Genomic DNA, 111262 nt, shown 5'->3' on the forward strand with positions numbered 1-111262 from the left:
ATGAGCGAAAACGGCAATAAAAACATAGCGATCGTTGAAGCATTCTCAGAAACAGACAAAAAGACCGGTGAAGTTGTTACGTTAGTTCCTAACACCAACAACACAGTTCAGCCTGTTGCTCTGATGCGTCTTGGTCTCTTCGTTCCGACGCTGAAATCGACCGCCAGGGGCAGAAAGGGGCAAATGGTCTCTATGGACGCCTCTGCTGAACTCAAACAGCTGTCTCTGGCCAAAGCCGAAGGGTACGAGGACATAAGGATCTCCGGCGTTCGTCTGGATATGGATAACGACTTCAAAACGTGGGTAGGCATCATCCACGCGTTCGCCAAGCACAAGGTTGTTGGCGACACCGTCACGTTACCGTTCGTCGAGTTCGTCAGGCTCTGTGGCATACCAACGGCCAGATCGTCCGCGAAGTTACGCAAGCGCCTGGACAGTTCTCTAACTCGTATTGCCACAAACACTATCTCATTCCGCAGTAAAGGCTCTGATGAGTATTACGTGACGCACCTTGTGCAGACAGCAAAGTACAGCACAAAGAACGACACGGTCTCGCTGCAGGCTGATCCTAAGATTTTCGAACTCTACCAGTTCGACAAAAAGGTTCTTCTGCAACTCCGGGCAATTAACGAACTCTCCAGAAAAGAATCCGCGCAGGCGCTCTACACCTTCATCGAAAGTTTGCCACCTGACCCGGCACCAATCTCGCTGGCTCGCTTACGCGCCAGACTTAACTTAACCAGCCGCACCATTACCCAGAACGCGACAGTCAGGAAGGCGATGGAGCAGCTGCGTGAGATCGGCTATCTCGATTACACCGAAGTGAAGCGCGGCAGCTCGGTCTACTTCATCATCCACTATAGGCGGCCGAAGTTACGCCCGGCATTGCCACCAGTTAAAGCTGCGCCGGAAGAACCAGAAGAGCAGGAAGATAGCTTGCCTGGTGATGATCAGGAGGACATCATCGATGTTGTTCCTGAAGAAAAAGACGGTGAGATGGTCATGTTAAGCAAGGAAGAACTGGCGATTCTCGAAGAGCTGCGCAAAGCTAAAACTCGTAAATAGCCCAACCACTGTAGAGAGTAGAAAGGCTCACTATCCACTGTAGTGAGCCTTTTGTTTATCTGGAATCCGCTATCCACTGTAGTGAGTAACAGCAACCGAAGAGTAACCACTGTAGGCAGTGGCACGCAAACAACGAAATAAATGTTAGTGGTTACAAACCTAGATGAATCAAGGGCTGCGAGGTTAGTGGTCACTGGGTATCTTGTTAAATCTACTCTCTATAGTGGTTATCGTTGTTCCCTTCGTTATTGGCTATCCACTGTGGAGAGCAGAATCGGTTGGCTGGGTTTACTAACCACTGTAGTGAGTAGATATCCGCTGAAAACAGTGAAGGTTTACTCTCTATAGTGGATATCCGCTGGAGAGCGCATTCCATCACTCGCTATAGTGGTTGTTTGCTGCGAATGAACGCCTGTTTACTCCCTACAGTGGATAGCGACGTCGATAATCGCCACTTTACTCACTACAGTGGATACCGGATGTCACGGCAGGCGTTTTACTCACTACAGTGGTTGGATTGCATACCTGAATGGTGTTCTACTCACCACAGTGGTTATGAGCAGGATACGCACGCGGTGAGCTGGCTACTCACCGCAGTGGTTAGTGTTATCAGTGGATTTTCTTCAGCAGACCCCAGAGTGTCCCGGCCTTCGTCGTGAGCTTACCTGTTTCCGGATCGTACATGCGCCATTCGCGACGCTGGTGGACAATGACACCGTCCTCACGTTCCAGACGTTCCAGCACGCCAGGTTGCTTAAACCCTTTGGCACGCCAGTAGCCGCTTGTTTTTTCGATTTCCAGACCTGCCAGTGTAACCGCCATCAACCAACCTCCTTGCAGTCATCGAAAAGATAGCTGGCGTTCTTCGCGTGAACGCCGTAGACATCACCTGATTTGTTGTAAACGAACTTATCTTCACCCACGCCAGTCAGTTTGCCGTTACGTTCGGTGAGATAGGGGGAAGACAGGACGCGATCATCGCGCACAACATAAAACTGTTCGCCGCTGTCCACAACCATCGCGCCGTAGCTGGCTTTGACGACATTGCGGATCACGTTGTTTTTCACTTCGGCCACTGACATCTCACACTCATAGACGTATGTGTCCGCGTAGACTGGGAGGGAGAGCAGCACCAGAGCCAGGGCTATTTTCTTCATGCCACGACTCCTTTGATAACGCCAAATGCTGAGTCGAATACCAGCACTACGGCCAGCGCATTAATCATCGCGCCATTAACAGGCGCCAGCGCTTTACGGATTGCTCCGGTGAAGATGCAATCGAGCACAAAAGCTATCGAGACAATAAGTAATAAAGTGTCTAATACAGTTTTCATGATAGGTAGATACTAACTTATATATTTTTTGCTGTAAATATCACTCAAAAGTGCTGATACCTAAGATACGCTCAAGATGAGCCGCGTCTTCATCGCTTACCGGCATCGTGTCGTCGACGTACCAGCAACTACCGTTGTGCCAACAAACACCGTCATCGTCGACATACACAGAATCTGCATCCATGCCAGTGTACTCAACGAGATTGCGCTCAATTGCCGCTTGAATTTCTTCATCGTTCAGCCCATCGCACTTGACCATGAATAGCGGGTAAACGTCATAGTCGGTGCTGGCTGAAACTCGAACCAAAATCTTCATGTGTCTTCTCCTTGTTGGTAAGTACTTATTTATATTAATGTGCGCCATGCGGCGCACAATCATTGTGTTCAGGCTGGTGGAAAGAACTTCTCCAGCGTGCGGTCGACAGCTTTATCGATGTGCATCAGATGCCAGACGACCATATCTTTACTTCCCATACCGCGGGTGTAGATCACGTCGAACTTACGCCAGGCGGCGTGAAACCAGTGCGGTGTATCATCAACCGGCAGATTCTCTCCAGCCTCCTTGAAGTACTTGAGCAGCATGGCCTGTTCAGCGGTGGGCGTCGGGCCAATCTCTTCCGCGTACATTCTGATGAAACGCTGCCAGTCGGCTTCATCTTCTGAAGGTTCCGGTGCGTTCATCTCTGCAATCGCCTCACGCAGCTGCGTCGCCCATTCTGGCTCCGGGAAGCCCTGGGCAATTTCGGTATCCACTACATCCAGCGCAGCGTTGGCCGCGTCATACAGTTTCTTCACGCTTTTTCTCCTGCATTAAAAGGAACACGGTCATTGCCGCTCTGAAAGGGTTAGGGTTCTGGATCAGATGTTGTGGCGTTGAGCTATCCACCTTTCTGTGGGCCGCTCTCCACTCGCCAGGCTGTCTGGTGGGGATTACGCCGATTCTGTGTCGATAAATAATGTCCCACGCATCTTCCGGATCGTTACACCAGTCGAAGGTTCCGGCTCCGTTCGGGCCGATGGCGACCACTGCTGTGTAATCGCCTTCCTGTGAGCCTTTCCAGCCATATTGTGAGATAAGCGGTCGATGGCCGGTGGCTTCCGCGACCAGGCAGTTAATCTCAAAGTCCGTCATCTCGCTGTAATTTTTCATTCCCGATCTCCTTCTCATCCGTTGCCGAACAACTATGTGGCGTTGTCACTTTGTACTTCTACGGATGCTAATTCCGTATTAGTAACCAATTTGTTTTCTTGTTGGTGATAATACGGAAATAAAAAAGGCGTCCAAGTGGACGCCTTGTGATTACGCTTCTTCTGTCTCTGCTGGGGACGACTCTTTCGCTCGCCGTTCGTCTATCGCCTGGAGTGCTGCGATGATTTCCGGGAGTGGCTTCTCGCGGTACATCTCGACGATCTGCGATTTGGTGTATTTCTTATCGCCAATTTCCACACGCCCGCTGGCGTTCTTGGGCAGGTATCCTTCCTCCAGCATGTACTCAACCAGCGATTCGATGACGTCCAGCCCGCGAGTCGGGTCGAAGTAGAATTTCCATGAGCATTTGCCAAACGGAGGCGCGACTTTGTTTTTAATGCACTCGGCGCCAACGTCCTGTCCGATCTTCTCTTTGCCATCCTTCATAACGGATGCGCCCAGACGGATGCGCACCGACGCGTAGAACTTCGGAGAGTCGCCACCTGGAGACGTCGTCGGATCGCCAAACATCACGCCAATTTTGGTACGCACCTGGTTCAAGAAGATGATGCACGCGTTGTACTTACGCGCCCAAAGCGCCAGAGTAGGGAAGTTCGCACTCGTCGCGCGCGCCAGCGCCGTGTTGTCGTTCATGTTCAGCTGATCTTTGTCCTTCGCAGTACCTTCTGCCATCTTGTCGAACTTCTCAGCCTTCGAGTTCGGAACCATCGACGCCAGAGAGTCGGCAACGATGCAGATAGGAGCTGTTTCCGGGATAAGCTCTTCGTCGCGCACCAGCTTGAGGATTGTGCCGATCAGCTCTACGGAGTCTTCGAAGGTATCCGGCTGTTTGTAGACCCACTGACCGTCGTCTTCGTCGGCGTTCAGTCCGTTCGCTACCGCCAGACCAACGTCGAAACTGTTTTCGTGGTCAAGGAACACGGCCAGACCATCCTGTTTCTGTGCTGACACCATCGCTGCCGTCGCGAGGAATGTGTTGTGGCTGATAATCCCGTTAGACCAGAAAGAGTGTGTTTCCGGCATCGCTACGTCGAACGTTGGTGCTTCACCTTCCTCAATAGCCACGACTTCGTCGTAGAACAAGTTAGAGTCAATTACCGCTGCCAGTTGTGCAAACAGATGCTCGTTAAAACGATTTTTTCTGCCAATGAAGGAGACATAGATTTCTCGCAGTTTGTCTATTCCGACACGATCGCCGCGGCCAATAACGTGATCTACCAGAACGTAGTCTTTACGAGAGGTCTTGGTGAGTGACTCGTAGAGTGATTTCACTAAGCCGCTGATGTGCGGAACGTAGCCTAAATAAGTGCGGTCAAAACTAATGTCCCGTTTGGTTGCCACTGCTAAACGAGCCGGAGACTCGAACCCAATCGTTGACAGGAAAAGGTCGTAGTTAGAGCCACTGAATGACAGCCGGTAATATATGTTTTTATAACCTGCGACGTGTTTTTCAGAGATAGTTGACGTAATCCCCAGATTCAGGAGCATGAGGCGAATTTGCTGTAGCAGCAGCCCACTCGCGCTCACAACCTCAATGCAGCGACCATCATTGACGTGGCATTCCAGCTCAAAGTAGCCGCGAAGGAATGCAATTTGAGCCTCGCTATTGGCGCGACGCACACTCAACGGAACCTGCTTGCCAGCAGCTTTCTCATACTCCAGACCATATTCTTTAAAAAGCAGCGAACGCACCTCTTTGCTAAACAGCACATGGTCTTCCGAGCCGTTATGTTTTCTCGTAACTGGCATCTTGTTTGATACCAGCGAAATGAGGCGGTAGTACTCATCCTTGATGAATGGATCTGTGTTAGAAAAATGCACAGAATTTTCAGAGGCCACGTATCCGTCAGCAATTAAATAGCCCATCAGTTTTGCGATATTGGCATCCAAGTGCTGATCGCCGAATTGATGTGTGCCAACCATTGAAGGAATCGTGTCGCCTACACTGATTTTTTCAGCATACCGCCAGACGATATTGCCTAAGTCGTCAACCACACGAATTGGGTGACGGAACGTAGCCTCGATGTAACCCCCTGATGCCAGCTTAATGCGCTTGAATTTGCGACGGTTGTTCCATGTCAGGTGTGAGGTCTTCTCTATCACGCCATTTTCATTGATGAGTCCAACGTTATGCTCTACATCGCGAGTAGTGCATGTTGCTTTGTGCCCCTCAATCTCAAACAGTTCTTTCACTGTTACCATTCCACGCTCCGTCAGCAGCATGGTGTCTGCGGTAACACATTTCCCCGCGCTTGGTGGCCCGAAGACTTCAACGATACGTCCACACGGAAAACCACCGTCGTAACGTCCGGAAATGGCTTTGTTTAGTGGAGGGAAACCGGAGTCAATCCAGTGGGAGACCTTCTGGATCTCGTCATTGCTGCCGATTTTCTTTTTCAGCGCCAGTGCCAGTGCGGATTTGCCTTTTGCCATGATTAGGCTCCTTTTGATTCGTTGATTCGCTTCGAAGCAGCGGCTTCGTCAAACTTGATTGCGTCGTGGTTCAGGTGTTTGGCGACGCGAGCGATGATCTTCACGACCTGCTCGCTGACCAGCGCGAACTCGCGCTCAGTTGCAGAAATGCCAGCAGCGCCCAGAATGTTCGGCAGCGCCACCACAGCGTGCTCGCCGTGGCAGAAGACAATCTCTTTAGCCAGCATGGTTGGCGTAGTTGCCCCGCCATTAATGATGGACTTCAGCATCAGCAGTACCTCTCAAATGGCAGAACAAACACTTCCAGATCTTCCAGAAACGACCGGAAATTCAGCTCGTAACACATCTGTTCGAAGGCATTCATGTCGCGTGCGCCTTTAATCGACTCGATTTCGCTGGGTGGGAATTTTGTGTCGATAAGGTTCATCAGCATCATGTTGCGCTTAAAGGCTTCGAGCATCCGGCAGCCCGTCTTCTCGTTGAAGGCGTTCTTTGCCAGCTTGTTGAATGCCGTCTTATAGCGACCCTTATTGATGACAATGGAGCCGTCGTTAATGCCGCGTACCATTGCGGCCACGCTTCCCCACTCATGAAGCAGCTCTTTCGCGCCACCATCACCAATGCCGCCGACGCCTTTGATGTTGTCCGAGTTATCGCCCTGCAACGCTTTCGCTTCCAGAAACGCGCGTGGTGTTGGCAGACCTGTCAGCTCTGCGAACTGTTCGAAGTTCACCTGCTTGTGCTTGGCATCTTCACGCAGGCTTACCCAGCTCACATTCTCGCGAACCAACTGGAGCCAGTCGCCATCGCCCGTCAGCAGGTAGATGTGATCGACGGTCGGCTGCGGAGCCAGGCGAGAGACCAGCATTCCAGCCAGGTCGTCCGCTTCTGCGTCCTTTGCAATGAGTTGGTTAACGCCCAGCGCGGTCATCATTTTCAAGATGTACGGCTTCTGGATGGCAAAGCCTTCTTTCATCTTCTTCATATCCGGGTCGTCATCGCGATTCGCTTTGTACTCCGGGTAGAAGTCGCGACGTTTGTCGCTGAATCCATCCCACAAGATCATTGGGCGGGCATGGAGAATTGAGGCGTAACGACGAACGTTCTTCACGAAGCCAAAAGCCGCCTGAACTTCCATCTCGCCGTTGTGTAATTTGTCGGATTGCTGGTGGTAATAGCCCAGGCTGTTACCGTCCACAAAGAGATAATTCACCGGTACACTCCTTCCAAAAAGTAAGGCGTCCGTAGACGCCTTACTGGTCACGTTATGGGATTACAGAGCGTCCAGTTCAGCCAGCAGGTCGTCGAGACCTTCGTCAGCTGGTGCAGATGCAGCGGCAGCAGATGCTGAAGCACTTGCAGCTGCGGCGGCTTCCGGAGCTTTAACTTCTTCCGGTTTAGTTTCCGGTTTGAACTCAGCTTCAGCGGCACGCAGGATCTCTTCATCAACCAGACTGGTGGACTCTGGAGCCGGAGTGTGTGCTGTAGCGACAGCAGCTGCGCCTTCCGTATGACCAGTGATAGAGCCAAAGCCTGGCAGTTCAGCAGCAGCTGATTTTGCAGCGGAAGAAATGGCCGGAGAGGACATTGTTGCTGCCGGAGCCGCAATACCAATCAGACGACCCATAGTGCGAGCCGTAGACAGCAGACGAGTTTCGTCAGCCTGGTTCGCGTATGCGATCAGATCGTGTTGGGTAGTCCAGAGCTTCTCAGGAATGTCGCCTTTGTAGACTTTACGTTTCGGGGATACGTCGTACTTGGTGTCACGACCGGAACCGGTACGCTTAATCAGGAACGCATAGCCTTCTTCTTTGCTCAGTGGGTTGCCGATATCATCCGCAATATCTTCGGACATCACTTTGCAGATATCGTCGAAGACCGTAGACGGCAGCTCAATCAACTGGCATTTCTCTGCGTCTGCAAAGTCTTCACGCGCAGACAGAACACCGTTGACCAGATAACGCGGTGTAGCACGCATACTGTTAATGCGCTCTTCCATCGCTTTGTTGCCCTTAAAGCGAGCACGACCTTCCATAACCATCTCACACAGCTGGCAAGCGTGGCCGTGGGTGTGCTGTTCGCAGATGTAGGCGGTTGTTACATCTTTGCCTTCCTCATTCTGATGCTTAACGTAGTGCATACCGAAAGTCTGGAAGAACACGCCATTCGGGTCGTCCTTGTTCGGAAAAATGCGCAGATAGTTATTGCCGTCTTTCAGACGGGTCAAATCAACGTTATTGCCACGTTTAGAAGCAATATCGCCACGGGTCTTGTTAAGCAGATCAAGTAATGACTTAGACATATATTTCTCCTTGTTGTGATTGTGGCCATTGGCGCTATGCGCGTTGGGCGTTCGTTTATTCGTGGCTCTTTCGAGCGAGAAGGATGATAGATCAGTACTTACTTACGATCTAGCATAAATTAACGGGAAGAGTGGAAACGTTCGGCGCCCAAACGTTCAATCTCCACGATAGCCATTTTGGACGCCTGGACAATCATGTCGCGGCGGTGAGAGAAGGCGGCCACAGCGTGCTTGTACAGATCTGCAATGTGCCGGGCATCGTCGAGTTTCTGGCGCTTTGCGAGGTATTGCGGGTTGGTTCTCACCTTCGCCTCCAGTACGGATTCATTGAACTTAATGCCGTTCATACTCAGGTTCTTACGCTCATTATCGTAGATTTTCGCCTCAATCGCATCGAGGGAGAGTTTTGCATCCGCGACCTCGCGTTCTGCCCGCGCCAGCTTAGAGCCGTACTCCATCAAAAGACGCGGCTGCTGACGCCAGACTTCCTCCAGATTGTCGCGATCGAACTCAAGATCGGACATGATTTTTTCGTAGATATCGGTGCTCATAGTGTTAATTGCCTGCTTATTTATATGTATCAATTTTATCATAATGGAAACAGGCATTGGAGATTATGACACGATGAAATGGAGGTTATGAGATAGGTAAGCCAGTGAAAAATCAGGCGGTTCTGGTACTCTATGCCCCGTTAAAAGCTGGCCGTAGACAGCGTACGACAATGTGGTGGAGATACGGACGGATTGAGTTTACTCGCCGTTGACAGTTGTCAACATCGAACATATAATATGCCGGAGATAAATTGTATCTGAAGACGCATCCTAATAAGCACATTCAAGCGGCCATTGAATATGCTGTAACTCAAGGCTGGGTTTGGGTTCCACCAGGCGATTCTGCACACTGTTTTTGCAAATTGCGCTGTGGCAATCCAGAAGGTGAACACCGAGATCACCAAATGAGTGTATGGTCAACGCCGAAAAGTGCTGAAAACCATGCCAAGCAAATCATTCGTATGGTTAAACGCTGCGATTGATTTTGCCCGGTAAGGAGTTGCTACAACAACTCCTTACCGAATAAATAAGAGAATACTCTGAATACTAAACGAAGAGGTACTATGGCGCTTTTTAACTTCACTCTGACACTCTCAGGCGTAACGTATGAGACCGAAGGACTGGAAGACGCGCTGTACGAAAGCGGCTGTGACGATGCGCTGATTTGCGCATATGGAAACTCCGTCTATGTTGAGTTCGACCGCGAAGCCGAATCGCTGGATGCTGCTATTGCATCAGCGATTGACAATATCGAATCAGCCGGTATCGGCGCTATTGTTGAATCTGTCGACTCTGCTCTTGTTGGCCTGAGCGACATTGCAGAAATTACAGAAATGTCCCGACAGGCGATTGCAATGTTGAAAGATGGCACTCGCGGTAGCGGCGACTTCCCTTGCCCAGTCCAACGCATTAAAGGCCAATCCCCACTCTGGGATTGGGCTGATGTAGCCGAATGGTTACTAAAGAACGGTCGATTAAAAGAAGACAGCAACTTGGTAAATAACGCTCGTGTGCTGAGTAAATGGAACCTTGCCTTACGTGCAAGCGCTTCAAAAGATTTTCAAGAAGTTGAGTCAATAGCGGCAGCACTAATCGAACGTCGACGTAAAACTATTTCATAGTCCTTACGCGTTTGGTCTTACTGCCCCTCCATTTTATATTAATAACGATGTGCAATTGAGGAATTATGGCCCAAGACTCCAAACGTGGTAGTGAATTGGTTGAGGTTATAAAATCTGATGATGTAACCGATCTGTTCAAGGAATACGGTGAGATAGCTATTGACTCTGCCCTTGAATCGGGAACGCTTGAGTCGATTCCTTTACTCAATACTCTCGTTGGAATTTTCAAGACGGTTAGCTCAGTGCATGATCGTCGGTTTACGGAAAAGTTAATTCGTTTCATCTCTGGCTTCGCCGATCTAGACGATGCTACACGAATAAATATGGCCAATCGGTTGAATGAAAATGACAAATTTGCGGGTAAGGCCGGCGATAGACTGATTGAAATCATTGACCGCATGGAGAGTGAAAATAAGCCAGAAATTGCAGCAGCATTCTTGAAAGCGTTTGCGTTTGAGCACATTGATTTTATTACATTACGTCGCTTAATGGTTGCGCTTGAACGTATCCCTTCCTTTGAGATTGATGAGTTAGATACTTTTTCCAAATACGATGAAAATAACCACCATCAAATATCAGATGAAGCGCTTTTACTCTCATTTGTTAATGCTGGGTTGGGGAAAAACAATGGCGGGTTTGAGGGAGGTATTATTTTGCCGACAGATTTGTGCGCAGTATTCGTTCGGTTCAAAGGCTTCAAACCGGAATAATTTAGATCATATAACCCGCCATTTGGCGGGTTTTTGCTTTATGCGACTTTCTTACCAAAAATGTTGGATAGAGTGACTCTTATCTGGCGCTTCAGCCTGTACTGTCTCACATCGCCAATTTTGTTAACTTCCATAAATTCTTTGGCCACCTTCAGTACCAGCCGATTGCGGAATACTTTGAATGCCTCCAGCTGTTCCTCTGGGTTATCTGATTCGTAGATCTCCAGCAGATACTGGCACGCCTTCGGATCTTGCGTTTTAAGCGCCAGCGCTCTGGCACATTTACGCAGACGACTGACTTTATCGGCGCCATCCAGCCCGGCGAACGCCAGCGCCAGATCTAACGTGACCGGGCAGTCGATGATTTCCCAGAACTGCGACCGCATGGTGGCCGCAACTGCTTTATCCTGAAAATCCGCGGGGATAGCCGCCAGCGCTTGTGCAATCTTCTGTGCCTCGTTCATGGTGTTCTCTTTATTCATTTGCTAATAGTCTCCGCTACCTCTGCCAGAATTGCTTCCAGCTTTTCGCCTTCCTCTGGGCGAAAGTACAAAATGTTCGGGTTAAATCCGTAGAAAACGGTCACATCCAGCTCTGGCAGATACTCTTTGCGTCCAACCAGGTCGGATGGTTTGCTCTTGTTGTTGAAGAGTGACGTCGCCCGGCTGCCACACGTCAGCACATAGGTCGGACGCACCAGATTGATCTCTTCACGCACAAAGTCGATGAACTGGCCGATTTCGTCTTTGGTGTAGTCCTTCTCTTTGTCCTTCACCTTTTTGCACACGCCGGTGACGTAGAGATCGCCCATACGCAGATCGCCTGCAGTAAGCAACTTCGCCTTAAAGTCGTCGTAGCCGTTCTCCATGAAGTAGCCGGTACGCCCATCATTGCCGTTCGCGTTGTCCAGAATGACCATGATTTTCGGCTTAATGCCAATGCTTGGGCGGATCAGGTCGTCTCCCAGACCCATTTCGGCCGCCATGCGAGTCATCAGTACATTCACTTCAGCAGAGCGCTTAGGGTTCATCTCGAACGGTCGAGAGGCTTTTACAGCGTCGATCACCAGATTGCCCATCAACTCTGCCTGGTCGCGCAGCCGTTCCGGATCTGTCGCTGGCAGACTGCCAGGCTCAATCGATGCGAACGCACCTACTTTTTGCAGTGACTCGCGTACCCGGCTGTTACACGCACGCTTCTCGACCGCTTCCTCAAATTGCTCAAGTGACTCGAATTTACCGCCAACTTTCTCACGCGCTCTCATGATGGCCTGGCAACCATTCTCAGAGCAGCCTTTCACAGCAGAGAATGGCGCATACAGAACCTGGCTGCCGTCTTCCAGCGTGCGGATCTCAATTCGGTTAGATGACACGTTAACGTCTGGTGGCAATACGCGAATGCCATAGGTCAGCGCATCCTTAACCAGCCCCTGGTGCTTATCCTCGCCCAGAATGGTGAGAGCAGCAGCGAAGAACTCAGCAGGGTAATGTGTCTTTAACCACATAGACTGATAGCTGATCAGCGAGTAGGCAACGGAGTGTGATTTGTTGAAGGCATATCCACCGAACTTCTCAAAGGCGTCCCATATTTCTTGGGCTTTCTCAGGGCTAAGACCTTCCTGCTCGGAAATAACTTTGGCAATTTTCATGTGTTTTTCCCGTCATTTGCTTCAAACGCTAGCTTTTTTTAAGATATTTGCGATTTGAGTGTTAGAGATGCCGAATTTTTCTCGCAACTTTTCATAGGTTGCGCCAGCCTTGCGCAAGGCGACCACCTCAGCTCTTGCTTCAGCATCCAGTTTTTTGGATGCTCTTGAGACAACGATCGGCCCACCAACTCGTGCCCATTTCTTCCCGGTGACGATATGGTGAATGTAAAGCTCAGTTAAACCATATTCGGCCGCGAGGTCTTTGTTCAGAGCGCCTTCTGACTTTTTAATGCGAATAGCAATGACGACTTCGTTGGTTAGCTTGGCGTTGTAGCGCCTCTCACCAAACTCAACGGTATCGTGTGCAATGGCGTCAGCCATGTTGTCGACTTGAGTGCCATACGCGAGATTGGAGGGCGCATTGTTTGATGGTCTTCCGTCAAGATGACGAATAAGTAAGCCTTCTGGTCGTTCTCCGTGGAATGCAGTTGCTGCCAGATAATGAACTGTGCGGTCGCATTTGACGCCGTTGACGCTTAGTTTCACGCCCAGATGTCCAAAATCATTGATTACGCGAGGTTTGAGGATTTGCCCCTTCTTCACCCATTCGCCCCCATTGGGGGCTGTTCGTATAACATCTAAAGAGCAAATGCGACCTAAACTGGATGCTTCGTAATAACCTTCAAACTCAGGAATGGATTTCCAAATTTCTTCCACCGTCAAACTCCAAAATCAACAATATCAGCGTTATCACCAATCGCTTCGTCATAGGTTCTGCGTTTGCCGTCAGAGCACATCAGCTTGGCCTTTTTGTGGACTTCTACTGTGCTTCCGTTTTCAAGTGACAGTGTCACCCAACCTGCTTGCGCTCGTTCTACAAAATCGCTGCCGATCGCTTTCATCTTATCCATGTTCTTTTTACCGATAGCGGAACGCAGAGCGTCAGCCTCAGCCATAGAGAATCCAGCGAGTACGCGAGAGCTTTTCATGATCTGCTCTTGATAGAGTAAAACGCCGTTGGTTTCTTTAGTTGCTTCCTCAAGACGCGGATGAATTGAATGTGGAGCCATGAAGCCTTTGGCTACGGAGACATAGTCGTCCAACATGCCTGACTGAATCGGGCCAGGTCGAAATAGCGCGGTAGTAGCGACAACGGTTTTAAAGCTCATTGGCTCAATGCCACCGCCCAGATCTTTAAGTAACTTACGCATGGGGCCGGACTCCAGCTGGAATACGCCCTGCGTGTACCCTGCAGCGAACCCATCCAGAACCTTGCGATCGTCCAGTGGGATAGCATCGAGATTGATGTCTTCCCCGGTACTCTCTTTGATGTAGCGTTTCGCGCTATCCAGCAGATCGAGCGTTGCCAGACCGAGAACGTCCAGCTTAATCAGCCCCATCGCCTCGCAGTAACGTTTATCGAACGCAATACAGCGAGCATTGCCACGCAGCTCGACGGGCGTGCGCTCTACCAATGGAACACCAGCGACGATCATCCCCGCAGCGTGACGACCAAAACCACGCATCAGGCTTTGCAGCTTACACGCCGCTTTGAACGCTTCCGGGTTTTTCGTGGCGTATTTGTCCAGGCTGGCCAGTTGCTCGCGCAGCTCTTCCAGCGACAGGCTATCGTCTTCCAGATTCTTGAACTCTTTGGATACCGCCATATCCGCAGCGTCGACACCGTAAATACGCGCAGTGTCACGCAGCGCCGAAGCAGCGCCCAGATAGGTGAAGTTCGGAATACCGGCAACGTAATCTTCGCCATAGCGTTCATTCAGATACTCGATCACCTCATGACGACGTGCCTGGCTGAAGTCCAGATCCGCATCCGGCAAGTCGAGACGTTCAGGGTTAATGAAACGCTCAAACAGAAGACCGTGACGGATAGGATCAACGTTGGTTATGCCTATGCACCACGCCACCAGAGACCCGGCAGAGGAACCACGACCTGGCCCGACAGGAATGCCAGTTTCACGACTGTGATTCATCAGGTCGCGCACCATCAGGAAGTAGCCACAGAAGCCCAGGCGGGTCAGTGTGTCCATTTCGTACTTCAGGCGATCAACATACACACGGTGCTCAGAAGCCGGTGGTGTGTAGCCAAACTCTTTGGTAGTAAGACGCTTGCGCAGCCCCGCGACAGCCAGCTTCATCAGCGTTGCAGGTTCGTCGTCTGCCATCTTGGGCAGTGCTGGTGGCAATTCATGCCAGCGCCATGTGCAGGCTTCAATAATGGTGTCCTGCGTTGTTGAGGCCATTGCAGCTGTTACCGGCACATCCATTCGAATGGAGAAGGCTTTCAGCGCTTCAAGGAGATGGCGGCGACCATTAACGGCATTATCTCGCTGGTGGGGAATACGCAGACGATGCGGCTGGTCGATTTTGATGTTGTTCGTAACCATGTGCGCAATGTCTTTAATGTCAGCGTCGTCGACCGCTTCGTAATAAGCGGGATAGAACGCCACTGGCTCTATTTTCAGTGCGCTCGCTACTTTCATCGCCCGGACGTTAATCTGGTCGTAGAATGGGGTAGGGTGCGGATAAACCACGCTGTAGAAGTTATCGCGTCCTCCAGCTGTCACCAGCGTCCCGATAATCTTTGTGAAGTCCCGGCGCTGGAATACACTGCCAATGTCGGACGTCAGCAGGATGATGTTGCCTTTGGCATATGCGGTCGCCAGCTGGTCAAGTGCCAGACGAGGGACAAAGTAGAATTGCTCGCGCTTGTTGGCTAAGGTCATCAGTTCGCACACGTCGCGATAACCTTGCTCATTCTTTATCAGTGCCGTAAAGCAGTAGCTGCGATCACGTACCAATGATTCCATACATCCCCCTGACTCTTTCGCCAGGCGGGCGCGGTGCTCGTATGTCGGATCGTCGACCACATTCAGCTTAACACCACAAATAACCGCCATGTCGTCGCCAGCGGCACGCTGCAGGGGGATCACACTGGCAATGTTCATGCTGTCAGCGGAAATGACAGCGGTGTAGCCAGCTTCTCTCGCGATTTTCACCGCGTTTTCTGCTTTTAGAGCCGACTCTCCCAGGGAGAAGTCAGTTCTGACCATCAGAGCCTTCATGTGTTTTTACCTTTCTGGTTTTCTTGATTTTGTCATTGGGGAAGCCAACGAACTTCCCATACATCGAAATCGCAACCTCTTTGGCTGACTGGTGGCACTCGGGCCTATCCGGACACGCCAGACAAGCCCGGCCAGTTTCAGACGCTGCGATAAGAGAGCCGAAACATCCTTTACGCACGATTAACCGAAGATCTTCTGAACCACTTCACGCGCTGCCTGTGCAGACGTGGATGGAAGTTTATTGATAAACGACTTTTCGATGCCGGCAGAGAAATCACCGCGCATCATTCCGATTTTTGCGGACAGCAGCAGCTCGCGAGGGCCGATTGGCTGGCTGATCAGATGCTGTTCATAACCTTCACGGACAAGGTTCGCGAATTTCACCATCTTCTCGGCGTATTCGCGGATGACGCCAGCCTCAGCCAGCATGTTGACTTCAGCCTTAGTGCTCATGTACTTCACGTTCGAAACAATGCCGAAGCGCGAGAAGTTCGCCGCGTTCTGGATGTTCGTTCCTTGATAGAGACCCGTTTCGTCGCCAGAGCCGTTAGTGTTGCCAGTGCCAATGAAGGCAAAGCGTTTATGCGGAGTGATACGGCGCCAGTCCGGAGTTGCCTCTTTGATGATCAGCGGTTCTCCTTCAAGAACTGGCTGGTACACACCCAGAATCTGCGGGAACGCGAAGTCATATTCATCAGCGAGGTACACCCAGCCATTTTTCATCGCCAGCGCCAGCAAACCAGGCTCGAAGTAGGTGGAACCATCGCGAGCGAGGATCTGGCCTGTAACGTGTGCCTCTTCCATAGACGCCGTATGCTGGGCGCGGATCAGTGGTCGATTCAGCAGGGCGCATAGCTGCGTAGGAAGAGAAGATTTACCGGTTCCTGCATGACCCCAGAGATAGCCTGGGATTCCGATTTCCAGCATCATGAAGATGTCTTTAATCAGGTCGAAGTCGCCATACACATAGTTCTTCTTCGCTTCCGGTACGAACTCCGGATATGGCGTGTTGACGTTGACTGTCACCTGTAGTGGTTTTCCGCGTGGCGTTCCCAGCTCTTTGATCGTTACGCCAAGCAGCTCGTGCGCGGCCACCAGTTCGGTCTTGTATTCGACCGTTCCTGCGTAGCCCGGATGTGCGCTAATCTCCGCTACTTTTCCTTCGCCTGAATGCTTTTCGGCACGCTTCTCATTGAGTTTGGCCAGTGCCGTGCGAGAGATCGTTGGTTCATCCGGAAACGCAGAGGTGTACATTTTCACCACCTCGTCCACGTCCAGACCTTTCGCGGACTCAGGAATGTTCTCGCAGCGGCCCATAGAGATATGGGATTTCAGGTAATGAAAGGATTTGCCACACCACTTGCAGACGATGGCTTCCGGCAAATGTTCTTCTTGCTGTAGTGCAGTAGCGGTCATGTGTTTTTCCTTACTGTTTGTCGTTCGTGGGGTATATCTTATATAAATATATTAGGCTGTATAGTAAGTGATTACTTATTTTTACGGGTAAAGCAATTACCCAAGAATGATACGAGATAGCTCTGTGACGACTGACGGCCCTAACTCTTCTACGCTGTTTACCAGTGCGTAATTTTTGTAGTAACGCCGTGGTGCGTCGGTCAGAACGCCGATAGCCATCAAATCGATGTCACTCAACGTCTCAATTTCTTTGGTGACGGTTCGTAAATGCTGATGGAACCCATCGCCTGCAGCACATGGCGCCCCGTCGCTCATAACCAGCATGATCTTCTTGTCCTCCATTCGCCCTGCAAACAGAGTCGCCAGCTGCGCGACGCTCTCACCATCGACGTTATTGAGCAGGGGGAACGTCTCACACACGCAGCCCATGCGGGCGCGGATCTCTGGAGAGTTAGCTTTCTCATTCCAGTTTTTGATAATGGGCAGCATTAGCGCCTCGAAGCGAGTAAACCCGCGCTTCGACATGGTTTCATAATCTGGGCTACCAAACGTGGTAAAGCCGGTGATGATGTTAGGCACATTGATACGATCCAGAGCATCCGCAATGGTGTAGGCGCTTGCGAGTGCCAACTGAATCTTCCTGCCGCCCATTGAGCCGGACAAGTCGATCACTTGCTGGACGCACGCGTTCACCGCTCTGTGGTCTTCTTTTTTGCGGAACACGCGGTCGTCGTTCATTGCCAGACGATACAGGTTCGCGCCATGTATCCGCCCACGTCTCTGGCCTGGGATAAACTGAACTCGGTTGCGGCTGGCGATAGCTCGCTCCAGGTCTTTGGCCAGAGTCGAAGAAACGCCTGCTGACAGATGTTTTTCGATTTTCAGTTCAAAGAGCTTTCTGCCTTCCGGAACCATGCGGTAGCGATCGACAGGTGAGTGCATTGGGATTGCGCCGAACGTCTTTCTGGTGCGCTTTACATGCTCTTCAGCCTCATCAATCAACCCGATAAAGTCGTATGAACGATCGTATGGGCGATACTCAGAAAGTGAGGTGCTCATAAGCTCTTTGCTGATGGTGGCCGACAGTGCGTCTTCGGTCATTTCGCCTGTTCCGTCTTCCATCTCGTCGAGCGCCTTGAGTGCGTCCTCCAGAGTCATTTCATCCGGAGCAGGAACAAAGCCTGATTCACTGTCTTCAGGCGCTTCCGCGGCATCCTCATTTTCTTTACCTTCGCCGTCTGTGTGATCGGCGGCGTCATCTTCCTCTTCGCCTTCTCCTTCGGACTCCCCATGACCGGCATCGGAGTCTTCGCCGTCATCACTATCACCATCGCCATCGCCAGCGGCGCCAGAGCCATAACCATCGGAGTCATCGGCGTCATCGCGAATGCCATCACCAGGCGTTGGAGAGCCAGTGTCATCACTACCACCTTCGTCATCAGAATCACCTGATTCCATGCCGGCATCATCGGATTCTGGGGTGTCTCCTGATTCCTCTTCGCCTGCTTCTGTATATTTACTTTCTATATCACTAATTTCTTTATCTTCTGTAGGTAAGTCCTTATCTACTGATTCGGGCAAATCAGAATCCCCAGACTCTTCCTCTTCTGAGGCATCATCTTCTTGCTCTTCCTTGTCGTCGTCTTCGCCTTTGGTACGCTTTGGTGCTGATTCACTATGAGTCGGTTCATCACCGGCTTCTGGGGTTTCCTCTGACTCATCCTCACTCTTCGACGGCTTCCTAGCAGACGATTTAAGCTCTGGTAATTTGCCCTCTGGCTTGTCTTTCATATCCTGCATGATTTGGGCGATAGCAGCTGCGACCTTCACACAGTCTTCTGTGTTCGACATATTGCGAACGGCCACGTCGATACCATGCTCTTTGAGCAAGGCTATAGGCTTCTCGATGAGGTGCCAGTGTTCTTCCATAAAGTCGATGAAAGGGCTTTGGCCATCCCAGGCGCGGACGACAGGGCAAAGGAAGAATTTCAGGAACAATTCACGCTGGTTGCCGTGGCAGATTGAAACCGCCTCTGACACTTTGCCCTTGAAGTATTTGTCGATCACCAGGTTCTGTGTGGCCAGTAAATTGCGACGGGTTCCGTTGAATACCTGTCCCATTCTGCGTTCAATAAAAACGTCTTCCAGCGCGTTCCAAAGCCCGGTAGACGGAGCCTTTCCTCTCTCGCGCATCTTCATTGCGACTTTCGGATCAGTAAAGAGGATATGGGCTACCTCATGGTCGAGAAAACCACGTACTGCGTTCATGAGGGTTGGTGACGCGTCGTCCGGTATAGATGGGATGTTTACCAGCACTGGTTCGCCGCGCCGGTTGTAGCGGACATATGCTTCATTGCCTCGCTCTGCAACAGGTATCTGTTTGCCTGATAGCATCGCTACAACTCGTTTTACGCAGTCGCGGAAGTCCTGTACCTCTTTCAGCACAGCTCTGGTCATGGCTTTGGACATGAGAATTTCCTTGTTATTAAAACAATTTGTTTTCTGATGTGCGTAATTTATCACTGTACGAACAGGCGACTAAGCTGTTCGTACAGGCTTCTATCGGCAGGAATGTGTGTTAAATGGTTCTCACGGCAAGGGAGCCGCAACCAGTATTGATGAGTGTGAAATGTTTATTTTTTAGTTCAAAAGTGAAAACCGTCGTATCAACCATCTCCACGGGAAGCTCTTCAGATTCTAGTTCTGTCAGGATCGTCGCAACGCCATCCAGCCCAATCGCATATGCGTGTCCAACCTCAAGGGCGGTCAATTTAGAAGTTATATTTTTCATTTCATATCATCCAACTGAACACATTTGAAAGTTCGGCAATACTACTACCTATTGTATCAATATGGAATGCACCTATATCAGATACGTCTTACTTTTCTCTGTAAGCGAATAGTGACAAATCGCCTAAAAACCATAGTATAATGGCGGTATGCTGGGGTTTTGTGCCTATCGAAATTAAATAGATAAGTCTTTACAACCCTGGCCTTTGCTGTAATATCAGTAAGCACTTACCAGAGATAAACAAAACACGCAAGGTTCACTACATGGCTACCAACGAAACAGAGATCAAACAAGGTCGCTACGCAGCTTACATTGACTCGTTAATCACAATCTCGCCTAAAAGTCAGGCTACCATTGCCAAAGAGGTTGGGTACAAGAACGCCAACAATCTCTCTCTCATCAAAAGCGGCAAAATCCCACTTCCAGTAGATAAGGTTCGAGCATTAGCCGAAGCGCTGGATGCAGATCCGGTTCGACTGATGCTGATGGTTCTGGAAGAACGTCATCCTGAGCTGCTTGAGTTTTTTCGCGAAGAGGGCACTGCACCGCTCTCCGCTGATGAAAAACTCGTTCTAGAAGCGTTCCGTAACCGTTTTGACGGTCAACAGGGAGCGTCAGAAAAGGTGGTAGAGGCCATCAAGTCACTGTGAGAAATTTACACGAATAAGCTCGGTGGCTAGACGATCTCCCTTGAATTTGTGGTCTATCTCGTCTAAGTCTGTTTGATTCACGATAGATGCGATGTACGTTGAGAAGTTATTCAAGGCGTCTCGCATCTCATCCATATAATCGTGGCGATCATAGACGCGATCTATCCCTTCAAGACTGTGGTTCATAATCTTACGGGCCACCTCCTGATTAATCCCCAGAGCAGGGAAATAACTACGCGCTGTACGTCTCAGATCGCGTGGGGTGAATGACTCAACCTCCATCAACTCAGGTCGTTCCAGTATCCTTCTCAGTGCCTGGGCAATGGCCACCTTAGACATTGGCGTATCCACGCCCTTCTTCTTATTCGAAGGAACGAGCCACTGGCTGCCTTTCCCGTACTCAAACAACCCTTCTACGCATTGGCGCATCAATGGGCTTAACGGCAGCGCGTGCTGTCTGGCCGATTTGTTTCGCGTACCTTGATTCCATACATCACGTTGAAGGTTGAACTCATCCTTTCTGGCCCGGAGCACTTCATCGGGTCGTCTGGCGGCGACAAGACAGAGCCTGGCCGCCCACTTTGTGCCTTCGCACACATTGAAGTAATCCCAGACGTTCCAGAATACCCAGACCTCGGCGTCCGTCAGCTTACGTTCGCGCGGCACTGGCTTTGCGCCACCGGCAACTCTATTGAGCGACATATCATTCAACGGTGATGTATCAATCAGCCCCTGAAAAGCGCACCAGCTCAGGAACTGTTTCATTAGGGAGAATACGCGTCTGCCCTGGACGATCTTGCCTTCCAGTATCAGTGGGTTCACCAGTTGGTTGACCAAGACCCTACTTATATCACTTACCTTTACTTCAGAGATATGCGGCATTATATGTATCAAAACACAATGAACGGCTATTTCAGGTCGACGTCTCGTTATCAGTAAAGATAAGCGAGTGAATAATATGAAGGCGGAAGAAAACGACATGTCTCCGTCGAAATTGGCGGTCGACACTGCCGACAAACCGGAAGCGCGTTCGAGGTACTCGATGGCTTCCCGAGAGGTGTTTTCTGCTGCGCGTGCTTTATCAAAGGTGTTTTTCATCGTCCACTCACTGAGTGAAACCTTTTACTGTATGTATGAACAGTATATTAGGCTTAAGTTTTTGTATGATCAACCATAAAATAGCCTGTTTTGTACAATGATTCCATACTTAATAGGTATGGAATCATTGAGAGTCGATTTTTTTAAATCTGAGAAACAAGCAAGATGATTTTAGCGGTTGTGAAAATCTTCAGCACAGGCTGAAAAGTGGGAGATTAACTGTGTGTTGGCGGCGCTCATGAGATCGTGTGCTGGGGTAACAACTGCAAGAATGGAGTATCTGTCCGGATTCCACAAATGCTGTGCATAAACTAAATAAGTATTACTCTTCTTCTGCCGATCTGGAGTGCGAGGTGGCCAGGGCTGTTCGTCGGGTAGCTTGATGTGGATGCGAGCGAGTTGAGCGTCTACGGCATAAGGTGGAAAAGTGAAGACGGCGTCACTGCCGAAGGTATCCGTTGTGGCGTTGTGCTCCTTGCAGTAAATAAATTCCTCTATGAGCTGCTGTTCCAATCCAGGGAACTTTTTGAAAGTGGGGTCTAAAAATGCGGCGCGTGTATCGGGGTTGATCTCGACAATCAGAGCCATTTGGTCGAAGCCTCTGTGCCACTGGCTGCCAGAACAGCAAGAGCCGCATGGCTAATTTCTGATTCGCGAAGAGGGCTAACTGTCAGGATCTGATTAACCAGATTATCGAGATTTTTGGCCCCGTGACGCATCTCAGCGACAGCCCTGCATAGCTTGTATTCAGTGGAGTTTTTGTCGTAAGACCGGATGATCGACATCTCTGGTAATGCCTGGAATAAGAACTCGGCAATTGCCAGGGAGCCAATTACATCAGCACGTAAGCCTTCTGCGGCAAACTTTGCCTGCTCAAAATCATGTTCTGCCAACGCATCCAGTCTGGCGTAAATTTCACGGCCATCAGCGGTAACTTCCTGGATTTTACCCACACTTTCGCGCAGTTCTGCGAGGGATGGTGCGCTCGCCCCTGAAGTAATAGCGCTGCGTTCATGGGTGTGATCTTTGGCATAAGAACCGTGTGACAGGCTGCTTAGTGCCAGTGCCACAACCATTGCGATTTTGGTGATTGAGTCTTTCATGATTTATCTGCCTGCTTTTTGCTGGCTCGTAACTAAGTGTACGCGTTCCCTGAAACTGCGACAAACAGAAACGGCCCCAAAAGGAGCCGTATTGTATTACAGGGTGCTCGCAAAAGCAGCAAATTCCGTATAACCCCCGATAGGTTCGCCATTTACGAACACCTGCGGTATGGTCTCCACCGGCTTGCCAACCAGGTCGCTCAACTTCTCTTTGTCGATCCCGGCAGACACAATATCGATGTATTCATAATCGCCAAAGCCGTGGCCGTGCAGCTGCTTCGCCAGCTCGACCGCACGTTTGCAGTATGAGCAATTATCCCGTCCGTAGATAACGACCTTCATCACTTCACCTCGTGCAGCTGCTGCTTGAGAAGATAGCCTTCCAGGGGCCAGATTTTGGCAATCGCGTTCTGGCGTGCAATTTTACGTCCGATCTCCGGATCAAAGTTCTCCGGGCTGGCGCACGCAGACTCGCCGGTTACGGTGTAGCCGTTCTCCAGCACAAGAACGCAGAATGTCAGCAGTTCGAGTGATTGCGGGGCCGGTTCAGGCTCTTCCTGCTTCAGCCACAACGGTGAGCTGCGATATCCGTCCGCGCCGGTAAAGTAAAATTCGCCTGAGATAACAGCTTCAATGCGTTCCGGGGTAACACGCGCGGCCGTTTTGCCTTTGGCCACAATCTCTTTTTCGATATCCATATCGGTCATTTTGGTTTCCTTACGTTAAAAACGAGCGATTCGGGCACGAAGAATTAGCTCATAGGCTTTCATCGCGTCCAGCTGCTTAATGAGCATGTTGCGGTCGACTTGAGGGAGACGACTAAAAATCTCGGTGGCTGTGAAGCACTCCAGCTTGAAAATACGGCGCGACAGATCTTCCTGTTCCTCTATCACACGCTGCTGGTGAGGCAGATATTCTTTGGTCACGCTTATCTCCTTATTGGTAGGCTTCAAGCGCAATTTTGCATAACTCAGACCGTACACAGTCCTCGCTCTCGAACTCGATCCGTCCAACATATTCAGACGGCTTAAAGCGCTCCATAGCGTCTTCCAGCCCGGATTTGACGCTGCCAGGAAGATCGCATTGGGTGATGTCCCCGTTAACGATAACCGTGACGTTTTCTCCCATACGAGTCAGGAACATTTTCATTTGTGACGCTGTCACGTTTTGAGCTTCATCCAGAATTACCACAGCGTTTTCGAAAGTGCGCCCACGCATGTAAGCGAAGGGGGCAATCTCCACTTTGGCCACCTCTGGCTTTAAGCAGTATTCGAGAAACGAGCCACCCAGACGCTTCTGTAGCACGTCATAGACGGGCCGGAAGAACGGAGCGAACTTCTCGCTCATGTCGCCCGGAAGGAAGCCCAGATCTTCGTCTGCTTGCAATACCGGACGAGTCACGATGATCTTGTCCACTTCCTTATTAAGTAGACGCTGCGCTGCAACGGCCGCGGCCAGGTACGTTTTACCGCAGCCAGCTTCGCCAGTGGCGAACGTTAGCGTTTTGGTATCGAGGGAGATGAGATAGTGGGCCTGGGCCTCGTTTCGCGCTTCGAGAGGAGAGTTGTCGCGCTTCGGTTTCGGAGGCAGAGCAGGGGCGGCAGCCAGCTCGTCAACGATGATTGTGTCAATTTCGTAGCCGTGGATGCGTGGCTTTGACTTCAGTGCCTGACGAGCTGCGCGACGCGCCTGTTTACGTTTGTTTCCCATATTGGGGTCGTCTCAGAAAACGGAATCTATGGTCACTCCCGTTTTTGCAACACCGATTTTGACGACAAGTTGGCTTGCTTGAATCTATCCGGCGTCTGAATGGGATTTTATTCCCGCGCCTTGATGAGTTCCGCGCCTGATGAACCTCCAGAAAATATACGGCTTCAATGAGCCTTTCCGTTTTACAGGTTCCTCAACAGGCCGGTGGGCCGTTAGTATCATCAATATCAGTATTCGCAAAACCAGATCAGTAATTCTTTAAACCGGTGTATTTCTGCCGTTATGCTACATAAGTTTGCTGTCGTGCCGTTAGGGCCCAGGCTATTCTGGCCAGCTTGTTTGCCAGAGCACAAGTGACGACAAAGTTGCTTTTCCGGCACAGTAAATCCCTGACCCAATCGGCCAATTTGCCAGACTGGTGTTCCAGTTTTTGTATGAATACCCTGGCACATTGAACCAACAAAGTTCGGATCTTTTTATTACCTCGCTTACTAATTCCCAGCAATGTCGTCCTACCTCCCGTGCTGTACTGCCGAGGTACAAGCCCTGTTGCCGCCGCAAAGTCACGGCTGCTGGCGTACTGCTTCCCGTCGCCAATCTCAGTTGAAATAGTACTCGCTGTCAGTGTTCCGACGCAGGGAATGCTCAGCAAGCGCTGTCCAACCTCATCTTCGTCCAACTTTCGTTTCAACTGGGATTCCAAATCTTTAATCTGCTCAACAAGATAGTGATAATGCTGTTGTAATTTCAGCAATAACTGGCTGAGGTAAAGAGGCAAACTATTATCCTCAAGAATGGTACTCAGTCGGCTAATAACGGCAGCTCCTCGGGGAACGCTAATGCCAAATTCCAGCAGAAAAGCATGCATTTGATTGGTTGTTTTTACCTTATCCTGAACCAGGGATTCACGGACACGATGCAGAGCCCGCATTGCCTGCTGAGATTCCGTTCTGGGCTGCACAAAACGCATAGACGGACGCGATGCAGCTTCACAAATAGCTTCGGCGTCGACAAAGTCGTTTTTATTGCTTTTAACGAACGGGCGGACAAATTGTGGTGATATCAGCTTTGGGGAATGCCCCAACTCTTCCAACTTGCGTGCCATAAAGTGAGAACCGCCACAGGCTTCCATTGCGATGGTTGTAGCGGGGCATGTCGCCAAAAATTCGATCAACTTTGGCCGGGTAAATTTTTTACGGTAAACAGCCTTCCCGCGACGATCCTGGCAATGAATATGGAAAGAGTTTTTACCCAGATCGATACCAATGAGCGCAATGTTTTCCATGATAGTTCTCCGAATGAAAGCCTGTCCTCAGCATAGTACCGGGAAGGAGGGAGTGACCATCTCATTAAATAAAGCACGCTAAGCCGGTTGCAGCGGCCGTAGCGGCCTGAACTTGCCCGCGCCGATCTTGGCGCTGCTGCGCCAGAGGTAATCGCCGGTCAGGTTGATGTGCTCCCAGCCGAGCGGCGACAGGTACTGCAACAGGCCGTCATCGACGGCTTGACCGTGGCCACGCAAGGCGTTCGCGGCCCGCTCCAGATAGACCGTGTTCCATAGCACGATGGCCGCCGTCACCAGGTTGAGGCCGCTGGCCCGGTAGCGCTGCTGCTCGAAGCTGCGGTCGCGGATTTCCCCCAGGCGGTTGAAGAACACGGCGCGGGTAATCGCTTCGGCGCTCGCCCGCTCGACGGCGTTGAGGGCGGGCACAATGACCGACTGCCGCCGCAGGTGCTCGATCAAGGCTCTGGCCAGCACGATGCCCTTGTCGGTTTGCATGGCCAGCTCGGTCAGCAACTGGACAGCCTGCCGGTAGTGGCCAATCGTGAACGGCTGGAAGCCGAACACCGTTTGCAGCTCGACCAGGTGCTCGCGTCGGGTCTGCTCACGCTGCCCGTACTCGTCCCAGCTTTCGATGCCGACCTTGAGCTGGTTGGCGACCAGTCTCAGCAATGGCGGGAACGGTGGCTCATCAGCGCCAAGGATGACGCCGGGAAAGCGCAGGTAGCAGAGCTGCACCGCGAAGCCCAGCCGATTGGCCGGGCCGCGCCGCTGCCGGATGATGGAGAGGTCGCTTTCGCTGAACGTGTAGTGACGGATCAACTCATCCTTGGTGTCCGGCAACGCCAGCAGGCTTTCGCGCTCGGCGGCGGAGAGGATCGAACGGCGGGGCATGCGGTTTCCTTCTTCTTGAAAACGTAGGTTTGTGACAAGCCCGCCAAGGCAACCGGCGCGTGTCATTTTCAGAAGACGACTGCACCAGTTGATTGGGCGTAATGGCTGTTGTGCAGCCAGCTCCTGACAGTTCAATATCAGAAGTGATCTGCACCAATCTCGACTATGCTCAATACTCGTGTGCACCAAAGCGAGGTGAGCATGGCGACGGAGGCTCTGTTGCAAAGATTGGCGGCAGTCAGAGGTAGGCTGTCGCTCTGCGCCGATCAGGCGGCTGCTGCGAAATGGTGGTTGAGCATGCCCATGGCCTCCGTCAGCGCCGAGGGCCCAATGCCAAAAGCTCTCTCCACAAGGCGCACCTCGCCCCTGATGCCGGGCTGCAGGCACCAGGGGCGAGCCTGTCCTTTGCGCAGGGCTCGCATGACTTCGAATCCCTTGATCGTGGCATAGGCCGTGGGGATCGATTTGAAACCGCGCACCGGCTTGATCAGTATCTTGAGCTTTCCGTGATCGGCCTCGATCACGTTATTGAGATACTTCACCTGCCGGTGGGCCGTCTCCCGGTCCAGCTTTCCTTCGCGCTTCAATTCGGTGATCGCTGCACCATAGCTCGGCGCTTTGTCGGTATTGAGCGTGGCAGGCTTTTCCCAGTGCTTCAGGCCTCGCAGGGCCTTGCCCAGGAACCGCTTCGCTGCCTTGGCGCTGCGGGTCGGCGACAGGTAGAAATCGATCGTGTCGCCCCGCTTGTCGACTGCCCGGTACAGGTAGGTCCACTTGCCCCGCACCTTGACGTAGGTTTCATCCAGGCGCCAGCTCGGATCAAAGCCACGCCGCCAGAACCAGCGCAGCCGCTTCTCCATCTCCGGGGCGTAGCACTGGACCCAGCGATAGATCGTCGTATGGTCGACCGAAATGCCGCGTTCCGCCAGCATTTCCTCAAGGTCGCGATAGCTGATCGGATAGCGACAATACCAGCGCACCGCCCACAGGATCACATCACCCTGGAAATGGCGCCACTTGAAATCCGTCATCGTTCCGTCCGTCCAATCTCCGCCAAGCATGCTCAAGCTTCACGATTTTTGCAACAGAGCCCACACGAGTATTGAGCATAGTCGAGATTGGTGCAGATCACTTCTGATATTGAACTGTCAGGAGCTGGCTGCACAACAGCCATTACGCCCAATCAACTGGTGCAGTCGTCTTCTGAAAATGACATTTGGTATCTCTCATAAACGGATGTTTTTGAGAGAACTATCTTCGGCCTTCACACGCACGAAAGGCGGCGAAGCTCCGCCGTTAATCCGTCCGCCGGAGATCTCGCCCAGGCAGGCTGAAGGCCGAGCAAGCCTGACAGGCCCGAAAAGCCCGGCACGGGCGTCGGCGGCGATGACGGCGGCGGCATTATCCAGGGTTGATGATGGAAGTGGAGGATATCGACAACCTCTCGCGCAACCAAGACATCGCGGTCGGACTGCAAGTGATCTTGAAGCCACGGGCCCGTCCCACCCCGACATGGACCTCGATGCCCGAACGGACGTTAGATTTCGAGTTCTAGGCGTTCTGCGATGAAGGTTGGATCCCAGCCGGGATTGAAAGTGTCGACGTGGGTGAATCCGAGCCGCTCGTATAGGCCACGCAGGTTCGGGTGGCAGTCGAGCCGCAGCTTGGCGCACCCCTGCGTTCGCGCGGCATGGCGGCAAGCCTCGATCAGCGCGGAGCTGACACCCCGGCCCGCATGTGTCCGTCGCACCGCGAGCTTGTGCAGATATGCGGCCTCCCCCTTGAGGGCGTCGGGCCAGAACTCGGGATCCTCGGCCGACAAGGTGCAACAGCCGACGATGCCGTCGCTGCAACTCGCGACTAGGAGCTCGGATCTCAGGACGAAGGTCTCCGCGAATGTCCGGTCGATCCGCGCGACGTCCCAGGCGGGCGTTCCCTTGGCGGACATCCACGCCGCAGCGTCGTGCATCAGCCGCACAACCTCGTCGATATCACCCGAGCAGGCGACCCGAACGTTCGGAGGCTCCTCGCTGTCCATTCGCTCCCCTGGCGCGGTATGAACCGCCGCCTCATAGTGCAGTTTGATCCTGACGAGCCCAGCATGTCTGCGCCCACCTTCGCGGAACCTGACCAGGGTCCGCTAGCGGGCGGCCGGAAGGTGAATGCTAGGCATGATCTAACCCTCGGTCTCTGGCGTCGCGACTGCGAAATTTCGCGAGGGTTTCCGAGAAGGTGATTGCGCTTCGCAGATCTCCAGGCGCGTGGGTGCGGACGTAGTCAGCGCCATTGCCGATCGCGTGAAGTTCCGCCGCAAGGCTCGCTGGACCCAGATCCTTTACAGGAAGGCCAACGGTGGCGCCCAAGAAGGATTTCCGCGACACCGAGACCAATAGCGGAAGCCCCAACGCCGACTTCAGCTTTTGAAGGTTCGACAGCACGTGCAGCGATGTTTCCGGTGCGGGGCTCAAGAAAAATCCCATCCCCGGATCGAGGATGAGCCGGTCGGCAGCGACCCCGCTCCGTCGCAAGGCGGAAACCCGCGCCTCGAAGAACCGCACAATCTCGTCGAGCGCGTCTTCGGGTCGAAGGTGACCGGTGCGGGTGGCGATGCCATCCCGCTGCGCTGAGTGCATAACCACCAGCCTGCAGTCCGCCTCAGCAATATCGGGATAGAGCGCAGGGTCAGGAAATCCTTGGATATCGTTCAGGTAGCCCACGCCGCGCTTGAGCGCATAGCGCTGGGTTTCCGGTTGGAAGCTGTCGATTGAAACACGGTGCATCTGATCGGACAGGGCGTCTAAGAGCGGCGCAATACGTCTGATCTCATCGGCCGGCGATACAGGCCTCGCGTCCGGATGGCTGGCGGCCGGTCCGACATCCACGACGTCTGATCCGACTCGCAGCATTTCGATCGCCGCGGTGACAGCGCCGGCGGGGTCTAGCCGCCGGCTCTCATCGAAGAAGGAGTCCTCGGTGAGATTCAGAATGCCGAACACCGTCACCATGGCGTCGGCCTCCGCAGCGACTTCCACGATGGGGATCGGGCGAGCAAAAAGGCAGCAATTATGAGCCCCATACCTACAAAGCCCCACGCATCAAGCTTTTGCCCATGAAGCAACCAGGCAATGGCTGTAATTATGACGACGCCGAGTCCCGACCAGACTGCATAAGCAACACCGACAGGGATGGATTTCAGAACCAGAGAAAGAAAATAAAATGCGATGCCATAACCGATTATGACAACGGCGGAAGGGGCAAGCTTAGTAAAGCCCTCGCTAGATTTTAATGCGGATGTTGCGATTACTTCGCCAACTATTGCGATAACAAGAAAAAGCCAGCCTTTCATGATATATCTCCCAATTTGTGTAGGGCTTATTATGCACGCTTAAAAATAATAAAAGCAGACTTGACCTGATAGTTTGGCTGTGAGCAATTATGTGCTTAGTGCATCTAACGCCTGGCACAGCTGCCGACAAAATTGGCGCTTGTTTTGCCGGCTTTTTGGCAAAACAAGTGACACTTTTGGCGGTCAGTTGCTGCCACTTGTTAACCCTTTTGCCAGATTTGGTAACTATAATTTATGTTAGACACGAAGTCTTGGCTAAAAACTGGCCTAAAACTACTGGGGATTTCTGGAAAATAGACATCACCTTCTGGCTCAATGTCGATTGTTGAAATATGTAAAGTATCAACTTTATCGATCAGGCTTTTGTATATTTCACCACCACCAGACACAATCACATGATCCGTTATCGTCTTCAGATGATTTAGCGCTTCATCGATAGATGGAAATACCAATACATTCTCATCACTGGAAGTGAAGCTTGAACGAGTTACAACGGCATATTTTCGGTTGGGTAAAGCCCCCATTGACTCGAAAGTCTTTCGGCCTACCAAAAGCCACTGATTATAGGTAATCGCTTTGAAGAGTAATTGTTCCCCTTTGGCACTCCATGGAATATCTGGGCCATTTCCGATAACTCCATTCTTCGAAATTGCTGCCATTAGTGATAGTTTCACGATACTTCCTTAGGGGTTAACTTTGTTTTAGGGCGACTGCCCTGCTGCGTAACATCGTTGCTGCTCCATAACATCAAACATCGACCCACGGCGTAACGCGCTTGCTGCTTGGATGCCCGAGGCATAGACTGTACAAAAAAACAGTCATAACAAGCCATGAAAACCGCCACTGCGCCGTTACCACCGCTGCGTTCGGTCAAGGTTCTGGACCAGTTGCGTGAGCGCATACGCTACTTGCATTACAGTTTACGAACCGAACAGGCTTATGTCCACTGGGTTCGTGCCTTCATCCGTTTCCACGGTGTGCGTCACCCGGCAACCTTGGGCAGCAGCGAAGTCGAGGCATTTCTGTCCTGGCTGGCGAACGAGCGCAAGGTTTCGGTCTCCACGCATCGTCAGGCATTGGCGGCCTTGCTGTTCTTCTACGGCAAGGTGCTGTGCACGGATCTGCCCTGGCTTCAGGAGATCGGAAGACCTCGGCCGTCGCGGCGCTTGCCGGTGGTGCTGACCCCGGATGAAGTGGTTCGCATCCTCGGTTTTCTGGAAGGCGAGCATCGTTTGTTCGCCCAGCTTCTGTATGGAACGGGCATGCGGATCAGTGAGGGTTTGCAACTGCGGGTCAAGGATCTGGATTTCGATCACGGCACGATCATCGTGCGGGAGGGCAAGGGCTCCAAGGATCGGGCCTTGATGTTACCCGAGAGCTTGGCACCCAGCCTGCGCGAGCAGCTGTCGCGTGCACGGGCATGGTGGCTGAAGGACCAGGCCGAGGGCCGCAGCGGCGTTGCGCTTCCCGACGCCCTTGAGCGGAAGTATCCGCGCGCCGGGCATTCCTGGCCGTGGTTCTGGGTTTTTGCGCAGCACACGCATTCGACCGATCCACGGAGCGGTGTCGTGCGTCGCCATCACATGTATGACCAGACCTTTCAGCGCGCCTTCAAACGTGCCGTAGAACAAGCAGGCATCACGAAGCCCGCCACACCGCACACCCTCCGCCACTCGTTCGCGACGGCCTTGCTCCGCAGCGGTTACGACATTCGAACCGTGCAGGATCTGCTCGGCCATTCCGACGTCTCTACGACGATGATTTACACGCATGTGCTGAAAGTTGGCGGTGCCGGAGTGCGCTCACCGCTTGATGCGCTGCCGCCCCTCACTAGTGAGAGGTAGGGCAGCGCAAGTCAATCCTGGCGGATTCACTACCCCTGCGCGAAGGCCATCGGTGCCGCATCGAACGGCCGGTTGCGGAAAGTCCTCCCTGCGTCCGCTGATGGCCGGCAGCAGCCCGTCGTTGCCTGATGGATCCAACCCCTCCGCTGCTATAGTGCAGTCGGCTTCTGACGTTCAGTGCAGCCGTCTTCTGAAAACGACAGCGCGGCACGGGAATCAAGGCATTGCGATTCTCGAAAATAGTTCTTGAAATTCTATTCTTGATTGCATATCATCTCAACGAGTTTCGATAAGAAAGGATGCGCATGCGACCGTCTGGTTCGCTGGTGGGCAAGGAGGCAGCAGCCGACACGCTCATCGGCAACTGCACGACCGCACGACCAGCCTCCCGTTCAAATTCGAGTTAGAACTCATATCCAGCCTGTCTGGGGGCACTGTGAAAGAGGGATCACCGATGACTGTTGAATCGAGAATATTTTCTGTAGCCGAGTATGTTCAGCCGTCCGAAGGCGAGCCTATTCGTTCCGTTGTGCTTGAAACCCGAGACTCAATTATCGTGGTTTGGCATGTCCATCCCGGGCAGGAAATTGCGGCTCACATTCATCCTCACGGCCAAGACACGTGGACTGTTTTGTCGGGAATGGCTGATTACTTTCAGGGCAATGGGATTGTTCGTGCCCTCAGGGAAGGTGAGATAGCCGTGGCAAGACCGGGCCAAGTGCACGGGGCGCGAAATACAGGTACCGAGCCATTTGTGTTCGTCTCGGTTGTGGCATCAGCCAATGCCGGTTTCGTATTGGCTGAGCGATAGAGCCCAATCTCTGGAGTTGGTCCAATGAGCGGTCGGGGAGATAGGTAACAGACATGCAGCGGACACGGCTGCTAAACCAGGTCGCAAACCTCCTTGCGTCGCAGCGTGCCGCAAGCGACGCGATCAATCGAATGGGGTCGGCATGAGACTGAACACCATCCAGTTCCCGACCGCGTAGCCGCCTGTCCTGCCGATCAGGTCTTGACCATCGACGCCTGGGATCAGTCCTGAATGTTCTTGGAGACCACTACGTTATGAGCCGCAGCCGCCGCAAAACACCCATCGTCGGGCACACGACCTGCGGCAGCGAGCGCGAGGACAAGAAGCTCTGGCATCAGCGCTGGCGCACCCGTGAGCGCACGGCGCTGACCAGCGCGTCGCCCGAAGCCCTGAGCGCCCATCTGCCCCTGCTGGAAAACCAGGCCAGCAGCGTCTGGTCGATGGGCAAGGATGGCCGCTCCTACTGGCCCGTCAAGCGCCAGGCCGCCACGGCGGATCGCATCGCCAATCACAAGGGACGCAACCCGCAAGAACGCGCCTCCCTGAAAAAGCGCCTGCTGCGCAAGTGGATGAGCAAATGAAGCTCTCCTTCCATCAGCACATTGCGCTGTTCTGGATGATCGGTGCTCCGGGCGTCTTCGCGCCCGTGATCGAGAACGCCAAGCGGCCCGATGCCGGCGCCGTCATGGCGTGGGGTGTCGCGATCGTGGCGGTGATGATCCTCTTCACCCCTTTGCTGCTGCGCTGTCCACCATTCCGGCGCTGGTATGGCCGGACGGATGCGCTGTCGGAGCGGCAGCGCCAGGCGCTTGCCGAGCGCGGCCTGCGCCGCTACTACCAGACCGCTTTCGATGACGGCTACGTGCCCCGCGTGATGCCCTACGTGTGGCGCATCATCTGGACGGTCGGCGGGTTGATGGCTGTGACCGCCGTACTGCCTACCAACACCGGACGGCCAGCCTTCGATGCCTTGGTGGTCTTCTCGACCTGGTATCCGATAGGCGTGATGCTGCTGGTTTTCGCGTCGAGGCCCCTTGGCCGGTTGATTCGCCAAAGAGCACAGGAGCGGCGGAAATGAGCACGTCAACCATCGAGGCGCTGGCCAGCGCCTGGGCAAGGATTGCCGAGGAAGCGGAATTCCCCGCTGACTACGAGGGGACTGCCACACCACAAGCGCATCGGGCTAGCGAAGCTATTCAGGAGCAGATTCGGGAGCGCATCGTCGCCACCAACGACATGCGGCTGTTCAGCCTGCTGCACCTGCTGGGTCAGGCGTCGCTGCGCATGGAGCAAGCGCTGTGGCCGGAGGATTACGAGCGGATGACGCGCGAGGTTGAGGAAGCCCTGCGGCAAGCCACCGACGCCAACGCCAGATCGTACACCCACGAAGAAGTGATGCAGGCGATGCAGGAACGCATCGACCGGGCGCGAGACAAGCCATGTTGATTGGCTATGCGCGCGTCTCGACGCAGGATCAGAACCTGGAGCTGCAACGCGAAGCCTTGAGCAAGGCCGGATGTAAAAAGGTCTTCGAGGACAAGGTGAGTGGCACGCGGGCAGACCGGCCTGGCTTGGCCAAGACGCTCGAAATGCTGCGCGAAGGCGATACTTTGGTCGTCTGGAAGCTCGACCGGCTGGGCCGGTCGGTCAAGCAACTGGTCGATCTGGTCGGCGATCTGCACAAGCACGGTGTCCAGTTCAGGAGCCTCACCGACTCCATCGACACCGGCACACCATCCGGGCGGTTCTTCTTCCACGTCATGGCGAGCCTTGCCGAAATGGAGCGCGAGCTGACCGTCGAGCGCACCCGCGCCGGGCTGGAAGTCGCCAAGCAGCTCGGCCGCAAAGGCGGCCGCAAGCCGAAGATGACCGACAGCAAGATCGAGTCGGCCAAGAAGCTGCTGGCCAGCGGGGTGCCGCCCAAGGACGTGGCCAAGAACCTCGGCGTGTCCATTCCGACGCTGTACCGCTGGGTGCCAGCCTCCACGCACGCTTAGCGTGCTTTATTTTCCGTTTTCTGAGACGACCCCCATATTGAGTCCTTTCAAGTGAGTCACCGAAAGAACTATACCGACAAATAATAGGTAAGTCATTACTTATCAATTGCATTTTTATGAGACATTCAAGACTCATTGTTTCAGTCTTTGGAAGACTGTTGCTGCGCGGTTATCGAAACTTGGTTAATGCTAATGTACGCGTACATTAGCATTAACCCTCTCATTCCGGCAACAAATAGCATTAGGGGTCTGACGCTCAGTGGAACGAAAACTCACGTTAAGCAACGTTTTCTGCCTCTGACGCCTCTTTTAATGGTCTCAGATGTCCTTTGGTCACCAGTTCTGCCAGCGTGAAGGAATAATGGCCGAGCATATTGATATGTCCGTGGCAAAGCGGGGAGAGGCGTGCGATATCTTCATCATTCAGTGTTTCACCCTGCGCCCGGAGATGATCCAGGGCTGCCTGCATATAAATAGTGTTCCATAACACGACGGCGTTAGTGACCAGCCCCAGTGTGCCCAGTTGATCTTCCTGACCGTCGGTATATCGTTTTCTTATCTCACCTTTTTGACCGTGACAGATGGCTCTGGCAACGGCATGGCGACTTTCTCCCCGATTAAGCTGGGTCAGAATGCGCCGGCGGTAATCTTCATCATCAATATAATTAAGCAGATACAGCGTTTTGTTGATGCGCCCCACTTCAATGATTGCCTGAGTCAGTCCGGAAGGACGTTCACTTTTCAGCAATGAACGGACCAGCACTGAAACCTGTACTTTGCCCAGCTTCAGGGAGCCAGCGGTCCGGATCATTTCGTCCCACTGAAGGACTATTTTTCGGGGATCTGATTGCCCTCTGGCAATATCATTCAGCACGCCATAGTCGGCATCATGGTCCATTCGCCAGAAAACCGAAGCACCGGCATCAGCCAGGCGTGGAGAAAACTGGTATCCCAGCAGCCAGAAAAGGCCAAAGACAAGTTCGCTGGCACCTGCTGTATCGGTCATAATTTCGGTTGGATTCAGCCCGGTCTCCTGTTCCAGAAGACCTTCCAGCACAAAGATAGAGTCCCTCAGCGTCCCCGGTATAACGATGCCATGAAAGCCGGAATACTGATCGGACACAAAGTTGTACCAGGTGATCCCTCTGTTATTACCAAAGTATTTGCGGTTCGGTCCGGCATTGATTGTTCTGACTGGCGTAACAAAGCGCATTCCATCTGCAGATGCCACTTCTCCTCCACCCCATATCTGTGCCAGTGGCAGCGTTGCCTGAAAATCAACCAGTCTGGCATTAGCGCTGGTGATAGTTTCAGCCCGCAGATAGTTCGCTTTTGTCCAGTTCAGCCGGTGTCGGGTCAGTGCAGGAACATTTGATCTGATCAGTGGTTCCAGACCGATATTGCAGGCTTCAGCCATCAGCACGGCGCTGATGCTGACGGGCAGATCATCAACTCTGGCACTGGCTTCACTAGCATGGAAAAACTCATCAGCAAATCCGGTATGGGCGTTAATTTCGAGCAGCAACTCCGTTAAATCCACCGGAGGGAGTAGATCACTGATCATTTTGCTCAGTCGTTTCAGACTGTCCGGCTCATCAAGACTGGCGAGGGGAGAAATTGTCAACCGGGGCTTCGGGCCAGAAACATCGAGTTCGACAGCCTCATTTTCGCAAAGACGTGCAGCAACCTGTCTGTAACGACTATCAAGCTGATGACCCAGAGATTTTATTGCTTCCTGCGGGTCTGTCGGGTGCCCCAAAGAACGATAAACCTTAATCCGGTTTGCCTGCCAGTCAGCACCCTGTAGTAATCTTGCACGAGGATCTCCCCACCGGTTACTGCCGGTAACGTAGACATCCCTCCGCCTCAGACTATCCTGCAGTTTACTGAGAAAGCAGAGCGTGTATCCCCTGCGGGTGATATGTTTTTCCTTGTTAATCACCAGCCGTTTCCATGACCGACTGATAATTTCCGTTGGTGCGTCGTCAAAAAACTGCCGCCGTGAGCTGAACTCCCGGCTGAGGTAGTCACAGGCATTCAGAGTGGTAACCCCGGCAGGTGCGGATGAAAATTTAACGGTATTCAGCAGATGGGGCAGGAAACGACGAACGCGCCCGTACTGCTCCACCATTTCTTCATGAAAATTATCGTCTGAGGGCCGGGCAATTTCACGGACAAGCGTGATGATTTCAGCCAGCTTTTGCCTTGGGATGTAGCTGAACACCTCAGCACGAATCGATTCGTCCGGTGTTTCTTCTTTCAGCAGGTACGAACATGCGCTGGCGAGCGCCAATGCAGATTTATCCAGATCCTTCAGCGAGCGGAGCCGTTTTTTCTGCCCAATCTTTCTGGCGTCACGGATGATAACGGCCAGCATGGCGTCCAGAACGTCCAATGCATCATCCAGCGCCAGCGTTTCCCATGCAAGGACAAAGGCAACCAGAACCGCCATCCTTTTCTGCGGTGACATCCTGGCAATATTGAACACCGAAGTCATACCAGCATAACGTGCGAGATTTTTCAGGCGCACAGCCGGGAGTGTACTCAGGTTTTCAGCATGCAGGCCAAAATCGTTCAGAGTTTTCCAGCGTTCAATTGCTTCATTAAACGCCGGACCACTGATGGTCACAGGGCCCTTTTTCAGTGATTCCAGTAAAGACAGGCGGCTGCAATCAGTTGGCCCCAGCAGCATCTCCAGCTGTGAACGCTGTTCGGCTGACGGTATCAGTGCCAGTTTGTTCCACAGGCGCAACGTCGCCTTTTCCCTTACCTCTGAAATCAACCGGGTCAGCGTAGTGGCTCCGGGGAGAATAATACGATGTTGCATAAGCCACCCTGTCGCCAGATCGAAAAGCAGGCCAGGACGTTCGTTGCTTATCCAGCTCCGGGTATATAAAAGACGGGTAAGGCGAAATGTCCAGGGCCAGGCAAATTCACGATACTGATAGTGCTGACGTATCAGCGCTGCATGCTCACGGCGGGTATTTTCCCTCTGACCGTATTCTGCAAGAACGGTGATATCACGAATCCCGAGCTGTCTGGCGGTAAAATGCCGGACGCCGGAAGGAATATGATTCATATCGGTGAGGAAGGTGCCCAGAAAACGGACACATCCAATTTGCAGGGCAATGCCCAGACGGTTGTGATCACCTCTGCTTTTTCCGATAAATTCCTTGTCTGCTTCATCAAGGTGAAAATATCGTGCCAGCTGAAGCTCATCCGGTTCACCGGTGAATCTGCCATAGCTTTCAGTCTGCTCAGTGGTCAGAAAGTCAACGGGCATATCGGCCTCCCTGCCTGACGGGCATTTAGTAACATTTTTCCAACCGTACGAAATGTTATAAATTATCGGACATCGTAAAACTGTTACATTAATATGTCTATTAAATCGTAAATTTGTAATAATAGACATGAGTTGTCCGATATTCGATTTAAGGTACATTTTTATGCGACTTTTTGGTTACGCTCGGGTCTCAACCAGTCAGCAGTCTCTTGATCTTCAGGTCAGAGCACTCAAAGACGCAGGTGTGAAAGCAAACCGTATATTTACCGATAAGGCATCCGGCAGTTCAACAGACCGGGAAGGGCTGGATTTGCTGAGGATGAAGGTGGAGGAAGGTGATGTCATTCTGGTTAAGAAGCTCGACCGTCTTGGCCGCGACACTGCCGATATGATCCAACTGATAAAGGAATTTGACGCTCAGGGCGTGGCAGTCCGGTTCATTGATGACGGGATCAGTACCGACGGTGATATGGGGCAAATGGTGGTCACCATCCTGTCGGCTGTGGCACAGGCTGAACGCCGGAGGATCCTAGAACGCACGAATGAGGGCCGACAGGAAGCAAAGCTGAAAGGAATCAAATTTGGCCGCAGGCGTACCGTGGACAGGAACGTCGTGCTGACGCTTCATCAGAAGGGCACTGGTGCAACGGAAATTGCTCATCAGCTCAGTATTGCCCGCTCCACGGTTTATAAAATTCTTGAAGACGAAAGGGCCTCGTGATACGCCTATTTTTATAGGTTAATGTCATGATAATAATGGTTTCTTAGACGTCAGGTGGCACTTTTCGGGGAAATGTGCGCGGAACCCCTATTTGTTTATTTTTCTAAATACATTCAAATATGTATCCGCTCATGAGACAATAACCCTGGTAAATGCTTCAATAATATTGAAAAAGGAAGAGTATGAGTATTCAACATTTTCGTGTCGCCCTTATTCCCTTTTTTGCGGCATTTTGCCTTCCTGTTTTTGCTCACCCAGAAACGCTGGTGAAAGTAAAAGATGCTGAAGATCAGTTGGGTGCACGAGTGGGTTACATCGAACTGGATCTCAACAGCGGTAAGATCCTTGAGAGTTTTCGCCCCGAAGAACGTTTTCCAATGATGAGCACTTTTAAAGTTCTGCTATGTGGTGCGGTATTATCCCGTGTTGACGCCGGGCAAGAGCAACTCGGTCGCCGCATACACTATTCTCAGAATGACTTGGTTGAGTACTCACCAGTCACAGAAAAGCATCTTACGGATGGCATGACAGTAAGAGAATTATGCAGTGCTGCCATAACCATGAGTGATAACACTGCTGCCAACTTACTTCTGACAACGATCGGAGGACCGAAGGAGCTAACCGCTTTTTTGCACAACATGGGGGATCATGTAACTCGCCTTGATCGTTGGGAACCGGAGCTGAATGAAGCCATACCAAACGACGAGCGTGACACCACGATGCCTGCAGCAATGGCAACAACGTTGCGCAAACTATTAACTGGCGAACTACTTACTCTAGCTTCCCGGCAACAATTAATAGACTGGATGGAGGCGGATAAAGTTGCAGGACCACTTCTGCGCTCGGCCCTTCCGGCTGGCTGGTTTATTGCTGATAAATCTGGAGCCGGTGAGCGTGGGTCTCGCGGTATCATTGCAGCACTGGGGCCAGATGGTAAGCCCTCCCGTATCGTAGTTATCTACACGACGGGGAGTCAGGCAACTATGGATGAACGAAATAGACAGATCGCTGAGATAGGTGCCTCACTGATTAAGCATTGGTAACTGTCAGACCAAGTTTACTCATACTGAAATAATTGGGGGGTGATTACCACCGTAAATTTTTCCCAGACGGTAAAAAGAATTACAGACTTTTATCAACTAAAAAAGTGGCCTGAATATCAGCACTACCGTCAATACCATTTCAGTAAATCAGGATAGGGAAAAATTGGCAAACCCAGTTCTTCACTTGCTCTGCGGGTTCTGTCACCCTGACGTCATACGGTAATCCCCCCCAATTCATTAATCGACAAGGTCATCCTGATGAAACAAATTACCATGAGCGATATGCAGCAACAGAGCGCAGCGGCTGTGCAATCGCCTCGGCTCCGCGCGCACCGTAATTTCCATCCAGAATTAAGCGATTCGGTCCAACGTCTGGCTATTGCCATGGAACCTGGGACCTACGTGCGCCCGCACCGACACCCTCACACCTTCGAGCTACTGTTGCCATTAAGGGGTCGTTTCGTGGTGCTGAATTTTGACGATCGGGGTACCGTCACCCATCGGGCGATATTGGGGGAAACCTGTACGGTGCTGGAGATGGCCGCAGGAACCTGGCATGCCGTGCTGTCGCTGGATACCGGTGGCATAATTTTTGAAGTAAAACACGGTGGCTATCAACCCGTGGCTGCCGATGACTATGCGCACTGGGCTCCAGCGGAAGGAGAACCAGGAACCACGGAGCTTATGGCCTGGTATGCGCAAGCGCAGGTGGGCGACAGCACTTTTGCCGTCTAAGGCGATAAACAAAAACGGAATGAGTTTCCCCATTCCGTTTCCGCTATTACAAACCGTCGGTGACGATTTTAGCCGCCGACGCTAATACATCGCGACGGCTTTCTGCCTTAGGTTGAGGCTGGGTGAAGTAAGTGACCAGAATCAGCGGCGCACGATCTTTTGGCCAGATCACCGCGATATCGTTGGTGGTGCCATAGTCACCGCTGCCGGTTTTATCCCCCACAACCCAGGAAGCAGGCAGTCCAGCCTGAATGCTCGCTGCACCGGTGGTATTGCCTTTCATCCATGTCACCAGCTGCGCCCGTTGGCTGTCGCCCAATGCTTTACCCAGCGTCAGATTCCGCAGAGTTTGCGCCATTGCCCGAGGTGAAGTGGTATCACGCGGATCGCCCGGAATGGCGGTGTTTAACGTCGGCTCGGTACGGTCGAGACGGAACGTTTCGTCTCCCAGCTGTCGGGCGAACGCGGTGACGCTAGCCGGGCCGCCAACGTGAGCAATCAGCTTATTCATCGCCACGTTATCGCTGTACTGTAGCGCGGCCGCGCTAAGCTCAGCCAGTGACATCGTCCCATTGACGTGCTTTTCCGCAATCGGATTATAGTTAACAAGGTCAGATTTTTTGATCTCAACTCGCTGATTTAACAGATTCGGTTCGCTTTCACTTTTCTTCAGCACCGCGGCCGCGGCCATCACTTTACTGGTGCTGCACATCGCAAAGCGCTCATCAGCACGATAAAGTATTTGCGAATTATCTGCTGTGTTAATCAATGCCACACCCAGTCTGCCTCCCGACTGCCGCTCTAATTCGGCAAGTTTTTGCTGTACGTCCGCCGTTTGCGCATACAGCGGCACACTTCCTAACAACAGCGTGACGGTTGCCGTCGCCATCAGCGTGAACTGGCGCAGTGATTTTTTAACCATGGGATTCCTTATTCTGGAAGAGACGAAATAACAACAACATGAATAGTCAATATTTTACCTGAAGCGAGCCACAACGCGTCCGATTTTATGCTTCCGAAAGGCAAATACGGACGTCGCCAGAATGAAACCTAAATTCCACGTGTGTTTTTTATTAGCTTCAAAAATCACTATTTCACGAAGAATTTAGACTGCTTCTCACACATTGTAACATTATTTACAACCACCTTTCAATCATTTTTGATAAATCATTGATTTCATCTTTGCTGCAATGATACTTAATAAACTCTGCAAGTTATCCACAGAGCAACACTCAATTTTATTGATGATATTCTTATTATACCAGACATTTTTCATACACTCCCTTGTACGGATAGTTTTCCGACAACTTCATGATTACATATCTTGCGGTTTTGATTATTTTTGCTGCAAGAAATACATACTTCAAACGAAAGGTCTTTATTTGCTGTCTGTATTCTGAAGAGTCCAAGGAATCAAACTTGAACAACAAAAATAGGTTATATGAAAGCATCATCATTTGAAACACGGCTTCATTCGCCCAAAATGACTTTAGCAAGAGATGACCCACCGCCATGTCGTATTTGGCTTCTTTGATATAGTTTTCAGCATTACCACGCTTTTCATAGTATATAACTACTTTTTCAGAAAGCAAGGTAGTATTTGTTACAAAGAAAAAGTAGTCGTATTCGGAACCTTCTAAAAGTGATAATTGTGCTCTTTCTTTTTCTGGTTTCAGTACGCGAGATACGACAAATCTTCTGTCTTTTTCCCATTTAACTAATTTTGTATACAGTTCTGTAGTTTCTCTACCTTCTTCTCCTTTAACGAATACAATTGATGAATTCGTTGCTTGTGAGGTGAGTGTAGAATAACTTTTGGCTTTAATTAAATATTTGCATCCAAGAGATTCTATCGTTTCGATAATTTTTTCATCAAAGTAGCCACTATCCATTCGAAATAAAATTTCTAAATCGTCTGATTTGATGTTAGCAACAATTTCTTTGATCATTTCCGCAGCACCGTTTGCAGTGTAAGTATTGCCACTTCTTACAAATCCGGTAACATATGCTTTTAATTCGTCGCAAAATGCAAATTGGATATTGTAGCATCGGTTTCCCAGTTTCTTAGGATTATATCCTTTTGACGCACCTTCTTGATGACCTTCTACGTTAATTACACTACTATCAATATCAATCGTAATGGATGTCAATTTACTTTTAGTGAGCAGTTTTTTAAAGACTTTAAAATTAATGTCTCTAAACATTTGGGTTGTCTTGAAGTTGAAGTTTCCTAGAAACCGTGACACTGTTTCAGGTTCTTTTACGGAAATATCAAACTCGTTGACGAGGGGATCATTTTGAAGTAGCTTTAGACGTTCTAACTTATCAATGCCAATGAAGTGACCGCAGAGCATGGTCTTTATATGATTCATCTTGATTTTATTTGTTGAGTCATTATCAAATACGAGGTCATTTTCAATAAAATCAAAAATCCCATTGCTTTTTGCATTCTCAAGGAGCAGAAAAAGACCTGCATTTGATGTTAGATTCTTAGCTTTGAAATCAATTTTATTAATCATAATTAGAACCCCTTTTTACTACTTTTCTTACTATTATTTTACCATATATCGAGTCATAAAAGCTGATAATTTAACATATTTTTGAGCACTTTTCTTTCACCCAATGGGTGAAAGCTGAATTTCGAAGGAATGCATATTTATCAAGGCTTTGATTATGCTTTTTGAAGTACTGACGTAGAATCTAGGTATACGGAAGCAGGTTCTTAATTGAAGCTGCCAGAACTAGTAACCTTGAAAAGTAAGGTTCTTGTCCAGCTCCACACGCTTCAATTGGTACGAGTCGGTAGGGCAAAGCATTTTGTACACGGCCAGATTGCTGTCCAGCAGTTCACGGGCAAAACTTTCCAGCTCTGGATAGGGTTTGCATCCGATAGAAATCTCTTTGATGAGCGAGGTGTCGAACTTCTTAATCCCTGGCAGCTCAGAGATAATCCGGAACTCTTCTTCGTACTTCCAGCTCTCACCCTTGTGCAGAAAGATGGCTCTGACAATGTCGTACACATCAGCGGTATAGAAGTTCACTTCAGGCGGCGATTTCACGTACTCCACATCACCGTTTAACGCTGTGTGTTGGTCATCCAGCGCTTCCACAATAGCGTCATCAAACCCTATGCAAAATCCAGAGTGGGAGCTGGCGTAATGCGACCACATCAGGTAATTGGTGTCAGTTCTGGTGAGGCATATCACACCGGTATTCAAAAGCAGATTTCCGCGCAGCATATAGGCGTCAAACTCTTCGGCGTTTTTGGTTCGCCCTCTTAACCAGTTCTCACCGTCCTCGTCGCTTTTGCCAGGCCACATCTCATAATATCGGACACGCTTCTCCGGGATCGTGGCGTCAAAACTAAATTTGGCTTTGAACTCGGCAGGGTCATTGAAGTCGTGTGGCCGGGTGGCTCGGATGGTTCCATCTTCGATGAAGAATTTAAGAATTTTGATTAATTCGTTTGGGTCTTCATGCCCTACGTATTTGTACAGCACAAACAAAGTCCTTTTGAGTTAAAGGCGTCTTTCGACGCCTCTTATTTAACCTTTCTTCATCAACTCACGTTTGATTTCATCGGTGCGCATCGTGACGTCGGCAGCTGTGATCGCCTCGTTCAGTTTCACGATGTCTTCGATTTCCTGCGGCGACTTCTCTGCCAGATGGAAAATGGCTGCACGAATCACGTCAGAACGGGTGAATTTCTCGAAACGAGGGATGAATTTCATCATCTCCAGCAGATCGAAATACTCGTCTTCCAGCGACATTGTGCGGCTCTTAATCTTCTCTTTCCCACGAGTCGGACGCCCCTGCGGTCTGACTGGCTGGCGCATTGGGGTGCTGCTTTTTGGCTGCTCTTCCGGCTCTTTGCGCTTTGCAAGGTCTCCCATTCTCATGGACATTATTCTTCCTCCAGACTCATGATGTAATCTACAAACTCTTCGAACTCGGCTTCTGCCTTCTTATCGCGTTCCGCGCCGGTCATTTCAAAGATAGAACGACCGGCCTCTTCCGCATCGTCATAAACGTTACGGTTGTACAGATTAACCGGCGCAGCCTCGATGCCAAATGTCTCGACAATTTCTTTCGCCGCCAGAATACGTGATGCCTGGGAAGGCAGTGACGGACACTGGTTCACTACCGCGCGGATCTTCACTGTCTCGTTCACATTGCGAACGTTGTCGATGATCGGGTCGATATCACGCAGAGATTTCAAATCACGACGTTTAGGACGCAGCGGGATGATTATCACGTCAGCCATAAGCATCGCCAGACGCTGAATTTCGGAGTCAAAGCCACCAGCATCTACCACTACATAATCGGTGCGCCCCTGAAGCGATTTAAGATGTTTGACGATATCATCCTGAACATATGCGAAGGGAATCAGCTCAAGATCATCATTCTGGCGACGGTCTTCACACCAGCTCGTCGTGGTACGCTGGATATCGATATCGGTGACGTGAACCTTCTTTTTCTTTTTAACTTTGAGGCATACCGCAATTTGCTGGGCAACGGTAGATTTGCCTGGGCCGCCTTTTGTGCCGCCAACCACAATGATCTTGGTCATTGGTGAGTTCCCTTTGCGTGAATTATTGTCGTATGAAACAACTTGTTTTCTTATATGTGATATAGCCTAAATGCCTACGGCTGCGGTGTAAAGGTTAAATGATAGGTACTTGAGGAATGTGGAGCGTGGGATCAAAAAACCCGCCGTAGCGGGTTTATGGGAGAGAGATGATGTTGACGATGTGCGTACAAGAGCCTTTATCAAGTCGCAGCTCGCGGTCTCCCCACTCGTCTGTTACGCGACTTAAAGGCAAACTGCCAATATCCCACGGCAGGAAGCCGGTGGTAGAACCCTTTGCCTTGTCGCCGAGCTGGTCAAGACAACATTTTTTCACGGTATCGTAGATCATAACCTCGCCATATCTCCGCATAGTACCTGACCACATGGACGCACCCAGAATGGTTTGCAAATTGTCGCAAACGAGGTGGCGGTATTTGTCCAGTATGAAGCGATATGCTGTAGAGCCTATGCGGGCTGAGTCAAAAGGCGGTTCGAGATAAGCGCCTTTGATTTGCTTACCGAGGTATTCATTCCCATCGACGCCAATAAACGAAAAATCGTTATAGGCAAACCGACCCACAACCTTCAGCTCTTCTGGGCTAAGAGTCGCATCCACGATCTCAATTTTGATGATGTGTTCGGCAGCCTCAAACGCACTCATCCCCTCGTCATCCATAACCCGCGTGATTTCGTCAAATTGATAATCTGAGTTATAGGAGGGCAAAAGATACACAACGAGAAAGTTGTCGAACTCGCCTTTATCGGCACGCATCTCCACCAGACGAACAACATCGCCTTCTGGTGTCGCGAAATGAAAGGTCTCTAAAATAGTATAGCCGCCCATAGAGAGCGGCATTTTGTTCAACTGCTTGTGGTAGCGTTCATCAATTAAAGAAGGTGCCATTGTTCTTTTTTGCGTTCTGGTAAAACGCTTTCCTTGAGGTCGTTGAACTTATTCTTCATGAATTGTACAACGGCTTTCTCAATTTTTGGAACAATGGATTCTTTAACATCAACAATTTCGGGGTACTGTTCTTGCGGCTTGAGAACAAAGCGCAATTTGTTATTGCGCACAACGACCTCTGCCAAAGGAGTTACAGTTGAGGTGCTGTTGGAGATGTTCTCTGCGCGAGTAACATCGCTTTTGAATGTGACAATGAAGTGCTGGCGGTCAGCTGTTTCGCGACATAACATGCGGCGCACTTCCACTGAGTCTTCACTGTTATGAAAACGCATAGGGAAGCTATCGACTACCGCAGTGTTCGTGCGGATCGTTTGCATAGTACGTGTTTTGTCATGATAGTTGAGCATGTTTCCACCTTAGCCGTTAAGACGTTGATGTCGTGCGGCGACCCCATCGGGGTTTAGAGGCTACGAGAATGCAGCGCTTCTTTGAAATAATGTATGAATGCCTTGACACTCGTTGATTAAATCTACATCAGTCACAAACTAATTGCAACCTGACCACTCCCCAAAACCCCGCTAACCACGGGCGCTTACGCGCTTCCGTCTGCTTTTTTGCCGCTCCATTGGCACAAACGCTCGCCCACCATATTGTGAGTCAAGATCTGTCGCTCTGTCTCTTCGGTCATTAAATCCTCATTACTCACATAGATAGGGTTGGCTGCATCGCAGAAGAGCACGCCGGAAGTCTGTGTCTTAATCACGCACCCACTTACCATGCAGCTCACGATGAACAGCAGAAGCGCCTTTCCGCCGCACTTCATTAAATGTCTCATTTTTGACGTCCACTGTACTTTGAAGCCTTTTCCTGTCTTCCTGCCTTGCCTTCTCTTCGATCGCTTGCCGAGCCGCACGACCACCCATCGCATAAGCACCGACAAGCACGAAAAGAACGGCAGCCAGGGTAATCAGAGCAATTTTCAACTTCGAAACCAGGCTGCCGAACATTTTAAACCATCCCTTTCTGGTGTTTGCGTACCTGAGACCAGGCAATAAAGCCGGCCACAATGATGGTGGCTACGCCAAAAATGATACGAACCGTATCACCGCTGGTGATATGACCTTGTGCCTTATCCATCGCCACAGACACTTGGGGCATTACGTCGGCCAGCTGCGCCAGCCCAATACCTGCCGTGACAGTTGCGCCAGCCGTTTCTTTGGTCACAGGAACCGCTTTAACCGTCTTGATCGGCTTAACGACGCCAGCGCGACGCAGACCTTCCTCAATAACTTCTGCCGCATACCAGGTGTTTGGCGTTTTCAGTGGGCCACGGCCGTTCTCGTGCCGAATGATCGCCTCTACCAGCGGACGCAGAGTGTCGTAGTCGTGTAGATCGATGATCATGTCCGGGGTGACACCAACGGCTTTAGATACCTCGTTCACGTAGGCACTGGTGTTGTTTTCGTTTGGCGGCGCCCAGCGCTCGATGACCTCGCGAATGGTATCGATGTTTGAGCCGTCCTTCGCCCGGCGCTTGTCGTGGTAAGTGATGAGCGTTACCGCCAGCGCTCGAATCCCCCATACAGGATCTTTGAACGTGCAGAAACGTGGTTCGGAAGGGTTGCTAATAAGCCCCTGCCACGGCGACCCCTTATCGAGATTGCCTGGGTTGTTGTTACGAATACCTCTTGGAGTTTTCATCCTTGATCTCCTTTATTGCAGTCCATTCTTGACGCCGTAGGCGGCTAACCCCAGCAGCAGCGCGGTAATCAGGAACGACGTAATCTTTGAGATAATGCCGCCAAAGAACCCGCTGGAGATGGTGTCGAGCCGGTTAAGAAGTTTGTCCAGGTTGGAGTGCTGAATGCTGTGTTGTGCAGGCGTCATATCGCCAAAGTAGGTTTTGAGCTGGTCATTGACCTCCTGGCCAATTTCTTCACGCAACTCCTTACCTAATTTGCCAACGACTTCACGCGCAACGATTGCGGCAATGCGTTCAACCTGCTCAGGCGTTACGCCTGCCATCTCGTTCGACATGATTTCCTCCATGAAAAGTCAAATCGGGATGGCAGTTTTATATCACAATATAACTGTATTTTGTAGGTAAGCACTTACCTACAAAATGAGTTTTAAATTTTTGGGCATGAGCTTAGTGAGGTGAAAGCACCAGAGCCGACCCAACGCCAGTTAAAGACACTACCTGCACGGTATAATGTGTAATGCCCTTCTTTCTTAATCGCATAGATTGGCACACCAGTGTCAACGCCGCCTACCATTGCTCGCCCATAGCAAACCGGCTCTGGTAGTTTCTGGCACGCAGTCAAAGTTAAAGCCATACCTAAAATTAATATCATCTTTTTCATTCTATTCTCCGTTATCCGTAGAGGTTTCTGTTCAAAACTGGAACTCGGTTATTGATAGCTAATGTAGCCCCACCGTTAATTTCATTAACGAGAATCGAACTCACGGTGTTCCCATAACATGTGTAACCGTATACTAGGGTCTTCGCACCACCCGGCATCGGTATGGCGAATGCGTTAGCATATGTAGGCACAATAGCTACTGGATAATCAAAGTTGTGTTTATCTCCGCTGTTCCAGCTCTTATTATCAAGAAACGTAAATGACAATGGAATATTTGCCGTGTTATAGATCTCCACTCCCGATGAATTAAAGAAACTCATCCCCCACTTCTCTTTTTTTGAAATGCCAGTTGCGAACACATACACCGTTACACTGGAGTCGCTGCCTACCCCGCCGAAGCTGTAAATAACCTGGTTATTGCGAACTAATCGGCTTGCGAGCAGCGAAACAGCCTTTGAATAAGCAACGAAAACAATAGGCGACCGATCTGGAGACAGGCCAGTATTGAACTCACTTCCGCCTCGCAACGACACCACATGCTTACTTTGGAACACCATCGGGGTAAGACTTGGAGACATCCAGACCTTCCCATCAGAACGAACAATTTTGCTTCCGTACATTATTTCTGAAACACCAATATATAAATTGTACCGCGAGCATCAGACCAGTTAATCGAGTTGCCCGATACCGAAACACTTCCAATATATCCATTGATTGTTTCCATTATGTAGTAATCAATTGACATACCTGGCTCAATTGCATAACTTCTGCTGCCACTACCTGTCGGTAGAAAATAATCCAGATAATAAATTGGCGCTAATGCGTCAACCATTTCCTGACGGCTAGGCGACCAGATTTTTGCTCCATAACTCATTATTTTCCCTCCGTGAAAAGAGGCACTAACGTACCTCTTAAAATCAGACTCTGGAGACGGTAAACGTCGCTCCTACCTGATTGAAAAACCAGTTTTGTGCAGTTAATGCGTAATAAGTCCGCACCCCATTCAGGTACATATAATTGACAAACGACAGCACAGTACCATTAAGAGATAGATTAAAGTTTTGTGCAGGCCCATTAACCAATCCCAAATAGAGATTTTGATAACCGCTTGGTTGATAAAAATGTCGGATTTCACAACCAAACAAGCTACCGCTTAGAGAACCAGTAGGGCGCACGGTTAGAACGTTACTGAGTACATTCTGGATACTGCCTGTAGCGGTTGCAAAACCGGTGTAGTTAGTGGACACAACGACCCACTGCATGTTTGTTACCTGCACGCGGGCATCATAAGTACTGCGTCCAGTTGTGATGGTAAAGTCGGCAGTAGATTTACCAACCAAGCCACTCATCCAGAACGGTGTGCCGACCTTAACAGCCGAGCCAGCGGCGGACATCCACCGCTGACCAGTTGTTGCGACGGCTGACGACCCGACCCATCCGGAGCCAATAGCCATCAATTACCTCCCTTTAAAACAGACATTTCTCCACGGAGTTCGCGCACTTCTTCACGTAACTCCTTCACAGCCTCGACCAACATGCCGATCACACCGTTATAGTTCAGACGTAAACGCGCTTGGCCGGACTGATCATTGTGGTCGACAGTTACCAGCTCAGGCTGGACCTTCTGAACGTCCTGCGCGATAAGCCCACCAGACTGTTCGTAACGGTCATAGACCTGAATTTCATAAAGAACGCCTTCAATCTGCTCCACTTTATCAAGCGCCCGCTCAATCTTGCGGATCTGGCGTTTGCTGCGTCGGTCAGAGCGAATATAAACGTCGTTAAAACTACCATTGCCCCCGCAATACCACACGCCATCGCTCTGCAGAAAAGCCTGTGCATCCGTTCCGTTAGCAGTACGCGACTTGTTAATCATGTAGAACCCGAACTGCGAGTTCCCCAACCCACCGACCATAAAGTAACGATCGGCGTGCTCTTGACGAACAATTGCTGATGCTGAGGACGTTGCTACAGCAGAACTGTTTGAAAGCGCTGCGTTAGTCCTCATGTCGATCCACGATGTGCTCGACGTCGGGATTCGGATATTTCCGCTCGTGACATCCACCCCTCCCCCAACGCTCAAGCCATTCCCCATTGAAACTGCACCGCTTGCGTTTGCAATAGTAATCGGTCGTAAAGCATTCCAACTTCCAAGCGGATCTCCAGATGCGGTCAAAAGGAAATAGGTGTTCCCCCCATCATTTCTGATAAAGAAACCATAGTTGCCATATGCCGCGCGGTAGGCGTTGGCCGATCTGGAAATGATATCCCCTGCTGCAGTCAGACCACCTGAAAGCGTGCCACCGGACAAAGGCAAAGCCCCCACATCTGCGGCGCTCGGCTTGTTGAGTGTGGTGTAGAGCTGTGCCCACGCCGACCAATTTGCATCACTAGCATCACGGCGAGAACGAACGTAAACTGGCGCATGAGTACCGCTCGTTCCGCTCCAGCCAATCAATAGTTCACCTTCACCTGAAGACGCCGCACCTTTAAGATGAATGACGTTGCCATAAGTCGTTGGGTAATTGTTGCTGTAGGCTTCATACATTTGTATGCCGGACATTGCCCCCTGGGAGTTAGCTTCCAGCGCTGCGACTCTCCCGCATGACACAAGTGTGGGAATGGAGATATTTGCTGACCCGTCAAAAGACACGTTATTAATCGTTCTTGGGGTCTGTAGCTTAGTCGCTGTTGCTGCATTGCCTGTTGTACTCTGATTACCCGCAGTATTTACGCCCGGCAAATTGATATCAGTTGACCCATCAAAAGAAACTCCGCCAATTTTTCGCGCTGTTTGCAGTTTTGTCGCCGTACCAGCATTGCCCGTAGTGCTCTGATTGCCTGCTGTGTTTACGCCAGGTAAGTTGATATCGGCTGACCCATCAAAAGAAACCCCACCAATTTTTCGGGCCGCCTGCAGCTTCGTAGCTGTGGCTGCATTACCGGAAGTATTCTGATTACCCGATGTATTTACGCCTGGTAGATTGATATCTGCGGAGCCATCGAAAGACACACCTCCGATACTACGAGCGATCTGGAGCTTGCTCGCCGTTGCAGCGTTACCGGAAGTACTCTGGTTGCCCTGAGCATTCACCCCCGGAAGCACGATATCTTTGCTGCCATCGAACAATACGCCACCGATGCTGCGAGCGGTCTGCAGTACAGTCGCTGAACTTGCGTTACCCATGAGCGATCCGGTAATAGAGCCATCTGCATCGGAAAGCACACGATGATAAACAACTCCCACAACGGCGTTTTCCGGTAGCGTATCCAGAACCTCAAAAACTTCCAGGGTCTCTACCGCTGCGCCAGAGAACTGAAGGTTAACAATCAGCTTCTGAGCACCCGCACCGGCATTCAGATAGATATCGTAGTTGTCCTCATCGGTGTTCACAGTGGCTACGTTCTGCACGGCAGAATCCATTGTGCGATAGGTAACTACATTCAGGCCACGCGGATCGCCACTAGCTGTTCGAAGCACTATGTCGGCCATTGCCGCCTGATAAGGGCTGTTGACTTCATATCCCGCACCGCCAATGATCTCGATATAAACGGTGCTGGTCGACTGCGGCATACGTGCGCGCGAAATCTTCACCCATTTAGGCGAATCGGTAGTTAGGTCCATCTCTGCGGAAGTCCCTTTCCACTTCACGCTCGCTACACTTGATTGGGCATTCTGAGCATACTCATACGCCTTATCCTCAGACTCTTTCGCTTTTGTTTGGGATATTTTTGCTTCACCCGCGGAGGTTGACGCCTCGGTTGCCTTCTTCGATGCGAGCACAGCGGACTCAGCCGCCTCATTCGCTTTGACTTCTATCCCAGCCAGAGAATCTGCCGCTGTTGTTGCCGACGCAGCTGCACTCGTCTCTGACTTCTTAGCTTCACCTGCGCTCAATGCAGCGGCTTCTTTGCTGGCTAACGCAGCATCAGCGTATTCGCCAGATGCCGAAGCACTATTAGCCGCAGCCTCGGCACTCAGACCTGCGGCAGATTCACTCTCAGCAGCAGCCTTCTGCGATGCGTCGGCGTTGGTTTCTGAAACTTTGGCCGCAGCAGCACTGGCCACCGACTCCCCGGCGCTCGAAGCAGCATGAGTTTCTGACTCCTTAGCCGCATTTTTCGAGGCCAGCGCATCAGCTGCACTACCAGCGGCGGCCTGCTCTGAGGCAGAGGCATTGGTTTCAGAGGTTTTTGCAGCAGCAGCAGAGTCAGACGCAGCAGACGCTGAAGCAGAGGCTTCGGATGCACTGGTCGCAGCCTGAGCTTCAGATGCTTTAGCCGCATCTTTGGATGCCGCGGCACTCGTGGCTGATTCACCAGCTTCAGTCGCTTTGGCAGACGCTGTCGCGGCAGACGCAGCAGCATCGACCTTGAGGCTTTCAGCATTGGTTTCAGACGTTTTGGCAGCGGATGCACTTACACCGGCAGCGCTTTCTGATGCAGCTGCGGCGGTAGCACTCTGGCTTGCTTCGGTGGCTTTGGTCGTCGCTGTATTGGCGCTTTCCGCAGCGGCCGCAGCACTGGCAGCCGCTGCTTTGGCCTTTTCACCAGCGGCATCGATAGCGTCGGTATTGTCTTTGTACCATTGCTGATTGGCATTGTGCTCATTGACGATCTGCGTCAGCGACTTCACGGTCACTTCCGTACCGTCTTCACGCTCAAGCGTGACCTCATCAACAGCTGTCAACCAGCTGCGCATCGTCTTCGAGTCGGCTGACATACGGGTCATTAGCGCGGTAAAACGTGCGCTGAACTGCGTTAAATCGCCCTCATAGGTTGTAATGATGCGGCACGGAACTTCCGTCTGGGTTTCGCCTGAATACGGCTCCACCAGCAGCAGGCTGGTGTCATTGAGTACGCGCTTAATTTCGTGCAGTTTGTTATCAGGGCCAATGACAATCATGCCCGGCAGCACACCATTCGCGGTTACGTTCCAGAACGTACCGGTGCCGGTGAGTGTGTCACTCCCCTGTGTAAATGTGATAGTACCTTCCCTGTACCACATATTCGCTCCTTGATAAGACGGGCATCCTTGCCCGTTATTAAGTAAGTACCTACTTATTTTTACCGATATGAAGAAATATTTCTACTGTCAAAGAAGCCCAATCCTCACCCGGAGAACGTTGTTGTCGTCATAGACATCGATACGCTGGCCGTTGATGACCAGACGACCGTTACCGCCACTATTGCCGTTGATCTCCAGCACGCCATTTTTCCCAAAGCGCCATCCTGAACGGCCAGAGATAAAGTTGGTGGACTGTAGGTCGCCAACTTTGGCGTTGGTGATTGTTCCATCCTTGATAAAAGCGCCGTTCATGTAAGCAACGCTGTTTTCGACCACAAACGGTGTGGTGATTTTCCCGTTAACCGAGTTCACAAGACCAAAGCGGTCTGCTTGAACAAGGAACTGAGAAAGACCTGTGCTATCAATGCCCAGCGCGATACCGGCAACATATTTCTGGCCACCGCTCGTGGAGGTCTCCATTTTAAGCGTCCACGCTGTCGAAACCTTTTTGTTGGTATCGGCAATTGCCTGGGCCTGCTGCTGGATAGTGGCCGAGTTGCCATCTACTTCAGCCTTAATCGTATCAATACGACCACCTAGTGCTTTATCGGCTTCCGCGCGTGCGGTTGCTTCAGAAGTAATAGCGGCACTGATATCTTTTCCTGTCTGAGCCTGCAAATTGGTGATTTGCCCTGCCAGCGCAGAGTCGGCATCGGTTCTGGCTTTCGTTTCTTCCGCAACAGCCGCCTTAATGTCGGCACCTGTTTGGGCCTTTAGTGTTGTGATTTGTTGTGCCAACGATTCGTCGGCGGTCGCTCTTGCAATCTGCTCTTCGGCCAGCGCCGCGCTGATATCTCCCTCAACCTTCGCTTGCAATGTTGTGATCTGCTTCGACAACGACTCATCCGCCGTTGCACGAGCCTCTTGTTCGGTCACAATTGCCGCAGCGATATCGTCGTTAATCTGAGCTTCAAGCTTGGTTATTTGGGTCGCAATAGCCTTATCAGCCTCAACACGAGCCGTCGTTTCTTCAGTGATAGAAGCGCGAATATCTTCACCAATTTCTGCGCGGATCTCTTCCACTTTCGAGGCCATTGCAGACATATCGTCGGCAAACGTCTTCTGAGTGGTTGCGATCTTCGCGTTATTGACCATCTGCTTGTGCTGGTCTTCATCCTGACGCAGAGCGAGATCGATATTGGTTTTGGCCAATGCCTCAATATTGGTGGTTACTTCCGCGCTGGCTCGCTCGACTTCGGCCACAGTTTTCTTCATCTCTTCAACAGCAGCAACGCTATCGTCAACAGAAGACTTCATCGCCTCAATCTGTTTGGCGTTCGCCATATCGCCTTCTACTCGGGCCTCACGTTCTTCGGCAATCAATGCAGAAGCATTATCGAGTGCTGCATGAGCTGCTTCGACCGCGCCAGCTACGGCTTTGCCCTGCTCGGATACAGTTTCCTGTAACTCAACTAAAGCCGCATTGGAATCTTCAACCTGTTGCAGAGCGTCATTGACCTTATCCAAAGTGCCGGACACTTCCGTTTTAAGCCCGTTTTGCGCTTCTTCTAGTCTCTGATCTGCCGCCGTCAACTTGTCATCGAGATCTTTGAGGCTTTCCTCCATCTGCTGATAGATAGAATCAACAGCCTCCTGAGAAACCTTAGAGTCGATTTCCTCAAGCAACTCCTGTCCCAACTCAGAAGATGTGATTTTCCCTGTCAGGAATGAGAGAACATCCTTTGTCATCGCCTCGGTACCCAAATTGGAGTTCGGCGGACTCAACATGCCTCTCTTATTTGCCGCGCGAACCCAATAGAACCACGTTTCGCTATCTCCCAGACCTGCATGGGTGAAAGTAGTACTGGCGGCCTCGGCAATCAGTTTTGCGGTGTCCAGGTCGTTGGTCTGTGACGCATACACGTTGATGTGGTCGAGATCGATTGAATCAGGGTTAACCCAATTCAGAATCACGTTGCGATAGTCACCCACGGCCGTCAACGCAGTCGGTGCGCCTGGCGGTGTCATCGTTCCCTGAACTTTATAGACTGTACTGATGATCTCAGTCTTTTTGCCGCTGAATGACACAGCATAAAGCTGGATATCATATTGGCCGTTCTCGGCAATATTGATGATTTCGTACTGCTCTTCAGTGACACGCGCGGACTGCCAGTTAGAAACGTTGTTCTCGTCCGAGCGACGCCAACTGATCCAATACTCAGCAGACTTACCTTCCCAGGTCGCAATAAGCTTGATGGAAAGGTTGCCTGGGCTGGAAATATACGTTCCTTCCGTCACCTGCAGGTTTGTCGGCTTCGAGTATGTTGGATCGAGAACGGTGTTGTTCTCCGGAATCAGCGTCGCCCCATTGTCTATCGCTTCGTACTTCGAAGGGTTATTCTGGACGACCGTCACATCGAAAGACCCTTGCGCATCACCCTGTGCAACGTTGATAACGCGTACTCGCATTGGCTCCAGGTCTGGTTCGGTGATAGTCCAGATGCCATTCATTACTGGCATTTCGCCGGATGCCAGAGACTTCGAGAACGTCACTTTAGTGATATTCTCCCCCGTCTCCAGAATGTCGCGTTCGACGATCTTGCCTTCCTGGTTCAAGATGCGAATGTAGCTGCCGCTTTTCTTCAACGATACTGGTGCGTCTAATGTAATGCTGCTCTTGTTAAAGGACATAATGCGACCGGAGTTGCGCTTGCCCGAACGGTACTTGTTCTGGATTAGCACGGTTTCACCAGGCATCAAGAACGAAGCATCGAGACCTGCAGTAAAGGTGATAACGTCAGACTCCATGCGAGCGGTATACAGCAACCACAAACCGACACGATGCGCCTGTCCACGGCTGGTACAACCGAACGCAACCACTTCAGTTTTGCGCTCGCCATAACGGCGCATCGCCTCCTGGTCTTCGACGTACTCGATGTTCTGCTTGTAGCCGTCTTCTTTATTGTTGTAGGTGACAAGCGCAACGGAAGGACGATCTTTGCGAGCTGAACCTTTATAGCTGAACAGGCCATCTTTGACGTTTGCGTTGGTAAACATCATGACCGGGTCTGACGGACTGTCCTGCATGACGTTGACCATTCCACCAGCCCAGAAGACCATACCGCGGAAGGCGCCAGCGATATCCTGAATCAGTCGATAAGCATCCTGCCGGCTGGTTATCTGGGTGTTGATGGCGAAACGCTTCTCCTTGCCGCCGAAACCATCGTCGACCTCTTCGTCGCAATAGCGACCGATCTGATACATCTGTCCAAGATCAATCATGGACTCAGAGACAAACTGCCCAAGGCCATATCGGGCGTTGGTCAGAACGTCGAAGAGAATCCAGGCTGGGTTAGAAGATGACAGCAGCTTAAACGTACCGTCCCAAACACCAACATAGGTATTGGTGTTCTCGTTGTAGTTTGACGGCACGCGGATTTTCAAACCACGCACCAGATACGAACGAGAAGGCATAGAGCTGCCGAACTGCTCTGAGTTAACCTTGAGTCCAACAAGCGCAGAGTTCGGATAGTTCATTGGCGTATCGACGATCTCACCGATGGAGTCCACCCACGTATCGTTATAGAGATACTGAGTTTTGCTGTCGTCGGTTAGGCGTATGACACGAACCTTATATGCGCGGCCAGGTTTCGGCAGTTTGAGTTCGTAGCTGCGGTAGTAAACACCTGTCTTCTTCGCTGTCAGGGCAACTTCAACACTTTTCTCGCCTTCAGCAACTACATCAGCAAATGTTCCATCGCCATTGGCGATCTGAAACTTGTATTTGACTGTTGTGCCGTTGGTGTCACCCGATTTCTTATCCACGCTACGCAGAGAGGGAAATTTGAGGATGACGCGAACGCGGTCAGCTTCATCGTTATCGATGGAGACTGTCACCTCATGTGTCTTTTTCAGCTGAATGTTGATGGATTTGGGCGTTTCAACAAAATCAAAGCCAGCCATAGGCGTCTGGTCTTGCGAACCGTCGCGAAAATCCCATGTAATGCCGCTATAGTTGGCCGAGCCGTCTTCATTGAGGATCGGCAGATCATCGATGAAAATCGATTTTGCACCGTCAACCAGACCACCAATAACGCCTTCCCCGAGCAAGTCGAGGATAGACGCCATAGCACGCGAGTTAACGGTATCATCGGCTTCAACCGGCGTGCGGCTGGAGCTGCTGCTTTTCTTGCCGCCTGCACCTGCGATCAGGAGAGGCAACCTTTTCTTCTTGAACTGTTCCATGTTCAAAAAATCCCTTATTACATAAGCTGGTCGATGGTGATAGAAGAACTCACAACCTGCGAGCCAACCAAAATTTCCTCTCCATAGATGAGCTGCACCGGGTTTCCCTGGTTAGTGGTGTTCTGCGGCCCATCGAAATAGAACGAGTCGGAGTTATCCGCCTGTCTCACACTGTCGTTCGTCGCCTGTGGCGAAATGAGTTGCGCGACGCCGCCCATCATTAATGACAAACCGAGCGGAGCCAGGGCTGGAACCCAGATGGAGGCGACCATCAAAACAGCACCCACCACCGTCTGAAACCAACCAAACGCAGAGCCGCCACTACCGCGAGGAACTGGCGTAATTCGGATCTTCGCGATGTTGTCGGACTGCCCCATCATCTGGTACTCACCTTCGTCGACCGACCATTTGTGGCCCTGCTTGTTGGTGATCTGGATGTGGTATTTGTCGTAGGTTTTGAGGTTTCGCTTCATCCAGGCTTTGAATCCGGGGCGATTAGCCTCAATCAAATCCAGAGCCTGCTTGGTGTTGCGAACCTTCAAATGCCAGTGACGACCGAAGTGTTTGGCCATAGGGCCGCCAAGTTGCACATGAACTAACTCAGACACGTCTCATCTCCCTTGAGTAAGTCTCTGTGACGCAGGTGGTGCGTCGTGTGTTTCTGGTACATGCCACCGTAATAAGCGCGACAACTCAGGCGGTCGATCTGGTGATGCAGGATCATGCCGTCTCCGATATACACCGCGCAGTGGTCAGGCATTTTTCCGTACTGGATGAAGAAGACATCGCCGCGCTGCGGTTCCGTCCCTGGCGCAAGACGCACCAGCCCTTCATTTCGATAGTTCTGGTCGAGAATGTCGTTGTCGCCCGTGTACCATGACGGGATATGCAGGTGCGCATTCGGATTCAGCTCAACACCAAACTCGCGCTTGAGATAGTCGCGGCAAAGCATCCAGCAGTCGAAGACACCGAACACATAGGGTCTCCCCAGATAAGGCATCTCAAAGCCGTCTGGGGTGATCACATTCATCTCACTGAAGTGAAATGGCGCATCGCCCTCGACATTCTTCCGAACAGCCAGAATCAACCACGGAACTTCCGTTGCCTCACATCCGGCTCGGTCGGCGTCTGACGCATCAGCTGATTCGTCAGTGTGGGAGTGCCAGATGGCAACCACGTCCCCCGCATCTTCCGCAGCGATAATGTCGTCAGCGTGCATAACAAACGTGTTTTCCGGGTACTCCGACACGTTCCGGGCTTCAATGAAGCGATATTTCTCGCCAGTGGTGCGCACCAGAAAGCCACACGCTTCGTTCGGGTAGCGTTTGATGGCTGTCAGATAGATTTGTTGCATAACGTCCGAGCCAAGCTCAGGGAGCACTTTATTACCCATAACGTGTTGCTCCGATGAACCCGCCAAAGTGGATTACGCCATTGGCAAAGTAGTTACGGCGAGCGTTGCATGAGTCGTAGCGTTTCGTGCAGTAATCCGCGCCTGACATGGTGGTTTGCTGGTTGTTTTTGTCGAAATATGGGCCGGTGTAGCCGCACTCTGGGCCGCGGTATTTCCACGGGCAGGTGTTTTTGATGATCTGGCGGTACGGCAGCTGCACGCCCATCAGATCGAACACACTCGACAGCTCAAACTCGACGACCTCATGGGTTTCGAGAGTCTTCTGTTCGATGAACCACATCTCATCCGGGAAGTGCTGATTTGGATCTGCGGTTGGATTCCCGTCTTTGAAGTTGGCCGCATCGAGAAAACGCGCCAGCGTCATCTTGCGGATGATGCGGCAACCCACCAGATCGTCGTTTGCCTGAACTTCAGCGGAGACAGTTCCGGCAAAGTTGGAGACCTGGATTTTTGGACGCGGCAAAGTACCCTGACCAGTCTTATCAAAGCCTGACGCTTTGATTGGCCACGGTTCGTAGGACACACCCTGCCAAACGACTGGCTCCATCAGTTCGTTTGTGCCGGCGTGGAAAAACAGCTTGCCCCCAGAGGTGGTGTTCGACATATCAAGTTCGAACAACTCAATGAGCGCGGAGGGCGACAAGCTCTGAATATCAGCTTTAATACCCATCGTTTCTTCCTTGAAATAAAGAGGCGCCAACATCCTGTCAGCGCCTATAAATAATAGTAAATAAGTGCCTACTTATCTAGTAGGTTAAATTATCCTTCATAAATTTGTCTGAAGGTCGCAGTGAGAACCTGATAGCCCTGGTAACGTTTGACCGTATGGCTGTCGCACACCACAACAATCTTTTTGCCACGAGGGTTCGTCCAGTAGAACGACTCAACGGCCGCGCGTGCCGTCAGAAAGTCATCGACGGCATTGATGACGTCGTAAGAGCGCGTAAATGTCAGGCTCCACTCTTCTTTGATGCGATTGAGACCTTTGGCCTGGCGCTGTTCGTAATCGTCACCGAAATTCAGAACCGCCACGTTAGGCTTCACGGTCTTTTCCGACTCGTAGTCGGGATACCAGTTAAAAGTCAGTCTTTCCATCTCACATCCTTGTGAGACTGCCCCTTCCGGGTCAGCCGTGGTTAGTTACGTTGAGAGTTAGGGTTGAGCGAACCGCCTGGCCGCTTCTCCTGAGCGATGGTTTCAAGCGCGATCGCCTTCATGCGCTGCGCTGCCTGACTCCATGCGCCTTCGGAATTGCTGTTCTCCGAGACACTGCCGTCGCTGTTGACGTTGATCTCAATGCTGACAGGTGAGAAAACGCCGCCACCGCCGCCTTTAACACCCTCTGCGTTGAGCGTAACCGGGATGGAACGCCCATCCGGAAGCGGAACGTAGGCTTCGTTCATATCCCCTTCACCAAACAGCGCCAGCTGTGGAGAGTCAGCGATGCCACCTTTCTGGTACGCACGCAGCGGAACCACGCCGTCTTTCCCGAAAATGCCGCCTTTGGCGAACTTCGGAATTGCCGGGATGCCGCCAGTACCATCAGATGCCGATCCGGTGAGATTGTTGAACCCGGAGTTAGAGCCGGAGGAACCCGATCCGATGTTGTCGAAGCCACCACCAGCCCAGGCAGACACAAGCCCGGAGGCAATGGTGGCGCCGAAGCTCAACCACTTATTGCCAGAGCCGGACATGTTTGCTCCCAGCATGGCAAACGCGGCAGAAAGCGCCCCCGTGACAGAGCTAAGGTTCTGCATGGAGAAGATGGATGTCTTCACCGCTTTGGTTTCCGCGTCTTTGGCTTCAGTGCTGGTGAACAGTCCATTCACCCAGCTGCCGATCGCGTTGGTTGCAGAGCCAATCGCGCTGGTCGTCTGCTGAGTGGTCTGCCCCAGACCGGAGACCGAGCTGGAGGTCTCTTTCGTCGCCTCACCCACGCTCTTATCGCCGTTGACCGCATTCATCCGGACGCCCTGGTTGGTAACCGCTGATGCGACACCAGAAAGCAGATTGCCGCTCTGAGAGCTGCCCGCTGCCGTCGTTCCCATCCCCAGCATGTTCATGAGAGGCAGGGTGATCTGCGTCTTCACAACCATGTTGGTGATGTCGCGGAGGATGGATTCTGCCAGGCTGGAGAAGTCCATTTTCCCCTTCATGACGAAGTCGGTCAGCGTATCCGTCATGTTGCTGAACAGGTTGCTCCAGCTATTTTCCAGCTGATCGGCCAGATTCTCGTACTCAAGCGCCAGCTTCTGTGTCGCCGTACCCGTCTCTTTGATGAGAGCGGTGTTGCCTGCCGCCACCAGCTGGTTAATCTGCTTGGTGTAAAGCGCCACGATTTTCGGATCAGAAGCCTGGTCACGCAGATCCATCAACGCTTTCAGGTTACGGTTGTAGGTGTCGTTGAAATCGGCCACCTTCTCTTCACGAGACGGCTTGTAACCCGCGCTGATGATGGAATCGGATTCCGGCGCCCAGGTGGAGATCATCTGCTCGACGTTGCGGCGGTTGAACATCTCGCGATAGTCGTCGCTCGCGTTAGCCAGGTCAGCCAGGCGTGACTTGGCTTTGTCGATCATCTCCTGAGTGATGAACTCATTCGGTACGGCGTTGGCCAGTTCGGTCAGCGATTTGGTGGTATCGCGGAGAGACTGATCAAACGACACGGTCGCTTTTGAGCTTTCACCCATCTGCCCCATAAGCTGATCGGCTTTATCCAGGGCTTTCTGGTAGCCGGCCGCCAGCTTACGCTGCGCATTTTCTTCCTTCCTAGCGACACGCTGAGAAGCATTGGCAGTACGCTGCCCGGCTTTTTCCGCTGCTGCGGCGTCCTGCTCACGCGCTTTGGTCAGTGCGGCGATCGCGGCAGCACGTTCCTCGTCGCTCATTTTCTCCAGAGAGCTGGCGCTGGAGGCTTTCTGCAGGTTCAACTGGGTTTTGAGCTGTTTCGGCCCGATGATCGGCTTGCCTTCGAAGTCCAGCATCGCCGTACCGTCTGGCAGTGTGCGCTGGTAGGTCGCGGAGTCCATCTGGTTCCGCATATACTGCGCCAGTGCTTTCTGAGCCGCTTTATCGGTCGTTCCCAGCCCTAGAACGGTTCCCTGGTTGGACATTACGCCCTTACCGGTTTTCGCCGCGCTATCACGCTCGAACTCCGCCTGAGTCAGCTCCTGAGCAACAGCTTCAAGATGCTCCTGATACCCACGGATGCTGCCTTGTAGCTTCTGAACCTGCTCGGTGTTCCCCTCTTTCTTCGCTTTCTCCAGCATGTCGCTGAAGTGGGCAATTTGCTTCTCGGTTGCGTTTTTGCGAGAAGACAGGTCGTCGACCAGCTTCTGCGCCGGTTCCAGATAGGACTTGTTCACCTTCTCGCGAAGCGGTGCGAGCAGCTTGTTCTTCTCGTCGTCCGAAAGCGATTTGTCGTCGTTGATTTTCTGGATCTTATCCAGAGCCTCCTGACGGGCTTTCACAAACGTTGCAGAGAAGACCTGGTTATCTGCCCGGATTTTCTCAATCTGGGATTCAGCAGCCTCTTTTGCCAGCCGTTTGGCCACCGCGCCATCACCCAGCGCCATCGTGCCTGTGGTTCTTTCGTACTCTTCCTGATTTTTCTTCAGGCGAGCCTCAACAACCTCTTTGGACTCCTTCACGGCGACAGGGCCAGCCGCTGTGGAGTAGTAGTTCACGCTTTCACCGGTTTTAAGCGCCTGCTGGTCTCGCTGGATCTGTTTTTCAAGCTCGGCTGCACGCGCTGCCATCTGCGCACGCTTGGCCGCAGTCATCGCCTCCGGGATTTTGCGGATCTCGTCCACAACTTTGGACGTTTCGCTGCGGAGCATGGTCATATACGTGATAAGACCGGCTACAGCCACGGTAGCTACGGTGAACGCTGCACCAATGGGGTTTGCTGCAATGAACGCAGTTAGCCCAGCAAACGCGCCCTGAAGCCCCGTAATCGCGCCACGGATAGCGAAGATCAGCGATGGGATTGGAGCCAGCCCCATACGAGCCGCACGATTAAAGCGGGTGACCGCTGTCGCGCCCAGATTGAACGGAGCCTGGAGAACGGTCGACATCTTGGTAAATGTGTTAACCATTTGCCCGGCAGTACCGATCACACCTGCAATCCCGGCACGCATCAGCTTGAACGCCACCATCGCAGCAACAACTTTGCCCAGGCTGATAACCAGCTCCTGGTTTTTAGCCAGCCACTGCGCCAGCTCGCGTAAGCCGTCGATCGCCGTGGAGAGTCCGGAACCCAGCGAGTTAGCGAACGAAATGCCTTCAGCGCTGTTCATGATGGAAGCAAGCTCTTTCATCCCCTTTGTGAGAGAATCCAGATAGCCCGCCTGACCGACACGATCGGCAAACAGCGTAAAGGAGGTTTGCAATTGCGCCAGCGCACCAGTGTAGGTTTGCATCATGTCTTTGGCGGCGTTTTCGTTCTCCGCACGCAGACCAACGAACATCAGCGATAGCGCCTGTTTCGCTTCCACAGTACCGGTGGAGACTGCTTTGGTCAGTTCCCCCATAGTGATACCGGCAGCGTCTGCCATCGCTTTCATCGCGTTAGGAACGGCTTCACCTAATTGCTGACGCAGTTCTTCCATCGACACGACGCCCTTACCGGACATCTGCTGGACAGCCACGGCAGCACGTTTAAGCAGTTCGCTATCGCCGCCGAAGCGTGCAACGGAGTCCACCAGTGCTTTCAGCGACCCGTCAGTAGGATCGAGACCTGCCGAGCGGAATTTAACGAAGGAATCGGTCAGAGCCTGCATCGCAAACGGGGCGTTTTGCGCCATATCCACGATGTACTGCATATCCTCTGCGGCTGCTTTGCCAGGGTTGGCCTTGTCCTTGTTCAGCCCGCGCAACATGACACGCATACGCTCCATTTCGGAGGCGGCTTCGATGATTGGCTTCTGCCAGCCGAACAGGATGTCAGTTACCGTTCTTGCCGCATCACCAATCTCGCCAAGCAAGAAAATGTTGCCGCGCAGACCAGAGAACACACCACTTTCAGCACCACGCCCGCCGTGGCCATAGGAACCGCTGTGTCGACCACCACCGCCATCACCGTAGCCGCTGGTGCGTACACGTACCGGCTTGCTGATCAGTTGCTGGCGGCCAATCACGGCATCCATCTGATCGCGGACTTTCTTCAGCCCCTCGGCAGCCTGGCTCGTTGTGACACCCCAATTACTGAGACGCTTCGTCGTGGTGTTAAGGCGCGTATTCATGCCACTCACGGAGGAAGAGGCTTCTTTTACCTCCGTACCGAAGCGGCTGGCGCTCTTGCCAGCGAACGTTGCCCAATCGGAAAACTCGTTGAGTTCAGACTGAACCTTGCGCAGCGATGTGGTGAGCTTATTAACGGATGAGGTGGTTGTGTCGACGCGCTCAATCAGGGTTTTGAGACCTGAGTTGAGGCTGGTAATGTTGCCTCGCGTCTTGCGCGAAACATCAGACACAAGCTCGAAGCCGGCAGCTACATCCTGTAGTTTGTCTGCCGTGGCATCGAGCTTGGACTCCAGAACGCCGATGATGCGGGAGACCGAACCCAACGAGCGTTCCAGATTGTTAATTTTCTGAGCTGGCTTTGTGGCCTGCTCCCCGAATCTGGTAAGTAGCTTACCCGCCCGGTCGATTGACGCTGTAAACTGCTTGTCTTCCAGCGACAGGATAAACTCTACGTTTTGTGACATTCCCTTGTCATCCTCTGCCAAAAATTTGCATCAGTTGCTCTTTGGCGTCAGGGTCTGCCTTATCCTTGCGAGGATCGTAGACTTTATCGGTTACGACTGGTCTTCCAATCCTGAGTTGCAAACCCTCCATGAACGCCTTCACGCCCTCGCCATCTGCCTGAGCAGCGCGAGCGACTTGCAGGTTGCGGACATCCTCTTCCGCACGCAGACGGTCGATGTTGCGGCTGAGCATCCAGAACATCGTTAGAGGGACGCCCAGCAGCTCTAATGGCGACACGGCGTAGTGAGCAACTACACGACTGAAATAGAATCCGAGATCTATCGATACGGTCTTTACCCCGGATTCATCGCGGGAAATTACTTTGCCCCTTCACCAGCCGCTTTTTCGTTCTCTTCATCAATCACTTCCATAGCGAAGGTGAAGATCTGCTGGAGCTGCGGAACAGTCAGTTTTTCCAGTACAGCGTCCGGCACGGATGGGATGACCTTGCGAACCAGGTCGGCGTAAGCAGTAACCTGCTCAACAGGCGACATGTTCTGGAGGTCTTTGCCTTCCATCTGCTTGATGGAGACGAACAGGCCAACAGTCATTTCAACGATGGGATATTCCTGGCCGCCGAACTTGATGCTTTTCTTCGGCGGCAGAATGGAGTCGAGATCGAGTAATTTGGTCATTGGTTAAAGTCCTTTTGAAAGAGAGGCTCTTCCTGAGCCTCTGCTTAGTTACGTCGCGATTATTCGGCAGAATTAACCGTTACTGCTTTGGTCGTTTTCTTGCCGCCGCTATTGCTGGTAAAGGAGATATTTGCCGAACCTTCAGCTACTCCGCGAACCAGACCAGTCTGGTCAACGGTTGCTTTCTCCTGATTGTCGGATTCCCACACACCGGTTTTATCGCCGGCATCTGCAGGGGTGATCTGGGCAGTCAGCTGCACGGTCTCACCGGCTTTAACTTCCGGAGATTCCGGAGAGATAGAGACGGTTTTAACCGGCTTTGGGCCGCTCATTTTCCCCAGCACGCCGTCGTCATCCGGGTAAGCGGTGAACTGAACGGAGAACACGCGAACATCATCAGACTGGTAGGTCATGGTGAAGTTACCTGCGGTCGCAGCTTTCGGGATGGTCAGAACGTAGTCGGTGGTATCCTGCGGGGTCAGAACCAGCTCTTTGGCTACGTCGATCAGGTTGACGCCCTGTGCGGAAGTGATGGTCACAGCGTTATCTTCTTCGCTCAGAGTAGAACCCGGCATCAGATCGACCATATTCTGCAACACAGACTCGGCCAGCGGCGCAGTGATAGTGATGTTACGACCCTGCACCAGCTCGGAGATGGTGGTCTGCCCCAACTGGTCTACGGTGACTTTCAGAGTTTCGGTCGCAACTTCAACCTGAACACCGCCTTTGGTGTAACCCAGATCAACGCCACCAAACGACACTTTGCAGGCGCCAAGTTTGATGTTTTTTACATGGGTATTGGACATTGTTGGAAAACTCCTTTTTCCGTTAAATCAGCACCTTCATGGTGCCAATGGTAAGTATATACTTACTTATTTTATTAATTCAACAAATAGCCCGCAAATTCAATCGGGATACCCGCTTCAATCAGCGAACCTTCGTTTTTGGGATAAGTAATCGGCATCGACATTGGCCGAACCAACCGGAAGTAAACGCCCTCTGACACGGTTTCTTCGACCGGGAACATGTCCATGATCTTATTGGCTTTCGCCACCGCCTTTGTGATCGTCGCATTACGCACGATGACGGTGAAAGAGTCGTGATAGAAGCCTTTTAACTCATGGTCAATGGTGATCCCCGTATTGGGAGTAACCAACAGAACACCGGACTTCACATTGGCTGGCATGTAGTGACAGAAAATGTCAGTGCCGACTGTACCGATCTTCGCCTTCTGCATCAGGCTCGCAAATGCCTCAATAAACACATCAACCTCTCGTAAAACCTGCTTTCCTTGCCGCTTCTGCAATCGTCTGAGTGAACTGTTTCTCACTGATCTGCACGGCTCTCTCAAGGAACAAAGGCCCAACTCGTGGCTTCACACCAGCGACTGGCGGGTTGGTGACGCTCTTCATGCGGGAGAGATAGCCGAGACGATACTTGCCCAACTCCATGTACTCCGCATAATCGCCAACCTCAACGCCCGGATGCCCTTCTCGTGGTTTGGCTCCAGATACCGATAACTCAATACGCAGCCCGGTATAGCCTTCTTTGACCACTCTCGCGAAGATCGCGCTTTCGAGTGAGCCAGTCTCCAGCGGGGCCATTGCCCGCGCCAGACGCTCAACCAGACGCGCCAGCTTCTCCATGTCACGGATGAGATAACGCTTAAAAGCTTTCTGGCTGTTATTGAGCCTGTCGCCAGCACGCTTAAACTGATGCGAGTCGTACTTCAGACCCATATGTTTGCCCCTACTTCCAGGTGCCCAGGGCGCCCACGCAGTCCCCAGCGACGATGCACGCTGGATACCTTCAGCTTTTGCCCCTCCAGAATGAGAACGTCATCAAGCTGCACTGCGGCCTCAAGTGGGATCACCAGAACAGCATCGAACAATTCCAGATTCGCTTTACCGCGACTGCCGGAGCTGTCCGCACGTACCGATGACTTCTCGTTACTTTGCTCAAACTTAACTACGCCGACGTTCGTCTTCCTGACGAACTGCAATTGCGCTTCACCGTAGACGTTCTTCGAACCAAGACGGTAAATCGCAATCTCTGCTTGCCATGAAATGTTCATGCACTCTCCCTGTGGTTGGCGGCCGCACTCATTACCAGGCGAAGGCGCGATTGCTCGTCTTGAGCCTTTCGACCAGAAGTAAATAATGCGACTGGCGTTACGCACGGCGAACAATCATGCGGTTATTGATGTAACTGACCAGCAGTCGCCAGGTACTGCGAGCCACATGCACATTTGCCGCTTTGCCGGTGCGGTACATATTGGTCGTTTCACCAATGGACTCAGACAGAATGCCGTCCTCGCGGGCTGCCGCTACGTCATTACCGTTAGCGATTTCGCAGGCTTCATTAACCACGGCCAGCATTAATGCCAGTTTGAAGTAGTCCGGGAACTCTTCGAATTTATCCGGCGTCATCTGTTCCCAATCGATCTGATCGTGACGATATGCCCCGTCAGCGCCCCACGGAATGTCATAGACGTTCAGCATGTTTTGCGGGCGGTCGTAACGGTCGAAGTCGATACGCAGGACTTTGCGGATTGAGAACGGCAGCGTTTTGACGCGTCTGGTGGCCTCAATGAGACGTTTGCGCATCAGCCCTTCGCCATCAGCTAACAGGGTGTCGCCGTTCAGCATATCGATAGCTTGCATCTGGGCGTCTGCGACCGTTGCGAATGACTGGCCAGGAATTGACAGCTCGAAGCTATTCAGCAGAACGTACATCTTGCGCTCTTCATGCGTCAGCCCGGATGCCACCGCTTTGACAATGACGTGTCGCAGATCGCGCTCTTTATCTGAAAGCAGGTTGTGTTCGGCCGACACGACAACCGGAATGGACATCTGCCCCTCAGTAATATCGAGAGGTTCGTTATCGACGATGATCGCACCTGCGCCATCTCTGACGGTATACGTGGCCGACTCAATATCCAGAACGTTAAATGCAAACGACAGGGAAACTGCTTCCCCGCTACGGTACGTGTCGATCTGCGCCATTACTCACCGCCCTGTGCTTTCAGGATGCCTTCGATCATTTCAACGATACCTTTGGCTTTCACGCCAATCTGGTTGCCGATCTGACGCAGACCCGCAATACCTTCACAGTCCGCAATCGACTCCAGCTCTTCACGAGTGAAGCGTTGTACCGGTTTGGCTTCCACTTCAGCCGTACCACGTTTCATTGGCACAATATCCGGGGCCGCCGTCTCGACAATGTCGTCCGCAGTCAAATCATTGCGGCTGCTGTACGCGGCAGAAGGAGATACATTTTTGCCTTCAACGGTAGTGGCACGCATGGAGGCACAAATTCGCTGCTGATCGATGAATGGCAGTTCAGCAACCGAGATGCCGTCGACAAACTGGATACCGCAGAGAATGCCCGTATACCCCAAAAACTGAGGCTCCAATAAACGAATTTTTGCTGGTTTCATTCTTCTTCTCACTTAATGGGCGTCATCGCCGCCCATGTGTTGGTTACGCAGCCGGTGTAATGGTGACAGACTGAGTGAACGGAATTGCCCGGAAGCAAGCCGCAAGATGGTTCTGCTGGCGCTCGCTCAGAGGCTCGTTGGAGATGGAATTGGTGAATCCGGCACGGCACATATGCCCCGTGAAATCCGCAAACGCCTCTTCCGTGATCTTCATCTTTTGTTCTGGCATTTCTCGCTCCTACAAAAAGGGTGGGCGTATAGCCCACCCTTAAAGGGTAGATAATTACTTACCTACCATACTGATCAAATTTTTACGTTGGTCAGCGCGGCGATAGCCTTGTCGTGCTTGTTCGCCAGAGAGCAGTACCACTTAACGCGGGTACGGGTTGCGTCTTTGTTCTGAACAGTACCGATGTTCTCAACAACGATACCTGCGTTTTCACCGCCATACAGACCAGTCACACCGTTCTCTTCGGACAGGTGCAGGCAGTAGATGCTTGCTTTGCCCGCGTCAGTCGGGATGAAGTCGTTCACGATGAACGGTACACCGTTGTGGCACAGCATCGGACGGCCGAAGTTTTCCATCATGATTTCGGACGGGCCGAGGCTAACGGTACGCAGCAGAGCGCGATAAGCACGCAGGTGCTCGGAACGCATCATGATGCAGTCTGCGCCCAGATCTTTCACCGCGTCGACCAGCTCGTCGAACATGGAGAAGGTCATGGAAGCGCCTTCGATATCGATCTTCTGATCGTCGTGCATCAGCTTCGGAATGCCGTCGAACGCTTTGGTGTTGGTGCTGGAGTCGCCCAGAATCAGGTTGCGGCGGAATGCGCGAGCCAGACCTTTCACCTTCTGACGAACCTGGATTGCCAGCTGGTTGTTGGTGTCGGACATAGTGGTCGCCAGGAATTTGTCGACGTCTACGTCGCCTGCCAGGATACGCAGCTTCGCAACGTGTTCGGTGAAGGTTGCAGCGCCTTCGGTGATGGTGTCGTTCACATCAATGAAGGTTGCTTCGCTCAGGGTAGCTTCGCGGTTGTAGAGGTATGCCTTAGAATTAATCTTCATGAAAGGCAGAACAGCGAACAGGTCATCGCGATCGATGATGGTCTCGATCACACCCTGCTCAAGTTCGTTGTTAGACAGCTTTTCAGCTTCATCACGCAGTAATGGCATCTTTCATTTCCCTATGATTTAAGATGTTACTTGAGTCCGATTTTCCCCAGACCGGAGGTCAACTTATCCATAGTCGACTTGCTCTTCGGCTGGTTTACTTTGTGGGTCGGTTTGCTATTGGAACCAGCACCCTGCTTGGCTTCGCTGCGCAACAGTGCGTCAGCTTCCGGATCTGCACGCAGAATGCGCTCAATCGCGGATTCGAACGGTAACGGTTTGCCTTCACCGTCAACCAGAACTGCACGTTCTTTCTGACCGGCTGGCTTATCAAAGCCCACAACACTACCGTCTTCACCCACTTCGAAATGAGAGCCGTAGATAACGCGAGCCTTAGCCGGAGTCATCAGAACTTTGTCACGCAGGAAGGCAGAGCCGCTGAAGGAAGCGCCAACAGTCATTTCGACCAGTTGAGCCTTCAGTGCGGCGTTCTCGCTCTCCAGAGCGGAGTAGCGTTCGTCGCGCTGTGCCAGTTCAGCCTGGTGCGCTTCGATCATCTGCTTTTTCACAGCGTCGAATTCGCCGCGACGTTCCAGTTCAGCCTGCTCTGCCTCACGGCGTGCGGTTTCTGCGGCTTGTTCAGCTTCGAGAAGCTGGCGAGCACGCGCCGGGTCAATATCGCCGTACTGAGCCAGCTGATCGGCCAATGTGCGCTCTTTCTCCTTGCGCTTCATGTTCTCTTTCAGCAGGTCTGCACCGGTCTTCTTGGACTTTCGTAGTTCTGCCAGCAACTCTTCCTGAGTCATACCGGCATACTCGTCGTCACCCTTCGGTTGCTCTTTTTGCTCGCCCTGTTTGCCTTGGTCTTGCGTACCCTGCTCATTGTCTCCAGCAGGAGCGCCGCCACCAGCGCCGCCGCGCTCATGCGCTTCGGCTGCATCCATCAGGCCACGACGGGCCAAAAGCATTTGCCACAGATTCATAGAAATTCCTTTTCGTTACTTATCACTCGGTCTCTTGAGTAGATGAGTCCCCATTCCCTCGGGGTTGATCTTGCCCGCTTTCTTGGGCTGTATCTCGATCATAAGTAAGTACTGACTTATTTTCAAGGGTGTTTAGATCATTTTTTGGAGGAAATTTCAAGAGATCTTTATCAAATTCCTTTTTCATCGCCTCAGAAATGTTCGGGAACACTTTCTCGATGAGCATTTCCATCTGGTGACGACGAACGGAATCAGGTGCCTGAAGCAGCGAGAGCTTTTCAGCAACTGCAAACTCATCAGTCAGACCGCGGATGTCGAAACTTTCCGGGTACGCGATCAGAGAGTGGTCTTCATCCAGTTCGACACCCATCCACTTCGCTGCCAGCTGCATCATCTGGCGCTCTGCCCTTTCGAGGCGCTCTGCTTTTGTCACCAGCAGACTGTTAACGCGCTGGAAGTCGTACATCTTCGCTGCGCCCGAAGAGTTATCGATGCCCTGTGCGTTATCCTGCTTGGTTCGCTCACCTGCCACGCCAACGGAATGGTAGATCTCGTTAATCACCGTCTTAATCGTGGTGATAATCATCTGGGCCTGTTTCGGGTCCGGAGACAGGTAGAATGGCTGATTACCGCTCTCAGAGTCGAAGGTGAAGACGCGCTTTGTCCCCATTTCAAGCACTTTGGTGTGGTTTTCATCGCCCGGCAGCAATGACTGAACCGGGATCGCCAGCTGGCTGAATGTCTGATCCTGAATAATCGCGTCAAGGTTCGACAGGTAGTTGGCCACGGCGCGATCAAGATAGGCAATATCGTCAATCAACGACGGGCTGAAATACGGAGACTCGCTTTCACCAATGCAATCCACCGGGAACACCGGCACCACGCCCAGATTATGCTGGCCGCTATCCTCCAGAACGACTTTGGCCTGACGGCGACCGCTATTTCCGGAACCCTTCTTCACTTCTTCACGGAACAGATACCACTCGTTTTGCGTCCACAGACGGTAACGCTGGTATTCCTGCCCGGTTGATGTGAACGGATCTTCGTCGTCGCGCGCGATTTCAACAATCAGCGCCCACAACATATTGCCGTCTTCATCCCAGGCAACATCAAGCAGCTGCTGCGGCGAAATCCAGTAAGCGTAGGCACGCGCATCATTTTTCTTCTCGTCTGCAACAGACTCAACATCGACGTTCATGGTGCTGTCCACGACAACCCAGATACGGCCATAAATGGATGATTGCAGATCGATAGCCGCCATAAACGCATCGATGGAGGCTTTCTGGCGCGTGGCTCGCTTCCAGAAATTGCGGATCTGCTCCGGTGCTTCATCAGTGTTGCGGTGAATGACCTCTTTGAAGAGGTATTTGTTGATGAGGTTTACCACTTCGCGCGTATGGTTGAAGCGATAAGCGCGTTCCAGGCGCTCTTTGAACTCCTGATCGCCCTCTTTGAAGTAACGGAAGATATTGTCGTTGAACCAGGCACGCCCGCCAGCGTAGGTGCTGGCGAGGAAGTCCCAATGTTCTTTTTTCTTCTCATATTCAGGGTGGCGTCGTGCCACAAGGTCTTTGATTTGCTTGTCAGTCAATTCCATTTGATTTCCCTTTCCACTTAGGTAAGCACTTACCTATCTAGATCCACCAAGAATAACACGATTTTTCACCGGATACCTACGATGAACCGGATAACCCAACGCATCCGCACTGTGTTCGATGCCGCCAGTCTTATCCATATCGCGTGAGCCTGGCTTGTAGATCACCTTCTCCAGCGAGTCGATGAGGTGTTTGCACTTCGGATCGATGTACAACCGGGTTTCGCCCGAGGCACTCATCAACATGCGGTTCACTGCGTTAACACGGTCTGCGATCGGCGGGTGCTTCTTCGGATAATCGACTCGAAGGAAACCTTTTTCCTTGAAGATATCGACGTCCGATTCGCCGCGTGCGTGCTGGCGATACGCACCTGCCGGGTCAGGGAAGATAGTGACCTGAGACTTCCAGCGCCAGAAACGGCGCTCCAGCTCATCACACACTTCAGCCGTGTTGGAAGAGAACAGCACAACCTCGTCCACGGCCCACAACTCGCCATTTGGCTGCGGCTGCAGGATGACCGATGACATAGGGTCGATGTTGAAGTCCTGACCAACCCAGATCGGCAGTTTCGGATTGAACTGGAGTGGCTTCACATGCACATTGCGGTCGAACGGGTAGTAAACGCGTCCGGACATGTTTTCGAAGCTGGCCAGGTATTCCTGTGCGAACGATTTAGGGTCCATATCGTTCTTCGCTGCTTCGATTTCCGCGCTCGGTACGAACGGAGAATCAGCCGTAACGAACTGCCAGCTCTTCCACTGCCCTTTGCGTTGCAAATCTTTGTTCTGACCGATAGTCCACAGCTTGTGGAACTCGGAGAAGCCTTTTGGCGTACCGATGATCAGCGCACCGCCACGGGTAGAGGACAGTGTCGGACGCAGTACCTTGTACCAGGTGTCCGGCTTCATATCCTGAAATTCATCGAGCACCACAAAGTGCAGTGCCACACCACGAAGCGTATCGGGCTTATCCGCACCTTTCAGCGCGATTTCAGAGCCGTTCTTCAGCACGATGGTCATCGTGGTGTCGTTTTTCTTACGAACCCATTTACGCGGCAGAACTTCCTGCAGGTCATCCCACAAGATCTGGCGAGCCATCTGGTACGTCGGTGCGACGTACCAGACACGTTGCTTCTTCTCTTTGGCTGCCGCGCGGATGATGGTGGAGATCGACAACCGGGATTTACCCCAGCGTCGACCCGCACACACCACTTTGAAACGATGTGGCGACTGAAAGACTTGCATCTGCCCAGAATGCAGCTGTACGAGACTCAGAGACGACGGGATGGCCATAGTTAGACGCTCCCATCACTTTCATCACCAGACGCGTCAGAATCGCCCTCTGCTTCGCTCAGTGCTTCCTCTTCGAGTGACTCAAGCAGATCGTCATCAATCAGATCCGGCTCATCATCTTCCTTACGCAGCTGCGCCACCTGGGAAGGCGTAAGTTCGCCAAATACCAGGTTCGGGATTTCGTCTTCTTCGTTCTCAGCGCGATCCATACCGAGCGCTTTCGAGGATATTTCGAAGCACTTAGCGAGTGTGCCGCTGGCTCGCTGGAGACTTTTAAGGTCATCTTCTATGGCTGCGAGAGGTCTGCCATCCTTTTTGGCAGTGGCAACTTCGTGCATGACCATGCGCCCGAGTGCGAATGCCCAATCGTCGTAACGAGTCCGGCGCTCTTCGATTTTCTCTGCACGCGCCTTCGCACGCAGCTCTGCGTCGGATTTGAGCGACTCGCGCACCATCTTCCCAACGGAGTCCGCGCCTTTCTCTAATCCACGCTTTTTGAAATGTCTGGAGAGCGTTTCACGACGAATGCCGTACTCTTCCTCCAGCTTGGAGAGTGTGTATTCGCCGGAAGTCCACTTTGCTTCGGCTTCTGCCCACTCAGCTGGTGTCAGGCGAGTTTTGCTCTCGTCTTTTTCTACAGTCATAGATCCCTCTAAAACACTCAGAGCGCATCCTTGCGCTCCTAAACAACTTGTTTAATTCAGTGCCTAACCAATTTGTTTTCTGGGTGTTTAAAACCGGGCTGGGGAGTATTCAGAACCTGCTTCCGTATATATTTAATAAGTCACTTAGTATTTATATATACGGAAGCAGGCTCTCAAACTGGCTCCCAGACCGACTTACATCACCAGTAATTTGGCTCGGGCACGACCTAACGTGGTCAGTCCCAGCGTGCGACGGTGGTAGCCGGAATCTCCGCGCTGGCGGCACATTCCTTTCTCCACCAGCCCCTTTTTCACCAGTGCGCGGATAGAGAACTGCATACTCTGTTTGGTCGTTTTGTACGGCAGCACTTCAAGCAGCTCGTCCAGATCGAGCAGATGCCCACGCTCATGGCCTAAATTGATGGTTTTGATGATGTCTTTTTGTTTGTCGGTCAACGTCATGGCAAATCCTTATGCCGGTAATGCAATTTCAAGAGGTTTATTCAAAGGCTGTTTGTCGAATGCCAGCAGTGGCAGCGTGTCCGGCAGCTGACGACCAAAATCCGGGTTGCGGTACACCCCATATAACGGTGAGGTGAAGCTCAGGTTATGAATATCTTTGAGTAGCTTCACGATGCTGGCTTCATCCACCAGGCTGTCGGCAATGTCCTGAATGGTAGTGCCTCGGTTACGCCCGGCTTTGGCCAGTGAACTGTTCTTGTGGTAGTCGGCAACCAGATCACGCAGCGCACGACGGCGGCGAGACTCACTCATGGCGAACAGCTCTTTGACGATCGCTTCGTTGTCGCCAGGGTCGGAACGGAAATGACGCTGGAAGACGCGCAACGCACTCTCATAGCTCTTCGGACGCTCCGGACGGATGAACTGGAATCCTGCTTTCATGGCGAACGGGTTGTATTTGCTCATCGACGACTGGATCTCGATGATTGGCCGGTCGTGCATCCTGCTAACCAGGTTAATCATACGATAGGAGACGCCGACACCGCGGTACTGAGTGTCAACAACGGAACGGCTGATCACCGCAAAGTTGTTGTTCACGTACCGGCCCCAATACTGGTTGGCCACGGTGGTATTGGTGGTTGGCTTCAGCTTAGGAAACATGCGATGGCGAGGCGCCAGCAGCAGTTTCGGGTAAGCCATAACCACGACGCCCACCAGCCGGTCGTCCAGTTCGCAGCGATAATACGTTGGCGCGAACGGCTTACCATCCGTCTTGTAGTGCAGCGACTTCAGCGCGTGCCAGTCTTCAACCGTGCCTTTGGTAACGGTCATACGCTCCAGAAAGTCCAGATGACGCGGGAACTCTTCCGGGCGGTAGCGTTTGATGATGATGTCTGTCATGTCGATCACCTGCGCTCGATATTGGCATTGATGAAGTCCAGGCGAAGCGATTCCATCGCCCCGACCATGACGTATGGACGCCCACCGTTATGCCAGCAATCCAGAACATTGCCGTCGTTGTTGATCATCAGCAGCGCCAGGCTCTGGCTTTTGCCTTCTCTGGCGTACTGGAGTGCTTCTTCCAGCAGGCGGATGACTTCAACGTTGTTGTTGTCAGCCTCTTTCGATGGCTTCAGCTCTACGATCTTCAAATCAGGCATATTCCACCTTCACGCGTTCTTTGTAGTGCTTGGTGATCTGCATATCCGGGCGCAGCGCGTTCTTCAGGTCTTCGTGGGTCGTCGCCACCATTACCGTCGCACCAACCTTACGGGCGGCACGCTGGAGGTTCGACGCCACAACCTGGGCGGTTACACGGTCGAGAACAGCGCCAAATTCGTCGGCTGCCCAGACTTTGGCGCCTGACTCGATCAGCTTGGCGATCTTGAGACGGTATTTCTGGCCGTCAGACATCTCGGATGGCTTGCGCACGAATAGATAGGCGTCATTCAATCCGGCCATAGACAGCAGCCCCAGCGCTTCGCTGGTGGTTTTGCCCAGCTGGTCGATGACGTTAACCTCATTGTCGAAGGTAAAGTCATCGATGGAGGCTACAGAAAGCCCTTCATCCTTCATCTGGCGTTGCAGCTCGCGCAGCACAACGGATTTACCGGAACCGGATTGGCCGGTGATGTACACCACATCGCCCTGCTTCACTTCCAGCTCCAGATTGTCGTAAAGCGTCCACTCTTTTTCGTCCAGGCCAAGACCGAACGATTCGGCAATCTCCAGCGTGCGCGTGGTTTTATTCACGCGGGTCTGAAACGATACGTTGATGGTGTATTTGCTCATGCAGCCAGCTCCCCAGAAGAAACTTTCTCCGCATACGCCACGAAAGCGTCTACCCCGCTCTCTCCCGTGATTTCTTCCATGTGGGCAAGCAAATCCCCAACCACAATGGCAGAGCCAGCAGGGAGCGTTTTAAAGCCCAATACGTCGATGACGCGGACTTCTTCAGAGGCCACTTCGCGACTGATCTCGGTGTGCTCTTCTTTCTGGCGTTCCGTCTCTTCGCCCAGATCGAGCACCAGAGAGCCGGTTTCCATCTCTTCGGTCATGCTGCCGACAAGCACGTTCAGCTCGCGCTCTTCAAAACCGAAGACCTCGACGTCGCCCAGCACCAGGGATTCCAGTTCCTGCTGCAATTTGATGGCGTCGTAGTCAATACTGGCCAGGCGGTTGTCTTCCAGACGCTTCGCCTTCACTTCTTCTTCGCTCAGATCGTCGCGAACGATGACCGGCACACGCTCCAGACCAGCCAGAAGTGCCGCCTCGCGACGACCGTGGCCAGTAATGATGACATCGTGCTTGTCGACCGTGATCGGCTGGTCAAAACCGCGCTTTTTGATGGCGGCCGCCAGATCGCGGATCTGCTGTTCGTCATGTTTTTTGGCGTTCATCTCATACGGGATGAGTTCTGCCGGGTTTCGATAGACGATTTCAAAGTTTTTGGTCATTACATACGCTCCTTGTAGTAGTCGACCAGCCACACCAGGGCTTCCCCGGCGTTCTCCATTTCGTTACCGGTATTGATCCCCTGCTCTTTGATGATGGTTTTGATGGTGTCGGCGACGCGATCTGACGCATCAAACGTCACCTTGAAGCGCATCGTCTGGTGTTCAGCGCCGACTCGCTCGGTTTTCTCGCGTTTGTCCTCATCGACCGACTCGTCATCGCCACGGGAGAGCGCTTCCAGCGCTTCAAGATCGATAACGGACGCTTTGGCGAGTGTTGCCGCCATTTCGTCGTCATACGGGGCGATATCGGACAACCGGTAGTCGATTTCAGACTGGATTTCTTCGATTAAGCGCTGCAAAGCGACCTGATCGTCTTCGCCGTAGCGCTCGTTATCGACCAGGGACATCTGTTTGGCCACCAGGTCGTTAATTTTGCCCACGGAGATGACGGGGACCGTTGAAATGCCCTGCTCCATCGCGGCACGCCAGCGGTGTTCGCCACCGAGGATCTCAAAAACGCCCCCGTCCAGCTCCCGCGCCAGAATTGGCTTAAAAAAGCCCAATTTTTCGATAGAGCCTTTCAGTTTTTCGAAGTTTTGCGCCCCAACGGAGTTGGTATTCCAGGGATTCGGACGCAGGTTCGCGACTTCCACCTGCAGAATCGTAATTTTCACATCCATAATTCTGATACAATCCATTGTATAAGTACTTACTTACTATAATAGCCAATTACCATACAAAAGGCACGAAGGAAAGAGGTTTATGACAGTTCGGATTGTATCGAATGCAGTCAATGCGCTGATTTCTGGCGCTGATGACAACGTGAAACGGCTCGTTCAGGAGATGTTGAGCTATGAAGTGGAGGCTGGTGACTGGAAAGGAACCAGCACGATGTTCAACTGGAGCAAAAACGCGTTCCCGGCTGGGTTTGCGAAGCCAGTAGCGGCCAACCTTCTGAAAGCTGGCATCAAATGCGTGCATGTGCGCAAGGAAAAAGCCCCCGCGCTTGGCAAGCCGAACCCGGTAGTTAACCCATTCCCGTATAACCCGGACTATGCGTATCAGGATCAGACTGTGGAAACACTGGTGCGCGAAGGGATGATGATTGCCCAGATTGCGACGGGTGGCGGTAAATCGAACGTAGCGTGTAAGGCAGCTGCTCGCATTGGTCGTATGACGCTGTTTTTAACCACGCGCTCGGTTCTGATGTTCCAGATGGCAGAGAACTTCCAGAAATCCATCGACTACCGCGCGGAGAATGGCGAGCCGTGGTTGAAAGGTCAGAAAGTTGGGGTGATTGGATCTGGTGAGTTCCAGGTCTCGCGCCATATCAACGTTGCCACGGTGCAGACCCTGGCCAGTTTTCTCGAAGAACCACCGCGCGACGCATCACCGGAGAAAAAACAGTACCACCTGAAGCGCCGGGAACTGGTTAAGCGCTTTCTGTCCAGCGTTTCTCTGCTGATTCTGGAAGAGGCACACGAATCATCTGGTTCAAACTTCTACGATATCGCCAGGTTGTGCATCAATGCCGATTACCGTCTGGCGCTGACAGCTACGCCGTTCATGAAGGACTCGACCGAGGCAAATATGCGTCTCATGGCCGTTGCCGGCCGCATTGAGATAAAGGTAACGGAGAAATATTTGATCGATCGAGGTATTTTAGCGAAACCATACTTTCTATATCATAAAATCGCGTACACTCCAGACGAGGTGCGGATTAGGGCCGAACTTGCTTCGAAACACCTGAACTTTCGGGTTGGAATGAGTACGGCTTACCAGAAAGCCTATCAGTTAGGCATCGTTTACAATCTGGGCCGCAACGAGGCTATTGTGCGCGAAGCGTTAATGTACAAAAGTCACGGTCTGAACTGTATGACGCTGGTTCGTTTGAAGCGTCATGGTCAGATTTTGATGGAAATGATGAAGGAAAGCGGCCTGAAGGTCGATTTCATCTACGGAGAATCAAACCAGACTACCCGACAAGCAAAGCTCAACAGTCTGGCGGCAGGCAAGATAGATGTTCTGATTGGTTCAACCATTCTGGATGTTGGTGTCGACGTTCCAAGCGTAGGGGCAGTGATTCTGGGTGGTGGCGGCAAAGCCGAAGTTGAGATGCGCCAACGTGTTGGTCGCGGTCTTCGAGCCAAAAAGAATCAGGCTAACGTGTGCTTTATCACCGACTTCATCGACGTGAGCAACAAATACCTCATGTCACATTCATATGAGCGGAAGCACATTATCGATACGACGCCTGGGTTTGCCGAGGGCGTTTTGCCGGTGGGTGGCACATTCGATTTCACTGTTTTGAATAGAGAGTAAGCATGAGCGAGAAACGCGCTATACACTGCCAGGTTCAGTTAACCGAAAAAGCAAACGACAAGCTGGAAACCTTTCAGAATCGACTGCGTGAACGCAATATTAAGCTGTCAAAGGCAGACATCATCAATCTGGTGCTGTCCAACATGACGATGGCTGATTTTGATAAGGCAGCTACGTCATTAGAGGCTTCTGCAAAGGCCCGTGAAAAGGTCATGAAGATTTACGAATCCTCTGGCATGACCAAAGAAGATCTGGCCGATATTCTCAAACGTCTCGATTAAGCATTAAGGGCGTCGCAAGACGCCTTGTTCGTTGAAGTGATAAGGATTTAGTTCAAGCCATGAAACACGTTCTACTTCCACTGATTACCATCCCCGTTTTACTCCTGAGTGCATGTTCATCCCGCCCTGTGTCTGTAGCCGATGCAAAACCGGCGCCGCAGGCCAGAGTTTTCAAATACCAGACGTCTGCACCAACCACGCTGGTGGTTATGAGGGACAAAGGTATGATAGGTGCGGGCTGTGACGCGTCCATCTTCATCAATGGTGAGACGGTTGCGAAACTTGAGACCGGTGAAAAAGCGACGTTCCATCTTGATGCCGGGCAATGGATTGTTGGCGCTTCACTGGAAGGCACCGGGCTGTGCGCACTGAACCCTGCTCGTCAGGAACGCGAGACCATCACCAAAGCTGGCGAGACGAAAGTCTTCCGGGTGTTCACCAGCAACGCAGGTGACATCGATATCCTACCAACGACACTGTGACGATATGACGAATATTACTGACATCACCTACGGGATTCCTGCAGAAGTCTGGCCGCGCGATTACACCAACGTGGAGAAGGCGCTGATGTTCTGGCGTAAGTCTCTCATTCCTGTAAGGGTCACGATGGAAGATGGTCAGGTGTTCTGCATGTACGTTCAGGGTCTCATGTCGTCGCGCAACAAAGTCGATCTTTGCCCTGCCCCGTTCGACAAAGAAAATCGTATAAGGCTCCCACTTGAGCGAATCAGTACGATTGAATCAGGTGTGACAGAAGGCATTGCGCACGATTTCACGGGTCGGACAACGGTACACCCAGACTATGTGGACAATCGGCCATCTCGCCGTGATTTCTTCAAAATTTGTCGCCAGGCTCATGAGATGCAGAAGTCTATAAGGGTCTACATGGCGGATGGCCGTGAAATTGAGGGGGTGTCTTCAGGCGTTGACGCTTGCCAGGTCACGCTCAACATGGGGGACGGTCGGAAGACAGTCGTCATGTTCGATTGGGTCGAACGGATTTTACCGTTTTAAATCTATAAGGGTAATAACCGGCTAAGTCCGGTTATTATTTTATGTGTCACTTCCCGTTATATTTATTTCCCCTAATCCCGATTCCGCTTTAAATATATAAGGGTGAATGACCGAATAGGGAATTTATTTAGGCAACACCTTCGAGAAAACGCGATTTATTTCTAAGACTTTGATTTTTATTGAAGAAAAATTTTTTTCGTTCCCGCGTAAAAAACTCTTGATTTTAATTTCTGTATATCGATAATTAGTCACATCGAAAGCGAACACGCTAACGATAAACAAATAACAAATTAAGTTATCAATATTACATAAGGATTAATATCATGTCTAACGTTGCTATCTCTAAAAAATCCATCATCGACGCTGCTGTAGTTATCGCTAATGAATTACAAGTTGCAGCCAATAATGCTACTCAGACTTATAACAATCATTATCAGAATGGTACGCACACAAAAGCAGATAAAGCTAACATGCTTGCAGCGACTACCAAACTTGCATACTTCACCAACAACGTTTTAAACGCTGTTAATGATGAGAAATTAGCTGGTGTCTTTTACTACGCGATTAAAGCAAGCAAACAAGCGCCAGAAGTGTTTTTCCGCGAAGCTATGACCAATAGCTATTCACTCGAAAAATTGGTTTATCTGGTTAAATCTATCAAGTCTGGTAAATGCGTTTATTCCGTCGCTGATATGTCCGGATCTCGCGTATTCGCATTAATCGAAATGATTAATGATGAAATGGAGACATTCACAAATGGCGCTGTTTTCGATTTGATGAATGAAGCCAAAAAAGAAAATGAAATTAAATTAGACGCTGGCTACACTCAAGCCAACCAGCTGATTAATCTTTGTGAACGTCTCGGACTGGTCGAGAAGATCAAAGGAATGGGCGCTGCTAAAAACGGATCTCAGCAATATCGCTTTATCAAGAATGATTTTTATAACTATCTGGCTGATGCTTTCAAAGCGTAATTAGATGGATATAGCGCCCACTATGGGCGCTATTTTTAAGGATAAAAATCATGATTAGTTATGACCAGATCCGCGCGGAATATCGCGCAAAATATCGCGCTTATAAACTTGAATTAATCGACGACTTAAAAGCGCAACGTGACAAATTAAATTTTACGTTTTCTGATTTGCTTAACAGCAAAAGAGACTGTAAGCGCAAGCGTGAATATTTGCGCTTGTCTGAAATGATCGGAAAACTGCAAAACAGCATTTAAGCAATAGCGCCCATAGTGGGCGCTTTTTTCGTTTCAAGATCCGCACATCATAACGTGCCATTGTTGGCGCGTTTTTTATTGTCTGAAGTCAGCCAAAACAGACCAAAAATAAGCGCCATAAACGCGCCAATTTAACGCGTTTTTATGTGTGGTGGTACATACCCATTACCCACAATAAAAAACACGTTATAGCGCGTTTTACAGCGTTTTAGCGCGTGGATTATTTTGTCGTGTCGTGGGCGTGATCGTCTGGCGATAGCTGGCGACGTGATCCGCGCTATCCTTCGGGACGTGTCGGCAATGTTGGCGCTATCCGTGGGCGCTTGCGTATCATTGGCACGTTGGCGCGACGTGTACGCGCTTGCAGTGGTTTACCCACGGATTCACATAATCACATAGCGAAAGCTATCTGGATGGCTCAGGGGCTGAAACTCCACCAGCGTTACCCCAGCGCCGCTACGCAATTTCTGGCGCGATTCTGGGCTTCTCCCGCTCTGTTTTCTACATAAAGGCAAACCCAGCCGTTTCCCGAAAATTTCCTGACCGTTTCCCTTCGGTTCCCCGGACAGCTCTCTGGCCGTTTCTGAAATTCCCTGCGGCAGATGGTGGACGAAAAGAAAGGGGCGTTTCCGGCCCCTCCCCTCTTACTTGCCAGCCATGATGTGAATGCGGTTCTTTCCGTACACCTCTTTCACGTATTCCCCGCACGAGACACTCCACGAGTCGATTCCTGCTTCGTAGGTGACGTTTTTGCACTTGATGGCATTGTTGGCGATGCGCATCCCCTCCCCCACTGCTTCCTGTTCGCTGAAGTCGAACCCGGATTCTGTTTTAACCCATAGCGCGATCTGCGTGGCGAACTCGATGAGTTTTGACTGGCAGAAGCGACCGCTGCGCACCGGGAAGATGAATACGCCAAATCCGGAGGTGGAGACATACGCTTTCTCAAATACGCGCTTATGGCGACGGTTGCAGATTATGTCATTGGTGATCTGCTGTTTCTCTTTCCCGGACAGCTCGATGGTTACATTGTCACGCCAGGCGTCCAGCACGCTTTTCTCGTTCTCAGAGAACGTCACAGAAATATGGCCATGCGCAGGGGTGTTAACAGTAGCGATAAAATTCATGGTGATAATCCTTTAAACAACTTGTTTTCTTGTTGGTTTAATTATCGCTACGCGCATAAGGCGTCCAAGCGCTCTGTTCCGGCAGCTGGTGGCCGGCAGGGAGTCGGAGGGGTGCTCGGTAGCCTGGCGGTAAGAGGTGGATGTTTTTAGCCTGCGGGAAACAGGATGGTCATTTAAGGCCACCAGCATGGGTGGCCTCGTTTTCTTAGTGGAGCAGACCGACGTCGATGGTATCGCCGGAGCCATCCACGCGGATCATCAGCATGGCGAAAGCATTTAATGGGTATCCTGCGTGCCAGTCCGGGAAGCGGTCATCGCGCATGAAGTCGGCAATGTCATAAACGCTGTCTTCAAAGCGGAAGAAGCGGGCATCAAATTGTTCGTCCTGTTCAACGTGATCCATTTCCTGCTGCTCTTCCGGCGACAGGTCGAGCCAGGATTCCAGCCATACGTTTTCAGCTTTAGGGGAGATAGTGAAATCGGTCATGTGCATATCCTCCATGCGTAAACATCTTGTTTTCTAGTTGGTGTAATTATCGCAGTGTGGATAAGGCAAAAAACATTTTGTTATCGGGGATAAGAAAATGGCGCGGGATACGCGCCATTGGAAGGGATTATTCAAACACGCTTTCGGGAATAAATTCGTCTACCATCGCGCTGGAAACGATACGCAGACCGTATTGACCCATCCAGGTGCTGTTAGAGTTCAAATCGGAGGTAAACAGCTTATCTACTCTGGTCATCAGCTTATCGAACATCGCCTTGTCCGCGGTGCGGAAGTACGCTTCCAGCTTTAGCAGCAGCGGGTCGGTTGCGTTGCTGATGTTCTGATAACCTACGGTGTATACCGCACTTTCACCTTCCCCCTCGCGCACTAAGGTGCTGGTGTGAACCTCCGTTCCGGTAGTGTTGTCACGCAGAACGACGGTCAGTTTGGCAACTTTCTCGCCGAAGGTGGTTTCGGACGCATAATGTAAATCCAGCACAAGATTTTCGCGTAAAACAGTCATCTTTATCTCCCTGTAGTTGACTAACCTATATTATTGTCATAGGTATGTACTTACAATACAGGAGACTAAAAAAGCCCCGAAGGATGAACGGGGCTGTCGTAGGGTCGACTAATCGCTTTTGCACATGTCAGGCTGTCGCCAGTAGAGAGGCACGCTGGATTTCTTGCTGGGCTGCTTTGTTCGCCTCCAGTAGCGCCTGTTCCAGCTCTCCTTCCGGCCAGATAATCTGTTTTGCCATCCACCCTCTTCCACTCTGGCGACGCACACTCATGACGTAACGCGTGCGGGAACCATTGTCGAACGAGACCAGCGTCTCTTTGAACAGGCGAATAGCAGTGCCGTTGGCGATGATATCGAGCAGGGTCAGCTGGCTCATTGCGGTTGGCTTTTCTTTACGTGGCTGGCCCGCACTCAGTTTGGTGATCATCGCGTTTTTCATAATTCACTCCGTAAACAACTTGTTTTCTTGTTGGTGTAAATAATACCAGCGAGAAAACGGCTACAAAGCATAGCGTTACGGCGCTGCGCTGCCCCGGAGGTTGCAAACAGCAAAAAGCCACCGTGCTGGTGGCCTCACTCTTAATCTTCGTCGTCCGGGAACTCAATGTGTACCGCGTCCACCAGCTCCCGCTGTTCATCTTCACTGAGCAGGTGCCAGATATCCTTCCCTTTGGGCGATTCCCCTTCTGCCGGGACGAACGACCATAGCTTGCGGTGCAGTTCCGGCCCTACAGCATCCAGACATTCGGCCAGCGAATCCACACTCCATACCTCCACCAGCACAGGCATCTTAATTTCATTCCCCGGGCAATCGTCAGAGGCGCAAACTGTAGCGCCTTCATACTCGCGGCCACAGTGCTGGCAAATGAAAATGGTCATGCGCTTATCTCCGTTAAATAAACATGTTGTTTTCTTGTTGTTGTTATTATCGCAATAAGAAAGCGGGGAAAAAGTATTCATTAAAGGCTGATGTGTTTGTGTCGATTTATTGCTATGTATGTATCTGGCTAACTCAGAGGGAATGTGATGAGCACTAACAACTACACAGACGGTTACTTCAGCATCGACGTCGAGAGAGGCGAACTGCTACATGGCGGTATCTCTGTCGGACGCATCATTTTGACCAACGGTCAGATTTATACAGAGCTGGACGACACCAGTTCAGACGCACCTGTCGTCTCCGGCCCCTTCGGGACAAGAGAAGAGGCGCTCGATGATTTGTGGGACAACAGGGACGATGCGAATCAGGGCAGTGAGATTTTCGAATAAGCGTCATCGGCGATTTCGCCACCAAAACCCGTAACCCTTTACACTAGATCTGGCTTCCCGACATGAGCGTGCGAAGCTGATCTGGTCTCAACGCTTAACTGCGGGATTCACCATTTCCCGCACTCTTCAGGTGAATGAGGAATAAGGCATACTCCCGCAGTCGTCCCTCTCTCTGTACCGGGATGTACCCGTTCCCCGACCGGCAGCCAGCCTTTTCCCGGTTCGTATAGCGGGATTCCCACCGTTTCCCTGAAAACCTCCAGCCTTTTCCCTGCGGCGACGCTCCCGTTCCTGAAAAGGGACATGACCTTTTCCCTGGATGGCCCGAAGGCTGACCGAAGGGGTGAAAATGGACGTCACGGGGGATGAAAACTATGGCTTGAATTTCTACGGAGGAAGTAGCGATCCCCCTCTTCCCCTTCCCACTTATACCTACCTCTAATTCTCCCTCTTATGGGGGCGTATACCTCCCCCCTGATAACGCTCTATACGGCGAGTATTTCTTTGGGTGAAACGGGAGGTTTGTTCTCTCTACCGGCGTATGTGGTTTCGTTCTTCTTGAGGTGGCTCTTCTCTGTGTTTTCGTCTGGGTCGTTCTCGTCGTTTTGGTGAGTGTTCTTCTCCGTGTATGGAGTAATGGCAGGTGCGCTTTTCTCTTCGTTTACGTGAAATGATGGAAGTGTGGGTAATGGCAGTAGGGCGCTTTTGTTGTTCTCCGCATATGAAGTAATGGCGTTCCCTGCTATTCAGGAATTTGCGTAATCTTTCGGGGTAATAGTGGGTAAGCGAGATTGCGACGGTTCTGTTCTGGTCTTGGTTTGTCCGGGGTTTCGTTCTGGCTGTTCTTCTCCGTGTATTGGGTAATGGCGTCTCGGGGTTTGCGTGCGCGAGCTGCGTTCTCGATTGCCTGGGAAGATTAGGTGGGTGGTCTGTAGCCTGGGGCAAAGAGGTGGGTCTTTCCGGTAGCCTGACAGGAAGAGGTGGGTGTTTCCGGGATTTTGGGTAATGGCGTCTCTGGGTTTCCTGTGGGTGTGGTTAACTTGTTTTCCTGTACCTGAAAACAACTTGTTTAGATATCCAATACAACGCAACGGGAGCGCTTCTGAGCATGTCTATTTTTGGGTGGTATCACGAGTCGTTTTTGACGTTTTGGTCGCAGGGAGATGGGTTCTGGTGCGCAGGATTTTGGGTATAAGAGATGGCGTGCGAAAACGTCAACTTTTTAGACCAAATCAGGGGAAATCGTTGACATTTCGTTGATGTGTTATTTATTTGTTTTCTTATGAGTGTAATTGACTTAAATGCCTTGTCACGCCTGGGCTGGGGTAGGTTGGAAGGGTGGGGAAAGTGGCGATCAACGGACTCTTATAGAAATCCTCAATTTGTGACCGCCAATGTCAATGGATTGATAGTCCTGGCTCAATGTCTAATAGACATTCCCATTGAAGTGTTTTTGGGTGGCGGATTCTTGTCGGGTCCAGTCAGGACGTGCATTCTGGTTTTGACAGTCGTAAAAGCGGAGGATATCCCGCATCTGAAAATCGATGTTGTCCTGTGGCGTAGCATTAACGAAGGTGTAATCGGAAGTCTTCCCACGAACGAGATTTTGCCGTCCAAGATGAATCAGTGCCCAGTTGTGGAATTGCTCGCGGCTTTCGACCTGTCCAAATGGCGTGAATCCCCAAGCGCTGAAAAATGCCTGCATGTATTCGTCAGATTTAGTGGTTGGGATTATCGCAAACAAGATCTGCTCTCCCACGCCTTCTAGGTAGGCTTTTCCAGACAATTGGGTCGCGGTTTTGCCTGAAAGAAGCTCTGCGTTGCAGAGCAGCATGGTATCGCGTCCTGCCGGTGGCGCTGTGCGTATCAATTCATCTGTGCTTTCAGCAGCCGCTGCGGAAAACGATATGCCCAACGCGAAAGCACAGGTCAAACGAAAATTCATTGACTCTCCTTGTTTACTTATCGGTGTTATTAACTTGTTTTCTTATATTCGCAAACAAAACCATAATCCGAACTCACCGGTGCTCAGTTCCGGTTGTGACCTATTGAGCGCGAAAGCAGGATACTTTTCCAATGTTTTTCACGCCTGTTGATTTCGTGTTTGTCGCTGTTGTTGTCCATGATCTCCAGAATGGAAAACGTGACGTTTTTGAGCCGTTCCTCGTCGCAGGTACCGAACGCTTCAATCAGTCCGGCGTTCCCACCGTGTCCCGTCGTAAAGTAGGTCTTCCATCTTCCCCATATTCCGTCTTTGCCGTTAGCCTGGCCAACATACAGCTTCTCTCCATCGACATCGGTTAGCAGGTAAATGCCTTTGACAATACTCAGCGCTGTTTTCCACGATTTTAGCTCCTGCCGGATGATGGCTCCCAGACTGACTCTATCCAGTACCACGTTTTTGTAGCCGGGAAACTCACCAAACGAGAGACAAACAGGGGAGATCTCGACGATTTGCATCGTCCCAGCTAGCGTCTCACCTTTCAGGATAAAGTTGCGAGGACGAGCCGTGCGAACGTACATACGCCCACGATATTCATCCAGTTCAGTAACAGGGGTCAGTTGATAGAGATTGTATGTTTCATTCCGACCTGGGACATAATGAGATGCCGTCAGACTACACCCCTTCTTGATATAGGTCCCGGCATAGAGAAATCGTTCCTTATCTTCAGTCTGAATGAGTGAGACAACATAAGTTCTATCAAAGCTTTTATGCTTCTGTAGACATTGCCAACTATCAAACGTCTTGTTTACGAACTCCGTTATCGGGTTTTCTTTATACTCGTTGGTGCTAGCTAAATGAATTTTGCAGTTCTGTGGGGTCAGCGGCGGGTATCGCGACTGAAGGTACTGGAATAGTTCCATGCATAAAGTGTCCCTGATTAGATCGACTCTGCCGTCTTGTATCTCACACAGAGAGCCGATCTGTCCACTCGGAACAAGCAATTACCAGTCCCATGCAGGCAGCCCATCCACCAGCTCGGCGTCGCAATCGAATTGCACCGCGTCAAAGCCGGCATCCAGTATGGCCTGTATGTTGGAGATCGCCTCTTTCGAAATGCCGTATTCACTTAGCTCTTCTTTCCAGTCACTGCCACGCATTCCAGCACGAACAATCCAGCCGTACTGTGTACCGTGTACCCAATTCAACCCGCGATCGGTAAGTGGGTCGAAGCAGGCAATGGGTAGCCGCTCTGAATCCGCTGCCGTTACGTGGGCGGTGCTGATCACTGCCGTTTTGTAGACTTCCGTGAACTTCAACATACCAACTCCTTAAACAAATTGTTTTCTTATATTCGTTATTATCTCAGATAACAAAAGGCTGAAAACAAAATGTTTAAGGGGTAATTAGGTCAATTTAAAGTCATCTATGTCGTCCACGAACTCCATATGTCTGGCTTCAACACTAGACAGTCTGATCAGATATGCAAGCCCGTAACTAAGTGAAGTGGGTTGTTCCAGCACAAACTCGAACCCGTTCTCATGCGTTTTACCAAGCCAGAATCCACCGCCGTATTCTTTTTTACGTTGGAAGAAAACGAACTGTCCAGGTATTAAGTACTTGAGCACTTCTCCCCTGTAGACGATCACATATTTGGAATTTTCTCTGCCCATTTCACACACCCCAATACTGTATGTATAAACAGTAGTATTTTAGATGCAATGAATCAACTTTGATGGTTAATTAAATAACTAGGTGGTGAAAACAATTTGTTTCGGCACTTGAGATTTCGGTAATTGCACATACATGGAAAACGACAACGTTTGAGACCTGATTTGACCCATGTGAAAGGAGGAAACGATGAAGACCTATGATCGCAACCGTAACGCTATCACTGCCGGCAGCCGGGTGATGGTGGCAACGAATGGTGCAACGGGAGTCATCAGGGAAATCTGTGGAGAAGGCAAATCAGAAGAACAATTACGCCGCTCTGACTGCGTGTCTATCGAAGGTGTGGAAGGTCTGTTCTGCCCAATGGATTTAGTTCGCCTGGGGTTCCATTGATTTCACCATCAATAAAACAAATTGTTTAAGGCCACAATTAGTGGCCTTATCTGTCTTATGGCACAGCGGTAATCAGATCGCAAATGCCTGTTTTAGTTAAATCACTATTCAGCTGCTGAAAATTGGCATTCAACATCGCGGTGTGTATGCGATTCTCAAGCTCAAAGAAAAGGTCGATCTTGCCCTCTTTTGCTGCGTGCTTCTTCCAGACATTTACCTGGTCGTCAGCAATGCGACTGGCGCAGGTGAACAAAAACGAACTCCCTCTGGGAAGAGATGTCGTACTGTAGTACTCACCATTGACCTCAATATACTTAGCCCGGAATGATTCCAGAGTTAGCTCATTACCTTTCTTGGCCGGCTTTGCGTCTGCCTTGCTTGTCTTTTCCTGAACTTCAGGCTGTTTCTGCGTCGGCTTCGGTGTCTCATTGACCGCTGCTGTAGCGGCCGGAACACCTAAGCCATTGAGACCATTAATTTGGATAAGATAAGCCAGCTCCAGAGCCTTATCATCAGTGAGTTTTCCACGCATATTTACCCACTGTCGTTGAACCGTCTTTAGGGTATCTGCATTTTCTGGGTTAGCCTTGAGCGCGCTGGAATAGGTTGCGCTAAGTTGTTCGTCTAATTTTGACAGGCGTTCGTTGTCACAGATTTTGTGTTCGATTTCTGTCGAAGCCTTTTGGCAGTCAAAGCTGGCTGCAAATGAGACCGGCGATGCCACCAACAATGATGCCAGTAGGATATTTTTCATATTCACTCCATAAATACAAAAGCGCCTGACTATATCACTTAACCAACTGCTTATCTCGACTGATCGTCAACCACTTTCAGTCCATCACGTACCGCTCTGACATACGCTCAAGGTATTGGTATGCTGGATTTGGCACCGTTGGCCAGCCTGCATACCACGGTTCATCGCCAAACAAACTCAGCAGTTCGTTACCTACTCCGAAACAGCAGCAACTCTCTTTTACGTCATCAGCGTTTTCAGCTTCGTCCCACATATTTCTGGCCGTTTCTGCGTCGATTTCCCTCTCTCTGCGCAACTTTATGATTTCGGACTTTACGAAAATCAGATTTGCGTCGTTGTCATCGCCGACCGTACTTCGCAGTTGAGGGGCGAGGCAGCCAATCAAGTAATCATCACTCACTCGCTTAATAAATGTCTGAACATCATCACCGCCCATCGCAAACCAGGCGGCAGTCCACGCTTTCCCATAGCAGGTTATGGTGACTCTTCCCTTACCCGGCTCGTAGTTTTCAATCATTACGCGTACCGGGTCGAGACGTTCCAGATCCGTCAGCACAAAGGAAAGAACATCTAATTTCTCGACCTTCATGCAGCCTCCCACGCGCTCCAGATCTAACGGAGTGCCGGCAGCCAGAGCCTCTTTTGCTGTGTCCATTGCGTCCATGAACCGGTCGAACTCATTGGCGCGTTTCTCAAGGTCTCTCCACTGCTGGCTCCAACGGCGTGCCAGATGTTCGATAAAAACCTGCGCCGATTCATCAAAGTTACCTTCGAACGTCACAAGCTCCTTGTCGATTTTGATGGTTCCGGCAGGCGTTCCTTCGTTCCCCTGTAGCACTAAATTAAATGGCAGCTTCGCCTGATTAACGCTGGCGAATGTAATTCTCGAGTTTTCGCTCATGTGTTCACCTCTGATAAAGTGGCTCTATTCTTACATAAATTAGGTAAGTATTTACCTATCATTTTACGCGTTTGAAAACGTATACGCTTACAGTGATTCCGGTGTCTTCAAACTCGTCAGTAAACGACTTCCCTTTGGCATAAACGTAATTATCCAGCGTCATCCAGTTCAGAACTGGCGCATCACCCGGCAGTACTGCCACCAGTCGCCCGCCGACTTTCAGATGCTCCAGCGCGGCCAGCGTATGCTCTCTGTGACGGCCAAGAGAGTAGGGCGGGTTCATGACGATTTTGTCGAACTGATAGCCTGCGTTGTCCTCAGACCACTTCATGAAGTCGCAGCAGACCGTATTTGTGTACCCCTTGCCAAGCAGGATATCAGCGAAGAGAGGTGCGACTTCTATGCAGGTAACGTCTTCCGGATTAGCGTCGATGCAGGCCAGCAGATCTCCACGCCCGGCTTCAGGCTCCAGCAGCTTCTCACCTGGCTTCAGCTCGATGGCTCTGGCAACGTACTCCGCTATCAAACGTGGGGTAGGGTAGAACTGGTGTGATTTTGTATCCGGCATTAAGCCGGTGGCCACAATCGTATTGAGCGTATGGCCGATCTCATACGGGAACTGCCAGTGCTTTTTCTCCTGTACGCCGCCAATGAAGTTCAGTGTGCGCTCAAGCTCTTCCACTTGCGACTTCTGGAGGTTGGAATCAGAGAAGTACCAGACGCCTTTGTCTTTGTTGAATCGCCCGTCGCGCAGCGCGGTACGAACCGGCTCGGAGATCGTCTTCTGGATTAACCCGAACTCTTTTGGTGCCCGTGTTTTGGGTGCAGTACGGCATGGCGCCGGGATTGCTGCAGGCATACTGTAAGCCAGCACCTCATTCAGCTTCCAGGCCACGTCAGGATGTATTTCAAAGTGAACGTTGCCGTTCTTGAACATCTTCACGCGCATCAGGTTTCCGTCGACATTCATCCAGTCACCGGTCTGGCAGTCGTTTGCCCGGTACGCAGCAGATAGCATCTCAGTTGTGCGGTTGATGGTGATGAACTCTTTGTGCGCGAAGAAATGAAGCATGACGCGCAGGTCGTCGATGTAGTCCTCTTTTCGGTAGTTCACGCTGACGCTGTCCCGCCAGAACTCGGAAATGCAGTTGGCGATGATCAGACGCTCGCTAAAGCCGTTCGTCTTATTGGTCTTGTGGGCAGGACTCAGCGCCTTAAACAAGCCATACACGCGCTCAGAGAGATATTTGTGCCTGTCATTCAGCAGATTGAGCATCGTGGGGATGACCGTTTCTGCTTTGAACTCCGGCACACCAACGAACTCCTTAACCTTCATCTGGTAGCCGGTTCTGTCAGTCCTGATGGTCTCCTGCTTGCCCTCGATAAACTGCTCACGCCACTCGTCGCGGCGGGAAGCTGGCATGATCAGCAGAACGTTTGTCATATCCGTGACCTTCTTCCAGTACTCGGCCCAGATATTCTGTTTCACCCATTCAAGGTCGACCTTGTCCAGCCAGGCTCTGTTAAAGCGTGTGCGCTCGTCATCCGGCCGGTGGTTGAGTCGCAGCAGGCGGTTAATCATGTTGTGGCGTTCGTCGCCATAAACGAAGTCGTGAACCTGATGCATGAATGCGATCTCTTTCTCGCACTCGGCCACAATTTCGTGGATGACGTTCATTTCCTGCCGGTAGTCGATATCAGTGTTTGGGGTGATAGCGTCAATGATGGAAAGGGCTGTATTCATGATTGCACCATTAAACAAATTGTTTTCTTGTTGGTGTTATTTTCCCAAAGTTGAAAAGGCGTAAAAGCAGCATTCACAGGCGTTGCAGCTGATTTAAGGCGTAAAAAAGGGGGCTTTCGCCCCCTGTCGGCAGGTGAGATATTAGTGGTGTACGTGCTGCGTTTTGTGCGGCTGTTTGTTCAGGTCGTGGCGATGGGTCAGCTCGCGCATCATGTCTTCAAGACGGCTCTTGGTGTCGTCAAGCTGGTCGGCCATTGCCCCCAGCAGATGGCGAACGGCTATCGGATCGTCGCTGTTCAGCTCAGGCATTTTGAACCCAGCCTGGGAAGACATCAGTTTGAAGGCGGCCAGCAACATCGCCAGAGAAGACTTCAGCCCGGCGATTTCACGATCTTTGCTGGCGTTGGTTTCATCTGCCTTGACTGAATCCGGTGAGCACTTCGGCTTGATTACCATTTCCAGAGTTGCCTGAAGTTTGTCGGCGCGTTCTTTCTCTTCCAGATACGCTTCGCCGAAATGACGCGCCAGCATCACAATTTCAATCGGATCATCAATCATGCTTGAGAACTTGAGAACGCTGAAAAGGCGGTCGATAGGGGAGGCGTCGTCTTCGTGACCAACCACAAGACCCATGATCTCAACCAGTTCGGCCGCACCAACTTTTTTAATCACGTTTTCAACTTTGGCATTAGTTTTTTTGCATTTTTCGCACATGTGTTTTTTCCTTATGTTTTTAAACAAGTTGTTTTCTCGATGGCGTTATTGTGGCGTGACTGAAAAGGTGGGCAAACGCTACGTAAAGGCGGACGCCCACACTGACGGTTAATGAAGACGTTTGGATTCCTTCATTTCGCGTTCGACATGCTCACGACAAGGCTCATACTCAATGGCGCTGGCGGTAATTTTCCCGGCAGCAATTAGCTTCACGGCAGCAAAGCAAAGTCCTTTAAAGGTGAACTTGGCCTGGTTGCGTCCGTTTCCGATGACAACGTTTTTGCCATATCCGCGGTCAATGAAGATCTTGAGGAACTGGCGGTTAACAGTGGTGTATTTGCGCTTAACGTACACATCACCCAGCGAGTCCATCAGCGCACCCAGAACAGCCCCGGACGTTCCGAGAATGCGACCAGCTTCATTCAGCCCATAAAGCTCATCAGCAGTGCCGCAAATGGTGTCCATGAGAATGGCTTTTGGCCTTGCCACCGACAGCTTGCGCTCAAGATCAGCACGCTGTTCTTCAAGATCGGCTGCCAGTCGAAGTGCTTCTGAAAAGGTTTCCGGGATGCTGGGGTAGGCACCGTAAAGCGCCCCGCTTGAAACACTCATTTCCAGCTCATGCCAGCGCTCAATGACAGCAGCGCGGTACTTCAACGAGTAGCCGGTAATGAGAACATCGGTATGCTTTCGGTCGAGCATGTACTCGCCTTCCATTCCCCGGTAATCGATGTTGACAACAATGCCTTCAACAATTGTAAGTAACTGATTTTTCTCATAACGCAATTTTGCGTTATGGTAATCGTCGGCATACAGCTCATTCAGCACGCTACGGATGTCGCGAAGAATGTCGCTGTGTCGTTTACCGGTCAGCTTTGAGATTTCTTTTGAGGACATCAATGGTCTGTCCGGGAGCACACCGGGAATCGATAAAGTAGTCATCTCAAACATACATTCTCCATTCAGTGTAAAAAGGGCCGTCAGTGGCCCTTGTTGTTAACTCTCATTGGTTAATTGGCTAAACAATTTGTTTTAACAGTGCCGAAAATGGATTCGGCATCAAAAGAACCCGAGAATGCTGCCCACCGGAACAACGAAAATTCCCACGACACGCGCAAGTGTCATTCCGGCATCAAACTGAAGATCGCCACCGTTCACGAGTTTCACCAGATTCATGATCCAGCCACCAAGCAGAAAAATGGCGAGGCCAACAATCATCGCGGTGACTTTCTGGAAGCTCCATTTCATGCAATAGCCTCAGTCACAGTAGAAGGAAGATCCGGAGTTGCAGGTCGAGCTGGAATCGTGTCCAGCAGCATCCCATCCAGAGAGACAGGAGGTCGTTCTGGCAGGGGCGTCGTCTGCAAGGTTGTGGTGGAAGTAGTTGTGTCCGGTATCAACAGACTCTGACCGGCTGGCACGGCTACCGCTGCCAGGGTTGCTAAAATTACTCCGTAGGCCATTGGCTTCAGTCGATTTCGTTGAAAATTTTCCATGGGAACTGTCCTTGTGCGTCTGGGATTCACGCAACACACGAGAGGCGACGGAATCACGCACCTTCTCCATGCCTACTGTCGCACCCAGATTTGCTATGGCGGTAGCTTGCGCATCAATGCGCTTCTCCAGCTCAAACACTCGTTCTTCCAGTTCCGCAAGGCGTGCAGAAACACGACCGCTAAACAGCTCGGCCAGAACCAGGCGAATTGAACGGGGACGTTTATTGAAAGAAGTGAAAGGCGTTTGACGTGCCATTTGGATTCCATTCTGTGTCAGAAAGAGTTGCGGCTGGCTTGGCCAGCCGCCTTTTGGCGTTCCATCCTGGAACAGTACCTAACCGGTACTTCGTCATCCTGACGAACGGTAAGATACCTGATTTAAAATTATAGGTAAATACTTACTTATCATTTTGTGACAAAAATCCAATGTCACGCTTGTGAGGCATATCAGCTGCGGAGTAGGCGGCGATCTTCGCCAGGCGGTCACACATTTCGTTCTCGCGATGACCGGCATGACCTTTAACCCACTTCCAGCGGACATTGTGACGGCTGGCGGCCGAATCGAGACGTTTCCAGAGATCGACGTTTTTGACTGGCTTCTTCTCAGACGTGATCCATCCGTTACGCTTCCAGCCTTTCATCCAGAGCGTCATGCCGTTTTTTAAATACTGGCTGTCGGAATGCAGGATCACGTTGCAGGGGTACTTCAGACGCTCCAGCGCAATCAGGGCGCCCATCATCTCCATCCGATTGTTGGTCGTGCTGTGGAAGCCCTCAGAAAGCTCGCGCTCTTCGCCTCGATACTGGAGAACGATGCCGTAACCGCCCGGCCCGCCCGGATTTTTGAGGCAAGAGCCATCACTGAATACTTTTACGGTTTTGAGCTGGGGATTGAACTCGACTACGGGGGTTTTGAAGTTGGTACGGGATTGCTGGTGGGTTTGGTATCTGGCTTTGGACTTCGTGCGGCAGCCAGTATGTTGCCGGGCTGGGGTCTTGGTCGTCATTTTGGCTCCAGAATCGCGCGCCGCGACGATTTTTTTCCTCGCGCGTGTGCGCACGCGTGCGTGCAAATATTAAAAATTATTAGAAAAGAAAAACTTACTTCCCAGAACAGGTTTTAATAAAACCTGAACTGAACGAACGAAGTGAGTGAAGTTCACCTCGAACGAAGTGAGAGGTTGTCTTTTCAGGTAATACTTTCCCAGGGAGGTGAGTACAAAATTTCCTCACCAACCTGGTCGTTACATAACCTGAAAAGTTATGACCTAAGTCTACTGCCAGCTTAGGCTTGGGAAGTTATGGATGACAGCACCCCAGAACCGAGATCTTCCCACACTTTATGAAGGGGAGTACTGGATTCAACCTCTCGAAACACTCCAGACTCGACAATCATAAAGTGACCCTTCTCTCTGCTCACTTTGGTTCCCCCTTCCCCAACCCCTAAACGGTGCCGGTTCTACGCTGGTAGTGAGCTTTTTTAAACCTGATGCCAGTGACGCTATCCCCCACCCATCAGGTCGAGCTGCCGGAATCAATCCGGAAAGCGGGTATATTTTATCACTGGCGATCTGCGTTTTAAATGGTAAGTACTTACCGATTATTTCGATTGATTATTTTCTCGCCCATGAAGCTGGACGTTCAGGGCAAACACCTCATTGATGAGTTCCCCTAACAGCTGCTCCACCAGCTCTTTGTGCTCGCCTGAATGAAGACATTTGAGCGACCATTCGTAGAGACTGAAAGCCTTATCGCGATCTTTCATCATGTCGCGCACTTTGGCCAGAAAATCGCTCTCAACGAGCGCTACGACGTTCGTCGGGTATACCATGATAGTTTTCCTTACTGTGGTTCATAAAATCGATTCTAGAGCGTCTGAAGAGGGGTTCCAGTGGGTTCTGGAGGTGTAAAACGGTCAGGGAGTTGTTTGGAAATCACGTCTTAAAAAGCCTGCGTCTGTATATATTAATAATTAGTACTTAGTTATTTATATATACAGACGCAGGTTCTCAAACTAACTCCCAGACTGGTGTTTACGCTGCCTTTTTACGTGGTCTCTTCTTCCTGACAACATTGGCAGGATCATAACCACCCAGCTTTTTCATCACCGCCAGCGGTATCTTGTTGATGGTGTGCCCAGCTTCCTGACAGTAGCCACGGAAGATAAGCAACATGCTGCCACCAGGGTTGATGTTCACCTCCACCAGCCCAAGTTCAACATCTGGCTCAACGAACGCCACGCGGCCGCCAGACAAGATGACGGTTTCGTTGGCGCATTCAGCCGCACGCTCGTACCACTGCGTATCGAGGGATTGTGGTATCAGCATGACCGTCGTCACTCCACGCGCCTGCTCGCGGATGGCTGCGTCTATCCAGGGGGTGATTTTGGAGTAGGGCGGGTTAAGGAACGCCACAGTGCCAGGTTCTCCCCAGCTGCACTTGAGCGCATCACGCTCAACACCGATAAAGTTCGGCAGGAGGGCATTATCTTTGTTGCAGGCGACGTCCACATCGAACTTTGCGCCTATGTAACGTTGGATGGCGACAAACAACCACTGCGGTGTGCGCCAAAGGTCGCGAAGAGAGGCATCACGCTCTCGCTTTTTGATTTTTTCGGCTGCGATCATTACTTTGCTCTTATAGGTAATTACTTACCTATTTTTTCATTTAATCCAACGGATAGCAAACAAAGAAGAACGCGCCAGATTCGCAAACGGGAAGCTCTCTGGCGCGTTTTATCGATGCTGGGTATGCAATTAGCTTACCCAGCGTCCTAAAGCTGTCAGGGGGCTTTAGATCGGGTAGGGGAACATCATCCAATGGAATACTCCGCTATGAATTTTTTGACGATCGGCGACTCTTTATTAAGGGTTAGATTTCCACCTTCCCTGGTGGCAATGCCAGTAGCTGGAAACACAGCCATCATCTGGCCAGCCTGAGTCGAAGCGGTGTTGAGCGGATATGGTTTCTCCGGGTTGCTCATTAGCGCCAGTTTAATGCTATTGCTGGTCGCCGTGTTCGCGTCAAGGATATGGCGCATTGCGATTACCGTGTAGACGCTGATTTCCGGCCCACCACTAAACCAGTTCAAAAGGTTTAAGATCTTGTCTTTAGCTTTGACTGGCGCCCCTTCGAATGCGGCAGTAAAGCTCTCACTTTCCAGACCGGCTGTCGCATAGAACGATTCGTCCTTACCTTCCAGCGTGAAGCGAGGTTTGGCCGGGGTACGCTCTGATTTTGCCTTCTGGCGTTTTGGCTGCTCTTCTTCAGGTTTAGGCTCTGACGCCACTGAAGGTAAAGGGGTTGGATCTGTACCGGTAGTCTCAGTACTTCGAGCGTCAAGTTCAGGCGCTGGCTCGTTCACTATCTCCGCAACAAGGTCACGCTCTGGTTCCTCGACCTTCACCGATTCGTGCTCAATCTCAAGCTCTTCCAGAACGCTACTCAGATCGCCGGTAGAGCTGGCATTCATGACTTCATCCGCCACCGCCTCGACTGGTTTTGCGATTGCATCACCCAGACCAGAGAGAAGATCGTCGATCTCGTCGACACCGCTCATTTTCGCAGCTTTTTGCACTGGTTCGTCGAGAGATTGCAACATTGCAGTCAGTTCGTCCAGTTCATCGTTTTTAACAGTGTTTGTAACTGCGCTCATTTTTAACTCCTTATGTTTTCGTTGGTGCGTTTCCGCGTTTTGGTTGAGCGTATTCTGGCAAAACCTATCAGGCGGAAAAGTCATAATTACAGGCAGTTAGAAGAACTGAAGGCAAAGAAAAAGCGCCATCAGGCGCTTTCGAATGGGAGTTTGAAGAAGCCGTATTTCTCTCGGGCTTTGAAGAAGCACTGCATCATCAGGTCAGTATCGTAGAGAGCGCTGTGAGCCTTCTCACGGTCGTAAGTGAACCCAAGTGAGAACGCCAGCTCTTCCAGGCGTGGGCGCTTCCCATCCTCGGTAGCCCACAAGCCATCTAGCATGGAGTCAACCAGAGGGATATCTGGCAATTTCACCCCATAGCTACCGAACTCGTGGCGAATGAACGGAAGGTCAAAAGCCTCTCCGTTATGGGCGACTAACGCGCTACATGCGCCCATGTACGCAGCAATCTTGCCTGCGTGGTCAGCCAGTAGCGGTTCCGTCGCCAGATCTTCCAGTGAAATGCCATGCACTGCCTGCGCCTTCGGATCGATACTGCGACGCGGGTTGAAGCGCATCTCAAGGCTGTCGATGTGCTTCTGGGTTTCCAGTTCATAACGGGTTATCGCGATTTCGATAATTTTGTGGCCGGATGTGAAGTCCAGCCCTGTGGACTCAATATCGAAGCCACCGACAATCGTGGTCATTGGTACTCCTTACAGCTTCTTCGCGCCTTTCAGCAGTGCGCCACGCACAAACTGAGCAGCCTTTTTCAGTGCGTCCTCGCCACTTTCGCAGACGACCGGCTCGCGCCATTCGCCCGTTGATGTGTTGAGGATCTGGATTTGGTTGGTCTCCAGGCAAACGGACACGTACAGAACCGTACCGCCTGAGAGTTTGAGGTGCATAGGAAACAGAGGGCGCTTGGTGCCGCCATTGAACTGCGACATCGCCACATTGATGGCTTCGCCAACCTCTTCCCCAACAAGCCCTTGAACGGACTCAAACACTGCGCGGATAGCCAGACGTGCTTCACGTTCACTCATCAAAGAGCGGGATTGTTCGTCAGCAATGCGGATCAGTGCTTCAATCGCTTTACGATCTAATTCATCCGAGAGGGGAAGTTCGTCTATCATTCTGTTTTTCCTCGATTCATTTCGCGTGTCTTATTGTCACACTGCCCAACAGGGGAGCAACATTCAGTGGAAGGTCACTCGTCCTGTTATACGGCGCTCGATGTTTTCAGCGGCTCTATCCAGCACTCGCAATACCGATCTGGCTCGCGCTTCAACCGTGCGGCACTTTTCAGAAATAACGAACACCTGCAGATCGCCGGTTTGGGGAAGCGTGTTGATTTTCGTCAGCTCACCGCACATAAGTGCATCGATGCGAGCAACATAGAGACGGTCAAGCGATCCTCGCTGGGGACGCGCGAGATCTTTGCTGGAAAGCTCAACGCCCGGGCGAAGACCCGCGATAGCATTGAAGTTGGAAATGGCCGCTTTGTGGCAAAACTGCTCAATGTCGAGAGCCAGCTCGATGCAGCGGTCTTCGTTGGTCTGGCCGACCAGGTCAAGCGTATAAGCCATGACATCGGCTGGCGTGCGGTCGATAACAAAACCTTCAACGCCGCGGGTGATCATCTCGATATGTCTGGCAATCTCCATCTGAACCTGAAGACGTTCGTAAAGGGGCAAACGCTCGCCAACCTTCACCCCCAGACTGCTCATCAGCTTGCCAACGCCGGCATCCACATACGGAATGCCATAATGCGCATCGATGTACCTTGCCAGGGTTGTTTTTCCACTGCCCTGTGCGCCAGTGATTCCAATCCGGTAATCCATTACGACCTTCTGTATACGATCTGCAAAAAGCCAGGCTCATCCTCATTTGCACGTTGGGTATAAGCCGTTTCGACTGGTACGAACCCTAAAGAACGCATCATTGGCGCCGGGAAGAACGCATCCGCGCCCGGCACATCCACGCCAATATGCGACAGCCAGATCTCTTCTACGTGTGGCATAAAGAGCAAGTAAATCTGCCCGCCACCAATCACCCAGACCGGATCTGGCAGTCTCAAAACGTCATCGATGCCAGCGGGGTAGAACCCATTGGGGATATACCCACGAGAGCGCGTCAAAACGAGGTTATGGCGCTCTGGCAGCGGGCGCTTGAGACTTTCCATCGTCTTGCGTCCCATCACGACAGTGGCGTTTTTGGTGAGTTGTTTGAACAGTTTCAGATCGGTCGGGCAACGCCAGGGAAGTTCGTTGCCAATGCCGATTTCATAGTTGCGGCCGACAGCTGCAATCATCTTCATTGGCTTACCTCATAGATGGTTGGTCGCTGGTGAGAATCTGCCAGCGCAGAACGCAGACGCGGATCATGAACCAGTGCGGCGATAAGTAAGTCGCCTTTGTGCTCTGCCAGCGTGCGCTTGATATGGGTTTCAAAACTGACACCGCGCGGAACAAGGTGGAGCCAGTCATAATCAATGCCGAAGTCCTTCAGCCAGCGTTTGGTTGGGCCTTCGAGCGCTTCCGGACGACTACTGATAAGCACCACTTCAGCACCGGAGCGAGCAAAACCACGCAACATGCGGCTGGTGGGAAAGATGAGTTCATCACCGGCAATGAGAGCGCCTGCATCCGCATCAGACACTGCTTTGCGATGGCTGGCTCTCGCCAGCACACCTTCAATTTCACACAACACATACATCCCTCTGGCCATATCACACCGCCACTGGAACCTTGATCCACGGAAGAGGGCTGTAGCCGCACACCTGCACACCTTCCCATTTGAAGTCGTCCAGTTCGGCCCATTCATGCGGAAAAATGACAACCGGGTCGGACTCTTTGGGCGGCTCGCGCTTCATCAGCTCCTCAACGCCTTCCATGTGGTTGTCGTAGAGATGAACGTCAAAGCCAAAATGCACGAATGCGCCAGCCATGTGGCCGGTGATCTTCGCGAGGAAGTGGGTGAGAATGCCGTAACCGGCGATGTTGAACGGCATACCAACAAAGGTATCGACGCTGCGCTGCACCAGGCATGAGTTCAGAATGCGTTTCGGGATGCCCAGCTCGTCCAGCATGTTCTCAGTAATGCCGCCATCTCTTTCCAGAAGACACAGCATCTGGGTGTAAATGGATTCGTGGCCGTGGCGGTTGTGCTGGATGCCAATGTCGGTGGCCATCGTCAGTCGAGTCTCAAAGTCCAGCTCGCGACTCCACAGTGAAAACACGAAATGGCATGGCGGCAGCTTCATATCTTCCAGTTCGCCAACATTCCAGGCATTCAGCAGGATGCGACGATCTGTCGGGTTGGTGCGAAGCGTGTGAACGATACGCTGTAGCTGGTCGATTTCACGGGACAACACAACGCGATCTTCACTTACGCCCAGATACCCCTCGACCTTGTACCCGCGCTCACGGAACGTGTCGATTTTGCTCAAATACTCGCTATGGCTCACGATGCGGGTATCTTCCCACCGACGCCATTGTTTGCCATAGACCGGGCCTAAATCGCCATTTTCATCAGCCCAGGCATCCCAGATTTTGACGCCATTGTCTTTCAGGAACTGGATGTTGCCCGTTCCTTTGAGATACCACTCCAGCTCAACCAGTAACGGCTTCAGGTTGACGGCTTTTCCGGAGATAAGTGGAACAGAGCCTCCCGTCAGCATGTAGTAGGAAGGGACATATGAAACGCTTTTTGTGCCGGTTCCGGTGCGATCACCCGCGTGAACGCCAGTGTTGAGCACCGTTTCAACCACTTTGGCATACGAACCACTGGCAAACTGACCGTTCGTAAAGTCTCGATTCAGTAGGATAGACAAAATCAACCTCACACAAGATAAGTAAGTACATACATATTATTTTATACAAGTCTATCTGTCAGAAGTGTGTAAGGCTAGGAGGGGAGTAAAAAAAAATGGTGGCTCTTAGGCCACCATTGCAATGAGCAATTAAGAACTTGGACAATAAAACACGCCCAGGCAATATATAATGATAAGTGGATACTTACAATTATTTTTTTACCATCTCGTAAAGAGATGAGGCTTTCGCCTTCTCAACAAAGCGAGTCAGATCCACATCGCTGTAGGTTGGGGATTTGAGGATCTTGCCATCAGAAACTCTGAAGCCAATCATCATGTCAGTCCCTTCAGCGTGGCGGAAGCCCAGATCTTCCTTGTCGTATTTGCAATTCTCTACCGCCACACGACGCTCTTCGGCGCCAGCCGGCCACAGCTTGGTCATGTTGGAACGATGGATTTCTGCCACCAGCTCAACAATATCGATACCGAGAAAATCAGCCAGGCGGTAGGTCATCATGCAGGCAACGTAGATTTTATTCATCACGCGGCGCAGCTCCTGCACCAATTCGGAATCGCTAATCGGCTTCGCTTCGAGTTTGTCAGCCAGCGCATTCAGCATTAATGCAGCTTCTTTTGCTTCTTCAAACGGGATGGCCATGTCGTCAAAGACCGTGTTGCCTGGAACCATGATGGTGTGGATGAAGCGATCAACACTCTGCTCTTGGGTGTAGTAGCTCATACCTGTAGAGATACCGCCTTTGATGGCCACCATTGTGCCGACGCCCACGTAAAGGAAGTCAGCCATCGCATCCAGCAGCGCCGTCATGTCCCCGTTTTTAGCTGCCGGGATGCCCTCGGTAACAGCTTCTTCGTGGATCAGCTTGGCACGCAGACGCAGTAGTGCCGGATCTGGAATGGCACGGCGTGGGTGATGAAACAGTGTGTGGAACTGGTCAACCATCAGGTAGATGCTTTCCGTTGCCTTGCCAAAACCGGGATTCAACTCGTAAGGCTCTGGCTTAAATCCCACGAGTTTGTCTGCGGCAAGTTTCAGATGATCGGTCAGTTTCGTAAATTTCATGTCTTCTTTCTTTCCTTTGGACTTCATTTGATACGTCAATTGTGACCCAGCAGCGCCAGGCCACAAAGTGGTTAAACTCGGCTTAAAGGTCTGCGAACTGGCTCAGGCCGGAGCGATCGACAGCGGAGTCAATCTGGCCAACGAGGTAGTTGCTTTGTTCAGCTTCCTGCGGAGCGATCTGCAGGGTGTCTGACAGCAGCCATTTGTTCATCCATACCAGTGGATCGTCTTTGATTTCCGGGAACAGCGGTCGCAGCCCAAGACGACGCATTGCCAGGTTGGTGCGGTATTTCACATAGCTTTTGAGGATGTCGGCATTCAAGCCAATCATTGAGCCGTCTTTAAACAGATAGTCAGCCCAGCGCATTTCCTGCCCGGCCACGTCCATCATGGTCTGATAGATGAAGCTCTCTTCTTCTGCGGCAATCATCTTCCACATCAGACCTTCACGACCGGTACGCATAAAGCGGATCATGCGTTCAGTACCTTCGCAATGCAGAGCCTCGTCGCGCGCGATGAAGCGCATGATCTTCGTGTTGCCCTCCAGCAGCTTCCGCTCACCAAAGGCGAACGTACACGCAAAGCTCACGTAGAAGCGAATCGCCTCCAGTGCATTCACCGACACCAGTGTTCGGAACAGCTGGCGCTGGAGAGGGTAGGGCTTGCCATCAAACTCGCTGACATACAGCCGTTCAAATTCGTCTTCGCCAAGATGCTGGCGAGCGCAGGTCATTTCGTACAGCCTGTCATATTCGCTTGAGATGCTTACAGCCCGGCTGATGATCTCTTCGTCCGTGACGATGCCGTCGAAAACGATGCTCGGGTCATCCACCATACCGCGGATAATGTGCGTATAGCTGCGGCTGTGAATCGTCTCGGAGAACGACCAGGTCTCGACCCATGTCTCCAGCTCAGGAATGGAGATCAGCGGCAGCAGTGTTGCGTTAGGACTGCGACCCTGAACGGAATCCAACAGCGTCTGGTAACGCAGGTTGCTCAGGAAAATATGGCGTTCGTGCTCTTGCAGCTTGGTATTGAAGTCGATGCGGTCAGTGGTAATGTCGACTTCTTCAGGGCGCCAGAAGAACGAGAGTTGTTTCTCAATCAGCTTTTCGAAGTCACGGTACTTTTGCTGATCGTAGCGTGCTACGTTGACAGACTGGCCGAGGAACATAGGTTCCTTCGTTGCGTCGTTAGCGCCCAAACGGAAAGTAGAATAAGTCATGTGTTTCCCTCTGAATGTTATCGAGTGGCTTTAAACAAATTGTTATCTTATTGGTTTAAACAAGGTGCTCAACTCAATGAAAAGGTGGGGATTTCTCCCCACGCTCATCAGATTTTGCACGCACCATCGCACTCATCTTCTGGCTCAACAACCTCCGCAGCGGAAGGTTCTGACACCTGATCGTCGTCATCACGCTTACCAGCGCCATCACGCGTGTTGTGGTAATAAAGCGTCTTCACACCTTGCTGATACGCAAACAGCAGGTCTTCCAGCAGCTTCATCATTGGAACCTTGTCGCCAGGGAAGCGAGTCGGGTCGTAGTTGGTGTTCGCAGAGATGGCCTGATCGAAGAACTTCTGAATGATGGCCACCTTAGTCAGATAGCCGCGGTTGTCCGGCATATCCCACAGGTACTCGTACTGGTCTTTCAGTTGCGCGAAGTCCGGAACGACCATCTTCACGATGCCGTCTTTGGACGACTTCACGGACACCGGGCCGCGGGGCGGCTCAATACCATTGGTGGAGTTGGTGATCTGACTGGACGTCTCGCACGGCATTTGGGCGGTCAGAGTGGAGTTACGCAGACCATGCTCACGGATACGGCCACGCAGCTCTTCCCACGGCATTTTCAGCTCGAAAGAGGTCTCCGGGTTGGTATCCAGCGTTTTGCGATAGTGGTCGACTGGCAGCTGGCCCTGTGCATATTTGGTGTGGGAGAACCAGTCACATGCACCTTTCGCTTCGGCCAGTCGGCAGCTCGCATCGAGCAGGTAGTACTGAATGGCTTCGAAGGTCTCATGCACCAGCTGGTTGCCCGCAGTGTCAGAGTAGTTAAAGCCGTTCTTCGCCAGATAGTAGGCAAAGTTGGTTACGCCAATGCCCAGGCTACGACGTGCTTTAGCCGGGATTTCTGCAGCAGCCATCGGGTAGTCCTGATAGTCGAGCAGAGAGTCCAGTGCCGCCACAGCGTAGAACGCCACGTCTTTCAGTGAGTCCAACGTGCGGATCGCGCCCAGGTTAAACGCAGACAGAGTGCAAAGCGCGATTTCCCCGTTCGGATCGTCAGTGAACGCCAGTGGCTTGGTCGGTAGCGTGATCTCCATGCAGAGATTGGACTGGTGTACCGGTGCAATTTCCGGAACGAATGCGCCGTGATCGTTCATGTGGTCGACGTTGGCAATGTAAACACGACCAGTAGAGGCACGCTCCTGCATCAGCGTAGAGAACAGGTCGACGGCCGGGATAGATTTCTTACGGATGCTCTCGTCGGCTTCGTACTTCAGGTACAGCTCTTCGAACTTGTCCTGATCAACAAAGAACGCGTCGTACAGGCCCGGCACATCGTGTGGGCTGAACAGCGTAATGTTTTCGTTGCGCACCAGGCGGCGATACATCAGACGGTTAATCATCACGCCATAGTCGAGATGACGAACGCGGTTCTCTTCAATGCCACGGTTGTTTTTCAGCACCAGCAGGCTTTCTACTTCCAAGTGCCAGATCGGATAGAACGCTGTAGCAGCGCCGCCGCGAACACCGCCCTGAGAGCAGGATTTCACAGCTGTCTGGAAGTGTTTCAGGAATGGAATAACGCCAGTGTGGGTGGCCTCGCCATTGCGGATCTCACTTCCCAGCGCACGCAGACGCCCAAAGCCAATACCAATTCCCGCGCGACGTGACACGTAGTCAATGATTGCGGAAGACGCAGCGCTAATCCCTTTCAGACTATCAGCAGCTTCAATCAGCACGCAGCTGGAGAACTGGCGAGTAGGGGTGCGCACGCCGGCCATAATTGGCGTTGGCAGAGACAGCTTGAATGTACTGGTCACATCGTAGAAGCCTTTGACCATCTCCAGACGCGTCTTACCGGCGCAGCCATCTTCCCAATTCTGGAACAGGCACATGCCGACCAGCATATAGAGTTGCTGTGGCCCTTCGTAGATAGCGCCAGTTACTCGGTTTTGAACGAGATACTTGCTCGCCAGCTGCACGGTGGCGGCATAGCCGAAGTATTCGTCGCGCTTAGGCTTGATGTACACGCCCAGCTCGGCAATTTCTTCCTGAGAGTAGTACTTGAGAAGGTCTTCATCGTAAACGCCACGACTGACGTTGCTGACGATGTGATTGTAGAAATTCGGGTAGTCATACTGGCCGAAGGCGTCCTTGCGGATCTTGAACAGGCTCAGTCGCGCGGCAACCTGCGAGTAGTTCGGGGTTTCCGGAGAGATCAGATCGGCAGCGGACTTTACCAGCGCCTCATGCAGCTGGCAGGTGGTCATTCCGTCGAAAATGCTGGCAGCAGCGCCCATAGCGACAGCAGACGCGCTAACGTTGCGAATGTTTTCGACTCCCCACATCACAACGCGGTTGTATTTTTCCTCTGACAACGGCTCAGTGGAACCGTTACGTTTTACGATGCTTATCATGTATCACCCAATAAAAAAGGCCACTAAATATAGTGGCCTCATGTTAATAGATAAGTACTTACCTATCAATTACCGACTTATAAAATTCCTGCAAGAACATCGCGAACCTGAAGGAATTGATCTGTTTGCATACCGGTGTAAATCGACGCGACAGCGTCCGCAAGGTGCTCGTTTTTATTCACCAGCACTTCCTTACCAGATTGCTTACGGCGCAACCACGGGGCGTTTGGCTGCTTCTGCGTAGCCCACTGAATGATCTCTTCCTTCGACGTGGTCAGCTTATTCCCGACATAGTGCTTAATCTCGTTTGGCGTGACCTGTATCAGTGGCTTATCCACGCACGCCAGTACGCCAATACAGATGCCGTATGAGGTCTGAGAGCGACTCGATTGGCTACCAACCGGCAATTCGCAAAACACCATATGAGCCTGCTCGATTATGGGCTTGGCGGTACGCCAGATTTCATTAGCGCGGCGCAGATCGTCGCTGTTTACGCGAACCGTCTTCTTGTTGCCGCCAGCTTTGGTTTCCACCAATGTCAGGCCATGAATGTCCAGCTTATCCGTTTCCAGATCCAGCGTGCCAATCGCCAGGCCAAAGTTGCTCATTGAAGGGTCGACGCCGACCACACGAATGGTTTTACTCATTTTTGGTCTCCTTACCACGTAGCCCAGGTTGGGCATTCCATTAGTTTCTGTTCAAGTGTCTTTTCCGGCTCGCGAGTTGGCGGCTTCGGAATGTCGCTAACAACGTGAATGCTATCGTTGGTTAGAACGCCTGCAGCAATGTCTGCATCGATCATGCTCTGGCCGATGAAATGCCGCATGATGTCGATCAGATGGCGTGCAGCCGTTTCATTCGCGCTGAATACATGGGGGAGAAGTACTTCAATAATCGCTACTTCACATCCCTCCTCGTAAAAGCAGAGTTTCGCCCGCTTTGAAATTGGCGCGTGTCGGTCATAGTCAACAGAGAAGCTGGCGAAAGCAGCACCCGGCATTGCAACGTGATCCGCGCGTGCGTTAGCGTGTCGAATCAGATTAGTGAATGCGGTGCTGATGTGCGTCTCCATCGCATTGAAGAGCGCATTTTCTTGGATGTTCAGCGTTCCGGTTTCAGGAATCACAACGAACCCCGGCCCAGAATGTGGGAGATATCCACCTTCCGTAAATGGATTAATAAGGATCGGCGCAGTGCTTCCTGACGGCAGCATAGACAAACTCGGCATCAACGGAGTCGATGACAGCAGACTGGTTAATACCGAGAACTGGTCGTCATTGATGTTTTCGTTTTTCCACAAAAGTGCAGGCGCAGCTGCTTTTGCCGTATGGTGGTTTATCAGCTTTATAGACTGCATCACGGCAAACATCTGCAAAAACTGCGTTCGGCTCAAGTTAAACGACATAGCTGCGACCCTCTTTGACTTCGACTGTGATGGTTTCCCGGAACCACGATTTCATCTCTTTGTGGGAAATGATCATCACTGTGCCGCGTTCACGCGCTTTGGCTTCCAGAATCCCCATGAGACGCTCCAGACCGGCAGTGTCGAGCGCGTCGTCAATTTCATCGCCGATAAACAGCTCGATATTCTTACTGGCGCGACTGGCAACCAGATCCTGCAAAGCAAGAGAGCACGCAATGCGTACCTTACGCTTCTCGCCACCAGACAACGTCTGGAAGGATTTGCTGGAGCCTGTTTTGGTTACGCTGATATTGAATTTGTCGCGATACTCGCCTTTCTTCGTTGTCTCCATTGTCGACCATTCGGCAACGATGTTGCCGTCCGACAGCGTGTTGAGATACTCCGCAGTTCTGATGTTAAGGAAAGGCGTAACAGAGGTCAGGATGTGTGAACGCACACCAGCTGGGGAGTAAACCTGGCGAGCTTTCTCCAGCAACAGAGCCTGCTCCTGAATACTCTTTAACTCATTTTTAAGTACTGAATGATTAGATTTATTGGCAGCAAGGTTGTCTTCATGACGTTTAATAACGGCCAGAAATGGGTTTACCTCTGCCATAATGCGATTCATGTCGGTACGTGCCCGCGCCACCATCGCTTCGACGGCCACAACTTCACGTTCTCGATGACGCAGCGCACTTAGCTCATTGGTCAGGCGTTCGATTCTGGCGATGATTTCTGATACGTCGGGTGTGGCTGCGACCAGTGCAGACTCGATGCCGAGCGCTTTCTCAAGACGAGCTTTGTGTTGAGCCACTGCCGCTGCTGATGCCTGCGCCTGGCCGATCTCATTACGCGCTTGTTCAATGAAACTCTCCTTTACGGTGGACAAATCTTCTTCGCAGTAGGGCTTTCCGCACGTAACACAAGGTGCTCCGACCTTTGTGCCAACCTCTTCTGCTTTGGTTTTAAACGAGCGAGCACGGTTCATGGACTCGTTCTGTGCCGCTTCTGAAGTGCGGATGCTTGAGCGGATCTCCGTAATCGCACCGCGCACCTTCAGCAGTTTGGCGTCATGCTCTTCTTTGGAGGCCAGCTTACTGCGTTCGCCAGCAATCGCGTTTTCCGTATCCCGGATCTGTTCCGGCAGCGAGCGAATTTCCATCACGACTTCGGACAGCGTTACCTCCGCGCCAGCCAAATCGACGCGGGCCTTGTCCAGACGTTCGCCGCGATCGCGCTCCCAACTATCAGAGGACGCTTTGGCCGCCTCAATCTCTGACTGCGCGGTCTCGATAAGCGTGAGACAGGCGTCCATTTTGGATTTGGTAACATCCATGCGTGCGGCAGCTGCATTAGCACGCTCGCGAGCAATGGCATAGGCTCGCGTTAACCGGTCGACGCCAGCGGCTTCTTCAACGATGGTTTTGAGGTTCTTGTCGGACATACCCGGCAGATCAGGCATTGCTTCCTGACTGGCGTAGATGGACGCCATGAACACCTCTTTCGATGCACCAATCAGGCGTTCAACGAACTCCTGCGTCAGTGTGTCTTTGCCTTTGGTCATATCACCGTCTTCGCCACGGACGATCAGCCGGTTCTTGAACTCTTTGTGTTTGCGGTGGCGAATGATGGCGTAACGCTTTCCTTCATCCTCAACAGTCACCATCACACGACAGTTTTTCTCGTGACCTGTAGACAGCACGTCGTCACCTTTGACGCCATGCGCAGTTTCGCCATACAGACACCACATCAGGCTGTTCATCAATGTCGATTTGCCCGCACCATTGCTGGCAGCAGAAGAGTCGCCACTGTTAACACCCTGAATGAGCACCAGACCGCGTTGGTCTAACTCAACTTCGGCGCTGGCTAACGCCATGAAGTTCTCAACCTGGAGCTTTAGAAATTTCATACAATGCCTCTAACTTTTTGATTCAAATGCTGGCCTTTTCGCAGTTGAAACTCTGTGTGGGCCGGGAAAGATCTCCGTTTCAGTACGCCTTGTTTGCTCAGTCTTCCCAGATAAAACGCCACAGGGTTTCCGTTGGGTGGGTAGGGCTTGTGGAACATCACCGTCTGGCCTCGTTCAAGTCTTTTCATCGTGGAGATGAAGTCCCGAAAGCTCCCAGAATGGCTCGTTCTCACACTGCCTCCGCACTCTCCGCTTCGGTCAGGATCTCCTGACATAGCATGTCCAGCTTGCTCAGGTCGAAGCCGCCGTCAGTGTCGTGAACGATTTTGCAGTACGCCGCGACGGACTCGCCCAGGCTGTCTATTTTGCTGGTCTCCGCAGTACTGGCAGTGCCTTCCATCATCGATGCCTTGCGGATGAAGTTGCAGACGACACCCTTCGCGCCCATTGTTTTCAGGACGTTCTGGATTTTGATGCCTTCTTCATCGCTCTCCACAACGGCACGGAAGCGCACGTAGTTACCGCGAATTTGGTCGTCTTCCACATCGTCCTCAAGGTTGACGAACTTGGGTGCGGAGGTTTCGTAGTGGGTGAATGTGCCGTCAGGGTTGACGATCATGAAGCCAGCCAGCGAGCCAACATCGCCCCAATTCTGGTGCGTCAGCGCCCCGATGCTAACCACTCCAGGCAGCACTTCTTTGTGGTTGTGGTAGTGTCCGGACAGCAACAAACGGAAGCCGATATCTTTCAGTTCCTGTGCGTCGATGCCGACATCTGGCATGGTGGGGATCGCTTTGTTGATCGAGGTATGCACAACGACATCGTGATTGTCGCCATCCAGCCCGGAACGCAGT

At 51.6% G+C, this 111262-nt stretch carries 127 protein-coding genes and 5 pseudogenes (1 of these 132 cut by a window edge); 23 read left to right on the forward strand and 109 right to left on the reverse strand.

All coding sequences use genetic code 11. The features are described from left to right. On the forward strand, nucleotides 1-1065 hold the full coding sequence (gene repA, locus L2Y28_RS24720; protein WP_016051671.1) for a replication protein RepA: 1065 nt from the start codon (nucleotides 1-3) through the stop codon (nucleotides 1063-1065). A gap of 609 nt (nucleotides 1066-1674) precedes the next feature. Here the strand turns inward: repA and L2Y28_RS24725 are convergent. From L2Y28_RS24725 to L2Y28_RS24775, 11 genes are all read right to left on the reverse strand, one after another. After that, nucleotides 1675-1887, reverse strand: coding sequence for a hypothetical protein (locus tag L2Y28_RS24725; protein WP_006812558.1), 213 nt, complete (start codon nucleotides 1885-1887; stop codon nucleotides 1675-1677). Beyond that, nucleotides 1887-2222: a hypothetical protein gene (locus L2Y28_RS24730; RefSeq protein WP_022649907.1), complete on the reverse strand. Its 336-nt coding sequence runs from the start codon at nucleotides 2220-2222 to the stop codon at nucleotides 1887-1889. Before L2Y28_RS24730 ends, L2Y28_RS24725 begins: the two co-directional genes overlap by 1 nt. Next, a complete protein-coding gene (locus tag L2Y28_RS24735) occupies nucleotides 2219-2398 on the reverse strand; it encodes a hypothetical protein (RefSeq protein WP_022649906.1) in 180 nt (59 codons plus the stop codon). The genes L2Y28_RS24730 and L2Y28_RS24735 overlap by 4 nt, the downstream gene beginning before the upstream one ends. A gap of 40 nt (nucleotides 2399-2438) precedes the next feature. Further along, a complete protein-coding gene (locus L2Y28_RS24740; protein WP_022649905.1) occupies nucleotides 2439-2714 on the reverse strand; it encodes a hypothetical protein in 276 nt (91 codons plus the stop codon). A 68-nt stretch (nucleotides 2715-2782) separates the two neighbouring features. After that, a complete protein-coding gene (locus tag L2Y28_RS24745) occupies nucleotides 2783-3193 on the reverse strand; it encodes a hypothetical protein (protein WP_004110040.1) in 411 nt (136 codons plus the stop codon). After that, entirely contained in the window at nucleotides 3177-3548 is a 372-nt protein-coding gene (locus tag L2Y28_RS24750; protein ID WP_022649904.1) for a DUF2591 domain-containing protein, read from the reverse strand. Before L2Y28_RS24750 ends, L2Y28_RS24745 begins: the two co-directional genes overlap by 17 nt. Nucleotides 3549-3698: 150 nt before the next feature. Next, nucleotides 3699-6041: an intein-containing recombinase RecA gene (locus L2Y28_RS24755; RefSeq protein ID WP_022649903.1), complete on the reverse strand. Its 2343-nt coding sequence runs from the start codon at nucleotides 6039-6041 to the stop codon at nucleotides 3699-3701. A 2-nt stretch (nucleotides 6042-6043) separates the two neighbouring features. Further along, the gene (locus L2Y28_RS24760) at nucleotides 6044-6310 is read right to left on the reverse strand and encodes a hypothetical protein (RefSeq protein ID WP_000920226.1); all 267 of its coding nucleotides are present in this window, start codon (nucleotides 6308-6310) and stop codon (nucleotides 6044-6046) included. Then, entirely contained in the window at nucleotides 6310-7254 is a 945-nt protein-coding gene (locus L2Y28_RS24765) for a 5'-3' exonuclease H3TH domain-containing protein (protein WP_022649902.1), read from the reverse strand. Before L2Y28_RS24765 ends, L2Y28_RS24760 begins: the two co-directional genes overlap by 1 nt. 60 nt (nucleotides 7255-7314) lie before the next feature. Next, entirely contained in the window at nucleotides 7315-8343 is a 1029-nt protein-coding gene (locus L2Y28_RS24770) for a hypothetical protein (RefSeq protein WP_004110098.1), read from the reverse strand. A 119-nt stretch (nucleotides 8344-8462) separates the two neighbouring features. Further along, nucleotides 8463-8894 (reverse strand): hypothetical protein, encoded by a 432-nt coding sequence (locus tag L2Y28_RS24775; RefSeq protein ID WP_022649901.1) that lies wholly within the window; start codon nucleotides 8892-8894, stop codon nucleotides 8463-8465. A 257-nt stretch (nucleotides 8895-9151) separates the two neighbouring features. On the opposite strand from L2Y28_RS24775, the gene L2Y28_RS24780 reads away from it, so the two are divergent. From L2Y28_RS24780 to L2Y28_RS24790, 3 genes are all read left to right on the forward strand, one after another. Then, entirely contained in the window at nucleotides 9152-9376 is a 225-nt protein-coding gene (locus L2Y28_RS24780; protein WP_071785233.1) for a hypothetical protein, read from the forward strand. An 81-nt stretch (nucleotides 9377-9457) separates the two neighbouring features. Beyond that, the gene (locus L2Y28_RS24785) at nucleotides 9458-10015 is read left to right on the forward strand and encodes an AlpA family transcriptional regulator (protein ID WP_022649900.1); all 558 of its coding nucleotides are present in this window, start codon (nucleotides 9458-9460) and stop codon (nucleotides 10013-10015) included. Between the two features lie 65 nt (nucleotides 10016-10080). Then, the gene (locus L2Y28_RS24790; protein WP_022649899.1) at nucleotides 10081-10725 is read left to right on the forward strand and encodes a hypothetical protein; all 645 of its coding nucleotides are present in this window, start codon (nucleotides 10081-10083) and stop codon (nucleotides 10723-10725) included. A gap of 38 nt (nucleotides 10726-10763) precedes the next feature. Here the strand turns inward: L2Y28_RS24790 and L2Y28_RS24795 are convergent, their stop codons facing one another. From L2Y28_RS24795 to L2Y28_RS24825, 7 genes and pseudogenes are all read right to left on the reverse strand, one after another. Further along, nucleotides 10764-11207, reverse strand: coding sequence for a hypothetical protein (locus L2Y28_RS24795; RefSeq protein ID WP_022649898.1), 444 nt, complete (start codon nucleotides 11205-11207; stop codon nucleotides 10764-10766). Further along, nucleotides 11204-12343 (reverse strand): annotated as a pseudogene (locus L2Y28_RS24800) (DNA polymerase III subunit alpha); the annotation flags it as partial. The gene L2Y28_RS24795 and the pseudogene L2Y28_RS24800, both read right to left, overlap by 4 nt. 51 nt (nucleotides 12344-12394) lie before the next feature. Further along, nucleotides 12395-13090: an NUMOD4 motif-containing HNH endonuclease gene (locus tag L2Y28_RS24805; protein ID WP_023330202.1), complete on the reverse strand. Its 696-nt coding sequence runs from the start codon at nucleotides 13088-13090 to the stop codon at nucleotides 12395-12397. Nucleotides 13091-13092: 2 nt separating this feature from the next. Then, on the reverse strand, nucleotides 13093-15456 hold the full coding sequence (gene dnaE / locus L2Y28_RS24810; protein ID WP_022649895.1) for a DNA polymerase III subunit alpha: 2364 nt from the start codon (nucleotides 15454-15456) through the stop codon (nucleotides 13093-13095). A 180-nt stretch (nucleotides 15457-15636) separates the two neighbouring features. Next, nucleotides 15637-16872, reverse strand: a complete 1236-nt coding sequence (locus tag L2Y28_RS24815) for an AAA family ATPase (protein ID WP_022649894.1) — start codon at nucleotides 16870-16872, stop codon at nucleotides 15637-15639. 96 nt (nucleotides 16873-16968) lie between these two features. Further along, complete coding sequence (locus L2Y28_RS24820) at nucleotides 16969-19341, reverse strand: hypothetical protein (protein ID WP_022649893.1); 2373 nt, start codon at nucleotides 19339-19341, stop codon at nucleotides 16969-16971. 109 nt (nucleotides 19342-19450) lie between these two features. After that, on the reverse strand, nucleotides 19451-19663 hold the full coding sequence (locus L2Y28_RS24825) for a hypothetical protein (RefSeq protein WP_004110118.1): 213 nt from the start codon (nucleotides 19661-19663) through the stop codon (nucleotides 19451-19453). A gap of 263 nt (nucleotides 19664-19926) precedes the next feature. On the opposite strand from L2Y28_RS24825, the gene L2Y28_RS24830 reads away from it, so the two are divergent. Then, nucleotides 19927-20313 (forward strand): transcriptional regulator, encoded by a 387-nt coding sequence (locus L2Y28_RS24830; RefSeq protein WP_022649892.1) that lies wholly within the window; start codon nucleotides 19927-19929, stop codon nucleotides 20311-20313. Here L2Y28_RS24830 and L2Y28_RS24835 read toward each other — a convergent pair. The 9 genes from L2Y28_RS24835 to L2Y28_RS24875 all read right to left on the reverse strand — a co-directional run bounded on the left by L2Y28_RS24835 (nucleotide 20305) and on the right by L2Y28_RS24875 (nucleotide 26400). Continuing rightward, nucleotides 20305-21411: a site-specific integrase gene (locus tag L2Y28_RS24835; protein ID WP_022649891.1), complete on the reverse strand. Its 1107-nt coding sequence runs from the start codon at nucleotides 21409-21411 to the stop codon at nucleotides 20305-20307. The two genes, L2Y28_RS24830 and L2Y28_RS24835, sit on opposite strands and share 9 nt — an antisense overlap. Before the next feature lie 171 nt (nucleotides 21412-21582). Further along, nucleotides 21583-21999, reverse strand: coding sequence for a type II toxin-antitoxin system YafO family toxin (locus L2Y28_RS24840; RefSeq protein ID WP_006812568.1), 417 nt, complete (start codon nucleotides 21997-21999; stop codon nucleotides 21583-21585). Continuing rightward, nucleotides 21990-22514, reverse strand: a complete 525-nt coding sequence (locus L2Y28_RS24845; protein ID WP_006812569.1) for a hypothetical protein — start codon at nucleotides 22512-22514, stop codon at nucleotides 21990-21992. The genes L2Y28_RS24840 and L2Y28_RS24845 overlap by 10 nt, the downstream gene beginning before the upstream one ends. 96 nt (nucleotides 22515-22610) lie before the next feature. Further along, a complete protein-coding gene (locus tag L2Y28_RS24850) occupies nucleotides 22611-22856 on the reverse strand; it encodes a GrxA family glutaredoxin (RefSeq protein WP_006812570.1) in 246 nt (81 codons plus the stop codon). After that, on the reverse strand, nucleotides 22856-23221 hold the full coding sequence (locus L2Y28_RS24855) for a Gp49 family protein (RefSeq protein WP_006812571.1): 366 nt from the start codon (nucleotides 23219-23221) through the stop codon (nucleotides 22856-22858). The genes L2Y28_RS24850 and L2Y28_RS24855 overlap by 1 nt, the downstream gene beginning before the upstream one ends. Before the next feature lie 15 nt (nucleotides 23222-23236). Next, complete coding sequence (locus L2Y28_RS24860; protein WP_022649890.1) at nucleotides 23237-23440, reverse strand: hypothetical protein; 204 nt, start codon at nucleotides 23438-23440, stop codon at nucleotides 23237-23239. Between the two features lie 10 nt (nucleotides 23441-23450). Continuing rightward, nucleotides 23451-24224, reverse strand: coding sequence for a phosphate starvation-inducible protein PhoH (gene phoH / locus L2Y28_RS24865; protein ID WP_022649889.1), 774 nt, complete (start codon nucleotides 24222-24224; stop codon nucleotides 23451-23453). A 280-nt stretch (nucleotides 24225-24504) separates the two neighbouring features. Beyond that, complete coding sequence (locus L2Y28_RS24870; RefSeq protein WP_000427623.1) at nucleotides 24505-25509, reverse strand: IS110-like element IS4321 family transposase; 1005 nt, start codon at nucleotides 25507-25509, stop codon at nucleotides 24505-24507. A 78-nt stretch (nucleotides 25510-25587) separates the two neighbouring features. Continuing rightward, on the reverse strand, nucleotides 25588-26400 hold the full coding sequence (locus tag L2Y28_RS24875; RefSeq protein WP_004187445.1) for a DUF4158 domain-containing protein: 813 nt from the start codon (nucleotides 26398-26400) through the stop codon (nucleotides 25588-25590). 61 nt (nucleotides 26401-26461) lie between these two features. Between L2Y28_RS24875 and L2Y28_RS24880 the strand changes: the two are divergent. Beyond that, a pseudogene (locus tag L2Y28_RS24880) lies at nucleotides 26462-26527 on the forward strand (EAL domain-containing protein); the annotation flags it as partial. A gap of 139 nt (nucleotides 26528-26666) precedes the next feature. Here L2Y28_RS24880 and L2Y28_RS24885 read toward each other — a convergent pair. From L2Y28_RS24885 to dfrA15, 6 genes and pseudogenes are all read right to left on the reverse strand, one after another. Then, nucleotides 26667-27431 (reverse strand): IS6-like element IS6100 family transposase, encoded by a 765-nt coding sequence (locus L2Y28_RS24885; protein WP_001389365.1) that lies wholly within the window; start codon nucleotides 27429-27431, stop codon nucleotides 26667-26669. Nucleotides 27432-27548: 117 nt separating this feature from the next. Next, nucleotides 27549-27617: pseudogene (locus L2Y28_RS24890) on the reverse strand (EAL domain-containing protein); the annotation flags it as partial. Between the two features lie 320 nt (nucleotides 27618-27937). Then, entirely contained in the window at nucleotides 27938-28438 is a 501-nt protein-coding gene (locus tag L2Y28_RS24895) for a GNAT family N-acetyltransferase (RefSeq protein ID WP_000376623.1), read from the reverse strand. Nucleotides 28439-28565: 127 nt separating this feature from the next. Beyond that, on the reverse strand, nucleotides 28566-29405 hold the full coding sequence (gene sul1 / locus L2Y28_RS24900) for a sulfonamide-resistant dihydropteroate synthase Sul1 (RefSeq protein WP_000259031.1): 840 nt from the start codon (nucleotides 29403-29405) through the stop codon (nucleotides 28566-28568). Then, on the reverse strand, nucleotides 29399-29746 hold the full coding sequence (locus L2Y28_RS24905) for a quaternary ammonium compound efflux SMR transporter QacE delta 1 (protein WP_000679427.1): 348 nt from the start codon (nucleotides 29744-29746) through the stop codon (nucleotides 29399-29401). Before L2Y28_RS24905 ends, sul1 begins: the two co-directional genes overlap by 7 nt. A 200-nt stretch (nucleotides 29747-29946) precedes the next feature. Continuing rightward, nucleotides 29947-30420 carry a trimethoprim-resistant dihydrofolate reductase DfrA15 gene (dfrA15, locus tag L2Y28_RS24910; protein WP_001355915.1) on the reverse strand — a complete coding sequence of 158 codons (474 nt, stop codon included), beginning with the start codon at nucleotides 30418-30420 and terminating at the stop codon, nucleotides 29947-29949. Nucleotides 30421-30576: 156 nt separating this feature from the next. Between dfrA15 and intI1 the strand changes: the two genes are divergently transcribed. The 6 genes from intI1 to L2Y28_RS24940 all read left to right on the forward strand — a co-directional run bounded on the left by intI1 (nucleotide 30577) and on the right by L2Y28_RS24940 (nucleotide 34398). Continuing rightward, entirely contained in the window at nucleotides 30577-31590 is a 1014-nt protein-coding gene (intI1, locus tag L2Y28_RS24915; protein WP_000845048.1) for a class 1 integron integrase IntI1, read from the forward strand. A 454-nt stretch (nucleotides 31591-32044) separates the two neighbouring features. Continuing rightward, nucleotides 32045-32401, forward strand: coding sequence for a cupin domain-containing protein (locus L2Y28_RS24920; RefSeq protein WP_003465043.1), 357 nt, complete (start codon nucleotides 32045-32047; stop codon nucleotides 32399-32401). Between the two features lie 254 nt (nucleotides 32402-32655). Next, nucleotides 32656-32982, forward strand: coding sequence for a hypothetical protein (locus tag L2Y28_RS24925; protein WP_003100858.1), 327 nt, complete (start codon nucleotides 32656-32658; stop codon nucleotides 32980-32982). Beyond that, complete coding sequence (locus L2Y28_RS24930; protein WP_003100856.1) at nucleotides 32979-33479, forward strand: hypothetical protein; 501 nt, start codon at nucleotides 32979-32981, stop codon at nucleotides 33477-33479. Before L2Y28_RS24925 ends, L2Y28_RS24930 begins: the two co-directional genes overlap by 4 nt. Continuing rightward, nucleotides 33476-33847, forward strand: a complete 372-nt coding sequence (locus L2Y28_RS24935; protein ID WP_003100853.1) for a hypothetical protein — start codon at nucleotides 33476-33478, stop codon at nucleotides 33845-33847. The genes L2Y28_RS24930 and L2Y28_RS24935 overlap by 4 nt, the downstream gene beginning before the upstream one ends. Continuing rightward, on the forward strand, nucleotides 33841-34398 hold the full coding sequence (locus L2Y28_RS24940) for a recombinase family protein (RefSeq protein ID WP_003100847.1): 558 nt from the start codon (nucleotides 33841-33843) through the stop codon (nucleotides 34396-34398). The genes L2Y28_RS24935 and L2Y28_RS24940 overlap by 7 nt, the downstream gene beginning before the upstream one ends. A 277-nt stretch (nucleotides 34399-34675) precedes the next feature. On the opposite strand, the gene L2Y28_RS24945 is transcribed toward L2Y28_RS24940, so the two are convergent. Continuing rightward, nucleotides 34676-37681 carry a Tn3-like element Tn3 family transposase gene (locus tag L2Y28_RS24945; protein ID WP_001143760.1) on the reverse strand — a complete coding sequence of 1002 codons (3006 nt, stop codon included), beginning with the start codon at nucleotides 37679-37681 and terminating at the stop codon, nucleotides 34676-34678. 163 nt (nucleotides 37682-37844) lie between these two features. On the opposite strand from L2Y28_RS24945, the gene L2Y28_RS24950 reads away from it, so the two are divergent. The 3 genes from L2Y28_RS24950 to L2Y28_RS24960 all read left to right on the forward strand — a co-directional run bounded on the left by L2Y28_RS24950 (nucleotide 37845) and on the right by L2Y28_RS24960 (nucleotide 40180). Beyond that, complete coding sequence (locus L2Y28_RS24950; RefSeq protein ID WP_001235713.1) at nucleotides 37845-38402, forward strand: recombinase family protein; 558 nt, start codon at nucleotides 37845-37847, stop codon at nucleotides 38400-38402. Between the two features lie 182 nt (nucleotides 38403-38584). Then, the gene (locus L2Y28_RS24955) at nucleotides 38585-39445 is read left to right on the forward strand and encodes a broad-spectrum class A beta-lactamase TEM-1 (RefSeq protein WP_000027057.1); all 861 of its coding nucleotides are present in this window, start codon (nucleotides 38585-38587) and stop codon (nucleotides 39443-39445) included. 258 nt (nucleotides 39446-39703) lie between these two features. After that, on the forward strand, nucleotides 39704-40180 hold the full coding sequence (locus L2Y28_RS24960; RefSeq protein ID WP_013023839.1) for a WbuC family cupin fold metalloprotein: 477 nt from the start codon (nucleotides 39704-39706) through the stop codon (nucleotides 40178-40180). Nucleotides 40181-40226: 46 nt separating this feature from the next. Here L2Y28_RS24960 and L2Y28_RS24965 read toward each other — a convergent pair whose 3' ends face one another. From L2Y28_RS24965 to L2Y28_RS25165, 41 genes and pseudogenes are all read right to left on the reverse strand, one after another. Continuing rightward, nucleotides 40227-41102, reverse strand: coding sequence for an extended-spectrum class A beta-lactamase CTX-M-3 (locus L2Y28_RS24965; RefSeq protein ID WP_011091028.1), 876 nt, complete (start codon nucleotides 41100-41102; stop codon nucleotides 40227-40229). Between the two features lie 334 nt (nucleotides 41103-41436). Next, on the reverse strand, nucleotides 41437-42699 hold the full coding sequence (locus L2Y28_RS24970; RefSeq protein WP_000608644.1) for an IS1380-like element ISEcp1 family transposase: 1263 nt from the start codon (nucleotides 42697-42699) through the stop codon (nucleotides 41437-41439). A 222-nt stretch (nucleotides 42700-42921) separates the two neighbouring features. Next, a complete protein-coding gene (locus L2Y28_RS24975; protein WP_022649962.1) occupies nucleotides 42922-43680 on the reverse strand; it encodes a DUF2971 domain-containing protein in 759 nt (252 codons plus the stop codon). 45 nt (nucleotides 43681-43725) lie between these two features. After that, the gene (locus L2Y28_RS24980; protein ID WP_161496783.1) at nucleotides 43726-44079 is read right to left on the reverse strand and encodes a hypothetical protein; all 354 of its coding nucleotides are present in this window, start codon (nucleotides 44077-44079) and stop codon (nucleotides 43726-43728) included. A gap of 5 nt (nucleotides 44080-44084) precedes the next feature. Next, on the reverse strand, nucleotides 44085-44750 hold the full coding sequence (locus L2Y28_RS24985; RefSeq protein ID WP_022649960.1) for a division plane positioning ATPase MipZ: 666 nt from the start codon (nucleotides 44748-44750) through the stop codon (nucleotides 44085-44087). 154 nt (nucleotides 44751-44904) lie between these two features. After that, the gene (locus tag L2Y28_RS24990; protein ID WP_022649959.1) at nucleotides 44905-45654 is read right to left on the reverse strand and encodes a hypothetical protein; all 750 of its coding nucleotides are present in this window, start codon (nucleotides 45652-45654) and stop codon (nucleotides 44905-44907) included. After that, a complete protein-coding gene (locus L2Y28_RS24995) occupies nucleotides 45639-46061 on the reverse strand; it encodes a hypothetical protein (protein WP_016051638.1) in 423 nt (140 codons plus the stop codon). The genes L2Y28_RS24990 and L2Y28_RS24995 overlap by 16 nt, the downstream gene beginning before the upstream one ends. Nucleotides 46062-46409: 348 nt before the next feature. Next, nucleotides 46410-46661: a hypothetical protein gene (locus L2Y28_RS25000; protein ID WP_016051635.1), complete on the reverse strand. Its 252-nt coding sequence runs from the start codon at nucleotides 46659-46661 to the stop codon at nucleotides 46410-46412. Between the two features lies 1 nt (nucleotide 46662). After that, a complete protein-coding gene (locus tag L2Y28_RS25005) occupies nucleotides 46663-47355 on the reverse strand; it encodes a hypothetical protein (protein ID WP_022649957.1) in 693 nt (230 codons plus the stop codon). Nucleotides 47356-47367: 12 nt separating this feature from the next. Then, on the reverse strand, nucleotides 47368-47691 hold the full coding sequence (locus tag L2Y28_RS25010; RefSeq protein ID WP_016051633.1) for a hypothetical protein: 324 nt from the start codon (nucleotides 47689-47691) through the stop codon (nucleotides 47368-47370). Nucleotides 47692-47783: 92 nt separating this feature from the next. Further along, nucleotides 47784-48017 carry a lipoprotein gene (locus L2Y28_RS25015; protein ID WP_016051632.1) on the reverse strand — a complete coding sequence of 78 codons (234 nt, stop codon included), beginning with the start codon at nucleotides 48015-48017 and terminating at the stop codon, nucleotides 47784-47786. Between the two features lie 11 nt (nucleotides 48018-48028). Beyond that, a complete protein-coding gene (locus L2Y28_RS25020) occupies nucleotides 48029-48595 on the reverse strand; it encodes a hypothetical protein (protein ID WP_016051631.1) in 567 nt (188 codons plus the stop codon). A gap of 41 nt (nucleotides 48596-48636) precedes the next feature. Then, complete coding sequence (locus L2Y28_RS25025) at nucleotides 48637-48891, reverse strand: hypothetical protein (RefSeq protein WP_022649955.1); 255 nt, start codon at nucleotides 48889-48891, stop codon at nucleotides 48637-48639. 43 nt (nucleotides 48892-48934) lie between these two features. Next, nucleotides 48935-49471 (reverse strand): hypothetical protein, encoded by a 537-nt coding sequence (locus L2Y28_RS25030; RefSeq protein ID WP_022649954.1) that lies wholly within the window; start codon nucleotides 49469-49471, stop codon nucleotides 48935-48937. Beyond that, the gene (locus tag L2Y28_RS25035) at nucleotides 49471-53025 is read right to left on the reverse strand and encodes a tail fiber domain-containing protein (RefSeq protein ID WP_022649953.1); all 3555 of its coding nucleotides are present in this window, start codon (nucleotides 53023-53025) and stop codon (nucleotides 49471-49473) included. Before L2Y28_RS25035 ends, L2Y28_RS25030 begins: the two co-directional genes overlap by 1 nt. Before the next feature lie 87 nt (nucleotides 53026-53112). Beyond that, on the reverse strand, nucleotides 53113-57270 hold the full coding sequence (locus L2Y28_RS25040) for a phage tail protein (RefSeq protein ID WP_022649952.1): 4158 nt from the start codon (nucleotides 57268-57270) through the stop codon (nucleotides 53113-53115). 17 nt (nucleotides 57271-57287) lie between these two features. Next, nucleotides 57288-57878, reverse strand: coding sequence for a tail assembly protein (locus tag L2Y28_RS25045; protein WP_016051626.1), 591 nt, complete (start codon nucleotides 57876-57878; stop codon nucleotides 57288-57290). Further along, nucleotides 57866-58663, reverse strand: a complete 798-nt coding sequence (locus tag L2Y28_RS25050) for a C40 family peptidase (RefSeq protein ID WP_022649951.1) — start codon at nucleotides 58661-58663, stop codon at nucleotides 57866-57868. Before L2Y28_RS25050 ends, L2Y28_RS25045 begins: the two co-directional genes overlap by 13 nt. Then, nucleotides 58656-59354 (reverse strand): phage minor tail protein L, encoded by a 699-nt coding sequence (locus tag L2Y28_RS25055; RefSeq protein ID WP_016051624.1) that lies wholly within the window; start codon nucleotides 59352-59354, stop codon nucleotides 58656-58658. Before L2Y28_RS25055 ends, L2Y28_RS25050 begins: the two co-directional genes overlap by 8 nt. Nucleotides 59355-59443: 89 nt before the next feature. Then, nucleotides 59444-59779: a phage tail protein gene (locus tag L2Y28_RS25060; protein ID WP_016051623.1), complete on the reverse strand. Its 336-nt coding sequence runs from the start codon at nucleotides 59777-59779 to the stop codon at nucleotides 59444-59446. A gap of 41 nt (nucleotides 59780-59820) precedes the next feature. Then, nucleotides 59821-64392, reverse strand: coding sequence for a tape measure protein (locus L2Y28_RS25065; RefSeq protein ID WP_022649950.1), 4572 nt, complete (start codon nucleotides 64390-64392; stop codon nucleotides 59821-59823). A gap of 7 nt (nucleotides 64393-64399) precedes the next feature. After that, a complete protein-coding gene (locus L2Y28_RS25070) occupies nucleotides 64400-64624 on the reverse strand; it encodes a hypothetical protein (protein ID WP_000952684.1) in 225 nt (74 codons plus the stop codon). Between the two features lie 125 nt (nucleotides 64625-64749). Then, nucleotides 64750-65067 (reverse strand): hypothetical protein, encoded by a 318-nt coding sequence (locus L2Y28_RS25075; RefSeq protein WP_000163862.1) that lies wholly within the window; start codon nucleotides 65065-65067, stop codon nucleotides 64750-64752. A 59-nt stretch (nucleotides 65068-65126) separates the two neighbouring features. Continuing rightward, nucleotides 65127-65873 carry an Ig-like domain-containing protein gene (locus tag L2Y28_RS25080; protein ID WP_022649949.1) on the reverse strand — a complete coding sequence of 249 codons (747 nt, stop codon included), beginning with the start codon at nucleotides 65871-65873 and terminating at the stop codon, nucleotides 65127-65129. Nucleotides 65874-65947: 74 nt separating this feature from the next. Next, nucleotides 65948-66331, reverse strand: coding sequence for a minor capsid protein (locus tag L2Y28_RS25085; protein ID WP_000469441.1), 384 nt, complete (start codon nucleotides 66329-66331; stop codon nucleotides 65948-65950). Nucleotide 66332: 1 nt separating this feature from the next. After that, on the reverse strand, nucleotides 66333-66806 hold the full coding sequence (locus tag L2Y28_RS25090) for a hypothetical protein (RefSeq protein WP_022649948.1): 474 nt from the start codon (nucleotides 66804-66806) through the stop codon (nucleotides 66333-66335). After that, complete coding sequence (locus tag L2Y28_RS25095) at nucleotides 66797-67141, reverse strand: hypothetical protein (RefSeq protein WP_001027662.1); 345 nt, start codon at nucleotides 67139-67141, stop codon at nucleotides 66797-66799. Before L2Y28_RS25095 ends, L2Y28_RS25090 begins: the two co-directional genes overlap by 10 nt. 97 nt (nucleotides 67142-67238) lie before the next feature. Then, on the reverse strand, nucleotides 67239-68072 hold the full coding sequence (locus tag L2Y28_RS25100; protein ID WP_022649947.1) for a hypothetical protein: 834 nt from the start codon (nucleotides 68070-68072) through the stop codon (nucleotides 67239-67241). Then, a complete protein-coding gene (locus L2Y28_RS25105) occupies nucleotides 68072-68506 on the reverse strand; it encodes a hypothetical protein (RefSeq protein WP_000801184.1) in 435 nt (144 codons plus the stop codon). The genes L2Y28_RS25100 and L2Y28_RS25105 overlap by 1 nt, the downstream gene beginning before the upstream one ends. A 46-nt stretch (nucleotides 68507-68552) precedes the next feature. After that, nucleotides 68553-68735 (reverse strand): annotated as a pseudogene (locus tag L2Y28_RS25110) (hypothetical protein); the annotation flags it as partial. Nucleotides 68736-68809: 74 nt separating this feature from the next. Continuing rightward, nucleotides 68810-69685, reverse strand: a complete 876-nt coding sequence (locus L2Y28_RS25115; protein WP_001130336.1) for a major capsid protein — start codon at nucleotides 69683-69685, stop codon at nucleotides 68810-68812. A 26-nt stretch (nucleotides 69686-69711) separates the two neighbouring features. Next, nucleotides 69712-70605, reverse strand: a complete 894-nt coding sequence (locus tag L2Y28_RS25120) for a DUF6651 domain-containing protein (protein ID WP_022649945.1) — start codon at nucleotides 70603-70605, stop codon at nucleotides 69712-69714. 22 nt (nucleotides 70606-70627) lie between these two features. Further along, nucleotides 70628-72202: a hypothetical protein gene (locus L2Y28_RS25125; RefSeq protein WP_022649944.1), complete on the reverse strand. Its 1575-nt coding sequence runs from the start codon at nucleotides 72200-72202 to the stop codon at nucleotides 70628-70630. 33 nt (nucleotides 72203-72235) lie between these two features. Beyond that, entirely contained in the window at nucleotides 72236-73492 is a 1257-nt protein-coding gene (locus tag L2Y28_RS25130; RefSeq protein ID WP_002211787.1) for a phage terminase large subunit, read from the reverse strand. Nucleotides 73493-73494: 2 nt separating this feature from the next. Further along, nucleotides 73495-74136 (reverse strand): hypothetical protein, encoded by a 642-nt coding sequence (locus L2Y28_RS25135; RefSeq protein WP_022649943.1) that lies wholly within the window; start codon nucleotides 74134-74136, stop codon nucleotides 73495-73497. A 195-nt stretch (nucleotides 74137-74331) separates the two neighbouring features. Next, on the reverse strand, nucleotides 74332-74598 hold the full coding sequence (locus L2Y28_RS25140) for a hypothetical protein (RefSeq protein WP_000176291.1): 267 nt from the start codon (nucleotides 74596-74598) through the stop codon (nucleotides 74332-74334). Between the two features lie 9 nt (nucleotides 74599-74607). Then, nucleotides 74608-75498 carry a hypothetical protein gene (locus L2Y28_RS25145; protein ID WP_002211789.1) on the reverse strand — a complete coding sequence of 297 codons (891 nt, stop codon included), beginning with the start codon at nucleotides 75496-75498 and terminating at the stop codon, nucleotides 74608-74610. A 5-nt stretch (nucleotides 75499-75503) separates the two neighbouring features. Further along, entirely contained in the window at nucleotides 75504-75758 is a 255-nt protein-coding gene (locus tag L2Y28_RS25150; protein WP_022649942.1) for a hypothetical protein, read from the reverse strand. Continuing rightward, on the reverse strand, nucleotides 75751-76389 hold the full coding sequence (locus tag L2Y28_RS25155; protein WP_006812519.1) for an ATP-binding cassette domain-containing protein: 639 nt from the start codon (nucleotides 76387-76389) through the stop codon (nucleotides 75751-75753). Before L2Y28_RS25155 ends, L2Y28_RS25150 begins: the two co-directional genes overlap by 8 nt. Then, nucleotides 76386-77054: a ParB/Srx family N-terminal domain-containing protein gene (locus L2Y28_RS25160; protein WP_000164561.1), complete on the reverse strand. Its 669-nt coding sequence runs from the start codon at nucleotides 77052-77054 to the stop codon at nucleotides 76386-76388. Before L2Y28_RS25160 ends, L2Y28_RS25155 begins: the two co-directional genes overlap by 4 nt. After that, nucleotides 77054-77757, reverse strand: a pseudogene (locus tag L2Y28_RS25165) (ParB/RepB/Spo0J family partition protein). The gene L2Y28_RS25160 and the pseudogene L2Y28_RS25165 overlap by 1 nt, the downstream one beginning before the upstream one ends. Nucleotides 77758-77816: 59 nt before the next feature. On the opposite strand from L2Y28_RS25165, the gene L2Y28_RS25170 reads away from it, so the two are divergent. The 6 genes from L2Y28_RS25170 (at nucleotide 77817) to L2Y28_RS25195 (ending at nucleotide 81899) form a co-directional block, all read left to right on the forward strand. Next, on the forward strand, nucleotides 77817-79376 hold the full coding sequence (locus tag L2Y28_RS25170; protein ID WP_022649940.1) for a DEAD/DEAH box helicase: 1560 nt from the start codon (nucleotides 77817-77819) through the stop codon (nucleotides 79374-79376). Between the two features lie 2 nt (nucleotides 79377-79378). Beyond that, nucleotides 79379-79657 carry a hypothetical protein gene (locus L2Y28_RS25175; RefSeq protein WP_001291547.1) on the forward strand — a complete coding sequence of 93 codons (279 nt, stop codon included), beginning with the start codon at nucleotides 79379-79381 and terminating at the stop codon, nucleotides 79655-79657. Nucleotides 79658-79716: 59 nt separating this feature from the next. Next, entirely contained in the window at nucleotides 79717-80139 is a 423-nt protein-coding gene (locus L2Y28_RS25180; RefSeq protein WP_032623531.1) for a hypothetical protein, read from the forward strand. A 4-nt stretch (nucleotides 80140-80143) separates the two neighbouring features. Next, nucleotides 80144-80671: a transcriptional regulator gene (locus tag L2Y28_RS25185; protein ID WP_006812523.1), complete on the forward strand. Its 528-nt coding sequence runs from the start codon at nucleotides 80144-80146 to the stop codon at nucleotides 80669-80671. Between the two features lie 323 nt (nucleotides 80672-80994). Then, nucleotides 80995-81645, forward strand: coding sequence for a hypothetical protein (locus tag L2Y28_RS25190; RefSeq protein WP_022649938.1), 651 nt, complete (start codon nucleotides 80995-80997; stop codon nucleotides 81643-81645). Between the two features lie 50 nt (nucleotides 81646-81695). Further along, the gene (locus L2Y28_RS25195; RefSeq protein ID WP_016051712.1) at nucleotides 81696-81899 is read left to right on the forward strand and encodes a hypothetical protein; all 204 of its coding nucleotides are present in this window, start codon (nucleotides 81696-81698) and stop codon (nucleotides 81897-81899) included. Between the two features lie 644 nt (nucleotides 81900-82543). Here L2Y28_RS25195 and L2Y28_RS25200 read toward each other — a convergent pair. The 5 genes from L2Y28_RS25200 to L2Y28_RS25220 all read right to left on the reverse strand — a co-directional run bounded on the left by L2Y28_RS25200 (nucleotide 82544) and on the right by L2Y28_RS25220 (nucleotide 84831). Further along, nucleotides 82544-83026, reverse strand: coding sequence for a hypothetical protein (locus L2Y28_RS25200; RefSeq protein WP_022649937.1), 483 nt, complete (start codon nucleotides 83024-83026; stop codon nucleotides 82544-82546). Nucleotides 83027-83231: 205 nt separating this feature from the next. Beyond that, a complete protein-coding gene (locus L2Y28_RS25205; RefSeq protein WP_022649935.1) occupies nucleotides 83232-83513 on the reverse strand; it encodes a hypothetical protein in 282 nt (93 codons plus the stop codon). A 127-nt stretch (nucleotides 83514-83640) separates the two neighbouring features. After that, nucleotides 83641-84036 carry a hypothetical protein gene (locus tag L2Y28_RS25210; RefSeq protein WP_022649934.1) on the reverse strand — a complete coding sequence of 132 codons (396 nt, stop codon included), beginning with the start codon at nucleotides 84034-84036 and terminating at the stop codon, nucleotides 83641-83643. Nucleotides 84037-84163: 127 nt separating this feature from the next. Continuing rightward, nucleotides 84164-84475 (reverse strand): hypothetical protein, encoded by a 312-nt coding sequence (locus L2Y28_RS25215; RefSeq protein WP_022649933.1) that lies wholly within the window; start codon nucleotides 84473-84475, stop codon nucleotides 84164-84166. A gap of 140 nt (nucleotides 84476-84615) precedes the next feature. Further along, complete coding sequence (locus tag L2Y28_RS25220) at nucleotides 84616-84831, reverse strand: hypothetical protein (RefSeq protein WP_161496784.1); 216 nt, start codon at nucleotides 84829-84831, stop codon at nucleotides 84616-84618. Nucleotides 84832-85062: 231 nt separating this feature from the next. Here L2Y28_RS25220 and L2Y28_RS25225 point away from each other — a divergent pair, with 231 nt between their 5' ends. Then, complete coding sequence (locus tag L2Y28_RS25225) at nucleotides 85063-85305, forward strand: hypothetical protein (protein ID WP_022649931.1); 243 nt, start codon at nucleotides 85063-85065, stop codon at nucleotides 85303-85305. A gap of 1426 nt (nucleotides 85306-86731) precedes the next feature. Here the strand turns inward: L2Y28_RS25225 and L2Y28_RS25230 are convergent. The 4 genes from L2Y28_RS25230 to L2Y28_RS25245 form a co-directional block, all read right to left on the reverse strand. After that, nucleotides 86732-87250 carry a hypothetical protein gene (locus tag L2Y28_RS25230; RefSeq protein ID WP_022649930.1) on the reverse strand — a complete coding sequence of 173 codons (519 nt, stop codon included), beginning with the start codon at nucleotides 87248-87250 and terminating at the stop codon, nucleotides 86732-86734. Between the two features lie 83 nt (nucleotides 87251-87333). Further along, nucleotides 87334-88170, reverse strand: a complete 837-nt coding sequence (locus L2Y28_RS25235) for a GIY-YIG nuclease family protein (protein ID WP_022649929.1) — start codon at nucleotides 88168-88170, stop codon at nucleotides 87334-87336. Between the two features lie 81 nt (nucleotides 88171-88251). After that, nucleotides 88252-88569: a hypothetical protein gene (locus L2Y28_RS25240; protein ID WP_022649928.1), complete on the reverse strand. Its 318-nt coding sequence runs from the start codon at nucleotides 88567-88569 to the stop codon at nucleotides 88252-88254. 84 nt (nucleotides 88570-88653) lie between these two features. After that, nucleotides 88654-88920, reverse strand: coding sequence for a hypothetical protein (locus tag L2Y28_RS25245; protein ID WP_022649927.1), 267 nt, complete (start codon nucleotides 88918-88920; stop codon nucleotides 88654-88656). A gap of 187 nt (nucleotides 88921-89107) precedes the next feature. On the opposite strand from L2Y28_RS25245, the gene ydfZ reads away from it, so the two are divergent. Further along, nucleotides 89108-89311 (forward strand): putative selenium delivery protein YdfZ, encoded by a 204-nt coding sequence (gene ydfZ / locus L2Y28_RS25250; RefSeq protein WP_022649926.1) that lies wholly within the window; start codon nucleotides 89108-89110, stop codon nucleotides 89309-89311. Between the two features lie 55 nt (nucleotides 89312-89366). Here ydfZ and L2Y28_RS25255 read toward each other — a convergent pair whose 3' ends face one another. The 25 genes from L2Y28_RS25255 to L2Y28_RS25375 form a co-directional block, all read right to left on the reverse strand. Next, nucleotides 89367-90065, reverse strand: coding sequence for a lysozyme inhibitor LprI family protein (locus tag L2Y28_RS25255; protein WP_022649925.1), 699 nt, complete (start codon nucleotides 90063-90065; stop codon nucleotides 89367-89369). A gap of 76 nt (nucleotides 90066-90141) precedes the next feature. Further along, nucleotides 90142-90966 (reverse strand): hypothetical protein, encoded by an 825-nt coding sequence (locus L2Y28_RS25260; RefSeq protein ID WP_022649924.1) that lies wholly within the window; start codon nucleotides 90964-90966, stop codon nucleotides 90142-90144. A 58-nt stretch (nucleotides 90967-91024) separates the two neighbouring features. Then, nucleotides 91025-92710, reverse strand: a complete 1686-nt coding sequence (locus tag L2Y28_RS25265; protein ID WP_022649923.1) for a DUF4942 domain-containing protein — start codon at nucleotides 92708-92710, stop codon at nucleotides 91025-91027. Nucleotides 92711-92851: 141 nt separating this feature from the next. Continuing rightward, a complete protein-coding gene (locus tag L2Y28_RS25270) occupies nucleotides 92852-93424 on the reverse strand; it encodes a hypothetical protein (RefSeq protein ID WP_022649922.1) in 573 nt (190 codons plus the stop codon). A gap of 108 nt (nucleotides 93425-93532) precedes the next feature. Further along, entirely contained in the window at nucleotides 93533-94375 is an 843-nt protein-coding gene (locus tag L2Y28_RS25275; RefSeq protein ID WP_000462606.1) for a Rha family transcriptional regulator, read from the reverse strand. A gap of 108 nt (nucleotides 94376-94483) precedes the next feature. Continuing rightward, the gene (locus L2Y28_RS25280) at nucleotides 94484-94672 is read right to left on the reverse strand and encodes a hypothetical protein (protein ID WP_000872126.1); all 189 of its coding nucleotides are present in this window, start codon (nucleotides 94670-94672) and stop codon (nucleotides 94484-94486) included. Between the two features lie 9 nt (nucleotides 94673-94681). Then, nucleotides 94682-95176 carry a hypothetical protein gene (locus L2Y28_RS25285; protein ID WP_022649921.1) on the reverse strand — a complete coding sequence of 165 codons (495 nt, stop codon included), beginning with the start codon at nucleotides 95174-95176 and terminating at the stop codon, nucleotides 94682-94684. Nucleotides 95177-95318: 142 nt separating this feature from the next. Beyond that, nucleotides 95319-95927: a ribonuclease HI gene (rnhA, locus tag L2Y28_RS25290; RefSeq protein WP_022649920.1), complete on the reverse strand. Its 609-nt coding sequence runs from the start codon at nucleotides 95925-95927 to the stop codon at nucleotides 95319-95321. Nucleotides 95928-96520: 593 nt separating this feature from the next. Further along, the gene (locus L2Y28_RS25295) at nucleotides 96521-96751 is read right to left on the reverse strand and encodes a hypothetical protein (protein WP_000262979.1); all 231 of its coding nucleotides are present in this window, start codon (nucleotides 96749-96751) and stop codon (nucleotides 96521-96523) included. Nucleotides 96752-96953: 202 nt separating this feature from the next. Further along, on the reverse strand, nucleotides 96954-97547 hold the full coding sequence (locus tag L2Y28_RS25300; RefSeq protein ID WP_022649919.1) for a phage N-6-adenine-methyltransferase: 594 nt from the start codon (nucleotides 97545-97547) through the stop codon (nucleotides 96954-96956). Nucleotides 97548-97732: 185 nt separating this feature from the next. Beyond that, nucleotides 97733-98575 carry a hypothetical protein gene (locus tag L2Y28_RS25305; protein WP_022649918.1) on the reverse strand — a complete coding sequence of 281 codons (843 nt, stop codon included), beginning with the start codon at nucleotides 98573-98575 and terminating at the stop codon, nucleotides 97733-97735. A gap of 128 nt (nucleotides 98576-98703) precedes the next feature. Further along, nucleotides 98704-99261 (reverse strand): 3'-5' exonuclease, encoded by a 558-nt coding sequence (locus tag L2Y28_RS25310; RefSeq protein WP_022649917.1) that lies wholly within the window; start codon nucleotides 99259-99261, stop codon nucleotides 98704-98706. A gap of 9 nt (nucleotides 99262-99270) precedes the next feature. After that, a complete protein-coding gene (locus L2Y28_RS25315; RefSeq protein ID WP_004109992.1) occupies nucleotides 99271-99690 on the reverse strand; it encodes a hypothetical protein in 420 nt (139 codons plus the stop codon). A gap of 63 nt (nucleotides 99691-99753) precedes the next feature. After that, the gene (locus tag L2Y28_RS25320) at nucleotides 99754-100398 is read right to left on the reverse strand and encodes an AAA family ATPase (RefSeq protein ID WP_000386471.1); all 645 of its coding nucleotides are present in this window, start codon (nucleotides 100396-100398) and stop codon (nucleotides 99754-99756) included. After that, nucleotides 100398-100874, reverse strand: a complete 477-nt coding sequence (gene dfrA51, locus L2Y28_RS25325) for a trimethoprim-resistant dihydrofolate reductase DfrA51 (protein WP_022649916.1) — start codon at nucleotides 100872-100874, stop codon at nucleotides 100398-100400. Before dfrA51 ends, L2Y28_RS25320 begins: the two co-directional genes overlap by 1 nt. Continuing rightward, a complete protein-coding gene (locus L2Y28_RS25330; protein WP_160859100.1) occupies nucleotides 100871-101266 on the reverse strand; it encodes a hypothetical protein in 396 nt (131 codons plus the stop codon). Before L2Y28_RS25330 ends, dfrA51 begins: the two co-directional genes overlap by 4 nt. Before the next feature lie 19 nt (nucleotides 101267-101285). Then, entirely contained in the window at nucleotides 101286-102389 is a 1104-nt protein-coding gene (locus tag L2Y28_RS25335; RefSeq protein WP_022649915.1) for a thymidylate synthase, read from the reverse strand. A gap of 190 nt (nucleotides 102390-102579) precedes the next feature. Further along, entirely contained in the window at nucleotides 102580-103449 is an 870-nt protein-coding gene (locus tag L2Y28_RS25340) for a hypothetical protein (protein ID WP_022649914.1), read from the reverse strand. A gap of 82 nt (nucleotides 103450-103531) precedes the next feature. Then, nucleotides 103532-104674 (reverse strand): class Ia ribonucleoside-diphosphate reductase subunit beta, encoded by a 1143-nt coding sequence (gene nrdB / locus L2Y28_RS25345; RefSeq protein ID WP_002231164.1) that lies wholly within the window; start codon nucleotides 104672-104674, stop codon nucleotides 103532-103534. Nucleotides 104675-104781: 107 nt separating this feature from the next. Next, entirely contained in the window at nucleotides 104782-107097 is a 2316-nt protein-coding gene (nrdA, locus tag L2Y28_RS25350) for a class 1a ribonucleoside-diphosphate reductase subunit alpha (RefSeq protein WP_022649913.1), read from the reverse strand. Nucleotides 107098-107174: 77 nt separating this feature from the next. Further along, entirely contained in the window at nucleotides 107175-107744 is a 570-nt protein-coding gene (locus L2Y28_RS25355; protein WP_022649912.1) for a hypothetical protein, read from the reverse strand. 11 nt (nucleotides 107745-107755) lie between these two features. Continuing rightward, nucleotides 107756-108502, reverse strand: a complete 747-nt coding sequence (locus tag L2Y28_RS25360) for a hypothetical protein (protein WP_004110014.1) — start codon at nucleotides 108500-108502, stop codon at nucleotides 107756-107758. Further along, a complete protein-coding gene (locus tag L2Y28_RS25365) occupies nucleotides 108492-110408 on the reverse strand; it encodes an AAA family ATPase (protein WP_022649911.1) in 1917 nt (638 codons plus the stop codon). The genes L2Y28_RS25360 and L2Y28_RS25365 overlap by 11 nt, the downstream gene beginning before the upstream one ends. After that, on the reverse strand, nucleotides 110405-110683 hold the full coding sequence (locus L2Y28_RS25370) for a hypothetical protein (RefSeq protein ID WP_045261882.1): 279 nt from the start codon (nucleotides 110681-110683) through the stop codon (nucleotides 110405-110407). Before L2Y28_RS25370 ends, L2Y28_RS25365 begins: the two co-directional genes overlap by 4 nt. Beyond that, a protein-coding gene (locus L2Y28_RS25375; protein ID WP_022649910.1) for a metallophosphoesterase crosses the window boundary here: on the reverse strand, nucleotides 110638-111262 show its 3' portion. Its footprint extends 461 nt past the window's final position; the window shows 625 of its 1086 coding nt (coding positions 462-1086); its start codon lies off the right edge, out of view; it ends in the stop codon at nucleotides 110638-110640. Before L2Y28_RS25375 ends, L2Y28_RS25370 begins: the two co-directional genes overlap by 46 nt.

Source organism: Enterobacter sp. JH25 (genome assembly GCF_021725435.1).
Lineage (GTDB): Bacteria > Pseudomonadota > Gammaproteobacteria > Enterobacterales > Enterobacteriaceae > Enterobacter > Enterobacter intestinihominis.

Excerpts from the sequence above, each read along its gene's own strand:
- L2Y28_RS25210 (WP_022649934.1), bottom strand. The coding sequence starts at position 84,036 with ATGACTGTTTTACGCGAAAATCTTGTGCTGGATTTACATTATGCGTCC.
- L2Y28_RS24730 (WP_022649907.1), bottom strand. The coding sequence starts at position 2,222 with ATGAAGAAAATAGCCCTGGCTCTGGTGCTGCTCTCCCTCCCAGTCTAC.
- L2Y28_RS25155 (WP_006812519.1), bottom strand. The coding sequence starts at position 76,389 with ATGAGCAAATACACCATCAACGTATCGTTTCAGACCCGCGTGAATAAA.
- L2Y28_RS24845 (WP_006812569.1), bottom strand. The coding sequence starts at position 22,514 with ATGAAAGACTCAATCACCAAAATCGCAATGGTTGTGGCACTGGCACTA.
- L2Y28_RS24855 (WP_006812571.1), bottom strand. The coding sequence starts at position 23,221 with ATGACCGATATGGATATCGAAAAAGAGATTGTGGCCAAAGGCAAAACG.
- L2Y28_RS25000 (WP_016051635.1), bottom strand. The coding sequence starts at position 46,661 with ATGTTCGGCAGCCTGGTTTCGAAGTTGAAAATTGCTCTGATTACCCTG.
- L2Y28_RS24790 (WP_022649899.1), top strand. The coding sequence starts at position 10,081 with ATGGCCCAAGACTCCAAACGTGGTAGTGAATTGGTTGAGGTTATAAAA.
- L2Y28_RS24920 (WP_003465043.1), top strand. The coding sequence starts at position 32,045 with ATGACTGTTGAATCGAGAATATTTTCTGTAGCCGAGTATGTTCAGCCG.
- L2Y28_RS24750 (WP_022649904.1), bottom strand. The coding sequence starts at position 3,548 with ATGAAAAATTACAGCGAGATGACGGACTTTGAGATTAACTGCCTGGTC.
- dnaE (WP_022649895.1), bottom strand. The coding sequence starts at position 15,456 with ATGAAGGCTCTGATGGTCAGAACTGACTTCTCCCTGGGAGAGTCGGCT.
- L2Y28_RS25225 (WP_022649931.1), top strand. The coding sequence starts at position 85,063 with ATGAGCACTAACAACTACACAGACGGTTACTTCAGCATCGACGTCGAG.
- L2Y28_RS24895 (WP_000376623.1), bottom strand. The coding sequence starts at position 28,438 with ATGGACAGCGAGGAGCCTCCGAACGTTCGGGTCGCCTGCTCGGGTGAT.
- L2Y28_RS25080 (WP_022649949.1), bottom strand. The coding sequence starts at position 65,873 with ATGTCCAATACCCATGTAAAAAACATCAAACTTGGCGCCTGCAAAGTG.
- L2Y28_RS25095 (WP_001027662.1), bottom strand. The coding sequence starts at position 67,141 with ATGAACATTTCATGGCAAGCAGAGATTGCGATTTACCGTCTTGGTTCG.
- L2Y28_RS24755 (WP_022649903.1), bottom strand. The coding sequence starts at position 6,041 with ATGGCAAAAGGCAAATCCGCACTGGCACTGGCGCTGAAAAAGAAAATC.
- L2Y28_RS25010 (WP_016051633.1), bottom strand. The coding sequence starts at position 47,691 with ATGTCGAACGAGATGGCAGGCGTAACGCCTGAGCAGGTTGAACGCATT.
- L2Y28_RS25295 (WP_000262979.1), bottom strand. The coding sequence starts at position 96,751 with ATGGTATACCCGACGAACGTCGTAGCGCTCGTTGAGAGCGATTTTCTG.
- L2Y28_RS25060 (WP_016051623.1), bottom strand. The coding sequence starts at position 59,779 with ATGGAAAGACTGACTTTTAACTGGTATCCCGACTACGAGTCGGAAAAG.
- L2Y28_RS25200 (WP_022649937.1), bottom strand. The coding sequence starts at position 83,026 with ATGAATTTTATCGCTACTGTTAACACCCCTGCGCATGGCCATATTTCT.
- L2Y28_RS25260 (WP_022649924.1), bottom strand. The coding sequence starts at position 90,966 with ATGAGCGAAAACTCGAGAATTACATTCGCCAGCGTTAATCAGGCGAAG.
- L2Y28_RS24960 (WP_013023839.1), top strand. The coding sequence starts at position 39,704 with ATGAAACAAATTACCATGAGCGATATGCAGCAACAGAGCGCAGCGGCT.
- L2Y28_RS25275 (WP_000462606.1), bottom strand. The coding sequence starts at position 94,375 with ATGTTTGAGATGACTACTTTATCGATTCCCGGTGTGCTCCCGGACAGA.
- L2Y28_RS24940 (WP_003100847.1), top strand. The coding sequence starts at position 33,841 with ATGTTGATTGGCTATGCGCGCGTCTCGACGCAGGATCAGAACCTGGAG.
- L2Y28_RS24825 (WP_004110118.1), bottom strand. The coding sequence starts at position 19,663 with ATGAAAAATATAACTTCTAAATTGACCGCCCTTGAGGTTGGACACGCA.
- L2Y28_RS24950 (WP_001235713.1), top strand. The coding sequence starts at position 37,845 with ATGCGACTTTTTGGTTACGCTCGGGTCTCAACCAGTCAGCAGTCTCTT.
- L2Y28_RS25270 (WP_022649922.1), bottom strand. The coding sequence starts at position 93,424 with ATGTGCGAAAAATGCAAAAAAACTAATGCCAAAGTTGAAAACGTGATT.
- L2Y28_RS24785 (WP_022649900.1), top strand. The coding sequence starts at position 9,458 with ATGGCGCTTTTTAACTTCACTCTGACACTCTCAGGCGTAACGTATGAG.
- L2Y28_RS25185 (WP_006812523.1), top strand. The coding sequence starts at position 80,144 with ATGACGAATATTACTGACATCACCTACGGGATTCCTGCAGAAGTCTGG.
- L2Y28_RS25150 (WP_022649942.1), bottom strand. The coding sequence starts at position 75,758 with ATGCCTGATTTGAAGATCGTAGAGCTGAAGCCATCGAAAGAGGCTGAC.
- L2Y28_RS25050 (WP_022649951.1), bottom strand. The coding sequence starts at position 58,663 with ATGGGTAATAAAGTGCTCCCTGAGCTTGGCTCGGACGTTATGCAACAA.
- L2Y28_RS25285 (WP_022649921.1), bottom strand. The coding sequence starts at position 95,176 with ATGGCACGTCAAACGCCTTTCACTTCTTTCAATAAACGTCCCCGTTCA.
- phoH (WP_022649889.1), bottom strand. The coding sequence starts at position 24,224 with ATGGGAAACAAACGTAAACAGGCGCGTCGCGCAGCTCGTCAGGCACTG.
- L2Y28_RS25005 (WP_022649957.1), bottom strand. The coding sequence starts at position 47,355 with ATGAAAACTCCAAGAGGTATTCGTAACAACAACCCAGGCAATCTCGAT.
- L2Y28_RS25300 (WP_022649919.1), bottom strand. The coding sequence starts at position 97,547 with ATGATCGCAGCCGAAAAAATCAAAAAGCGAGAGCGTGATGCCTCTCTT.
- L2Y28_RS25160 (WP_000164561.1), bottom strand. The coding sequence starts at position 77,054 with ATGACCAAAAACTTTGAAATCGTCTATCGAAACCCGGCAGAACTCATC.
- L2Y28_RS25025 (WP_022649955.1), bottom strand. The coding sequence starts at position 48,891 with ATGAGTTATGGAGCAAAAATCTGGTCGCCTAGCCGTCAGGAAATGGTT.
- L2Y28_RS24930 (WP_003100856.1), top strand. The coding sequence starts at position 32,979 with ATGAAGCTCTCCTTCCATCAGCACATTGCGCTGTTCTGGATGATCGGT.
- L2Y28_RS25305 (WP_022649918.1), bottom strand. The coding sequence starts at position 98,575 with ATGAGCGCAGTTACAAACACTGTTAAAAACGATGAACTGGACGAACTG.
- L2Y28_RS24995 (WP_016051638.1), bottom strand. The coding sequence starts at position 46,061 with ATGCTCAACTATCATGACAAAACACGTACTATGCAAACGATCCGCACG.
- L2Y28_RS24735 (WP_022649906.1), bottom strand. The coding sequence starts at position 2,398 with ATGAAAACTGTATTAGACACTTTATTACTTATTGTCTCGATAGCTTTT.
- dfrA51 (WP_022649916.1), bottom strand. The coding sequence starts at position 100,874 with ATGAAGATGATTGCAGCTGTCGGCCGCAACTATGAAATCGGCATTGGC.
- L2Y28_RS25230 (WP_022649930.1), bottom strand. The coding sequence starts at position 87,250 with ATGAATTTTCGTTTGACCTGTGCTTTCGCGTTGGGCATATCGTTTTCC.
- L2Y28_RS25180 (WP_032623531.1), top strand. The coding sequence starts at position 79,717 with ATGAAACACGTTCTACTTCCACTGATTACCATCCCCGTTTTACTCCTG.
- L2Y28_RS25265 (WP_022649923.1), bottom strand. The coding sequence starts at position 92,710 with ATGAATACAGCCCTTTCCATCATTGACGCTATCACCCCAAACACTGAT.
- nrdB (WP_002231164.1), bottom strand. The coding sequence starts at position 104,674 with ATGACTTATTCTACTTTCCGTTTGGGCGCTAACGACGCAACGAAGGAA.
- sul1 (WP_000259031.1), bottom strand. The coding sequence starts at position 29,405 with ATGGTGACGGTGTTCGGCATTCTGAATCTCACCGAGGACTCCTTCTTC.
- L2Y28_RS25020 (WP_016051631.1), bottom strand. The coding sequence starts at position 48,595 with ATGTCTCCAAGTCTTACCCCGATGGTGTTCCAAAGTAAGCATGTGGTG.
- L2Y28_RS25310 (WP_022649917.1), bottom strand. The coding sequence starts at position 99,261 with ATGACCACGATTGTCGGTGGCTTCGATATTGAGTCCACAGGGCTGGAC.
- L2Y28_RS25235 (WP_022649929.1), bottom strand. The coding sequence starts at position 88,170 with ATGGAACTATTCCAGTACCTTCAGTCGCGATACCCGCCGCTGACCCCA.
- L2Y28_RS25040 (WP_022649952.1), bottom strand. The coding sequence starts at position 57,270 with ATGGAACAGTTCAAGAAGAAAAGGTTGCCTCTCCTGATCGCAGGTGCA.
- L2Y28_RS25125 (WP_022649944.1), bottom strand. The coding sequence starts at position 72,202 with ATGGAATTGACTGACAAGCAAATCAAAGACCTTGTGGCACGACGCCAC.
- L2Y28_RS24760 (WP_000920226.1), bottom strand. The coding sequence starts at position 6,310 with ATGCTGAAGTCCATCATTAATGGCGGGGCAACTACGCCAACCATGCTG.
- L2Y28_RS24885 (WP_001389365.1), bottom strand. The coding sequence starts at position 27,431 with ATGACGGATTTCAAGTGGCGCCATTTCCAGGGTGATGTGATCCTGTGG.
- L2Y28_RS24935 (WP_003100853.1), top strand. The coding sequence starts at position 33,476 with ATGAGCACGTCAACCATCGAGGCGCTGGCCAGCGCCTGGGCAAGGATT.
- L2Y28_RS25130 (WP_002211787.1), bottom strand. The coding sequence starts at position 73,492 with ATGGCCATCCCGTCGTCTCTGAGTCTCGTACAGCTGCATTCTGGGCAG.
- nrdA (WP_022649913.1), bottom strand. The coding sequence starts at position 107,097 with ATGATAAGCATCGTAAAACGTAACGGTTCCACTGAGCCGTTGTCAGAG.
- L2Y28_RS24925 (WP_003100858.1), top strand. The coding sequence starts at position 32,656 with ATGAGCCGCAGCCGCCGCAAAACACCCATCGTCGGGCACACGACCTGC.
- L2Y28_RS25365 (WP_022649911.1), bottom strand. The coding sequence starts at position 110,408 with ATGAAATTTCTAAAGCTCCAGGTTGAGAACTTCATGGCGTTAGCCAGC.
- L2Y28_RS25115 (WP_001130336.1), bottom strand. The coding sequence starts at position 69,685 with ATGCCATTACTGCGTGATGAAGCTGAAAAGCTGTCTAACAACGAACTT.
- L2Y28_RS24820 (WP_022649893.1), bottom strand. The coding sequence starts at position 19,341 with ATGTCCAAAGCCATGACCAGAGCTGTGCTGAAAGAGGTACAGGACTTC.
- L2Y28_RS24795 (WP_022649898.1), bottom strand. The coding sequence starts at position 11,207 with ATGAATAAAGAGAACACCATGAACGAGGCACAGAAGATTGCACAAGCG.
- rnhA (WP_022649920.1), bottom strand. The coding sequence starts at position 95,927 with ATGACGACCAAGACCCCAGCCCGGCAACATACTGGCTGCCGCACGAAG.
- L2Y28_RS25070 (WP_000952684.1), bottom strand. The coding sequence starts at position 64,624 with ATGCTCAGCCGCAACATCGACCGTCTGCGTGCGGAAGAGGATGTCCGC.
- L2Y28_RS24905 (WP_000679427.1), bottom strand. The coding sequence starts at position 29,746 with ATGAAAGGCTGGCTTTTTCTTGTTATCGCAATAGTTGGCGAAGTAATC.
- L2Y28_RS25100 (WP_022649947.1), bottom strand. The coding sequence starts at position 68,072 with ATGGCGCAGATCGACACGTACCGTAGCGGGGAAGCAGTTTCCCTGTCG.
- L2Y28_RS25065 (WP_022649950.1), bottom strand. The coding sequence starts at position 64,392 with ATGTCACAAAACGTAGAGTTTATCCTGTCGCTGGAAGACAAGCAGTTT.
- L2Y28_RS25170 (WP_022649940.1), top strand. The coding sequence starts at position 77,817 with ATGACAGTTCGGATTGTATCGAATGCAGTCAATGCGCTGATTTCTGGC.
- L2Y28_RS24840 (WP_006812568.1), bottom strand. The coding sequence starts at position 21,999 with ATGGCTCTGATTGTCGAGATCAACCCCGATACACGCGCCGCATTTTTA.
- L2Y28_RS24980 (WP_161496783.1), bottom strand. The coding sequence starts at position 44,079 with ATGAGAATGGGAGACCTTGCAAAGCGCAAAGAGCCGGAAGAGCAGCCA.
- L2Y28_RS24875 (WP_004187445.1), bottom strand. The coding sequence starts at position 26,400 with ATGCCCCGCCGTTCGATCCTCTCCGCCGCCGAGCGCGAAAGCCTGCTG.
- L2Y28_RS25315 (WP_004109992.1), bottom strand. The coding sequence starts at position 99,690 with ATGATAGACGAACTTCCCCTCTCGGATGAATTAGATCGTAAAGCGATT.
- L2Y28_RS25015 (WP_016051632.1), bottom strand. The coding sequence starts at position 48,017 with ATGAAAAAGATGATATTAATTTTAGGTATGGCTTTAACTTTGACTGCG.
- L2Y28_RS25255 (WP_022649925.1), bottom strand. The coding sequence starts at position 90,065 with ATGAAAAATATCCTACTGGCATCATTGTTGGTGGCATCGCCGGTCTCA.
- L2Y28_RS24955 (WP_000027057.1), top strand. The coding sequence starts at position 38,585 with ATGAGTATTCAACATTTTCGTGTCGCCCTTATTCCCTTTTTTGCGGCA.
- L2Y28_RS25340 (WP_022649914.1), bottom strand. The coding sequence starts at position 103,449 with ATGAAATTTACGAAACTGACCGATCATCTGAAACTTGCCGCAGACAAA.
- L2Y28_RS24870 (WP_000427623.1), bottom strand. The coding sequence starts at position 25,509 with ATGGAAAACATTGCGCTCATTGGTATCGATCTGGGTAAAAACTCTTTC.
- L2Y28_RS25055 (WP_016051624.1), bottom strand. The coding sequence starts at position 59,354 with ATGGGTATTAAAGCTGATATTCAGAGCTTGTCGCCCTCCGCGCTCATT.
- ydfZ (WP_022649926.1), top strand. The coding sequence starts at position 89,108 with ATGAAGACCTATGATCGCAACCGTAACGCTATCACTGCCGGCAGCCGG.
- L2Y28_RS25145 (WP_002211789.1), bottom strand. The coding sequence starts at position 75,498 with ATGACAGACATCATCATCAAACGCTACCGCCCGGAAGAGTTCCCGCGT.
- L2Y28_RS25355 (WP_022649912.1), bottom strand. The coding sequence starts at position 107,744 with ATGAGTAAAACCATTCGTGTGGTCGGCGTCGACCCTTCAATGAGCAAC.
- L2Y28_RS25030 (WP_022649954.1), bottom strand. The coding sequence starts at position 49,471 with ATGGCTATTGGCTCCGGATGGGTCGGGTCGTCAGCCGTCGCAACAACT.
- L2Y28_RS24985 (WP_022649960.1), bottom strand. The coding sequence starts at position 44,750 with ATGACCAAGATCATTGTGGTTGGCGGCACAAAAGGCGGCCCAGGCAAA.
- L2Y28_RS24965 (WP_011091028.1), bottom strand. The coding sequence starts at position 41,102 with ATGGTTAAAAAATCACTGCGCCAGTTCACGCTGATGGCGACGGCAACC.
- L2Y28_RS25120 (WP_022649945.1), bottom strand. The coding sequence starts at position 70,605 with ATGAATCTGTGGCAAATGCTTTTGGCCCGTCGTGGCCTGATGGATGCA.
- L2Y28_RS25175 (WP_001291547.1), top strand. The coding sequence starts at position 79,379 with ATGAGCGAGAAACGCGCTATACACTGCCAGGTTCAGTTAACCGAAAAA.
- L2Y28_RS25370 (WP_045261882.1), bottom strand. The coding sequence starts at position 110,683 with ATGTCAGGAGATCCTGACCGAAGCGGAGAGTGCGGAGGCAGTGTGAGA.
- L2Y28_RS25075 (WP_000163862.1), bottom strand. The coding sequence starts at position 65,067 with ATGACCAAATTACTCGATCTCGACTCCATTCTGCCGCCGAAGAAAAGC.
- L2Y28_RS24740 (WP_022649905.1), bottom strand. The coding sequence starts at position 2,714 with ATGAAGATTTTGGTTCGAGTTTCAGCCAGCACCGACTATGACGTTTAC.
- L2Y28_RS24850 (WP_006812570.1), bottom strand. The coding sequence starts at position 22,856 with ATGAAGGTCGTTATCTACGGACGGGATAATTGCTCATACTGCAAACGT.
- L2Y28_RS24775 (WP_022649901.1), bottom strand. The coding sequence starts at position 8,894 with ATGAGCACCGATATCTACGAAAAAATCATGTCCGATCTTGAGTTCGAT.
- L2Y28_RS25320 (WP_000386471.1), bottom strand. The coding sequence starts at position 100,398 with ATGGATTACCGGATTGGAATCACTGGCGCACAGGGCAGTGGAAAAACA.
- L2Y28_RS25105 (WP_000801184.1), bottom strand. The coding sequence starts at position 68,506 with ATGAAACCAGCAAAAATTCGTTTATTGGAGCCTCAGTTTTTGGGGTAT.
- L2Y28_RS25360 (WP_004110014.1), bottom strand. The coding sequence starts at position 108,502 with ATGTCGTTTAACTTGAGCCGAACGCAGTTTTTGCAGATGTTTGCCGTG.
- L2Y28_RS24830 (WP_022649892.1), top strand. The coding sequence starts at position 19,927 with ATGGCTACCAACGAAACAGAGATCAAACAAGGTCGCTACGCAGCTTAC.
- L2Y28_RS24835 (WP_022649891.1), bottom strand. The coding sequence starts at position 21,411 with ATGAAAAACACCTTTGATAAAGCACGCGCAGCAGAAAACACCTCTCGG.
- L2Y28_RS24815 (WP_022649894.1), bottom strand. The coding sequence starts at position 16,872 with ATGACCGCTACTGCACTACAGCAAGAAGAACATTTGCCGGAAGCCATC.
- repA (WP_016051671.1), top strand. The coding sequence starts at position 1 with ATGAGCGAAAACGGCAATAAAAACATAGCGATCGTTGAAGCATTCTCA.
- L2Y28_RS25135 (WP_022649943.1), bottom strand. The coding sequence starts at position 74,136 with ATGACTGTAGAAAAAGACGAGAGCAAAACTCGCCTGACACCAGCTGAG.
- L2Y28_RS25190 (WP_022649938.1), top strand. The coding sequence starts at position 80,995 with ATGTCTAACGTTGCTATCTCTAAAAAATCCATCATCGACGCTGCTGTA.
- L2Y28_RS25140 (WP_000176291.1), bottom strand. The coding sequence starts at position 74,598 with ATGACGTTGACCGACAAACAAAAAGACATCATCAAAACCATCAATTTA.
- L2Y28_RS24725 (WP_006812558.1), bottom strand. The coding sequence starts at position 1,887 with ATGGCGGTTACACTGGCAGGTCTGGAAATCGAAAAAACAAGCGGCTAC.
- L2Y28_RS25215 (WP_022649933.1), bottom strand. The coding sequence starts at position 84,475 with ATGAAAAACGCGATGATCACCAAACTGAGTGCGGGCCAGCCACGTAAA.
- L2Y28_RS24770 (WP_004110098.1), bottom strand. The coding sequence starts at position 8,343 with ATGTCTAAGTCATTACTTGATCTGCTTAACAAGACCCGTGGCGATATT.
- L2Y28_RS25035 (WP_022649953.1), bottom strand. The coding sequence starts at position 53,025 with ATGTGGTACAGGGAAGGTACTATCACATTTACACAGGGGAGTGACACA.
- L2Y28_RS24990 (WP_022649959.1), bottom strand. The coding sequence starts at position 45,654 with ATGGCACCTTCTTTAATTGATGAACGCTACCACAAGCAGTTGAACAAA.
- L2Y28_RS25245 (WP_022649927.1), bottom strand. The coding sequence starts at position 88,920 with ATGGGCAGAGAAAATTCCAAATATGTGATCGTCTACAGGGGAGAAGTG.
- L2Y28_RS25195 (WP_016051712.1), top strand. The coding sequence starts at position 81,696 with ATGATTAGTTATGACCAGATCCGCGCGGAATATCGCGCAAAATATCGC.
- L2Y28_RS25090 (WP_022649948.1), bottom strand. The coding sequence starts at position 66,806 with ATGGGTCTGAAGTACGACTCGCATCAGTTTAAGCGTGCTGGCGACAGG.
- L2Y28_RS24945 (WP_001143760.1), bottom strand. The coding sequence starts at position 37,681 with ATGCCCGTTGACTTTCTGACCACTGAGCAGACTGAAAGCTATGGCAGA.
- L2Y28_RS25240 (WP_022649928.1), bottom strand. The coding sequence starts at position 88,569 with ATGTTGAAGTTCACGGAAGTCTACAAAACGGCAGTGATCAGCACCGCC.
- L2Y28_RS24970 (WP_000608644.1), bottom strand. The coding sequence starts at position 42,699 with ATGATTAATAAAATTGATTTCAAAGCTAAGAATCTAACATCAAATGCA.
- L2Y28_RS25280 (WP_000872126.1), bottom strand. The coding sequence starts at position 94,672 with ATGAAATGGAGCTTCCAGAAAGTCACCGCGATGATTGTTGGCCTCGCC.
- L2Y28_RS25205 (WP_022649935.1), bottom strand. The coding sequence starts at position 83,513 with ATGACCGATTTCACTATCTCCCCTAAAGCTGAAAACGTATGGCTGGAA.
- intI1 (WP_000845048.1), top strand. The coding sequence starts at position 30,577 with ATGAAAACCGCCACTGCGCCGTTACCACCGCTGCGTTCGGTCAAGGTT.